Annotated in this window: 92 protein-coding genes, 3 tRNA genes and 1 pseudogene; 50 read left to right on the top strand and 46 right to left on the bottom strand. The window is 72.7% G+C overall.

Annotated features, from left to right (window positions below):
- Positions 1–454: 454 nt before the first annotated feature.
- From ACFVTF_RS00985 to ACFVTF_RS00995, 3 genes are all read left to right on the top strand, one after another.
- Positions 455–2,605 carry a protease pro-enzyme activation domain-containing protein gene (locus ACFVTF_RS00985; RefSeq protein WP_387807491.1) on the top strand — a complete coding sequence of 717 codons (2,151 nt, stop codon included), beginning with the start codon at positions 455–457 and terminating at the stop codon, positions 2,603–2,605.
- Positions 2,606–2,904: 299 nt separating this feature from the next.
- A complete protein-coding gene (locus tag ACFVTF_RS00990) occupies positions 2,905–3,918 on the top strand; it encodes an XRE family transcriptional regulator (RefSeq protein ID WP_371517839.1) in 1,014 nt (337 codons plus the stop codon).
- Between the two features lie 296 nt (positions 3,919–4,214).
- On the top strand, positions 4,215–5,564 hold the full coding sequence (locus tag ACFVTF_RS00995; protein ID WP_387807494.1) for a peptidoglycan-binding protein: 1,350 nt from the start codon (positions 4,215–4,217) through the stop codon (positions 5,562–5,564).
- Positions 5,565–5,606: 42 nt separating this feature from the next.
- Here ACFVTF_RS00995 and ACFVTF_RS01000 read toward each other — a convergent pair whose 3' ends face one another.
- Both ACFVTF_RS01000 and ACFVTF_RS01005 read right to left on the bottom strand, forming a co-directional pair.
- Positions 5,607–6,362, bottom strand: coding sequence for a TrmH family RNA methyltransferase (locus ACFVTF_RS01000; RefSeq protein ID WP_387808318.1), 756 nt, complete (start codon positions 6,360–6,362; stop codon positions 5,607–5,609).
- 23 nt (positions 6,363–6,385) lie between these two features.
- Positions 6,386–7,108 carry a TetR/AcrR family transcriptional regulator gene (locus ACFVTF_RS01005; RefSeq protein ID WP_387807497.1) on the bottom strand — a complete coding sequence of 241 codons (723 nt, stop codon included), beginning with the start codon at positions 7,106–7,108 and terminating at the stop codon, positions 6,386–6,388.
- 99 nt (positions 7,109–7,207) lie between these two features.
- Between ACFVTF_RS01005 and ACFVTF_RS01010 the strand changes: the two genes are divergently transcribed.
- Positions 7,208–7,876 carry a hypothetical protein gene (locus ACFVTF_RS01010; RefSeq protein ID WP_371517842.1) on the top strand — a complete coding sequence of 223 codons (669 nt, stop codon included), beginning with the start codon at positions 7,208–7,210 and terminating at the stop codon, positions 7,874–7,876.
- A gap of 84 nt (positions 7,877–7,960) precedes the next feature.
- On the opposite strand, the gene ACFVTF_RS01015 is transcribed toward ACFVTF_RS01010, so the two are convergent.
- The 4 genes from ACFVTF_RS01015 to ACFVTF_RS01030 form a co-directional block, all read right to left on the bottom strand.
- Positions 7,961–10,081, bottom strand: a complete 2,121-nt coding sequence (locus tag ACFVTF_RS01015) for an FUSC family protein (protein ID WP_371517843.1) — start codon at positions 10,079–10,081, stop codon at positions 7,961–7,963.
- Between the two features lie 10 nt (positions 10,082–10,091).
- Complete coding sequence (locus ACFVTF_RS01020) at positions 10,092–11,411, bottom strand: HTTM domain-containing protein (protein WP_387807500.1); 1,320 nt, start codon at positions 11,409–11,411, stop codon at positions 10,092–10,094.
- A complete protein-coding gene (locus ACFVTF_RS01025) occupies positions 11,408–12,067 on the bottom strand; it encodes a DUF5819 family protein (protein WP_387807503.1) in 660 nt (219 codons plus the stop codon). The genes ACFVTF_RS01020 and ACFVTF_RS01025 overlap by 4 nt, the downstream gene beginning before the upstream one ends.
- A 124-nt stretch (positions 12,068–12,191) precedes the next feature.
- Complete coding sequence (locus ACFVTF_RS01030) at positions 12,192–13,382, bottom strand: rhodanese-like domain-containing protein (RefSeq protein ID WP_371517846.1); 1,191 nt, start codon at positions 13,380–13,382, stop codon at positions 12,192–12,194.
- A gap of 386 nt (positions 13,383–13,768) precedes the next feature.
- On the opposite strand from ACFVTF_RS01030, the gene ACFVTF_RS01035 reads away from it, so the two are divergent.
- Complete coding sequence (locus ACFVTF_RS01035; protein ID WP_387807507.1) at positions 13,769–16,576, top strand: SpoIIE family protein phosphatase; 2,808 nt, start codon at positions 13,769–13,771, stop codon at positions 16,574–16,576.
- A gap of 37 nt (positions 16,577–16,613) precedes the next feature.
- Here ACFVTF_RS01035 and ACFVTF_RS01040 read toward each other — a convergent pair whose 3' ends face one another.
- Positions 16,614–17,411 carry a hypothetical protein gene (locus ACFVTF_RS01040; RefSeq protein ID WP_387807510.1) on the bottom strand — a complete coding sequence of 266 codons (798 nt, stop codon included), beginning with the start codon at positions 17,409–17,411 and terminating at the stop codon, positions 16,614–16,616.
- A 172-nt stretch (positions 17,412–17,583) separates the two neighbouring features.
- Positions 17,584–19,413 (bottom strand): phosphatidylglycerol lysyltransferase domain-containing protein, encoded by a 1,830-nt coding sequence (locus ACFVTF_RS01045; RefSeq protein WP_387807513.1) that lies wholly within the window; start codon positions 19,411–19,413, stop codon positions 17,584–17,586.
- Positions 19,414–19,734: 321 nt separating this feature from the next.
- On the opposite strand from ACFVTF_RS01045, the gene ACFVTF_RS01050 reads away from it, so the two are divergent.
- Positions 19,735–20,406, top strand: a complete 672-nt coding sequence (locus tag ACFVTF_RS01050) for a response regulator transcription factor (protein ID WP_063351251.1) — start codon at positions 19,735–19,737, stop codon at positions 20,404–20,406.
- Positions 20,403–21,551, top strand: a complete 1,149-nt coding sequence (locus tag ACFVTF_RS01055) for a sensor histidine kinase (protein ID WP_371517852.1) — start codon at positions 20,403–20,405, stop codon at positions 21,549–21,551. The genes ACFVTF_RS01050 and ACFVTF_RS01055 overlap by 4 nt, the downstream gene beginning before the upstream one ends.
- A 51-nt stretch (positions 21,552–21,602) precedes the next feature.
- Here ACFVTF_RS01055 and ACFVTF_RS01060 read toward each other — a convergent pair.
- Positions 21,603–21,686: transfer RNA gene (locus tag ACFVTF_RS01060), tRNA-Leu, on the bottom strand.
- 418 nt (positions 21,687–22,104) lie between these two features.
- Between ACFVTF_RS01060 and ACFVTF_RS01065 the strand changes: the two genes are divergently transcribed.
- The 6 genes from ACFVTF_RS01065 to pknB all read left to right on the top strand — a co-directional run bounded on the left by ACFVTF_RS01065 (position 22,105) and on the right by pknB (position 30,623).
- Positions 22,105–22,965: an FhaA domain-containing protein gene (locus ACFVTF_RS01065; protein ID WP_371517853.1), complete on the top strand. Its 861-nt coding sequence runs from the start codon at positions 22,105–22,107 to the stop codon at positions 22,963–22,965.
- A 46-nt stretch (positions 22,966–23,011) separates the two neighbouring features.
- Positions 23,012–23,554, top strand: a complete 543-nt coding sequence (locus ACFVTF_RS01070) for an FHA domain-containing protein (protein ID WP_387807517.1) — start codon at positions 23,012–23,014, stop codon at positions 23,552–23,554.
- Between the two features lie 53 nt (positions 23,555–23,607).
- Positions 23,608–25,233 carry a PP2C family protein-serine/threonine phosphatase gene (locus ACFVTF_RS01075; RefSeq protein WP_387807520.1) on the top strand — a complete coding sequence of 542 codons (1,626 nt, stop codon included), beginning with the start codon at positions 23,608–23,610 and terminating at the stop codon, positions 25,231–25,233.
- A 160-nt stretch (positions 25,234–25,393) separates the two neighbouring features.
- Complete coding sequence (locus tag ACFVTF_RS01080) at positions 25,394–26,770, top strand: FtsW/RodA/SpoVE family cell cycle protein (protein ID WP_371522735.1); 1,377 nt, start codon at positions 25,394–25,396, stop codon at positions 26,768–26,770.
- Positions 26,767–28,224, top strand: coding sequence for a peptidoglycan D,D-transpeptidase FtsI family protein (locus ACFVTF_RS01085; protein ID WP_387807523.1), 1,458 nt, complete (start codon positions 26,767–26,769; stop codon positions 28,222–28,224). The genes ACFVTF_RS01080 and ACFVTF_RS01085 overlap by 4 nt, the downstream gene beginning before the upstream one ends.
- Before the next feature lie 260 nt (positions 28,225–28,484).
- The gene (gene pknB, locus ACFVTF_RS01090) at positions 28,485–30,623 is read left to right on the top strand and encodes a Stk1 family PASTA domain-containing Ser/Thr kinase (RefSeq protein WP_387807525.1); all 2,139 of its coding nucleotides are present in this window, start codon (positions 28,485–28,487) and stop codon (positions 30,621–30,623) included.
- A gap of 160 nt (positions 30,624–30,783) precedes the next feature.
- Here the strand turns inward: pknB and ACFVTF_RS01095 are convergent, their stop codons facing one another.
- From ACFVTF_RS01095 to ACFVTF_RS01115, 5 genes are all read right to left on the bottom strand, one after another.
- Entirely contained in the window at positions 30,784–31,587 is an 804-nt protein-coding gene (locus ACFVTF_RS01095; protein WP_387807528.1) for a class E sortase, read from the bottom strand.
- Between the two features lie 37 nt (positions 31,588–31,624).
- On the bottom strand, positions 31,625–32,776 hold the full coding sequence (locus ACFVTF_RS01100; protein ID WP_387807530.1) for a class E sortase: 1,152 nt from the start codon (positions 32,774–32,776) through the stop codon (positions 31,625–31,627).
- A gap of 5 nt (positions 32,777–32,781) precedes the next feature.
- Positions 32,782–33,453 carry an aminodeoxychorismate/anthranilate synthase component II gene (locus ACFVTF_RS01105; RefSeq protein ID WP_371517859.1) on the bottom strand — a complete coding sequence of 224 codons (672 nt, stop codon included), beginning with the start codon at positions 33,451–33,453 and terminating at the stop codon, positions 32,782–32,784.
- Positions 33,454–33,516: 63 nt separating this feature from the next.
- Positions 33,517–33,696, bottom strand: coding sequence for a hypothetical protein (locus ACFVTF_RS01110; RefSeq protein ID WP_350876763.1), 180 nt, complete (start codon positions 33,694–33,696; stop codon positions 33,517–33,519).
- A gap of 69 nt (positions 33,697–33,765) precedes the next feature.
- Positions 33,766–34,524 carry a DUF881 domain-containing protein gene (locus ACFVTF_RS01115; RefSeq protein ID WP_063351254.1) on the bottom strand — a complete coding sequence of 253 codons (759 nt, stop codon included), beginning with the start codon at positions 34,522–34,524 and terminating at the stop codon, positions 33,766–33,768.
- A gap of 175 nt (positions 34,525–34,699) precedes the next feature.
- Here ACFVTF_RS01115 and crgA point away from each other — a divergent pair, with 175 nt between their 5' ends.
- Entirely contained in the window at positions 34,700–34,948 is a 249-nt protein-coding gene (crgA, locus tag ACFVTF_RS01120; protein ID WP_350876761.1) for a cell division protein CrgA, read from the top strand.
- A gap of 334 nt (positions 34,949–35,282) precedes the next feature.
- On the opposite strand, the gene ACFVTF_RS01125 is transcribed toward crgA, so the two are convergent.
- Positions 35,283–36,128, bottom strand: a complete 846-nt coding sequence (locus ACFVTF_RS01125; protein ID WP_387807535.1) for a rhomboid family intramembrane serine protease — start codon at positions 36,126–36,128, stop codon at positions 35,283–35,285.
- A 193-nt stretch (positions 36,129–36,321) separates the two neighbouring features.
- On the opposite strand from ACFVTF_RS01125, the gene ACFVTF_RS01130 reads away from it, so the two are divergent.
- Complete coding sequence (locus ACFVTF_RS01130; protein ID WP_387807537.1) at positions 36,322–37,134, top strand: DUF5324 family protein; 813 nt, start codon at positions 36,322–36,324, stop codon at positions 37,132–37,134.
- 116 nt (positions 37,135–37,250) lie between these two features.
- On the opposite strand, the gene ACFVTF_RS01135 is transcribed toward ACFVTF_RS01130, so the two are convergent.
- From ACFVTF_RS01135 to dnaA, 13 genes are all read right to left on the bottom strand, one after another.
- A tRNA-Ala gene (locus ACFVTF_RS01135) sits at positions 37,251–37,323 on the bottom strand.
- A 210-nt stretch (positions 37,324–37,533) separates the two neighbouring features.
- Positions 37,534–37,662: a DLW-39 family protein gene (locus ACFVTF_RS01140; RefSeq protein WP_014137031.1), complete on the bottom strand. Its 129-nt coding sequence runs from the start codon at positions 37,660–37,662 to the stop codon at positions 37,534–37,536.
- A gap of 246 nt (positions 37,663–37,908) precedes the next feature.
- The gene (locus ACFVTF_RS01145) at positions 37,909–38,286 is read right to left on the bottom strand and encodes a DUF6191 domain-containing protein (RefSeq protein WP_387807540.1); all 378 of its coding nucleotides are present in this window, start codon (positions 38,284–38,286) and stop codon (positions 37,909–37,911) included.
- 131 nt (positions 38,287–38,417) lie between these two features.
- Positions 38,418–38,494 (bottom strand) — tRNA-Ile (locus ACFVTF_RS01150).
- A 16-nt stretch (positions 38,495–38,510) separates the two neighbouring features.
- Entirely contained in the window at positions 38,511–39,905 is a 1,395-nt protein-coding gene (locus ACFVTF_RS01155; RefSeq protein WP_387807543.1) for a class I SAM-dependent methyltransferase, read from the bottom strand.
- A gap of 260 nt (positions 39,906–40,165) precedes the next feature.
- Positions 40,166–40,906 (bottom strand): DUF3566 domain-containing protein, encoded by a 741-nt coding sequence (locus ACFVTF_RS01160; RefSeq protein WP_387807545.1) that lies wholly within the window; start codon positions 40,904–40,906, stop codon positions 40,166–40,168.
- A gap of 151 nt (positions 40,907–41,057) precedes the next feature.
- Positions 41,058–43,670, bottom strand: a complete 2,613-nt coding sequence (gene gyrA, locus ACFVTF_RS01165; protein ID WP_387807548.1) for a DNA gyrase subunit A — start codon at positions 43,668–43,670, stop codon at positions 41,058–41,060.
- 58 nt (positions 43,671–43,728) lie between these two features.
- Positions 43,729–45,744: a DNA topoisomerase (ATP-hydrolyzing) subunit B gene (gene gyrB, locus ACFVTF_RS01170; protein WP_387807550.1), complete on the bottom strand. Its 2,016-nt coding sequence runs from the start codon at positions 45,742–45,744 to the stop codon at positions 43,729–43,731.
- A 268-nt stretch (positions 45,745–46,012) separates the two neighbouring features.
- The gene (locus tag ACFVTF_RS01175; RefSeq protein WP_063348459.1) at positions 46,013–46,552 is read right to left on the bottom strand and encodes a DUF721 domain-containing protein; all 540 of its coding nucleotides are present in this window, start codon (positions 46,550–46,552) and stop codon (positions 46,013–46,015) included.
- 106 nt (positions 46,553–46,658) lie between these two features.
- Positions 46,659–47,792 carry a DNA replication/repair protein RecF gene (gene recF / locus ACFVTF_RS01180; protein WP_387807553.1) on the bottom strand — a complete coding sequence of 378 codons (1,134 nt, stop codon included), beginning with the start codon at positions 47,790–47,792 and terminating at the stop codon, positions 46,659–46,661.
- Between the two features lie 37 nt (positions 47,793–47,829).
- The gene (gene gnd, locus ACFVTF_RS01185; protein ID WP_363368219.1) at positions 47,830–48,705 is read right to left on the bottom strand and encodes a phosphogluconate dehydrogenase (NAD(+)-dependent, decarboxylating); all 876 of its coding nucleotides are present in this window, start codon (positions 48,703–48,705) and stop codon (positions 47,830–47,832) included.
- A gap of 183 nt (positions 48,706–48,888) precedes the next feature.
- The gene (gene dnaN / locus ACFVTF_RS01190) at positions 48,889–50,019 is read right to left on the bottom strand and encodes a DNA polymerase III subunit beta (RefSeq protein ID WP_363579877.1); all 1,131 of its coding nucleotides are present in this window, start codon (positions 50,017–50,019) and stop codon (positions 48,889–48,891) included.
- 962 nt (positions 50,020–50,981) lie between these two features.
- Positions 50,982–52,874, bottom strand: a complete 1,893-nt coding sequence (dnaA, locus tag ACFVTF_RS01195) for a chromosomal replication initiator protein DnaA (RefSeq protein ID WP_387807558.1) — start codon at positions 52,872–52,874, stop codon at positions 50,982–50,984.
- 471 nt (positions 52,875–53,345) lie between these two features.
- On the opposite strand from dnaA, the gene rpmH reads away from it, so the two are divergent.
- The 9 genes from rpmH (at position 53,346) to ACFVTF_RS01240 (ending at position 60,126) form a co-directional block, all read left to right on the top strand.
- Positions 53,346–53,483, top strand: a complete 138-nt coding sequence (gene rpmH, locus ACFVTF_RS01200; protein ID WP_030392420.1) for a 50S ribosomal protein L34 — start codon at positions 53,346–53,348, stop codon at positions 53,481–53,483.
- An 18-nt stretch (positions 53,484–53,501) separates the two neighbouring features.
- Entirely contained in the window at positions 53,502–53,930 is a 429-nt protein-coding gene (gene rnpA / locus ACFVTF_RS01205) for a ribonuclease P protein component (RefSeq protein ID WP_350876735.1), read from the top strand.
- Entirely contained in the window at positions 53,927–54,298 is a 372-nt protein-coding gene (gene yidD / locus ACFVTF_RS01210) for a membrane protein insertion efficiency factor YidD (protein WP_063348465.1), read from the top strand. Before rnpA ends, yidD begins: the two co-directional genes overlap by 4 nt.
- Entirely contained in the window at positions 54,295–55,458 is a 1,164-nt protein-coding gene (yidC, locus tag ACFVTF_RS01215) for a membrane protein insertase YidC (RefSeq protein WP_363579875.1), read from the top strand. Before yidD ends, yidC begins: the two co-directional genes overlap by 4 nt.
- Positions 55,459–55,540: 82 nt before the next feature.
- Positions 55,541–56,071: a protein jag gene (locus ACFVTF_RS01220; RefSeq protein ID WP_371517868.1), complete on the top strand. Its 531-nt coding sequence runs from the start codon at positions 55,541–55,543 to the stop codon at positions 56,069–56,071.
- A gap of 178 nt (positions 56,072–56,249) precedes the next feature.
- Positions 56,250–57,089 carry a 16S rRNA (guanine(527)-N(7))-methyltransferase RsmG gene (rsmG, locus tag ACFVTF_RS01225; RefSeq protein WP_387807563.1) on the top strand — a complete coding sequence of 280 codons (840 nt, stop codon included), beginning with the start codon at positions 56,250–56,252 and terminating at the stop codon, positions 57,087–57,089.
- Between the two features lie 283 nt (positions 57,090–57,372).
- Positions 57,373–58,323: a ParA family protein gene (locus ACFVTF_RS01230; RefSeq protein ID WP_387808323.1), complete on the top strand. Its 951-nt coding sequence runs from the start codon at positions 57,373–57,375 to the stop codon at positions 58,321–58,323.
- Positions 58,324–58,337: 14 nt separating this feature from the next.
- Entirely contained in the window at positions 58,338–59,384 is a 1,047-nt protein-coding gene (locus ACFVTF_RS01235) for a ParB/RepB/Spo0J family partition protein (protein WP_371517870.1), read from the top strand.
- Positions 59,385–59,508: 124 nt separating this feature from the next.
- Entirely contained in the window at positions 59,509–60,126 is a 618-nt protein-coding gene (locus ACFVTF_RS01240) for a GNAT family N-acetyltransferase (protein WP_387807567.1), read from the top strand.
- Positions 60,127–60,201: 75 nt separating this feature from the next.
- Here the strand turns inward: ACFVTF_RS01240 and trxA are convergent, their stop codons facing one another.
- The 7 genes from trxA to ACFVTF_RS01275 all read right to left on the bottom strand — a co-directional run bounded on the left by trxA (position 60,202) and on the right by ACFVTF_RS01275 (position 71,012).
- Complete coding sequence (gene trxA, locus ACFVTF_RS01245; RefSeq protein ID WP_371517871.1) at positions 60,202–60,528, bottom strand: thioredoxin; 327 nt, start codon at positions 60,526–60,528, stop codon at positions 60,202–60,204.
- A gap of 143 nt (positions 60,529–60,671) precedes the next feature.
- Entirely contained in the window at positions 60,672–61,640 is a 969-nt protein-coding gene (gene trxB, locus ACFVTF_RS01250) for a thioredoxin-disulfide reductase (protein ID WP_371517872.1), read from the bottom strand.
- A gap of 204 nt (positions 61,641–61,844) precedes the next feature.
- The gene (locus tag ACFVTF_RS01255) at positions 61,845–62,831 is read right to left on the bottom strand and encodes a hypothetical protein (protein WP_387807572.1); all 987 of its coding nucleotides are present in this window, start codon (positions 62,829–62,831) and stop codon (positions 61,845–61,847) included.
- Positions 62,828–63,571, bottom strand: a complete 744-nt coding sequence (gene sigM / locus ACFVTF_RS01260; RefSeq protein WP_387807574.1) for an RNA polymerase sigma factor SigM — start codon at positions 63,569–63,571, stop codon at positions 62,828–62,830. The genes ACFVTF_RS01255 and sigM overlap by 4 nt, the downstream gene beginning before the upstream one ends.
- Positions 63,572–63,613: 42 nt before the next feature.
- On the bottom strand, positions 63,614–65,602 hold the full coding sequence (locus ACFVTF_RS01265; protein ID WP_387807577.1) for a serine/threonine protein kinase: 1,989 nt from the start codon (positions 65,600–65,602) through the stop codon (positions 63,614–63,616).
- 307 nt (positions 65,603–65,909) lie between these two features.
- Complete coding sequence (gene murJ, locus ACFVTF_RS01270; protein WP_387807580.1) at positions 65,910–68,399, bottom strand: murein biosynthesis integral membrane protein MurJ; 2,490 nt, start codon at positions 68,397–68,399, stop codon at positions 65,910–65,912.
- A 57-nt stretch (positions 68,400–68,456) separates the two neighbouring features.
- Positions 68,457–71,012 carry a DUF6049 family protein gene (locus ACFVTF_RS01275; protein ID WP_387807582.1) on the bottom strand — a complete coding sequence of 852 codons (2,556 nt, stop codon included), beginning with the start codon at positions 71,010–71,012 and terminating at the stop codon, positions 68,457–68,459.
- 355 nt (positions 71,013–71,367) lie between these two features.
- On the opposite strand from ACFVTF_RS01275, the gene ACFVTF_RS01280 reads away from it, so the two are divergent.
- Positions 71,368–72,768 carry a CCA tRNA nucleotidyltransferase gene (locus ACFVTF_RS01280; protein ID WP_371522743.1) on the top strand — a complete coding sequence of 467 codons (1,401 nt, stop codon included), beginning with the start codon at positions 71,368–71,370 and terminating at the stop codon, positions 72,766–72,768.
- Between the two features lie 208 nt (positions 72,769–72,976).
- On the opposite strand, the gene ACFVTF_RS01285 is transcribed toward ACFVTF_RS01280, so the two are convergent.
- The 4 genes from ACFVTF_RS01285 to ACFVTF_RS01300 form a co-directional block, all read right to left on the bottom strand.
- A complete protein-coding gene (locus ACFVTF_RS01285) occupies positions 72,977–73,576 on the bottom strand; it encodes a hypothetical protein (RefSeq protein ID WP_387807585.1) in 600 nt (199 codons plus the stop codon).
- A 106-nt stretch (positions 73,577–73,682) separates the two neighbouring features.
- Complete coding sequence (locus ACFVTF_RS01290; RefSeq protein WP_371517880.1) at positions 73,683–75,020, bottom strand: MFS transporter; 1,338 nt, start codon at positions 75,018–75,020, stop codon at positions 73,683–73,685.
- Between the two features lie 140 nt (positions 75,021–75,160).
- Positions 75,161–76,243 (bottom strand): inositol-3-phosphate synthase, encoded by a 1,083-nt coding sequence (locus ACFVTF_RS01295; protein ID WP_363579861.1) that lies wholly within the window; start codon positions 76,241–76,243, stop codon positions 75,161–75,163.
- A gap of 126 nt (positions 76,244–76,369) precedes the next feature.
- The gene (locus ACFVTF_RS01300) at positions 76,370–77,071 is read right to left on the bottom strand and encodes a PadR family transcriptional regulator (protein WP_063348480.1); all 702 of its coding nucleotides are present in this window, start codon (positions 77,069–77,071) and stop codon (positions 76,370–76,372) included.
- A gap of 352 nt (positions 77,072–77,423) precedes the next feature.
- Here ACFVTF_RS01300 and ACFVTF_RS01305 point away from each other — a divergent pair, with 352 nt between their 5' ends.
- Both ACFVTF_RS01305 and ACFVTF_RS01310 read left to right on the top strand, forming a co-directional pair.
- Positions 77,424–80,087, top strand: a complete 2,664-nt coding sequence (locus ACFVTF_RS01305; protein ID WP_387807589.1) for a transglycosylase domain-containing protein — start codon at positions 77,424–77,426, stop codon at positions 80,085–80,087.
- Between the two features lie 162 nt (positions 80,088–80,249).
- Entirely contained in the window at positions 80,250–81,827 is a 1,578-nt protein-coding gene (locus tag ACFVTF_RS01310) for a glycosyltransferase family 87 protein (RefSeq protein WP_387807592.1), read from the top strand.
- A gap of 24 nt (positions 81,828–81,851) precedes the next feature.
- On the opposite strand, the gene ACFVTF_RS01315 is transcribed toward ACFVTF_RS01310, so the two are convergent.
- From ACFVTF_RS01315 to ACFVTF_RS01325, 3 genes are all read right to left on the bottom strand, one after another.
- A complete protein-coding gene (locus ACFVTF_RS01315; protein WP_371517883.1) occupies positions 81,852–82,886 on the bottom strand; it encodes an alanine racemase in 1,035 nt (344 codons plus the stop codon).
- 13 nt (positions 82,887–82,899) lie between these two features.
- Entirely contained in the window at positions 82,900–84,018 is a 1,119-nt protein-coding gene (locus tag ACFVTF_RS01320) for a peptidoglycan bridge formation glycyltransferase FemA/FemB family protein (protein ID WP_063348484.1), read from the bottom strand.
- A gap of 177 nt (positions 84,019–84,195) precedes the next feature.
- Positions 84,196–84,495, bottom strand: a complete 300-nt coding sequence (locus tag ACFVTF_RS01325) for a hypothetical protein (RefSeq protein ID WP_063348485.1) — start codon at positions 84,493–84,495, stop codon at positions 84,196–84,198.
- A gap of 315 nt (positions 84,496–84,810) precedes the next feature.
- On the opposite strand from ACFVTF_RS01325, the gene rpsF reads away from it, so the two are divergent.
- The 4 genes from rpsF to rplI all read left to right on the top strand — a co-directional run bounded on the left by rpsF (position 84,811) and on the right by rplI (position 86,596).
- A complete protein-coding gene (rpsF, locus tag ACFVTF_RS01330) occupies positions 84,811–85,101 on the top strand; it encodes a 30S ribosomal protein S6 (RefSeq protein WP_063348486.1) in 291 nt (96 codons plus the stop codon).
- Between the two features lie 96 nt (positions 85,102–85,197).
- The gene (locus ACFVTF_RS01335) at positions 85,198–85,815 is read left to right on the top strand and encodes a single-stranded DNA-binding protein (RefSeq protein WP_350876693.1); all 618 of its coding nucleotides are present in this window, start codon (positions 85,198–85,200) and stop codon (positions 85,813–85,815) included.
- Positions 85,816–85,895: 80 nt separating this feature from the next.
- Complete coding sequence (rpsR, locus tag ACFVTF_RS01340; RefSeq protein WP_030304537.1) at positions 85,896–86,132, top strand: 30S ribosomal protein S18; 237 nt, start codon at positions 85,896–85,898, stop codon at positions 86,130–86,132.
- 17 nt (positions 86,133–86,149) lie between these two features.
- Positions 86,150–86,596, top strand: a complete 447-nt coding sequence (gene rplI, locus ACFVTF_RS01345; protein ID WP_063348488.1) for a 50S ribosomal protein L9 — start codon at positions 86,150–86,152, stop codon at positions 86,594–86,596.
- Positions 86,597–86,694: 98 nt separating this feature from the next.
- Here rplI and ACFVTF_RS01350 read toward each other — a convergent pair whose 3' ends face one another.
- Positions 86,695–88,035: an MATE family efflux transporter gene (locus ACFVTF_RS01350; RefSeq protein WP_387807597.1), complete on the bottom strand. Its 1,341-nt coding sequence runs from the start codon at positions 88,033–88,035 to the stop codon at positions 86,695–86,697.
- Positions 88,036–88,487: 452 nt separating this feature from the next.
- On the opposite strand from ACFVTF_RS01350, the gene dnaB reads away from it, so the two are divergent.
- On the top strand, positions 88,488–90,125 hold the full coding sequence (gene dnaB, locus ACFVTF_RS01355; protein ID WP_371517886.1) for a replicative DNA helicase: 1,638 nt from the start codon (positions 88,488–88,490) through the stop codon (positions 90,123–90,125).
- Positions 90,126–90,208: 83 nt separating this feature from the next.
- On the top strand, positions 90,209–91,687 hold the full coding sequence (locus ACFVTF_RS01360) for an acyltransferase family protein (RefSeq protein ID WP_387807601.1): 1,479 nt from the start codon (positions 90,209–90,211) through the stop codon (positions 91,685–91,687).
- A 74-nt stretch (positions 91,688–91,761) separates the two neighbouring features.
- Here the strand turns inward: ACFVTF_RS01360 and manA are convergent, their stop codons facing one another.
- Positions 91,762–92,952, bottom strand: a complete 1,191-nt coding sequence (manA, locus tag ACFVTF_RS01365) for a mannose-6-phosphate isomerase, class I (RefSeq protein ID WP_387807604.1) — start codon at positions 92,950–92,952, stop codon at positions 91,762–91,764.
- A gap of 330 nt (positions 92,953–93,282) precedes the next feature.
- Here manA and ACFVTF_RS01370 point away from each other — a divergent pair, with 330 nt between their 5' ends.
- From ACFVTF_RS01370 to ACFVTF_RS01420, 11 genes and pseudogenes are all read left to right on the top strand, one after another.
- Positions 93,283–94,047, top strand: coding sequence for a polyprenol monophosphomannose synthase (locus ACFVTF_RS01370; protein ID WP_387807607.1), 765 nt, complete (start codon positions 93,283–93,285; stop codon positions 94,045–94,047).
- Between the two features lie 232 nt (positions 94,048–94,279).
- Complete coding sequence (locus tag ACFVTF_RS01375) at positions 94,280–95,335, top strand: MBL fold metallo-hydrolase (RefSeq protein WP_371517891.1); 1,056 nt, start codon at positions 94,280–94,282, stop codon at positions 95,333–95,335.
- 16 nt (positions 95,336–95,351) lie between these two features.
- Positions 95,352–95,933 (top strand): molybdenum cofactor guanylyltransferase, encoded by a 582-nt coding sequence (locus tag ACFVTF_RS01380; protein ID WP_387807610.1) that lies wholly within the window; start codon positions 95,352–95,354, stop codon positions 95,931–95,933.
- A gap of 106 nt (positions 95,934–96,039) precedes the next feature.
- Positions 96,040–96,321, top strand: a pseudogene (locus ACFVTF_RS01385) (DUF6457 domain-containing protein); the annotation flags it as partial.
- Positions 96,318–97,571, top strand: a complete 1,254-nt coding sequence (locus ACFVTF_RS01390) for a molybdopterin molybdotransferase MoeA (protein ID WP_387807612.1) — start codon at positions 96,318–96,320, stop codon at positions 97,569–97,571. The pseudogene ACFVTF_RS01385 and the gene ACFVTF_RS01390, both read left to right, overlap by 4 nt.
- Before the next feature lie 49 nt (positions 97,572–97,620).
- Positions 97,621–98,667, top strand: coding sequence for a potassium channel family protein (locus ACFVTF_RS01395; protein WP_387807615.1), 1,047 nt, complete (start codon positions 97,621–97,623; stop codon positions 98,665–98,667).
- A gap of 47 nt (positions 98,668–98,714) precedes the next feature.
- Positions 98,715–99,692 (top strand): NAD(P)H-quinone oxidoreductase, encoded by a 978-nt coding sequence (locus tag ACFVTF_RS01400; protein ID WP_387807618.1) that lies wholly within the window; start codon positions 98,715–98,717, stop codon positions 99,690–99,692.
- A 164-nt stretch (positions 99,693–99,856) separates the two neighbouring features.
- On the top strand, positions 99,857–100,525 hold the full coding sequence (locus tag ACFVTF_RS01405) for a hypothetical protein (protein ID WP_387807621.1): 669 nt from the start codon (positions 99,857–99,859) through the stop codon (positions 100,523–100,525).
- A 199-nt stretch (positions 100,526–100,724) separates the two neighbouring features.
- A complete protein-coding gene (locus ACFVTF_RS01410) occupies positions 100,725–101,336 on the top strand; it encodes a bacterial proteasome activator family protein (protein WP_371517897.1) in 612 nt (203 codons plus the stop codon).
- Between the two features lie 258 nt (positions 101,337–101,594).
- Positions 101,595–103,070, top strand: a complete 1,476-nt coding sequence (locus ACFVTF_RS01415; protein WP_387807625.1) for a protein kinase — start codon at positions 101,595–101,597, stop codon at positions 103,068–103,070.
- A gap of 183 nt (positions 103,071–103,253) precedes the next feature.
- Positions 103,254–104,966, top strand: coding sequence for a protein kinase (locus ACFVTF_RS01420; RefSeq protein WP_387807628.1), 1,713 nt, complete (start codon positions 103,254–103,256; stop codon positions 104,964–104,966).
- Positions 104,967–104,986: 20 nt separating this feature from the next.
- On the opposite strand, the gene ACFVTF_RS01425 is transcribed toward ACFVTF_RS01420, so the two are convergent.
- Both ACFVTF_RS01425 and ACFVTF_RS01430 read right to left on the bottom strand, forming a co-directional pair.
- The gene (locus ACFVTF_RS01425) at positions 104,987–106,087 is read right to left on the bottom strand and encodes a phosphotransferase (RefSeq protein WP_387807631.1); all 1,101 of its coding nucleotides are present in this window, start codon (positions 106,085–106,087) and stop codon (positions 104,987–104,989) included.
- A gap of 67 nt (positions 106,088–106,154) precedes the next feature.
- Positions 106,155–106,814 (bottom strand): response regulator transcription factor, encoded by a 660-nt coding sequence (locus tag ACFVTF_RS01430; RefSeq protein ID WP_350876661.1) that lies wholly within the window; start codon positions 106,812–106,814, stop codon positions 106,155–106,157.
- A gap of 426 nt (positions 106,815–107,240) precedes the next feature.
- On the opposite strand from ACFVTF_RS01430, the gene pdhA reads away from it, so the two are divergent.
- The 6 genes from pdhA to ACFVTF_RS01460 all read left to right on the top strand — a co-directional run bounded on the left by pdhA (position 107,241) and on the right by ACFVTF_RS01460 (position 115,343).
- Positions 107,241–108,395 carry a pyruvate dehydrogenase (acetyl-transferring) E1 component subunit alpha gene (gene pdhA / locus ACFVTF_RS01435; protein WP_371517900.1) on the top strand — a complete coding sequence of 385 codons (1,155 nt, stop codon included), beginning with the start codon at positions 107,241–107,243 and terminating at the stop codon, positions 108,393–108,395.
- Positions 108,395–109,369 (top strand): alpha-ketoacid dehydrogenase subunit beta, encoded by a 975-nt coding sequence (locus ACFVTF_RS01440; RefSeq protein ID WP_063348502.1) that lies wholly within the window; start codon positions 108,395–108,397, stop codon positions 109,367–109,369. Before pdhA ends, ACFVTF_RS01440 begins: the two co-directional genes overlap by 1 nt.
- 15 nt (positions 109,370–109,384) lie before the next feature.
- Positions 109,385–110,845: a dihydrolipoamide acetyltransferase family protein gene (locus tag ACFVTF_RS01445; protein ID WP_387807636.1), complete on the top strand. Its 1,461-nt coding sequence runs from the start codon at positions 109,385–109,387 to the stop codon at positions 110,843–110,845.
- A 398-nt stretch (positions 110,846–111,243) separates the two neighbouring features.
- The gene (locus tag ACFVTF_RS01450; RefSeq protein WP_371517902.1) at positions 111,244–112,467 is read left to right on the top strand and encodes a benzoate/H(+) symporter BenE family transporter; all 1,224 of its coding nucleotides are present in this window, start codon (positions 111,244–111,246) and stop codon (positions 112,465–112,467) included.
- Between the two features lie 230 nt (positions 112,468–112,697).
- Positions 112,698–113,876 (top strand): M64 family metallopeptidase, encoded by a 1,179-nt coding sequence (locus ACFVTF_RS01455; RefSeq protein WP_387807639.1) that lies wholly within the window; start codon positions 112,698–112,700, stop codon positions 113,874–113,876.
- Between the two features lie 105 nt (positions 113,877–113,981).
- The gene (locus ACFVTF_RS01460; protein ID WP_387807642.1) at positions 113,982–115,343 is read left to right on the top strand and encodes a nitrate/nitrite transporter; all 1,362 of its coding nucleotides are present in this window, start codon (positions 113,982–113,984) and stop codon (positions 115,341–115,343) included.

A 115,343-nucleotide genomic window follows, 5' to 3' on the forward strand; every position in this document is an offset into this window, starting at 1 on the left:
GGGCGAGCACCCCACCCCCCTGACCGCCGGGCGGGCCACCCCCTGACCCCCGCGGGGGGGGTGCGCGGCCTCCCCGCGCACCCGCCAGGCGCGCCGCCGGACCGGCTGTCAGACCGGTTTTCGGGCCCGGCCTTTCACATAGTTCCGCGCCGCCTGCGCCCCGTTCCCGCGCGTCGCCGTTCGGCCCACGCCGGTCGTGCTTCCCGCGCGGCCCCACCCGGTTCCACGTCCGTCCCTTCCGCCCCCCACCGGTAGGGACCGGTTCCGGAATCCGGGCCATTCACTGTATGGAATCCCCGCATTCCGGGTGTCCACAGTTGACTGTTTTTTAGCAACGAATTGCTTGACCATGAGCCACTTTGCGCACTGGTTCTGTCATGTTCTAGCCAGCGTTCTCGACTCCGGAACGCTCTGGCCCCTTGCCGGCCCCCACAGCCGGCCAGAGGAGGATCCGTTGCGCCCCCGCTCCCTTGCCCTCGCCGCGGCGATAGCCGTGCTGCCGCTGACCGCCGTCTCGCTCGGTGTCTCCACCGCGCAGGCCGCCCCCGCTCCCCGTGTCGCGCTCCCGAACACCGTCAACCCGGCGGTGGCCCACTCGGAGAAGAAGGGCGACGTCCCGGCCGAGCAGCAGATCTCGGTGGCCGTCAGCCTGAAGCTGCGTGACACCGCCGCCCTCGACCGCTTCCTCGCCGCGGTCGCCACCCCCGGCACCCCCGAGTTCGGCAAGTACCTGACGCCGGAGCAGTTCACCGCCCGGTTCGGGCCGACCCAGGCCGCCGTCGACCAGGTCAAGACCTACCTGGCCGCCCAGGGCCTGACCGTCACCGAGGTCAGCGCCAACCGCCAGGTGGTCAGCGCCCACGGCACCAACGCGCAGATCTCCCAGGCCTTCGGCACCCACGAGAGCTCCTACGTCGACCCGCAGCTGCAGCGCGCCTTCTTCGCCAACGACGCCGCCGCCTCCGTCCCGGCCGACCTGGCCGACGTGGTCCAGGGCGTGAGCGGCCTGGACAACCACGCGGTCCGCAAGAACCGCCTGGCCAAGCCGAACTCGGTCACCCCGCACACGGCCTCCTCGACCCCGAGCGGCTTCGGTCCGTCGCAGTACGACGGCGCCTACAACCTGAACAAGACCGGCGCCGACGGCACCGGCACGACGGTCGCCCTCTGGGAGTTCGACGGCTACTCGTCCTCCAACCTGACCACCTACGACTCGCAGTACGGCCTGTCCGGCCCGGCCGTCTCCACGGTCTCGGTGGACGGCGCCAACTACGACTCCGCCCCCGGCGGGGGCCAGGGCGAGGTCGAGCTGGACAGTGAGATCGTCCGCGGCGCGGCGCCGAAGGCGACCCAGCTGGTCTACGAGGCGCCCAACAGCGACCAGGGCGAGATCGACATGGCCAACAAGATCGTGGCCGACAACCAGGTCTCGGTCATCTCGATCTCGTGGGGCTCCTGCGAGCCGGACACCACCGCCGCCTCGATGACGGCCGTGGACAACGCCTTCAAGCAGGCCGCCGCCCAGGGCATCTCGATCTTCTCCGCCTCCGGTGACGACGGCTCCCGCGACTGCACCCGCTCCACCAGCGGCTCGTCGGTCAAGGCGGTCGACTTCCCGGCGTCCAGCCCGCACCAGACCGGCGTCGGCGGCACCAACCTCCAGGTGTCCGGCACCTCGTACTCCTCGGAGAGCGCCTGGAGCAGCGCCGGCGGCGGCGTCTCCACCGTGTTCGGCAAGCCGACCTGGCAGACCGGCACCGGTACCGGCAGCGGCACCATGCGCACCGTCCCGGACGTCTCCTCCAACGCCGACCCGGCGAGCGGCTTCGCGATCTACACGGCCGGCTCCTGGCAGGTCTACGGCGGCACCAGCGCGGCGGCGCCGCTGTGGGCCGGCTACGCGGCCCAGTTCAACCAGAAGGCCAAGGCGGCCGGCCAGCCGGTCCTGGGCGAGGCGAACCCGAAGCTGTACGCGGTCGCGAACAGCAGCAACTACTCCGGCGCCTTCCACGACGTGACCAGCGGCTCCAACCAGGACTTCCCGGCCGGGACGGGCTACGACCAGGTCACCGGCTGGGGCACCCCGATCGCCGACGGCCTGACCACCGCCCTGCTCGGCGGCGGCTCCACCACCCCGCCCACCGGCGGCTGCACCGCGGCCCAGCTGATCGGCAACGGCGGCTTCGAGACCGGCACCGCCGCCCCCTGGACCACCTCCAGCGGCGTGATCGACAACAGCTCCTCGCAGGCGGCCCACTCGGGCAGCTGGAAGGCCTGGCTGGACGGCTACGGCAGCGCCCACACCGACACCCTGTCGCAGACCGTCTCGGTGCCGGCCGGCTGCAAGTCCGCCAGCCTCACCTTCTGGCTGCACATCGACACCGCGGAGACCGGCACCACCGCGTACGACAAGCTGACCGTCCAGGCCAACGGCACCACGCTGGCGACGTACTCCAACGTCAACGCCGCCGCCGGCTACGTGAAGCGCACCCTGGACCTCTCCTCCTTCGCCGGCAAGAGCGTGACCATCAAGTTCACCGGCACCGAGGACGGCTCCAACCAGACCAGCTTCGTGATCGACGACGTCGCGCTGAACGTCAACTGACCACCAGCGGGTAGCACCACCTGACCCCCGCCGGGGCGGCGCCGACAGGGCCCGCCCCGGCGGTGTGCGTCCGCCCGGCGCGGCGGACGACGGGGGCGGGCGGCGAGGGAGTGTGTTTCCGAACTGTTTCAAGATCACTAACCCTTCGGTTCACCTGCCGTGACCCCTGTCATACGCACGACTGATGACGTAGCCTCTCGACCGTGCATAGGGTTCCCCACAGCTCGGTGAAGCCGTCGGCGGCGAGCCTCGGCGCCGGCCAGGCCCCTCCGAACTCACCTGGCGGGGAGGGTCACCGCATGGCCGCACAGCAGCCTCAGGACTCCGCGCGACTCCGGCTGGTCGGACTGCGCCCGGAGCGCCCCGGCCCGTCCGTACCCGCACCGCCTCCGACACCCGCGCACGCCGGGCGGGCCACCGCCCCCGGCGGCTTCGCGGACACCCTGCACCTGGCCATCGAGGCCAGTGGCCTCAGCCTGGACCGGATCAGAGCCGCCCTCACCCAACGCGGCGTCAGGGTCAGCGTCACGACGCTGAGTTACTGGCGGCGCGGACGCAGCCAGCCCGAACGGGCCAGCTCGCTGAGGGCCGTCCACCTGCTGGAGGAACTGCTCGGACTGCCGCACAGCGCGCTCACCTCGCTGCTCGGCCCGCCCCGCCCGCGCGGCCGCTGGGCCGCCGTCGCGAACACCTGCCACCTCGGCCTGGAGGACGTCTGGCCGGGCGAACGGCAGATCGCGGACATCTTCGCCGAGCTGGACGCCCCGCCGCAGGGCGAACTGGAGCGGCTGAGCATCCACGACTCGTACTACGTGGACGCCGAGCGGCGCGGCAACCTGCTGCGGATGCGCCAGGTGGTGCGCGCCACCGTGAGCGGCGTGGGCCGCTGCCTGGTCGTGCACAAGGCCGACGAGGAGGCGACTGGCTGCCCGGAGATCACCTCGGTGCGGCACGGCCGGCTGGGCCGGGTCCGGCGCCGTCCGGAGACCGGACTGACCGTCGGCGAGCTGATGCTGGACCGCCCGCTGGCGCTCGGCGACAGCACGGTCTTCGAGTACGAGGTGGAGATCCCGCCGGGCGGCCCGACGCTGGAGTACAGCCGCCGCTTCGCCACCCCGGTGCGCGAGTACGTGCTCCAGGTGCACTTCGACCCGGCGGCCGTCCCGGCGCACTGCGAGCGCTACGACCGCGAGCCGGGCGCGGACGTCGACCACCGCCGCGAGCAGCTCTGGATCGGCGCCTCCGCGAGTGCCCACGTGCTCGCCCCGGACCAGCAGCCCGGGCACATCGGCATCCGCTGGGAGTGGCAGTAGCCGCCCCCGGCGTCCAGCCGCCCCGACATCCACCACCACCGCGCTCCTCGAACCGGCCCGCGCACCCCCGCCGAGCCTGACCGTCCGCCAGTCCCCGCACCGGCACTAGCGCCTCCCCCTCACCCCCGCCACGCCCGGGCCGCCGAACGGTTGTCACCCGTCCGGCGCAATCCGCCGTGCCACCTTCCGCCCGCTTTGGGACTTTGGTCCCGATAACACGCGGGGCCGGCCCGGGAAGGCCAGTCCTGTCACGCCGTCAGGCGTCGACCAGGAAGACCGCAGGAAAGAGGCGGAGCATGACCCGTACCGACCACCTGTCCCCGCTACTGGAATTCGACGAGGTCGAACCGGACGAGGACTGCATATGCGGGGGCTGCAGCGCCCGCCGCCGCGCCCGGCGGCAGGCCGCACCCGTGCACGAGGGCGGGCACGCCGCGGCCCGCAGCATCCGCCGCCGGGCCGCCGTGCTGATGGCCGCCGTCGGCACCGCGGTGGGCGGCGGGACGGCCGCCGCCGGACACGCCACCGCCGCCCCCGCCCCGGGCCCGGGCCCCACCCCGGGCGGCAGCAGCACCGCCCAGCCCCCGCAGACCCCGCAGGGCGAGGTCAGCGGCCTCTACGGCCAAGCACCCGGCGCCCGCGCCTTCGCCGCCCCGCGCGCCGCCGCCCAGCCGCCCACCCGGGCGCAGATCATCCAGCGCGCCCAGGGCTGGGTCGACCAGCAGGTGCCGTACGGCATGGGCAGCTACTGGTCGGACGGCTACCGCCAGGACTGCTCCGGCTTCGTCTCGATGGCCTGGGGCCTCGGCAGCAGCCAGACCACCTGGACCCTGCCGAACTTCGCCGAGCGGATCGGCAAGGCCGACCTCCAGCCCGGCGACGTGCTGATCTACAACAACCCGGCCAGCCCGCAGTCCGGCTCGCACGTGACGATCTTCGGCGGCTGGACGGACTCCTCCCTCACCCGCTACCTCGCCTACGAGCAGACCTCCCCCGGCACCAAGAAGCGCGACACCCCGTACGCCTACTGGAACAACTCCGGCGCCTACGTCCCGTACCGCTACACCGGCCTGTCCGGCGGCAGCAGCGACGGCGCCCCGGCCACCGCCTTCCCGGGCGCGGACAAGTTCGGCCCCGGCGCGAACAACGCGTACGTCACCGAGCTCGGCCGGCTGCTGGTGCAGCGCGGCGGCGCCCGGTTCTACTCCGAGGGCCCCGACCCGCACTGGGGCGAGGCCGACCGGCGGGCCACCCAGGCCTTCCAGGAGGCCCAGGGCTGGCGCGGCGCCGAGGCCGACGGCATCCCCGGCAAGGACACCTGGGACTACCTGGTCAACGGCAAGGGCCGCGCCATCGACGCCGGCACCACCCCGCTACCGCCGCCGCCGGTCCAGCCCGGCACCGGGGCGCCCGCCTTCCCCGGCCGGCAGTACTTCGGCCCGGGCCAGAACAACGACCAGGTCCGCCTGCTGGGCGAGCAGCTGGTGCGCAAGGGCTTCGGCGGCTCGTACAGCGTCGGCCCCGGCCCTCGCTGGAGCGAGAGCGACCGGCGGGCCGTCCAGGCCTTCCAGCAGGCCCAGGGCTGGCGCGGCGCCGAGGCCGACGGCTACCCCGGCCCGGACACCTGGCGCCGGCTCTTCGCCTAGGGGCTCTGAACGGCGTGGTGCCCGCCGGGCGGGCACCACGCCTCACCCCTGGGGCTTCGACGACATCCAGTGGAAGAGGCCCATCGCCACGCTGGTGGCCAGGTTGAAGCTGGACACCCCCGGCTGCATCGGCACCGAGACCAGGTGGTCCGCCCGCGCCTTGAGCTCCGCCGAGACGCCGTGCCGCTCGGTGCCGAAGGCGAGCAGCGCGTCGTCCGGGAACGGCAGCGTCCGGATGTCCGCGCCCTCCGGGTCCAGCACGTACAGCGGCCCGGCGGGCAGCTCCGGCAGGGCCAGCCGCTCCACCGCGGTGGCGAAGTGCAGGCCCGCGCTGCCGCGCAGCACGGTCGGGTGCCAGGGGTCCAGATCGCCGGTGGTCACCACGCCGGTGGCGCCGAAGCCGGCCGCCAGCCGGATCACCGCCCCGACGTTGCCCAGGTTGCGCGGGTTCTCCAGCAGCACCACCGGGGCCGGGCGCGGGCGCCGGGCCAGGGCCGCCAGGTTCGCGTCGACGGACGGCCGCGTGGCCAGGGCGACCACCCCGGTCGGGTGCAGCCGGGGTGCCAGCGTCCGCAGCCGGTCCTCGGGCAGCTCCACCGCCAGCGCGTCCAGCGCCGGCGCGACGTCCGGCGCCAGTTCCCCGGCCAGGGCCAGCAGCGCCGCCCGGTCGGCGGTCAGCACCCGCCGGACGTCCCCGCCGAAGCGCAGCGCGTGCTTCAGCGGGTGGAACCCGTCCAGCAGGACGGCCCCCGGCTCCCGCTCCGCCGCCCGCCACGCCCGCAGCACCTCGTCGTCCATGGCGTTCACGGCGTTCATGGCGTTCACTCTGCCACCTCGTCCGAAGCCGTCTGACCCAGGGCCGTCTGACCCGGAGCCACCTGATCCAGGACCGCCTGATCCGGGGCCATCCCGCCCGGGCCGGGCTCGCCGGGGCGGCCTGCGGCGGCGATCACCTCGTCGAAGCCGAGCGGCCGGCCGGTCGGGCCGTCCGGATCGGCGGCGAGCCCCGCGAGCGCGAGGTCGAGGTGCCGGTGGACCAGCGTGCCGTCCGCGTCGAGCGCGGCCAGCGCGCCCGGCAGCGGGCGGGACACCCGGACGCAGAGCAGCACCAGGTCGCCCATCCCCACGTCGGCCCGCAGCCGCCCGGCGTCCTGGGCGGCGCGCAGCAGCGCCTCGACGGCGGTGACGGCGTCGCGGCGGACGGCGACCAGGTCCTCGTCCACCACCAGCCGCTCCAGCAGCACCACGATCGCCGCGCCCATCCGCAGGTCGGCGGCGGCGTGCACGAAGCGGCGCAGCGCCCGGTACGGGTCGGTCTCGTCGCGGCGGGCCCGTTCGGCGGCCTCGGCGAGCCGGGCCAGCAGGTCGGTCACCAGGGCGCGGACCAGGGCCTCCCGGTCGGGGAAGCGCCGGTAGAGGGTGGCCGGGCCGACCCCGGCCCGCCGGACCACGGCGTCCAGCGGGGCGTCCGGGCCCCGTTCCAGGAACACCTCGCAGGCGGCGTCCAGGATCCTGCGCCGGCTGCGTTCCGCGTCGGCCCTCATCGGCAACTCCCTAACCGGAGAAATTCTCTCCCCCTATGCTAGCGTCCAGTGAAGCGGAGAAAATCTCTCCGCATCGTTGAGGAGCCGAGGAGTGACGCCGTGACCACCACCGCGCTCACCGTCCACACCGACATCGACGGCACCAGCCACCCGCGCGAGGCCGTCCTCGCCTGGGAGCTCGACCGCGCCCGCACCGCCCTGCGCCTGCTCAAGCAGCGCCTCGGCGACGACCGGACGCGCGAACTGCTCACCCCCGACACCACCGCCGCCGACACCGCCCTGGCCGCCTGGGCCCACGCCTCCGGCGGCCGGTGGAGCACCGCCGTCACCGAGCTCACCGCCGCCGGCATCGACGCCGACCGCTTCCTCACCTGGTGGCAGGGCCGCCTGCACGCCCCCGACCGGGACGCCCTGCTCGCCGCCAACCCCGAGCACTACCTGGCCGACTCCACCGGCGAACGGGTCGAGATCATCGAGACCCTCGGCACCGGCCCGGCCCGCTTCTTCCTGCGCTTCCACGACGACGTCCCGATCGCCGGGCCCGGCCACCAGGCCTTCCCGGTCCGCATCGGCGGCACCGGCACCCTCGCCGACGGCACCGAGGTGCTGCGGGTGATGCACGAGTTCGCCGACACCCCGGACGGCCTGCGGATCCGCCTCACCGTCCAGTTCCCCGAGGCCGCCCCCGCCCTCCTCGGCACCGGCCACCAGTGGCACTTCGCCTGCGAGTTCGCCAACTGGCTGGAGGCCGCGGCCCGCGCCGCCTGACGCCCCGGCGCCGTTCGCCCCCGACGTCCGCCCTCCACTGTTCGCCCCCCCGACGTTCGCCCTTCCAGGAGGGGCGAACGTCGCCTACTGCGGCCCCCGCACGTCCTCCCGCCCCCGCAGCGCCCGCTCCAGGTCCTTCAGCGCCTGCCCCAGCAGCCGCGTCCCCGCCCGCACCACGTCCCGCTGCACCCCCGCCGGCGCCTGCGCCAGCCGCTCCTCCAGCCGCGCCTGCGCCTCCCGCACGGCGCCGAACTCCACCGGCTGCCCGGTGAGCAGCGCCGCCCCCGCGAGCGCGGTGGCCAGCCGCAGCTCCTCCGCGTACTCCGCCGTCCCCGGCACCGGGTCGGCGTCGGCGGCCGGCAGGTGCGCCTCCAGCAGGACGGCGACCCGTCCGAGGTGCCCGACGGCCGCCCGGGCCCGGTCGACCTGGCGCCGGGACACCCCGGGCAGTCCGGAGGCGTGCCGGCCCGGTTCGGCGTCGGCGCGCTGCATGGCCTGGAGCAGTTCCGAGCGGGCCTCCCGGGAGTCCAGCAGCGCGGTCCGCACCGCCCGCCCGCGCGGCGCGGCCGGGTCCTCGTAGCAGGCGACCACCGCGGCCGCGTACCGCCCGGCGGCGGCGAGCCACTCGGCCAGCCGCTCCCCGAGCCGGGCGGTCTGCCAGGTCGGGAAGAGCGCGTACGTCACCAGCGCCACCGACCCGCCGAGCAGGGTGAGCCCGACCCGTTCGAAGGCCGTCGTGAGCGGGTTCCCGGCCTGGAGCCCGAGCAGGAACACCACGTACGTCGAGATCCCGACCGTCGTCAGCGCGTACCCGGTCCGGAACGCCAGGTACGACCCGCCGATGCACAGCACGGCCAGCGCGGCCAGCACCCACTCCCCGGGGTGGGTGAGCTGCACCACCAGCGTCGAGACGGCGACCCCGACGACCGTCCCGGCCAGCCGGGCGACACCCCGGCTGTAGGTCTGGGCGAAGTCCGGCCGCATCACCATCGCGGCGGTCATCGGCGCCCAGTAGCCGTGGTGGAACCCGATCAGCCGCGCCAGCAGGTAGGCGACGGTGACCACCCCGGCGAGCCGGACGGCGTGCTGGAAGATCGCCGAGCGCGGCCGCAGCTGCCGGCGCACCGTCCGCAGCGCGACCGGCAGTATCCGGAGGATCGACGGCCTGTGCAGCGCCCCGCCCGCGCCGATCACGGGCGTGGTGATGGTGTCCGCGTCGCCCCGCTCCAGCGTGTCCGCGGCCTTGCGCAGCAGCCCGCCCAGCCGGCGGGCCGACCGCCGGGCCGCCCCCTGCAAGCGCGGCCCCTCGTCCGGCGGGACCAGGGTGAGCGTGGGCGCCGAGCGGGGCAGCCGGACGGGGTCGCCGGTGCGGACGGCCCGGGCCAGGGCGTCCATGACCTCCGCGGCGGCCGCCAGCACCTCACGGGCCCGGTCGCGTTCGGGCCCCTCCTCCGGGGCGCCCACCTTGGGATCGGCGAGCGCGGCCAGGGTGGGCCGGATGCGCTCGGCGAGGCCGCGCAGGCCGCGCAGTTCGGCCGGCCGGTGACGGTCCTGCCAGGGCGTCAGGGCGGCGGCGTGCCGGGCCGTCATGAACGGCTCCGGGTCGACGTGCGCGGTCGGATCCTGTCTCAACCTGCGCGCGTAGTCGGCGAGTTCCGCATAGGTGTCGGCGAGTGCGTCCCGCTGGGCACTCCAGCTCCCGATCGGCCACAGGGTGATGACGACGGCTTGGACGACCCCGCCGAGGGCGGCGACCAGCCCGTGTCCGAGCGCGGCGGTCGCGCTGACCGGGAGCTGGACGACGATCAGCATCACCGAGACGGTGTTGGTCGCGACCACCCCGGCGGTCGGCCCGATCGCCCAGGCGAGCCCGGCGCCGAAGGCCCACACCGCGAGCAGCACCGGGAACAACCCGGGGACCCCGGCCGCCAGGTAGCCGAGGAAGGTGCTGATCCCGAGCCCGGCCCCGGCCGCGACGGCGAGGCTGGCCCGGGGCCGGAAGCTGCGCTGGAAGGTGGCCGTGCCGGCGATGAAGGCGCCCATCGCGGCCGAGGTGGCGAGCGCGACCCCGCCGAGCGCGAGGGTGGGGAAGAGCACCAGCGCCACCGCGACGGCCCCGCGCAGGGCCCGCTTGGGGTCGGTGAGCGCCCGGTCGAGGGTGAGTCCGGTCCGCGCGGTGTCGCGAAGGGCGGCGAACCAGGACATACGGGTCAGCCTAGGGCACGCCCTCGGTGACCGGCGCTCGTGACCGCCGGATCCGCCGCAGCCGCGCCGCCGCCCAGAGCAGCGCGCCGGTCGGCAGGAACACCGCGTCCGCCGCGATCATCGCGAGCGAGAACACCGGCAGCCCGAGCAGCAGCGCGATCCCCAGGTGCTCGGCCAGCAGCACCGCCAGCAGCACGTTCTTGACCCGCCGGTTGAGCAGCGTGAACGGGAACGCGACCTGCACGATCACCGTGCCGTACGAGATCAGGAAGACCGGCAGCAGCGCCGAGCCGACCAGGCCGGACAGCCACGGCCAGGGCGTGAAGTAGTCCAGGTGCAGCGGGTAGTACAGCGCGGTGCCGTCCTGCCAGCGCGAGCCCTGCACCTTGTACCAGCCGGCCGTCGCGTAGATCAGCACCACCTCGACGGCGATCACCAGCATCGCGCAGTTGTGCACCATGTTCGCCAGCGCGTCGAGCACCGCGCGCGGTTCGCCGTCCGGCCGCAGCCGCCCGAGCGTCCACCAGAGCCCGGCCACCGCCCAGAGCCCCCAGAACAACGGCGCCCAGCCGACGTACGGGAAGGTCCGGACCGTCCAGGTGAGGCTCTCGCCGGAGAAGCCGCCGAGCTGGCAGGCCGCCAGGACGGCACCGAGCAGCACCCAGAGCACCACCCCGGCCCACCCCGGCCGGGCCCGCCGGGCGTCCAGCGACCACACCTCGGCGCAGCGGGTGAAGACCAGGTAGACCGCCATCAGGTGGACGACGTTGTCGCCGCCGTCGCCGAGGAAGACGTTGCGGTTCTGCAGCGACAGCACGGTGACCAGGAACAGCACCGTGCTCGCCCTGGTCCGCCAGCCCAGCACCACCGCGACGGCGGCCAGCACCGCCAGGTGGTAGACCAGCTCGAACCAGGGCCGCCCGCCGAACCACGGCAGCACGGTGAACGCCCCGTTGTCGGTCAGCAGCCGCTCGGCCAGGTCCATCGACCAGGGCGACCGGTCCCCGTACAGCTCCCGCCGGTTGGGCCACTCGCGCAGCAGGTAGGCGAGCCAGACCAGCCCGAAGCCGATCCGCACCACGGCGGCCTGGTGGCGGCCCAGCGCGCGCCCGGTGAAGGCGGCCATCGCCCGGGCGGCCAGGTCGGCCGGGCCGGGCCCGCGCGGCGCCGGGTCGGGCCGGGGCCCGGGGGCCGAGCCGGCGGCGGGCGGTTGCCCGGCCTGGCGCGGGATGCCCTCCGACCACCGCTGCCCGGGCGGCACCTCCGGCGAGAGCTCGGACGCCACGTCAGGCGAGAGCTCGGACGACACCTCCGGCGACACCTCGCTCACCCGAGCTCCCGGTAGTCCTCGTCGTCCACCGGCCACCAGGGCAGCTCCCGCACCTTCGGCGCCGGTGGCGCGGCCTCGCCGCTCCAGGACGGCGGCGGGACGGTCACCGCGGTGGCCCGGAACTCGACCTCCAGGATCCGCTCGCCGTCCACCTCCCGGCCGATCCGCTGCAGGGCGATCCGCTTGAGGTACTGCTCGGCCAGCCTGCCGCGGGTGTTGGTCAGCGCCTCGTCCTGCGGGTTGTGCGAGCCGTCGTAGAAGTCCCAGGCCCGGCGCAGCACGTTCTGGTCGACGTGGCTGGGGGCGGGGTTGTGCCGGATCGCGGCGACGTCCTGCGCGGTCAGCCCGGTCCAGTCGCGGGTGCGGGTGGTGCCGTCGGCGGCGGCGGTGCGCACCCGGGCGTCCAGGCTGACGTTCTGCTGCAGCGGATTCGGCGCGAACAGCCGCCAGTTCTGCTCGAACTCCGGGTACACCAGGCCGTCGACCTCGTTCCGGTACTGCCGGGACAGCGAGTTGGCCGGCGCGACGTGCAGGAACACCGCCGCGAGGAAGAGCCCGGTGCCGACCACCAGCACCGCCGCGGCCAGGCCGAGCACGAGCTGCGCGGGCGTCGACCAGACCCGTCCGGCGGCCGGGCGGTCCGTCGTCTCCGTCATGGCCTCCCCGGCCCGGTCGGCGCGCCGCCCGGGTCCCGTCCCGGCGCGGTCGCGCGCCCATACTGCCCTACCGGGTGAACACGACGGTGCCGGACGGGGCCACCGGGTTACGAAGCCAACAGGCCTACAGGACGAAGGCGTCCTGGCCGGTGCTGCTCACCATCGGACGGCCCGCGCCCTCCCAGGCGTACATGCCGCCGTCCACGTTCACCGCGTCCCGGCCCTGCTGCACCAGGTACTGGACGACCTGCGCGGAGCGGCCGCCGACCCGGCAGAGCACGTACAGCTTCCCGTCCGGCAGCTCGCCGATCCGGGCGATCACCTCGCCGAGCGGGATGTGCAGCGCGCCGTCCACGTGGCCGGCGTCCCACTCGTCCTGCTCGCGCACGTCCAGCAGGGCTGCGTCGGCGGGCACTGCGGCGGCGGTGGTGGAGGGGATCTGCGCGAACATCGTGTGGCTCTCCTGGGGCTGGGTCGGGTCGGTGCCATTGTCGCCCACCGGCTGCCGGTGGCCGTCGCCCGCCGCGGCCGGGGCGCCGAGCAGCCGCTCCAGCTCGGCCTGCTGGGCGGCGGCCTTGGCGAGCAGTTCCTCGGCGAGCTGCTCCAGCAGCCGGTCCGGGTCCTGCGGGGCCAGCGCGAGCAGCTGACCCATCGGGGTCTGTTCCAGCCGGACCTGCTCGGTGGCGGTCTCGGTGATCTTGCCGGTCAGCCACTCCAGCCGGCGGCGCAGCCACTCCAGCCGGTCGGGGGAGTCGGTGCCGGGCGCGGCCTCGGGCGCGGTGGACCACTCGGCGGACAGGCCCTCCAGCGCGGCGGCGTCGCCGACCGCGTAGGCCTCGTTCACCCGGGCCAGGAACGCGGCCCGGCGCTGCTGCTCGGCCGGGTCGGTGCTGAGGTCGGGGTGGGCCCGGCGGACCAGCTCGCGGTAGATCCGCTGGGCGTCCCGGCCGGGGCGCACCCGGGCGGGCGCGGCGGGCGGCGGCGGGGCCGCCTCCTGCTCCCGGACGGAGTCGAACAGCGCGTCGAGGTCGGGCAGTTCGTCGACCTGCCGGCGGGCCTCGGCGGCCCGGCGGAGGTCCTCGGGGTGCCCGGTCCTGGCCGCGACCGCCTCGGCGACCAGCGCCTCCAGCTCGTCCAGCCGGGCGTAGAGCGGGCCCAGCAGCTGATGGTGGATCAGCGCGAAGTTGTCGATCTCGACCCGCAGCGTCTGCACGTCGACGTCCATGCTGAGCCAGGCGAGTTCGGCGGCGGCGACCCGCTCCTCCAGCTCCTGCTGCTGCGGGTCCGTCCAGCGGACGGGGCTCTGCGCGGTCACTTCTCGCCTCTGTCTCGTCCGGCCGGCTGCGTCCATGCGGAGCCGCCTCGCGGGGTGGCCCGGCCTGCCACCCTACCCTCGCGCGCGAAGGCCCCGTCCGGGTGAACGGGGAGTGCGAACCGGCGCGCGCCGCACGGCACGCAACCGATCCTGAGGAATCTCCCCGTTTCGCTATCACGCCCGGGCCGGTCCGTGCTTCGCTAGGGCGTGTCTGATGATTCGCGTCGGATCAGCACGCGGCGTCGGGCACCCGGCGGACTCGTTCAGACACGCCCTCAAGCCCGGCACGATCCACAAGACACGCCCCGGGTTTCCGCACAGCGTGCCTTCCTCCGGAGAGACGGCCGCCTCCAGGCGTGGCGGCCAGGCGGGAGCAGACCGAATCCATGGTGGCCGAGTCCAACTCCACACCGCGCCCGGCGGGCGCCGAGGCCGTACCGGGTGACCACCCGACCGGCGTGGCCGCCTTGGTCCGGCTCGCCCTCGTCCTGGTCGACCGGGCCGGCCGGATCGCCCAGTGGAGCCGGGCCGCCGAGGAACTGTTCGGGCACCGCGCCGAGGTCGCCCACGACCGGCCGGCCAGCGGACTGCTGCCCGCCCTGGAGCCGCTCGCCGCCCCCGACCCGGCCGCCGGGTCCGCCGTGCGCCGCCGCTGCGACGCCCTGGACACCCTGGCCGCGCTGACCGCCGACGGGCGGCCCTGGGCCGGCCAGCTGGCCGTCATCGACCGCGAGGAGCACCTGCGCGACGTGTTCTGGTGGGCCTGGCCGCTGCCCGACCCGTTCGGCGGCCTGCTCGCCCTCGCCGCCGACGCCCGGCCGCTGCGCACCGCCGGCCCCCGGCTCGCACTCGGCGAGCGGCTGCTGCCGTTCGCCGCCGCCCCGCCCGCCCGGGGCGGCTTCCACCGGCTGGGCGCGGCCCTGACCCCGCCCGGCCGGCTGCGCGCCGGCCTGCTGTCGGCCGACCGGCTGGCCGGGCTGCTGCCGGCCGGTTCGGCCGACCGCCGGGCGCTGCTGCTCGACGTGCTGGACCGGGCCGGTCTGCCCGCCCTGCGGCTGGACCCGGCCACCGTGCTGCCGGTGCTGCCCGCCGACCCGCAGGCCGCCGCCGCGCACGCCGCCGCCGGACTCGGCCGCCGCTACCCGACCGCCCAGCAGCGCGCCGCCCGGGTCGGCCCGCCACCGCAGCCCGAGCAGTCCGCGCCTCCGGCCCGGACGGTCCGGGGTCGGCCGTCCGGCCCGCTGCCGGCCCAGCGCGAGACCGCCGAGCGGTCCGTGGCCGCCCAGCCGTCCGGCGCCGCCGGCGCCCCGGTGGGCGCCCCGCCGACCACCCCGGCCCCGACCGCCCCGGCCCCGGCGGTCCCGTCCGCGACCGCCCCGCCCCCGACCGGAGGAGGAGCCGCCATCGAGCCGGCCGCCGCCGAACCGCCCGCCCGCCGCCGTCCGCCCCGCCGTACCGACCGGACCCCTGCCGCCCCCACCGGCGCCGAGGGCGCCCAGTCCGGGCGGCTGAGCCCGTTCCTGACCAACGGGCAGGCCGGCGAGCAGCTGGCGCTGCTGAACGAGGTCGGCGGCAAGGTCGGCACCACCCTGGACCTCGGCTTCACCGCGCACGAGCTCTGCCAGGTGCTGGTCCCCCGGGTCGCCGACTTCGCCTGCGTGGACCTGGTGGACGGGCTGATCTCCGAATCCGAGCTGCCGGCCGCCCGCCCGGACGACGACACCATGCTCCGCCGGGTCGCCTTGGTCTACAACGAGACCGGCGGCGCCTGGGACCACGTGCTGTCCGAGGGCTCGCTGGTCAGCATGCCGCGCCGCACCCCGCCGGGGATGGCCCTGCAGCTGAACCAGCCGGTCCTGGTCCCGGTGATCAGCGCGGACGTCGCGGTCGACTACGCGATCGCGCTCGGCGGGGCCCAGCTGGCCCCGGTGGTCTCCGGCCGCTCGATGCTGGTGGTGCCGCTGTCCGCCCGGGGCACCGTGCTGGGCATCCTCAAGCTGCTCCGGCTGCCGGACCGCGCCCCCTTCGACGAGAGCGACGCCGCCACCCTCAAGGAGCTGGCCGTCCGCGCCGCGCTCTCCCTGGACAACGCCCGGCTGCACCGCGCCGAGGCCAGGGTGGCCACCACCCTCCAGCGCTCGATGATCCCGACCCGCCCGCCGCAGATCCCCGGTGTCCAGATCGCCCACCGCTACCTGCCGGGCGATCCGAAGGCCGAGGTCGGCGGCGACTGGTTCGACGCGATCCAGCTGCCCGGCAGCCGGGTCGCCCTGGTGGTCGGCGACGTGATGGGCCACGGCCTGCACTCGGCGGCCGCGATGGGCCGCTTCCGGACGGCCATGCAGACCCTCGCCGCGCTCGACCTGCCGCCCGGCCAGCTACTGCGGCACCTGGACAACCTGGCCCACAAGCTCGGCGACGACCACCTCGCCACCTGCCTGTACGCGGTCTACGACCCGATCAACCGGACCTGCGAGCTGGCCAGCGCCGGCCACGTCCCGCCGGTGCTGGTGCACCCGGACGGCTCCGGCGAGCTGCTGGAGATCCCGGCCGGCGCGCCGATCGGCGTCGGCGGGGTGCCGTTCGTCGCCAAGACCATCGACGTCTCGGACGGCTCGATGCTGGTGCTGTGCACCGACGGCCTGGTCGAGGTCCGGGGCGGCGACATAGGAGCGGGCCTGGCCGCGCTCTGCGGCAATCTGATCGACCCGCTGCAGAGCCCCGAGCAGGCCTGCGACGTGGTGCTCAAACGGCTGCACTCGGACGACCGGAAGGACGACGTCGCCCTGCTGGTGGCCCGCTTCGACGGGGTCGCCCCGTCCGAGGTGGCGACCTGGGACCTCAGGGTGGACCACCGCGAGGTGCGCCGGGCCCGCTCGCTGGTCCGCGAGCAGCTGGCCGGCTGGCACCTGGAGGCGCTCAGCGACATCACCGAGCTGCTGGTCAGCGAGCTGGTCACGAACGCCGTCCGGGTGGCCCGGGACCGCGTCCAGCTCCAGCTGATCCGGGTGGACAAGCTGCTGGTGGAGGTCAGCGACGACAACCACAACCTGCCGTCGCTGGAACCGGCCGAGCAGTTGGGCGAGACCGGCCGCGGCCTCACCCTGGTGACCAAGCTCGCCGAACGCTGGGGCACCGCCCGCAAGGCGGTCGGCAAGGTGGTCTGGTTCGAACTCCCCCTGCCGCACGGCTGACGGCCGGCTGCCCGACGGCCGTCAGACGGCGTGTGGATCAGGGGACGAGCGCGCCCGCCGGGCGCCGCCGGGCCTCCACCGCGACCTCGCGCGACGCGGCCGCGGCCACCGAGGTGGCGGCCCCGACCCCGGCCAGCACCCGCGGCCAGAAGTCCCCGAACACCTCGACCGAGACGGCGAGCAGCAGCGCGGTGATCACCGCGACCACGTGCTCCAGCCCGGCCAGGTTCGGCAGCACGACCGCCTCGCCGACCATCATGACCACCACCAGGCCGGCGGTGAGCCAGGCCCGGCAGCGGAACGCGATGCAGATCGCCAGCGCCACCACCGCGGCCGACGGCCCGGTGTCCCGCACGTAGGCGACCCACTTCGGGAAGCCGAACAGGTGGCCCGGGCCGAGCGCCACGCCGATCCGGGCGAACAGCGTGCCCGCCAGGGTGCAGGTGTAGGCCACCACCAGGGTCATCCGTCGGCCGAGCACGATCTCGGCGACGCCGAAGACCACGAACACCTGGGCCAGCGCGCCCCAGACCGGCAGGTCCAGCGCCGGCACGTACAGCGAGAGCGGGGTCCGCAGCAGCGAGACGTCCAGCGGCAGCGCCGCCTTCACCACCCCGATGCGGTTGACGAAGTGCTCACCGCCCGGCAGGTGCTGGGTGATGCTGAACAGGAGGATCAGAAACGTCGCCGCCGTGGCCATCGGAACGGCGGCGAACTTCTTGCGCACCACCGCGTCCCGCACCGTCGCGTACAACGTCCCCCACTCGGCGACAGCGGCCGATCTGACCAGTGCCAGCGACCCCTCCCGCACGCCCCCCGCGTGGGTCCTGTCCATCACAACCGTTACTCCCGAATCCCCGAACTTTCTGAGCTACTCCCACATTAGAAGCCTCTTAACAAATGCACATCGGCATGGATGCGGATCAGGGTCATCCTCTGGGGGGAGGGATATCCCCCACCTCACCCCCTATCCGACCGCCCGGTCCCCTCCGCCCCCCGGCGGAGGGCTACCCCTTCCCGTCCCGCGCCGCGACCGGGAGGCGGGGCGCCACCACGGCGGCCCCGGAGTGCCGGCGGCGGAACAGGGCGGGCAGGCTCGGCGCGACGATGAAGCCCTCGGCCCGCGCGCTGGCGATGCCGATCCGCGGGATCTCGCTGCTCTTCTCGAACAGCAGGTAGCGGGGCTCCCAGATCGGCCGGTACTTGGCGTTCGCGCGGTACAGCGACTCGATCTGCCACCAGCGCGAGAAGAAGCCCAGGACGGAACGCCACAGCCGCAGCACCGGGCCGGCCCCGAGCCGCGAACCGCGCTCGAAGACCGAGCGGAACATCGCGAAGTTCAGCGACACCCGCTTCAGCCCGACCTCCTCGGCACGCTGCAGCAGCTCGATGACCATGAACTCCATCAGGCCGTTCTCGGTGTCCCGGGCCCGGCGCATCAGGTCCAGCGAGAGCCCGTCCGGGCCCCACGGGACGAAGCTCAGCAGCGCCTTGAGCTCGCCGTCGCCGTCGTGGCACTCCAGCATCACGCAGCGGCCGTCGCCCGGGTCGCCGAGCCGGCCGAGCGCCATCGAGAAGCCGCGCTCGGTCGCCCCGTCGCGCCACTGGTCGGCCTTGGCCACCAGTTCGGCCATCTCGCTCTCGGGGATGTCCTCGTGCCGGCGGATCCGCGTCGTGTACCCGGCCCGCTTGACCCGGTTGTACGCCTGGCGGACCACCCGCATCGCCCGGCCGTCCAGCGAGAACTCGTCCAGCTCGACGATCGCCTCGTCGCCCAGCTCCAGCGCGTCCAGCCCGTGCCGGGCGTAGATCACGCCGGCCTCCTCGGAGGCGCCCATCACGGCCGGCGCCCAGGCGTGCTCGCGGGCCTCGGCCAGCCAGGAGTCGATCGCGCCCGGCCAGGCCTCCGGGTCGCCGATCGGGTCGCCCGAGGCCAGCGAGACCCCGCCGATCACCCGGTAGGTCACCGCCGCCTTGCCGCTGGGGGAGAAGATCACCGCCTTGTCCCGGCGCAGCGCGAAGTAGCCGAGCGAGTCCCGCTCGCCCTGCTTGTCCAGCAGCGAGCGCAGCTTCGCCTCGTCCTCGGGGTTCAGCAGCTCCTTGCCGCGCGGGCTGCGGAAGGCCACGTAGAGCACCAGCAGGAAGAGCACCGCGCCCATCGCGTTGATCGCCGCGTTGACCCAGGTCGGCGAGGAGATCACCGAGCGCAGGTGCTCCGAGGGGTTGATCGTGATCATCCGGCCGACGGAGTAGCGGAAGAGGTCCCAGAAGCCCGCGCCGCCGAGCCCGTTGGTCGCCCAGACCAACAGCGCGCCGACGACCCCGCCGAACAGCAGCCCGCCGACGAAGGTGGCCGCCGCCGTCTTCGGGTTGGAGCGGTCGCCCTTGGACGTGAAGTCCTTCCGCCCGATGACCAGCGCCAGGACGAACAGGCAGGTCAGCACGGTGGAGATGTAGTTGAGCGGGTGGTCCTTGAACCGCTCGCCGGGCATCACCATGGCCAGCAGGTACAGCAGCGCGAACATGCTGGACAGGGCCGCGTTGAAGATCCAGGCGGCCCGCTTGCGCCGGCGCATCGCGATGGCCAGGAAGACCGCCAGCACCGCGCTGGCCAGACCCGAGGTCATCAGGTACGGGGTGAAGTACTCACCCTCGTTGTGCTCGTTGACCTGGTTCCCCCACGGCACCAGCAGCACCGTCGCCACGTTCAGCAGCGCCAGCAGCCGGAGGTACCACACGGAGACGGCGGCGGCCCGCGGGCGCCAGCGGTCGAGCACGCCGACGGGCCGGGGCCCGGTGGACGTGGCGGAAGGCTCCGACTTCACAGTGGACGACACAGCTCAATTCCAAACGATCAGATAGTGGGGCGCATCCGCACACGGCCCGGCGACGGGTGCCCGCAGGGGGCCCGACGGACTGACCGGCGGCCCTCACCTCGACCGGGCGCCCACTGAATGGAGCAGGCCGACAAAGGGCAGCCAACTCCATGGTTCCCCACCCGGCCTGAGAATTGCGTGAACCGGGTAGCGGATTCCGACCCCCGCCATGTGGCGGGGGTGAGCACCGCCATCCGTTCGGCGCCCCGCCCCGGCTACCCCTACCCTCGAAACGACCCGCGCGGACCGCCCGACCCCGGCCGCCAGAACCGAGGAGGCACCATCACCGACACCCGCGTGCTGATCGTGGACGACGAGATCCTGGTCCGCTCCGGCCTGGGCCTCATCGTCGGCTCCGCCCCCGACCTGGAGGTCGTCGGCGACTGCTCCGGCGGCCAGGCCGAGGAGCACGTCCAGCGCCTGCGCCCGCACGTGGTGCTCCTCGACATCCGGATGCCGGACCTCGACGGCATCTCGGTGCTGCGCCGGCTGCGCGCCCTGCCGGACCCGCCCGCCGTGGCGATGCTCACCACCTTCGACAGCGACGAGTACATCGGCACCGCGCTGCGGGCCGGCGCCTCCGGCTTCCTGCTCAAGGACACCGCCCCCGAGCAGCTGGTCCACGCCGTCCGGGTGCTCGCGGCCGGCGGCAACATCCTGTCCCCGACCGTGACCCGCACCGTGATCGGCGGCTACGTCGACGGCGGCGGCCCGGACGCCGAGGCCACCTCGCTCGCCCGCACCCTCACCGGCCGGGAGCTCGACGTGCTGGCCCTGCTCGGCGAGGGACTGTCCAACGCCGAGATCGCCGACCGGCTCTTCCTCGGCACCGGCACCGTCAAGGACCACATCAGCGCGATCCTCGGCAAGCTCGGCGCGGCCAACCGGGTCCAGGCGGCGGTGCTCGCCCACCGGGCCGGGCTGGTCCGGCCGAAACCCGGCGACGGGGCATGACGGCCACCGAACAGCTGCCGTCCAGACGGCTCCCGGCCTGGTGCACCGCCCCCTGGCTGATGCTGCTGCTGCCCGCCCTCTACTCCCTCCTGGACGCCGCCCTGGTGGCCCGGAACTCCCCGTGGTGGCAGATCGCGCTCTCCACGCTGGCCGCCGTCGCCCTGCTCTGGCGCCGCCGCTTCCCGGTGGCGGCGCTGCTGCTCACCATGCCCGGCAGCTACGTCGACGACATCTGGCTGGCCCCGATCACCGCCGTCTACACGGTGGCCGCCGAGCGCCCCCGCCCGCGGATCGTCATCCCCTGCGCGGCCCTGTTCACGCTGGTCGAGTTCTTCCACTGGCCGCTGTCCGAACAGACCCTCGAACTCAGCCGGGACACCGCGCTCTACGCCATCCAGTCGGTGATGCTGGCCGCCGGCCCGGCCGCCACCGGGCTGCTCGCCCGCACCCGGCGGGAGCTGGCCGCCCGGCTCGACGAGCTGACCCGCGGCCAGGAGCGGGAGAGCCGGCTGCTCGCCGAACGGGTGCTGATCAGCGAGCGCGGCCGGCTCGCCCGGGAGATGCACGACGTGGTCTCGCACCAGGTCAGCCTGATCAGCATCCAGGCCGGCGCGCTCCAGGTGAGCACCGCCGACCCGGCCGCCGCGACCACCGCCCGCACCATCCGCGAACTGGCCGTCCGCACCCTCGACGAGCTGCGCCAGATGGTCGGGGTGCTGCGCAGCACCGCCGGCCCGCGCCCGGACGCCCCGCTCGCCCCGCAGCCCCGGCTGGCCGACCTGCCCCGGCTGATCGCGGAGAGCGGGCTGGCCGCCGACACCGAACTGAACCCCGGTGACCGCCCGTGGCCGGAGGCGGTCGAGCGGGCCGCCTACCGCACCGTCCAGGAGGCGCTCACCAACATCACCAAGTACGCCCCGGAGGCGGCGGTGCACGTGAAGGTCCGGGCGAAGGGGCGCCGGCTGCGGGTCGAGGTGCGCAACGACGCGCCCCCGGTCCACCCGGACGAGATCCTGCCGGGCGGCGGCCACGGCCTGGTCGGCCTGCGCGAGCGCGCGCAACTGCTGGGCGGTTCGCTCAGCGCCGGCCCCACCCAGGACGGCGGCTTCGAGGTCCGCGCCGAGCTGCCCGCCACCCGTTCCTGACCGGGACAACGAGAAAGCCCCGCAGATCCGTAGATCTGCGGGGCTTCGCTGTGCGCGAGGGGGGAGTTGAACCCCCACGCCCTTTCGGGCACTGGAACCTGAATCCAGCGCGTCTGCCTATTCCGCCACCCGCGCATGGGTGTCGTCTTCGTTGCCGACCGATCTTCCGAACCGCTCGGTACCATGTGGTCTTCGCGCTTCCTTGGACCGGCCTCCCTGGTGGGCGGCCCTTCCGACGTGGAAAACAGTAGCACGACCCGGGGGGCCGCTCCGAATCCGTTCTCCGGCGGGACGAAGCGCGTCCGAACGGATGCACGACGAACGGGCGAGCGAGTGACGGGAGCCCGTCCGGGCGGGCACACCTGGCGTGCCGCACCCGGTATGCGTCACCCTGTGTGTCCGAGCCCACCCCCGGGCACCACGCTGTCCGGGAACCGTACGGAAGGGCCCGGCGTGGATACGATCAGTACGGAAGTACCGCAAGTAGGCACGACCGACTCCCGGCGGGATCCGGTCGGCAGGCAGGCGAACGAACCCTGGAAGGGGGTGTCCCATGGGAGTGCTGAAGAAGTTCGAACAGCGGCTTGAGGGTCTCGTCAACGGCACCTTCGCCAAGGTGTTCAAGTCCGAGGTCCAGCCCGTGGAGATCGCCGGTGCGCTGCAGCGCGAGTGCGACAACAACGCGAGCATCTGGAACCGCGACCGCACCGTCGTGCCGAACGACTTCATCGTCGAGCTGAGCCCGCACGACCACGAGCGGCTCAGCCCCTACTCCGGGCAGCTGGGCGCCGAGCTGGCCGGCATGGTCCGCGAGTACGCGGAGGCCCAGCGGTACAGCTTCATGGGCCCGCTCCAGGTGAACCTGGAGAAGGCCGACGATCTGGACACCGGCCTGTACCGGGTGCGCAGCCGCACCCTGGCGGCCGAGGAGCCCCAGCAGTACGCCCCGCAGCAGCAGCCCGGCTACGACCGCCAGCCGGCCGCGCCGGCCCCCGGCGCACCGTGGCAGCAGACCGGCGCCGGCCAGTACGGCGCGCCCCCGCCGCCGGCCGCGCCCCCGGCGATGCCCCCGGGCCCGCCCGCGACGTCCGGCGGCAACGTCCGCGCCTTCCCCGGCGCCGGCCACGGCGCCTCGGTCCGCCGCTGGATCGAGGTGAACGGCGCGCGCCACCAGATCACCGGCGCGGCCTGCGTGCTCGGCCGCTCGACCGAGGCGGACGTGCGGATCGACGACCCCGGGGTCTCCCGCAAGCACGCCGAGATCCGCCCCGGCACCCCTTCGATGGTTCTCGACCTCGGATCCACCAACGGCATCGTGGTGGACGGGCAGCACACCCAGCGCGCTACGCTCCGCGACGGCTCCCGCATCGTCGTGGGCTCCACCACCATCGTCTACCGACAGGTCGAAGGGTAGTGTCCGAGTTGTTCGCGCGCCTCGCTCACCGACAGGCGGGCCGGCCATGTCAGAACTGACCCTCACGGTCATGCGGCTGGGCTTCCTGGCCGTGCTGTGGCTGTTCGTCATCGTCGCGATCCAGGTGATCCGCAGCGACCTGTTCGGGACCAAGGTGAACCCCCGCTCCTCCCGTCGCGGCGCCAACGCCGCTCAGGGTGGCACCGCCGCCGCTCCGGCCGCCGGGCGCGCCGCGCAGGCCCCGGCCGCCGGCCCCGCGGCGGGCCAGACCCAGGGCGGCGGCCGCCGTCGCGGCGCCCCGACCCAGCTCGTGGTGGTGCAGGGCTCGCTGGCGGGCACCACCGTCGCGCTCCAGGGCCAGACCATCACCCTGGGCCGCGCGCACGACTCCACCATCGTGCTGGACGACGACTACGCGTCCTCCCGGCATGCCAGGATCTATCCGGATCAGACTGGGCAGTGGACGGTCGAGGATCTAGGCTCCACCAACGGCACCTATCTGGACCGGCAGCGCCTGACCGCGCCCACTCCGCTCCAGCCGGGCACGCCGATCCGTATCGGCAGGACCGTCATCGAACTGCGGAAGTAGTAGCGCATGAGGGACAGCATCCCGTCCATGACCCAGAGGGGGGCACAGGTCGCATGACCCTGGTGCTGCGCTTCGCCGCCGGCTCCCACAAGGGACTGATCCGGGAGGGGAACGAGGACTCCGGCTACGCCGGGCCGCGGCTGCTGGCCGTGGCCGACGGCATGGGCGGCGCCGCGGCCGGCGAGGTCGCGTCCTCCGAGGTGCTCGGCTCGATCGTCCGACTGGACGAGGACGTGCCGGGCGCCGACCTGCTGACCCTGCTGGGCGACGCCGTCCAGGGTGCCAACGACCGGCTCCGGCAGATGGTCGAGGAGGACCCGCAGCTGGAGGGCATGGGCTGCACGCTGACCGCCATGCTCTGGACCGGCCAGCGGATGGGCATGGTGCACGTCGGCGACTCCCGCGCCTACCTGCTGCGCGACGGCTCGCTGGTGCAGATCACCCAGGACCACACCTGGGTGCAGCGCCTGGTCGACGAGGGCCGGATCACGCCGGAGGAGGCCGAGACCCACCCGCAGCGCTCGCTGCTGATGCGGGCGCTCGACGGCCGCGGACAGGTCGAGCCCGACCTGTCGATCCGCGAGGTCCGCGCCGGCGACCGCTACCTGATCTGCTCCGACGGCCTCTCCGGCCCGGTCAGCCACCAGACCCTCCAGGACACCCTCGGCAGCTACTACTCGCCCGAGCAGACCGTGCAGGAGCTGATCCAGCTCGCGCTGCGCGGCGGCGGTCCGGACAACATCACCTGCATCGTGGCGGACGTCATCGACGTCGGCGCCACGGACACCACGAGCGGCCAGTACAACGACGTCCCGGTGGTGGTCGGCGCGGTCGCCGACACCCCGCCGTCCTCGGCCGCCGCGGACCGCTCGATCGCCGACACCCCGGCCGGCCGCGCCGCCGGCCTCGGCCGCGCCCCGCAGGGCGCCTTCGGCCCGGCCGAGGGCTACGACGCCGGCTACGGCGCCGCCCAGGGCGGCTTCGGCCCCGCCGAGGGCTACGAGGGCGAGTACGGCTACGGCTCCGGCGAGCCCTCGGTGTACGGCGCCGAGGAGTTCGACGAGGAGCCGCCCGCGAAGCGCAAGCGCAAGGGCCTCACCGTCTCGGTGGCCGTCCTGGTCACCCTCGGCCTGCTCGGCGGTGCCGGGTTCTTCGGCTACCAGTGGACCCAGGACCAGTACTACGTCGGCAAGCAGGGCGACCACGTCGCGGTCTACCAGGGCATCAACCAGAACCTGGCCGGCCTGAGCCTGTCCTCGGTGCACACCGCGTACAAGGACGTCGAGCTCAAGTACCTGCCGCAGGACCAGGCCGAGCACCTCAACAAGACCATCACGGCCAACAGCCTGGGCGCCGCCACCGCGACCGTCCAGGAGCTCGACGGCTGGGTCAAGCTCTGCAGGAAGGTCGCCGACGCCCGGACCGTCCCGGCCGCCCAGGGCACCCAGGCGGCGCAGGCCACCCACGCCGCGTTCCTGGCCGTCACGCCCACCCCGGGGGAGAAGACCCGCCCCCCGGTGGCCCCCACCAGCCCGACCCCGGCCACCCCGACCCCGACCGCCCCCAGCACGTCCGCCCCGGCTCCGAACGCCGCCGCGCCGAACACCGGCCCGTCGGGCGACCTGTCCGGGCTGACCGAGGAGGAGCGCAGCCGGGCCGACTCCTGCCCGAAGCAGTGACCTCCGTGATCCGACATAGGCCCGCCCCGAGCGGGGCAGCCGGCCGTCAGGGAGCGGTCACCACGTGAGCACCTACGACCTGAGCGACGACACCGGCCGGGCCGGCAGGCGCCGGACGGCCACCGACCGCGCCGCCACCCGGCGCCGGGCCAACACCACCATCTCCCTCCAGGGCGCGCCGAACCGGCGCAACACCGAGCTGGCCCTGCTGGCCTTCGCCGTCGTGCTGCCGATCCTCGCGTACGCCAACGTGGGCCTCGCGATGGACTCCTCGCTGCCGAGCGGCATGGTCGGCTACGGACTCGGCATGGGCGCGCTGGCGCTGGTCGCGCACCTGCTGGTGCGCCGCTTCGCGCCGTACGCGGACCCGCTGATGCTGCCGATCGCCACCCTGCTGAACGGGCTCGGCGTGGTGATGATCTGGCGGCTCGACAAGGCCGGCAAGCTGCTGAGCGCCAACTTCCCGGCGGCCCGGAACCAGCTGATGTGGTCGGCCCTCGGGATCGGGCTGTTCATCGCCGTGATGGTGTTCCTGAAGGACCACCGGGTGCTCCAGCGCTACACCTACATCTCGATGGTGGCGGCGCTGGTCCTGCTCGCCGCGCCGGCCTTCTTCCCGGCCCGGGCGGAGGACTTCGGCGCCAAGATCTGGATCCGGATGGGCGGCTTCTCCATCCAGCCCGGCGAGTTCGCCAAGATCATCCTGACGGTGTTCTTCGCCGGCTACCTGATGGTCAAGCGCGACGCCCTCGCCCTGGCCAGCCGCCGCTTCATGGGCCTGTACCTGCCGCGCGGGCGCGACCTCGGCCCGATCATCGTGATCTGGCTGCTCAGCCTGCTGATCCTGGTCTTCGAGAACGACCTCGGCACGTCCTTCCTGTTCTTCGGCCTGTTCGTGGTGATGCTCTACGTCGCCACCGAGCGGACCAGCTGGATCCTGTTCGGCCTGCTGATGTCGATCGGCGGCGCGGTCGCGGTCGCCATGACCACCAGCCACGTCAAGGTCCGCATCGACGCCTGGCTCGACCCGATGGCCGCCTTCGGAGCACACCCGCCGAAGGGCGCCACCGAGCAGATCGGCCAGTCGCTGATGGCGCTCGGCTCCGGCGGGGTGACCGGCTCGGGCCTCGGCCAGGGCCGCTCCTGGCTGATCAACTTCGCCGCGAAGAGCGACTTCATCCTGGGCTCGTTCGGCGAGGAGCTCGGGCTGACCGGCCTGATGGCGATCTTCCTGCTGTACGCCCTGCTGGTGCAGCGCGGCCTGCGCACCGCCCTCGCCGCCCGCGACCCGTTCGGCAAGCTGTTCGCCGTCGGGCTCTCGTCGGCGATGGCGCTGCAGGTCTTCGTCGTGGCCGGCGGGGTCACCGGGCTGATCCCGCTCACTGGTATGACCATGCCGTTCCTCGCCCAGGGCGGGTCGTCCGTGGTCGCCAACTGGGCGCTGGTCGCGATCCTGCTGAAGATCAGCGACAGCGCCCGCCGACCCGGGGTCGAAGCGACCCCGGCCACCGAGGGCCAGGGAGGACCCGCCCGATGAACAAGCCGATCCGCCGGGTCTCGATCTTCTGTCTCGTCCTGATCCTGGCCCTGATGGTGCGCACCAACTGGGTGCAGGGCGTCCAGGCCGACGCCTGGGCCACCAACAAGAACAACAAGCGCCAGCAGTACGACCGGTACGCGCACCCGCGCGGCAACATCATCGTCGGCGGCCAGCCGGTCACGAAGTCCGACTTCGTCAACGGCCTGCGCTACAAGTACAAGCGCTCCTGGGTCGACGGCCCGATGTACGCCCCGGTCACCGGCTACTCCTCCCAGGTCTTCGGCTCCAGCCAGCTGGAGTACCTGGAGGACGGCATCCTCTCCGGCACCGACGACCGGCTGTTCTTCCGCAACACCCTGGACATGCTGACCGGCGAGCAGCAGCGCGGCGGCGACGTCGTCACCACGATCAACGCCAAGGCCCAGAAGGCCGCCTGGGACGGCCTCGGGGACAAGAAGGGCGCCGCCGTCGCGATCGACCCGAAGACCGGCGCGATCCTGGCGCTGGTCTCCACCCCGTCCTACGACCCGGGCGCCATCGCCGGCAGCGAGAGCGGCGACTCCAAGGCCTGGACGGACCTCAACGCCGACCCCAACAAGCCGATGCTCAACCGGGCGCTGAAGGAGACCTATCCGCCCGGCTCCACGTTCAAGCTGGTCACCGCGACCGCCGCGTTCGAGAACGGCCTGTACCAGAACATCGACGACCAGACCGCGACGCCGGACCCGTACACCCTGCCGGGCACCCAGACGGTGCTCAACAACGAGTCGCCGCTCGAGAGGTGCGGGAACGCCACGGTCAAGTCGGGGATGGACCAGTCCTGCAACACGGTCTACGCCAAGATGGGCGCGGACCTCGGCAAGGACAAGATGCGGGCGCAGGCCGAGAAGTTCGGCTTCAACAGCACCATCGACACCCCGGTCCGTTCCGAGAAGAGCATCTTCCCGAGCAGCGCGAGCCCCGACGGCACCGCGCAGGACTCGATCGGCCAGCACGACACCCGCGCCACCCCGCTGCAGATGGCCATGGTGTCCGCCGCGATCGCCAACAACGGCAGCCTGATGCAGCCGTACCTGGTCGACCAGGAGCGCTCGGCCTCGCTGACCACCATCTCCAAGCACACCGAGAAGCAGTTCTCCCAGGCGATGAGCCCGGCCACCGCGCAGAAGATGCAGGACCTGATGGTCTCGGTGGTGGAGAACGGCACCGGCAAGAACGCCAAGATCCCCGGCCTCCAGGTCGGCGGCAAGACCGGTACCGCGCAGCACGGCGAGGACAACGCCGGGCTGCCGTTCGCCTGGTTCACCTCGTGGGCCAAGACCACCGACGGCCAGTCCGTCGCGGTCGCGGTCGTGGTCGAGGACGGCTCCAACAACCGCGACGGCATCAGCGGCGGCCGGCTGGCCGCCCCGATCGCCAAGGCGGTGATGCAGGCCGTCCTCGGCAAGTGAGGAGGAGGCCCGACCGTGAGTGGAAAGTCACGATCGACACCCCCGTCCGGATACCGGTCTGATATCGGCCGACGGCCGACTCCGGTCCGATGCGGTGCGACCGGTAGCGTATCCGCCAGCAGCGGGTGTGCCCGTTGCCGCCCGCGAGACGGCGCACGGCCCGGCCGGAGAACCGGTCGAGACCCGCTCGGCGTCACCCAGAGCGTGCGGGGACACCTACGTCACAACCTCGCCGGCAGGTGAGGGAGAGGGTCGGAACTATGGAAGAGCCTCGTCGCCTAGGCGGCAGGTACGAGCTCGGCGGCGTCCTCGGACGCGGCGGCATGGCCGAGGTGTACCTCGCCCATGACACCCGGCTCGGCCGTTCCGTCGCCGTGAAGACGCTCCGGGCCGACATGGCCCGGGATCCGTCGTTCCAGGCCCGCTTCCGCCGCGAGGCGCAGTCCGCGGCGTCCCTGAACCACCCCGCGATCGTCGCCGTGTACGACACCGGCGAGGACTACATCGACAACATCTCCATCCCGTACATCGTGATGGAGTACGTCGAGGGGTCCACCCTGCGCGAGCTGCTGCACTCCGGCCGACGGCTGCTGCCCGAGCGCGCGCTGGAGATGACCATCGGCATCCTGCAGGCGCTGGAGTACTCGCACCGCGCCGGCATCGTGCACCGCGACATCAAGCCGGCCAACGTGATGCTGACCCGGCAGGGCAACGTCAAGGTCATGGACTTCGGCATCGCCCGCGCGATGGGCGACGCCGGGATGACCATGACCCAGACCTCGGCCGTCATCGGCACCGCCCAGTACCTCTCCCCCGAGCAGGCCAAGGGCGAGCAGGTCGACGCCCGCTCCGACCTCTACTCCACCGGCTGCCTGCTCTACGAACTGCTGACCGTCCGCCCGCCGTTCGTCGGCGACTCCCCGGTCGCGGTGGCCTACCAGCACGTCCGGGAGGAGGCGCAGCCGCCGTCCGTCTTCGATCCCGAGGTCCGCCCCGAGATCGACGCGATCGTGCTGAAGGCGCTCGCCAAGGAGCGCGACTACCGCTACCAGAGCGCCGACGAGATGCGCGACGACATCGAGCGCTTCCTCGACGGCCTGCCGGTGGCCGCCGCCCAGCAGGCCGCCGCGTACGGCATGGGCGCCGGGTACGGCTACGACCAGACCGGCTACCCGCAGCAGCACGACCCGTACGGCCAGACCAACGTGCTGCCGCAGCAGCCCGGCGGCGGGCCGACCACCATGCTGCCGCAGGCCGGCGCGCAGCCCGGCTACGGCCCGCAGGGCGGCTACCAGGACGACGGCTACGGCCAGGCCTACGCCGACGGCCCGGCGGGCGGCGGCCACGACGACGGCTACGGCCGGGACGGCGGCCGGCGCGGCGAGCAGCCGCCGAAGAAGAGCAACACCTCCTGGATCGTGCTGGCGGTCGCCGCCGTGCTGGTCCTGGTCGGCACCTTCTTCGTGGCCCAGGCCATGTTCAACGGCAACGGCGGCGGCACCACCGAGACCCCGAAGGTCTCCGTGCCGAACCTGGTCGGCAAGAGCCTGGCGGACGCCAAGACGGCCGCGGCCGCGGCCGGTCCCAAGCTCGTGGTGGCCGAGGGCGACAAGCTCGCCTGCCCGGACGCCAACATCAAGAAGGACCAGGTCTGCACCCAGAACCCGGCCGTCGGCGGCCAGGTCGCGGAGAACAGCACCATCACCGTGCAGGTGTCCTCCGGCCCGGCCAAGGCCCCCCTGCCGAACGTGGTCGGCAAGACCAAGGACCAGGCGACCAAGGCGCTCGGCGACGCCGGCTTCACCAACGTCACCACCGAGTACAAGGACGACGACACCGCTCCGCAGGAGAACGTCACCGCCCAGGACCCGGTGGCGGGCACCCCCGGCGACCCGACCGCCCCGGTCAAGCTGACCGTCTCGCAGGGCAAGACGAAGGTGACCGTGCCGAACGTGGCCGGCGCGCAGAAGGAGGTGGCGCAGGCCCAGCTGGAGGGCCTGGGCTTCCAGGTCGACACCTCGAAGACGGTGCAGACCACCGACCAGAGCAAGGCCAACACCGTCGCCGCGCAGTCGATCCAGGCCAACACCAAGGCCCCGGCCAACACGAAGATCTCGCTGACGATCTTCAAGATGCAGGACAAGCCCCAGGTCCCGCCGCTGCAGAACGTCAAGCTGTCGGAAGCCATCTCCCAGCTGGGCAAGGTCGGGCTGCTCTACACGGTGGTGTCCGGTCCGTCGGACCCGAACGCCATCGTCGTGAGCACCAACCCGCCCGCCGGCACCCAGCTGGACCCGAACTCCCAGGTGATGCTCATCACGAAGCCGGCCGATCCGCCCAAAGGGGGTGACCCCCTCTCCCCCTCACCCTCCAACACCAAAGGGGGGAACAACAACTAAGCCCTGGTTCCCCTGGATCTGAGGCTTGGTGGGAGTTGTCCGGCCGTACGCCCGAGGGCCCGTCGCAGCGGTTGCGACGGGCCCTCGGGCGTTCTCGGTTCCGGGCTGCGGCAGCCGGGCGGCGGGTTCCGGACCGCGGCAGCACCGGCGGCCGGCGGGCTCAGGGCCGGCGCAGCTCCGGCGGCGGGGTGCGCTTGGCGTCCACGTCGTCCACCCGCACCAGGCTCCCCCAGACCGCCATCCGGTAGCGCGAGGTGTACACCGGCGTGCAGGTGGTCAGCGTGATGTACCGGCCGGGGCCGGTGTAGCCGGAGCCGACCGGGACGGGCGCGACGATGCCGGTGTCGTACTTGGACGTCTCCGGCAGGGTGCTGTCGATCCGGTAGACGTACCACTTGTCCTTGGTCTCGACGACGACCGCGGCGCCCTTGTGCACCGCGTCCAGGTCGTGGAACTTGGCGCCGTGGCCGTCCCGGTGGGCGGCCAGCGCGAAGTTGCCGGCCTGGTCCCAGGGCATCGCGGCACGGTAGGGCTGCTCGTACACCCCCGCCACGCCCTCGGCCAGGGTGTCGCTGTCGGTGCCCATCCGGATCAGCACCTGGTAGTCCCGGCCCATCGCCGGGACGTGCAGGAAGCCGACCGCGTCCCCGGCCGCGAACGGCGCGGCGGGCGCGGACGTCCCGCCGGGGGCGGCCGAGGGGGTGCCGGACGGGCTCGCGGCCCAGGTGTCGCGCAGCCGGTCGGAGGCCGCGGCCGCCGAGCGGTCCGCCTCGACGTTGGTCCACCACAGCGAGTAGGCCACGAACAGGCCGAGCACCAGTCCCAGGGTGATCAGCAGCTCGCCGAAGACGCCGAGCGCGGCCAGCGCCCGACTGCGGCCGCGCCGGGCGGGCGCGGGGCCGGCCTCGGGCGGCGGGAAGGCCTCCTCCCGCGGCTCGGCCGACTGCGCGGTCTCGTCCGTCATCTCCGGTGCTCCCCCTTCGTGCCGGGTGCCCGGGCGGTCACCCGCCCGTGATCGCGGCCGGCTTGCCTTGGCTGCGCGGCCGTTCCTCGGTCATCTTGCCAAAGACGATGAGGCGGAACTTGGAGGTGAACTCCGGGGTGCAGGTGGTCAGCGTGATGTACCGGCCGGCGCCCGCGTAACCGGCGCCGTTGGGGACGGGCTTGATCACGCTCACGTTGTTGGGGGAGGTCTCCGGGATGCTGCTGGTGACCTCGTAGGTGTAGTACGAGGTGGCGGTCTCCACCACGATCTTGTCGCCCTTGCCGAGCTGGTTGATGTACCGGAACGGCTCGCCGTGGGTGTTGCGGTGCGCGGCCAGCGCGAAGTTGCCCGCCTTGTCGGCCGGCATCCCGGTGCCGGTGTAGTGGCCGACCAGGCCCTTGTCGAGCACCGCCGGCTTGGAGGTGCCCTCGGCGATCGGGAACTTCAGCCCCAGCTTGGGCAGGTAGATGATGGCGAAGCCCTTGCCGGGCTCGAACGACTCCGGCTTGGCCGGGTCCGGAGCCGGCTGCCCGGGCGTCGGCGGCGCCAGGGCCGCGTCGAACTGCTGCTCCAGCCGGTTGCGGGCGCCGTCGGCGGCCGCGTCGGCCTGCACGTTGGTCCACCAGAGCTGGTACGAGACGAAGAGCAGCATGACCACGCCGAGCGTGATGCACAGCTCCCCGACGAGCCGCGCGGCCACCACGACCGCGGACTCCTTGGGCCGCGCCTTCGCCCCGGCGCCCCGGCCGCTCGCCCGGCGCCGACCGACGCCCGCGCGCACGGAGGTCCGGCCCTGGGCGGCCCTGCGGCGCTCGGCCCGGCCGCCGGTGGGCGGGGCCGGCTCCGCGGCCGGCCCGCCGATGTCGAGGGGCAGGCGCAGCTGGAGCGTCTGGTCGGGCAGCCAGGGGTACTCGGGGCCGGACACGGCGGGCTGCTCGGCCTGCTCGTACACGCCCCAGGCGTCCTCGGCGGCGCCCTGTCCGGGCTGCGCCGGGTACGGCTGCGGGTACGCCGCCGCGTCACCGTGGTGCTGCCCGTCGCCGTACCGGCCGTCACCGTACCGGCCGTCCCCGTACGGGCCGCCGCCGTACTGCGCGCCGCCGTACGGCTGTCCGTCGCCCGGGCCCGCCTCCGGCTGGTAACGCCCCTCCGGACGCAGCGCGGTCACGCCGCTCAGCCCCGGCCGATCACCGGGGCGAGCCCGGCCGACCGGTCCACGGCCTCTGGGTAGCCGCACTCCGCCAGCCAGTTGGCGAGCATCCGGTGCCCGCCCTCGGTGAGCACCGACTCGGGGTGGAACTGCACGCCCTCGACGGGCAGTTCGCGGTGCCGCAGGCCCATGATCACGCCGCTGTCGGTACGCGCGGTGACCACCAGCTCGTCCGGCACGGTGGCCGGCTCGACCGCCAGCGAGTGGTACCGGGTGGCGGTCAGCGGCGAGGGCAGTCCCTCGAACACCCCGCCGTCCTCGTGCTCGACCGGCGAGGTCTTGCCGTGCAGCAGTTCCGGTGCCCGGTCGACCACCGCGCCGTACGCGACCGCGATCGACTGCAGGCCCAGGCAGACGCCGAACACCGGCAGCCCGATCCCCGCGCAGTGGTGCACCATCCCGATGCAGACCCCGGCCTCCTCCGGCGCCCCGGGCCCGGGGGAGAGCAGCACCCCGTCGAAGCCCTGGTCGTCCTCGCCGCCGGAGCGGCGGACGGCGTGCTCGACGGTCACCTCGTCGTTGCGCACCACCTCGCAGGTGGCACCGAGCTGGTACAGGTACTGGACCAGGTTGAAGACGAAGCTGTCGTAGTTGTCCACGACCAGGATGCGGGGCGCGGTCGGCTGGGTGGTCATTCTCGCGTGGTCTCCGTGGGATGCGGGGCGGGGTCGGCAGGGTGGAGGAGCAGGGCCGCCGGTTCAGCCGGCCGCGGCGCCTTCGCCGCCGTCCACTGTGACGTCACCGAAGGGGAGCAACGGTTCCGCCCACGGGAAGACGTAGGTGAAGAGGAGATAGACGATCCCCACGACGAGGAGCAGCGAGATGACGGCGCGGACCAGGGTGTTTCCCGGGAGGTGACGCCAGATCCAGCCGTACATGGTGCTCCCTCGACGTAGCGGACTGGGGTCAAGAGTAGACCCGGGATCAACGACCGCGGGGCCGGTCCGCTACTGCTGCCCGCCCGCCGACCGCAGCTCGGTGGTGCCGGAGTATCCCGGGAGGGTCAGGTCACCGCTCTCCTGGACCTTCCAGCCGAGCCCGTACGCCTGGACGTACTGGAGGTAGTTGCGGATCGTCGGGTCCCCGTCCACGGCGGCCTTCAGCGCATCGGTGCGGCCGACCGCCCGGACCACGTACGGCGGCGAGTAGACCCGGCCCTGGAGGAGCAGGGTGTTGCCGACGCAGCGGACGGCGCTGGTGGAGATCAGCCGCTGGTCCATCACCTGCACGCCCTCGGCGCCGCCCCGCCACAGCGCGTTGACCACGGCCTGGATGTCCTGCTGGTGGATGACCAGGTCGTTGACGCCGGGCTCGGGGACGCCCGGGATGCGGGCGGTGGCGTTCGGCGGGGCGTCGTTGAGGGTGACGGTCAGGCCGCCGCCCTGCAGCGGCTCCAGGGCCGCGCCGAGCCGCAGGTCGTCCAGCCGGGCGGCGTCGGCGGGGTTGCCGCCCTGCTGCCCGGTGAGCTCCTGCGCGCGGGCCTGGAGGTCGGCCAGCTGGGCCTGGGCCTGCTGGTTCTGCGAGCTGCGCTGGCGTATCACGTCGCCGAGGCTCAGCAGCGAGTTGTCCGTCCGCAGGTCGGTGCCGCGGGCGGTCTGCGCGCTGATGTAGAACAGCAGTCCGGCGAGCGCGAAGACCGCACAGGTCAGGGCACGCCCGACAATTCGGGTGCCGGAGCGGCGGGTAGTGGTCGGCCGAGGGGGAATCGACAAATTAGGCACCGTACCCTTATCTCCTTAAGACCCACCGAGCCACTACGCTAACGGACGCCGGTGGCGCGTGCGGGAACGGTCCCGTGCGTTCCGCACCGCCCGTCACCGGCCGACCGACCCCCGCTGCACCTCTGCGCGGTCTCACAGCGCATCGACAGGAGAGCTCCTCGTGCCGAAGTCTCGACTCCGCAAGAAGTCCGACTACACCCCGCCGACCACGGCCGCGGTGAAGATCAGTTCGGGCCGCAGTTGGGTCGCACCGCTGATGCTGGCACTGTTCCTGATCGGCCTGGTCTGGATCGTCACCTATTACGTGACCAGCGGCAGCTACCCGGTCGAGAGCTGGCGGAACTGGAACATCCTGGTCGGTTTCGGGTTCATCGCCGCGGGGTTCGGCGTCTCCACCCAGTGGAAGTGACCTTCCGCTCCTCCTGAGGCTCCGGTCGAGCCACCACCGCCGCTTCGGACCACTGGTGCCGGGCGGCGGTCAGGCGTGCCCGGACACGGGCGGGAAACCGGTCGGTTATCCCCATCATCAGACTGTCCTGCTTATCCACATGGTTATCCACACTGGGGAAAAGTCTCCCCAGCCTGTGGATAACCTTTCGACCGCGGGCTTTCCACAGCTGTGCACAACTTCCCGGGAATGGGAAAACCGCACAGCAGGACACGCGTAGAACAGCAGTCCACACCCCGGGCGGCGAACAGCCTGTGCACAACCCCGCACCCGCTGTGGACAAACACCCGCGGCGTCACGCGCCGTAGCGGGCCATCCCGATCATCAGCATCGCCGCCACCACGGCCAACGACCCCGTCAGCGCCAGCCCCTGGACCAGGCCCCGGCGCTCGCGCGGGGCGTACATCAGACCGGCCGCCGTCAGCGCGCCCACCACCAGGCCGCCGATGTGCGCCCGCCAGTCGATGTCCGTCCGCGAGAAGGTGACGACCAGGTTGAAGACCAGGAACGCCATCACCGGGCCGAGCGGGCCCCGGTTCCGCAGCTGCATCACCACCGTGGCGCCGATCAGCCCGAAGATCGCGCCCGAGGCCCCGACCGACCGCAGCGAGTTGCCGTCGATCAGGAAGGCCAGGGTGCTGCCCCCCAGACCGGAGAGCAGGTAGAGGGCCAGGAAGCGCAGCCGGCCGAGCGCCGTCTCCAGCGTGGGGCCCAGCCAGTACAGGACCACCATGTTCATCCCGACGTGCCACCACTGCAGGTGCAGGAACACCGAGGTCAGCAGCCGGTACCACTGGGCGGGCCCGTCGGCGACGCCGTCCGGACCGCCCAGAACGGCCCGCCCGGCGCTGTACAGCTCCCAGACCTGGCCCAGCCGCGGCGTGAGCACGTAGGCGGCCAGCACGAAGACCACCACGTTGATGCCGATCAGCACCCTGGTGACCAGCCCGCCGTCCTGGGCGATCGCCCCGCCGAACCGGGTGGTCGCCCGCCGCGTCCCGGCGTGCCCGCCGCCGACGCACTCCGGGCACTGGAAGCCCACCGAGGCGGCCACCATGCACTGCGGGCAGATCGCCCGCTCGCAGCGGGTGCAGGAGACGCCGGTGGCCGTCTGCGGGTGCCGGTAGCAGCCGGTCAGCATGAGGTTCTTCCCCTCCCGTACGGGACCCCGAAATCGCCAGCCTACTGCGGCGGATCCGATATCGGGCCCGCTCCCCGGCTCCTTCCGCACCCCGCGTACGGCCCACTCCGACATGCCGGTGGACAAATCAGCATGCATGATCAGCATTCAGGTGGATATGTGCATAAAGGACGCCACCCAGGAGGAGAGACTCGTGACCTTTTCGGACTCGGCTCGTGAGACGGCCACCAAGACCCGGGACACCGCCGCGCACCTCGCGGAGGGCGCCAAGCAGCGCCTCGGCCCGGCGCTGGACACCTTCGGGCCGAAAGCCGCCCAGGCCGCCCAGAGCCTCCGCGTCCAGTACGAGCGGCACATCGCCCCCCAGTTCGGTCACGCCTTCGCCAGTCTGCCGCCCGAAGCCCAGCAGAACGCCCTGAAGGCCTTCCACCGCGCCCAGGAGGCCGCTCTGGCGGCCCGGCTCTCCGCAGCCCGCGCTGCCGACCAGGCCCGCTCCACGGTCGGCCCCAGGGTCGTCCAGGCCGTCGAGGAGGCCCGCGCCGCCGTCACCCCGGTCGCCCAGGAGGCCCAGACCCGGGGCGCCGCCGCGCTGACCGCGCTGCACGGCAACGTCACCTCGGCCGAGATCAGCCACCTCGCCGCCCGCAACGCCCGGCGGAAGCGGTGCAACGGCCTGGCCACCGGCCTCGCCGTGGCCGGTGCGCTGGCGATCGGCGGCGGGATCGTGGCCTGGCAGTGGTGGCGCCGGCACAGCAACCCGGAGTGGCTGGTCGAGCCCCCGACCGACCGGGCCGACCAACCCGCCGGTGCGCACGCCGCCGGCGCGACGGCCCCCGGGCCGGTCAACGCCGCCGGGGCCCCGCAGAGCGGCCCGGCCGCTCCCGCCGGACCCCGGGCCGGGGACACGGCCGCCGAGCCCGCTCCGCCGCCCGTCCGGCCCGACAACGACGGCAACGACGGCAACGGCGACCACCCCAAGCCGCACGACCCGCGCGGACCGCACTGACCCGTCGCCCGGCCCTCAGGGCGTGTCGGACACGCCCTGAGGACGCGGAAACGCCGATCGGCCACTGACCGGGATTCAGGTCAGCGGCCGATCGGCGTCACGACTGCGATGAGCTGTGGAGCATAGGAGACTCGAACTCCTGACATCTGCCTTGCAAAGGCAGCGCTCTACCAACTGAGCTAATGCCCCTCGACGGCACCGCAGGTGCCGACGGGCACTAGCGTACCGGGTTCCGGCGCCGTTCCCGGCGCCCTCCCCCCGGGCCGACCGGACCTGCCGCCGAGGCGGCGTCCGGGCGGTGCCTGGGATCCGGCCGATCCGGTCGGATGACCGGGCCGGCCGGCCCTGGAGGCGCGGTGAAGCGCCTCCGAAGATCGTTGATCGTCGGATCGTCCGGGCTCAGCGACCGGCCGGAACCGGGTCGGTGGCCTCGGTCCACAGGTCCTGCTCGGCGCGGTCCGCCTGGACCTGACGGTAGACAAAGAAGCCGCCGAGGGCGACCAGGGCGACCAGGAGAAGCTTCTTCACCGCGGGACCTCGTCCTTCTTGCGTTGGCGGACTCAAGAGCCGGTGCTCCGGCCGGACTGACCGGGCCGACGAGTCCAGATGTGTTTCGATCGCGAGCGGGCTGCCGGGTGCCAGACTGCCCTTGCGGCCGATGATACACACCAGTGTCCCAATCGTGACCAGCCACCGCTGCGGCCAACCCGGCGGTCCGGGCGGAGGATTGACGCCGCACCTCCTGCCGTACGTCCGGCCCTCCCAGGCCGGGCCCTACGGCGTGCCCGGCGGGGCGCTGGACGGGTGCCCCGACGAGCGGTCGGACGGGCGGTTCGACGAGCGGTTCGACGGCGTCACCACCACGGCCTTCCCGCCCGCCAGGTCGACCTTCGTCCGGGGCGGCGCCCCTTCGCCCTCCTCGTCGCGCAGCATCAGGGTCGTGCCGCGTTCGTCCAGCTCGTGCTGCTTGCCTGCGGCGAACTGCGCGTGCAGCTGCTCGAAGCCGGTGGCCGAGATCTGCCCCTCCCGGCCGGTCCCCCGCCACGGCACCCAGCGTGACCGGCGCGCCCGTAACGCGAGCTGGTCGACCGCCGCGAGCACCACCAGGGCGCAGACCAGTCCGGGGATGCTCATCGCCCAGAAGACCGCCATGTCGTCACCATCCCTCCACACGTTCCCTCCCCGTTCCCTCCCCGGAGAACAGCCCGGCGGGACGCGCGGTTCCCGCAACGGAGGGGGAAACGTCGAAGGGCCCGGAGTGAATCACTCCGGGCCCTTCGCGGTGGTGGGCCTAACAGGACTTGAACCTGTGGCCTCTTCCTTATCAGGGAAGCGCTCTAACCGTCTGAGCTATAGGCCCTTGCCGCACTGAAAGATTAGCGGACCGATGGCCGATCTCCCAAATCCGGGCCGGCGGGGTTCCCGGCGGGCACCCCGCCGACCAGCGGCGGCGCTCCGGCGGCCGGGCGCAGCAGCCATTCCTCGCGGGTCGCCGGGAGGCCGGCCGCGCCCTCCTCGGTGCTGCGGACGGCGAGGATCTGGTTGATCCCGATCCGGTTCTCCTCGAAGGCGAGCGCGCTGGCGGCCATGTACAGCCGCCAGACCCGGGCCCGGCCGCGGCCGACCAGCCGGACCGCCTCGCTCCAGTGCGCCTCCAGGTTGGCCACCCATTCGCGCAGGGTCAGCCCGTAGTGCTCGCGCAGCGACTCGACGTCCCGGACCTCGAAGCCGGCCTCCTCCAGCCGGGCCACGGTGGAACCGACGGGGGAGAGCTCGCCGTCGGGGAAGACGTAGCGGTCGATGAAGGGGCTGGTGCGGTGCGGCTCACCGGGGCGGTCGGGGCGGCGGGCGATCTGGTGGTTGAGCAGCCGGCCGCCGGGCACCAGCAGCCGGTGCAGGCCCTCGGCGTAGACCCGGTACTGCTCGGAGCCGACGTGCTCGGCCATCCCGACGCTGGAGATCGCGTCGAACGGGCCGTCGGCGATCTCCCGGTAGTCCTGGAGCCGGACCTCCACCCGCCCGGCCAGGCCGGCCTCCTCGACCCGCCGGCGGGCCAGCGCGACCTGTTCCCGCGAGATGGAGACGCCGACCGCGGTGACGCCGTAGTGCTCGGCCGCGTGCAGCAGCAGCGAGCCCCAGCCGCAGCCGACGTCCAGCAGCCGCATCCCGGGCCGGAGGCCGAGCTTGCGGCAGATCAGGTCGAGCTTGGCCTCCTGGGCGGCCTCCAGGCTCTTGGCCTCCGGGGCCCAGTAGGCACACGAGTAGACCATCGAGGAGCCCAGGACGAGCCCGTAGAAGTCGTTTCCGACGTCGTAGTGGTGACTGATGGCCGCGCGGTCCCGGCTGCGGCTGTGCAGCCGCCCGCGGGCCTTGCGGACCTCCTCCCGGGGCGGCGTGGGCTCGGGGCCGAGCGCCCCGGCCCGCAGCGCGGCCGCGAGGACGCGGCGCCCGCCGGCGCCGAGCACGTCCCGCGGGCCGAGGTCGAGGCGGCGGATCTCCGGCCGCTCGACGAACCGGGCGACGGCCGAGAGCACCTCGTAGAGATCGGTGCCGGGGGCGAGCTCCAAGTCCCCCGCGACGTAGGCCCGGGCCAGGCCCAGCTCGCCCGGCTGCCACAGCAGCCGGCGCAGGGCCCGGCGGTTGCGCAGGACGACCGTGGGGGCTCCCGGCGGCCCGGCGACGCTGCCGTCCCAGGCCTGGACCCGCAGCGGTACCGGAACCCCCAACAGCCCGTCCAGGGCCTCGACCAGTTGACCTGCGAGCTTCGCCACCGCGCGCCTCCGTCCAGCCGTCCTGCGGAACGTCTCCTGACCCGGTCGGGCGGACCGGGGGCGGCCTGCGGCACTCCCAGGCGTGGACCGGGCGCCACCCAGCTAATCCCACCGCGGCCGGCCCGCTCCCGGGCGGCACGCCGCGGGCGGCCGGCTGTCACCCGAAATGCCGACGGGCCCCGCAGGCTGCAACAGCCTGCGGGGCCCGTCCATTCCGTCCGCGGACGGCGAACTGACCAGGGGTCAGGATCCGACCGGGGTCAGTCCTCCTCGGCCAGGGTCAGCTCGACGCCGCCGGTGAAGCCGGCCGCCGCGTTGTAGATGAACGCCGAGAGCGTGGACAGCGCCGTCAGCAGGACGACGTCGACCACGGCGATCAGCGAGGTGAAGGTCATCACCTTGCCGAAGCCCACGTAGTCCATCAGGTTGAGGCCGCCGGCACTGTCCGAGCCGGTGACGTCCTTGAGGGTCTTGGTCAGCGAGTCGAAGACGCCGAGCGAGTCCAGCGTCATCCACAGCACCGCCGCGGCCACGATGATGATGATCCCGACGGCCAGCGACAGCAGGAAGCTGACCTTCATCACCGACCACGGGTCGACCTTGGTCACCCGCAGCCGGGCCTTGCGGGTCCGGCCGAGGCCGACACCGGCGGCCGCCGCGGGGGCGGCCGGGGCCGGCCGGCGCGCCGCGCCCGGGACGGGCGTGCCGCCGGGCGGGGTGTTGCCGCTGGTCCGGGTCCCCCGGGCCGGGGTCGGCTGCCCCTTGGCATAGGTGGTCGGCTGCGAGAACCCGCTCGCGCCCGGCGCCGGGGCCCCCGGCGGCGGGGGCGTCTGTCCGCCGTAGGTCGCGCCGCCCTGTCCCGCTCCGCCGACCGGTGGCATCAGCGAGGTGGACGCGGCCGAGTGCTCGGGCGGCGGCTGCGGCGCGCCGTACCCACCCCCGCCCTGCGCGCCCGGACGGCCGCCGGAGGGTCCTCCCGCAGCACCCGTGGCTCCACTCACCTGGTCCTCCCGCACTTCCCACCAGGACGGCGGCACCGCCCTGCTTCGTCACTCGTCATCCAGCGCCCGGCGGGATTGCCCGGAACTGGTGGGCGGCCGGTGCCGCCACGCCCCTCTATCAGGACGCGACGGCACCGGCCCGTGGTTCGGTTCAGACCTCGGCGTCGCCGCCGGCCGTCGTCCCCGCACCCTCAGCCGTTTCGGTGGAAGCGGTGTCCGCGACCTCGTCCTCCACCGTCTCCTCGTCCTCGGCTTCCGCGTTGCGGGCCATGCCCACGACCGCGTCGCGCTTACCGAGGTTGATCAGTTGGACGCCCATGGTGTCACGTCCGGTTTCACGAACTTCGGAAACCCTTGTGCGGATCACCCCACCCGACAGGGTGATCGCCATGATCTCGTCGGTGTCGTCGACCACGAGCGCGCCGACCAGAGAGCCCCGGCCCTCGACGATCTTCGCCGCCTTGGTGCCGTAGCCGCCACGCCCCTGGACACGGTACTCGTCCACGGCCGTGCGCTTGGCGTACCCGCCGTCGGTGGCGGTGAACACGTACGTTCCCGGGCGGACGACGTTCATCGAGAGCATTTCGTCGTCCTCGCGGAAGGCCATGCCCTTGACGCCGGAGGTGGCGCGGCCGGTGGGCCGCAGCGCGTCGTCGGTCGCGGTGAAGCGGATCGACTGGGCCTTCTTGGAGACCAGCAGCAGGTCGTCCTCGGCGGAGACCAGCTCGGCGCCGATCAGCTCGTCGTCCTGGCCCTCCTCGTCCTGGCGCAGGTTGATCGCGATCAGGCCGCCGGAGCGCGGGGAGTCGTAGTCCTTCAGCGCGGACTTCTTCACCAGGCCGGCCCGGGTGGCGAGGACCAGGTAGGGCTTGTCCTCGTAGGTGCGCACGGCCATCACCTGGGCGATGTGCTCCTCCGGCTGGAAGGCCAGCAGGTTGGCCACGTGCTGGCCGCGGGCGTCGCGCCCGGCGTCCGGGAGCTCGTAGCCCTTGGCGCGGTAGACCCGGCCCTTGTTGGTGAAGAACAGGATCCAGTTGTGCGTCGTCGTCACGAAGAAGTGGTCGACGATGTCGTCCTGCTTGAGCTGCGCTCCGCGCACGCCCTTGCCGCCGCGCTTCTGCGAGCGGTAGAGGTCGGAGCGGGTCCGCTTGACGTAGCCGCCACGGGTGATCGTGACGACGATGTCCTCCTCGGCGATGAGGTCCTCGATCGAGAGGTCGCCGTCGGACGGGATGAGGGTGGAGCGCCGCTCGTCGCCGTACTTCTCGACGATCGCGGTGAGCTCCTCGGAGATGATCTCCCGCTGGCGGGTCGGCGAGGCCAGGATCGCGTTGTACTCGTCGATCTTGCGCTGCAGCTCGTCGTGCTCGTCCATGATCCGCTGGCGCTCCAGGGCGGCCAGGCGGCGCAGCTGCATCTCCAGGATGGCGTTGGCCTGGAGCTCGTCGATGGAGAGCAGCCCCATCAGGCCGGTGCGGGCCGCGTCGGCGCTCGCCGAGGCCCGGATCAGCGCGATGACCTCGTCGATCACGTCCAGGGCGCGCAGCAGGGCGCGCAGGATGTGGGCGCGCTCCTCGGCCTTGCGCAGCCGGAAGGTGGTGCGCCGGACGATGACCTCGACCTGGTGGTTGACCCAGTGCCGGATGAAGGCGTCCAGCGACAGCGTGCGCGGCACGCCGTCGACCAGGGCCAGCATGTTGGCGCCGAAGTTGGTCTGCAGCTCGGTGTGCTTGTAGAGGTTGTTCAGCACGACCTTGGCGACGGCGTCGCGCTTGAGCACGACCACCAGGCGGGTACCGGTGCGGGACGAGGACTCGTCGCGGACGTCGGCGATGCCGGCGACCTTGCCGTCCTTGACCAGGTCGGCGATCTTCAGCGCGAGGTTGTCCGGGTTGACCTGGTACGGCAGCTCGGTGATCACCAGGCACTGGCGGCCCTGGATCTCCTCGACCTCGACCACGGCGCGCATGGTGATCGAGCCGCGGCCGGTGCGGTAGGCGTCGTCGATCCCGCGGTGGCCGACGATCAGCGCGCCGGTGGGGAAGTCGGGGCCCTTGATCCGCTCGATCAGGGCCTCGAGCAGCTCCTCGTTGGAGGCGTCCGGGTGCTCCAGCGCCCAGAGCGCGCCGGAGGCGACCTCGCGCAGGTTGTGCGGCGGGATGTTGGTGGCCATGCCGACCGCGATGCCGGTGGCACCGTTGACCAGCAGGTTGGGGATGCGCGCCGGCAGGACGGTCGGCTCCTGCGAGCGGCCGTCGTAGTTGGACGCGAAGTCGACGGTGCCCTCGTCGATGTCGCGCATCATCTCCATGGCGAGCGGCATCATCTTGCACTCGGTGTAGCGCATGGCCGCGGCCGGGTCGTTGCCCGGGGAGCCGAAGTTGCCGTTGCCGTCCACCAGCGGCATCCGCAGCGACCACGGCTGGGCCAGGCGCACGACGGTGTCGTAGATGGAGGTGTCACCGTGCGGGTGGTAGTTGCCCATGACGTCGCCGACGACGCGGGCGCACTTGTAGTAGCCCTTCTCGGGGCGGTACCCGCCGTCGTACATCGCGTAGAGCACGCGACGGTGCACCGGCTTGAGGCCGTCGCGGACCTCGGGGAGCGCCCGGCTGACGATCACGCTCATCGCGTAGTCGAGGTACGAGCGCTGCATCTCGGTCTCGAGCTCGACCGGCTCGATCCGCATGGTCACCTGGGTGGTGGCCTCGGCGGCTGTGGGGGTCTCGGGCTGTTCGCCTTCGGGACGGTTGTCGTCGACCACTGGTGGTCAGTTTCCTTTCACGCGGACTGGTACGTGCTTCGCTGCCGGTCGGGCGGCGTCACACGTCCAGGAAGCGGACGTCCTTGGCGTTGCGCTGGATGAAGGAGCGGCGTGCCTCGACGTCCTCGCCCATCAGCACGGAGAACAGCTCGTCGGCGCGGGCGGCGTCCTCCAGGGTGACCTGGAGCAGCAGCCGGTGCTCGGCGTCCATGGTGGTGACCCGGAGCTCCTCGGCGTTCATCTCGCCGAGACCCTTGAAGCGCTGGATCGCGTCGTCCTTGGGGAGCCGGCGCCCGGCCTCGACCCCGGCCGCGATGAGCGCGTCGCGCTCGCGGTCCGAGTAGGCGTACTCGAAGTCGTCCTTGCCCCACTTGATCTTGTACAGCGGCGGCATGGCGAGGTAGACGTACCCGGACTCGACCAGCGGCCGCATGAAGCGGAACAGCAGGGTGAGCAGCAGGGTGCGGATGTGCTGCCCGTCGACGTCGGCGTCCGCCATCAGGACGATCTTGTGATAGCGGAGCTTGGAGTCGTCGTAGTCCTCCTGGATGCCGCAGCCGAAGGCCGAGATCAGCGCCTGGACCTCGGTGTTCTGCAGCACCTTGTCGATCCGGGCCTTCTCGACGTTCAGGATCTTGCCGCGGATCGGCAGGATGGCCTGGGTGCGCGGGTCGCGGCCCTGCTTGGCGGAGCCGCCGGCGGAGTCACCCTCGACGATGAAGATCTCGCACTCGGCCGGGTCCTTGGACTGGCAGTCGGAGAGCTTGCCCGGCAGCGAGGCGGACTCCAGCAGGCCCTTGCGGCGGGTGAGGTCGCGGGCCTTGCGGGCGGCGACGCGCGCGGTGGCGGCCTGGATGGACTTGCGGATGATGTCCGAGGCCTCGTTGGGGTTGCGGTCCAACCAGTCGTTGAGGTGCTCGTGGACGACCTTCTGGACGAAGGTCTTCGCCTCGGTGTTGCCGAGCTTGTCCTTGGTCTGGCCCTCGAACTGCGGCTCGCCGAGCTTGACCGAGATGATCGCGGTCAGGCCCTCGCGGATGTCCTCGCCGGAGAGGTTGTCGTCCTTCTCCCGGAGCAGCTTCTTGTCCCGCGCGTAGCGGTTGACCAGGCCGGTCAGCGCCGCGCGGAAGCCCTCCTCGTGGGTACCGCCGCCGTGCGTGTGGATGGTGTTTGCGAAGCTGTAGACCCCCTCGGTGTAGGAGGAGTTCCACTGCATCGCGATCTCCACCGAGATCGCCTTGTCCTTGTCCTCCGCCTCGAAGTCGATCACCGAGGGGTGGATCACCTCGCCCTTGCGGGAGTTGAGGTGGGCGACGAAGTCGGCGATGCCGCCGTCGTACTTGTACGTGACGGAGAGCGGCTTGCCCTCCTCGTCGACGTGCTCGGGGCGCTCGTCGGTGAGCGAGATGGAGAGGCCCTTGTTGAGGAAGGCCATCTCCTGGAAGCGCCGGGACAGCGTCTCGAAGGAGTAGACGGTGGTCTCGAAGATCTCCGGGTCGGCCCAGAAGGTGACGGTCGTGCCGGTCTGCTCGGAGCCCTCGTGCGTGGCCAGCGGAGCGGTCGGCGCACCGGCCTTGTAGTCCTGGGTGAAGCGCGAGCCGTCGCGGTGGATCTCCACCGAAAGGCGGGTGGACAGCGCGTTCACGACCGAGACGCCGACACCGTGCAGACCGCCGGAGACGGCGTAGCCGCCGCCGCCGAACTTGCCGCCGGCGTGCAGGACGGTGAGCACGACCTCGACGGCCGGCTTCTCCTGGCCGGGGACGATGTCGACCGGGATGCCACGGCCGTTGTCCACCACCCGGACCCCGCCGTCGGCGAGGAGCGTGACGTCGATGGTGTCGGCGTACCCGGCCATCGCCTCGTCGACGGAGTTGTCCACCACTTCCTGCACCAGGTGGTGCAGGCCGCGCTCGCCGGTGGAGCCGATGTACATGCCGGGGCGCTTGCGGACGGCGTCGAGGCCTTCCAGCACCTGGATGTTGCTACCGGTGTAGGAAGCCTGGTCGGTCTGGTCTGGGGTCTGGCTGGGGTTGCCGGAATCGGCCACGAAGCGCCCTCTCTGGCACAGCACGGGCCGCATTCCCGCCCCGTGTGGGCGGGCGTGCGACCACGGCGTTTAGACTCGGTTGCCACTAGCAACAGTGTTTGGCTCTCAGTCTACCGGTACGACTGACAGAGATGGGCGTTTGGCAGCCCTTGAAGGCAGATATGCCGCCCTGAATCCCCTCTGGACATGTCCCGATACTCGCCCGGGGGGCCCAGAGCGCCTGGAAGGGCTGTCAGGGGTTCCGGAAGATCGTGGTCCGCTCCACGCCCTCGGCGGCGGCACGGCGACCCGGTCAGCCCCAGGTGTCGCCCGGCCCCTTGCTCCCCGGGGCGCGCAGCCGGCCGTAGCCGCGGGCGGGCGCCGCCGGGCCCAGCACCTTGATGGTGCGGACCGTGCCGTGGCCCAGCTCGTGGTTCAGACGGGCCACCAACTGCCTTGCCAGCCAGCGCAGTTGGGTGGCCCATGCGGTGGAGTCGCACTGCACGGTGAGCACCGCGGCGGCGTCGTCGTAGGAGGAGGGGTGGCAGTGCGCGGCGATGTCCGGGCCGACGATCTGCGGCCAACGGCCCATCACCCCGCCGACCGCGGCCGAGGACTCCCAGCCCCGTTCGGTCAGCAGCCGGTTCAGCGCCGCCCCCAGCGGGACCGGGTCGCGGCCGTCCGACCGGGCTCCGCTGCGCAGGCCGTGCCGCTTCGCCTCGCGCTTCTCCCGGACCTGCTCGCCGCGCTGCCGCGCCTGGGCCCGGGCCGCCCGCAGCGCGGAGCGGGCGAGGTCGGCGCCGGTCGGCGCCGCGTCGCCCGGCTGGGGGGAGTGCTCCGCCGGCTCGCTCACGGCGATCTCCTTTCCCCAGGCTGTGGACAACGGTCGCGGACGCGCGCCGGTGAGCCGTCCAGCCTACGGGAGTGCCCGGACGACGATTGCGGAGGTGCGGGGGGAGTCAGGCGTCGATCCGGCGGACGGCGCCGTCGGCGACCGCGAACCGGGCACCGGCCAGCGCCTTCGGCACGTCCTCGGCGACCGCCGCGGTGACCAGCACCTGCTCGCCGCCGGCCACCAGTTCCGCCAGCCGGTCCCGGCGGGCCGCGTCCAGCTCGGCGAACACGTCGTCCAGGATCAGCACCGGCTCGCCGCCGTCGGCTCGCAGCAGCTCGTACGAGGCCAGCCGCAGCGCCAGCGCGAACGACCAGGACTCGCCGTGGCTCGCGTAGCCCTTGGCGGGCAGCGGGCCGAGGCTGAGCACCAGCTCGTCGCGGTGCGGGCCGACCAGGGTGATGCCCCGGTCCACCTCCTGCTTGCGGACCGCCTGCAGCGCGTTCAGCAGCTGCTCCTCGGCCTGCTCGCGGCTGGTCGGCAGCTCGCCCTCGAAGGAGCTGCGGTACTCCAGGACGGTGTCGCCGCCGCCCGGGGCCAGCTGCCCGTACGCGGCCGCCACCAACGGCTGGAGGGAAGCCACCAGCTGGATCCGGAAGGCCGTCAACTCGGCTCCGGCACGGGCCAGATGGCCGTCCCAGACCTCCAGGGTGGAGAGGTCGGCGCCCTTGCCGCCACCGGCCCGGCGGGCCATCGCGGCGGTCTTCAGCAGGGCGTTGCGCTGCTTGAGGACCCGCTCGTAGTCCTGCCGGACCCCGGCCAGCCGGGGGGCCCGGGCGGTCAGCAGCTCGTCCAGGAAACGGCGCCGCTCACCAGGGTCGCCCTTGACCAGGCTGAGGTCCTCGGGGGCGAACAGGACGGTCCGCAGCAGGCCCAGCACGTCGCGCGGGCGGACGTTGTCGGAGCGGTTGATCCGGGCCCGGTTGGCCTTGCCCGGGGTCAGCTCCAGCTCGACCAGGGTGGTGCGGCCGCGGTCCACCACCGAGGTGCGGACCACCGCCCGCTCGGCGCCCAGCCGGATCAGCGGGGCGTCGGTGGCGACCCGGTGGCTGCCCAGCGTGGCGACGTAGCCGACCGCCTCGACCAGGTTGGTCTTGCCCTGGCCGTTGGGCCCGACGAAGGCCGTCACGCCCGGGTCGAGGGGAACCTCGACCCGGGCGTACGACCGGAAGTCGGCGAGCGACAGGTGCGCGACGTGCATGGCTGTGGACTGCGCTCGCCTTCTGGGGAGGTGCGGGTTACTTGGACTCGACCGCGTGGCCGCCGAACTGGTTGCGCAGCGCGGCGATCATCTTCATCTGCGGCGAGTCGTCCTGGCGGGAGGCGAAGCGGGCGAACAGCGAGGCGGTGATCGCCGGCAGCGGCACCGCGTGGTCGATCGCGGCCTCGACGGTCCAGCGGCCCTCGCCGGAGTCGGCGGCCCAGCCGCGCAGCTTCGCCAGGTGCTCGTCGTCGTCCAGCGCGCGGACGGCCAGGTCCAGCAGCCAGGAGCGGATGACGGTGCCCTCCTGCCAGCTGCGGAAGACCTCGCGCACGTCGGTGACCTCGGGGGCTGCCTCCAGCAGCTCCCAGCCCTCGGCGAAGGCCTGCATCATCGCGTACTCGATGCCGTTGTGGACCATCTTGGCGAAGTGGCCGGCGCCCACGGCACCCGCGTGCACCGAGCCGAAGTCGCCCTCGGGCTTGAGCGAGTCGAACACCGGCTGGACGCGGGCCACGTGCTCGGCGTCGCCGCCGTACATCAGGGCGTAGCCGTTCTCCAGGCCCCAGACGCCGCCGGAGACGCCGCAGTCGACGAAGCCGATGCCCTTGGCGGCCAGCGCCTCGGCGTGCTTGATGTCGTCGGTCCAGCGGGAGTTGCCGCCGTCGACCACCACGTCGCCGGGGGAGAGCAGCTCGGCGAGCTCGTCGACGGTCGCCTGGGTGGCGGCGCCGGCCGGGACCATCACCCAGATCACCCGCGGGCCCTGCAGCTTGGAGACGAGCTCCTGGAGGCTCTCGACGTCGGAGATGTCCGGGTTGCGGTCGTAGCCGATGACGGTGTGGCCGGCGCGGCGGATCCGCTCGCGCATGTTGCCGCCCATCTTGCCGAGACCGATGAGGCCGAGCTCCATGACCAAGTCCTTACCTGTGGTGACGTGCCTGCCGGCGGCGCCGTTGCCGCACGCCCCCGAGCCTACGCGCTGCGGCGGTGGCGGCTCCCTGTGGTCGGGCCGACCGGGGGAGGACGCCCACAGGCTGTGCACAGCCGGTGTGCACAGCCTGTGGGTGACGGCCTTGGGGCAGCGGCCGCGAGGTCAGCCGGAGAGGCGGACCGGCATGATCAGGTACTGGTACGCCTTGTCCTCCTCGGCGTCCACCGAGGCCTTGCCGCTGAGCAGCGCGGGCTTGGTCGGCGTGGTGAAGCTCAGCTGGGCGTAGGCGGAGTCGATGGCCTTGAGGCCCTCCTCCAGGTAGCCCGGGTTGAAGGCGATCGAGATGTCGTCGCCCTCCAGGTCGGCGTCGATCCGCTCGGTGGCCTGGGCGTCGTCGCCCGAGCCCGCCTCCAGGGTCAGCACGCCCTGCTCGAAGCTGAGCCGGACCGGGGTGTTGCGCTCGGCGACCAGCGAGACGCGCTTGAGCGCCTCCAGGAAGGGCTGGGTCTGGATCGCGGCGACGGCGCTGAACTCCGTCGGGAACAGGCTGCGGAACTTGGGGAACTCGCCCTCCAGGAGCCGCGTGGTCGTCCGGCGGCCGGCGCCCTCGAAGCCGATCAGGCCCTCGCCCGCGCCGCCCGAGGAGAGCGCGATCGAGACGTTGTCGCCGCTGCCCAGGGACTTGGCGATGTCCTGCAGCGTCTTGGCGGGCACCAGGGCGACGGCCGAGATGTCCGACTGCTCGGGCTTCCACAGCAGGTCGCGGACCGCGAAGCGGTAGCGGTCGGTGGCGGCCAGGGTGATCCGGTCGCCCTCGATCTCGACCCGGACACCGGTGAGCACCGGGAGGGTGTCGTCGCGGCCGGCGGCCACCGCGGCCTGGCTGACCGCGGAGGCGAACACGTCGCCCGAGACGGTGCCCGTGGCGGTCGGCATCTGGGGCAGCGCCGGGTACTCGTCCACCGGGAGGGTGGGGAGGGTGAAGCGGGAACTGCCGCAGACCACGCTGACCCGCTGGCCGTCGGTGGAGATCTCCACCGGCCGGTTCGGCAGGTTGCGCGAGATGTCGTTCAGCAGCCGACCGGAGACCAGGACGGTGCCCGCCTCCTCGATGTCGGCCTCCAGCTCGACCCGGGCCGAGACCTCGTAGTCGAAGCCGGACAGCGCCAGGCTGCCGTCCTGTGCCGTCAGCAGCAGGCCGGCCAGCACCGGCACCGGCGGCCGTGCCGGGAGGCTGCGGGCAGCCCAGGCCACCGCCTCCGCGAGGACGTCACGCTCCACCCGGAACTTCACCGGTAACCGCCTCCTGGATCGAGCGCTCCCGCTCGCACTCTGGTTCGTCTGATCTTGATCGTCGGTCTGGCTGTCCACCGAGCTGTGCCACTCCGCTTCCAGTCGCCGAGGACAGTCTGACGTACTCCGCCGACAGACGGGGCAGACGGGCGGAAGCAAGCCGAACAGATGTCGGGGCGCGGTTGTCCACAGATTCGGGGCCCACCCACTTTCAAGCGAGTCGATGGGTCTAAATGTGTAGTGGTAGTAGTAGGGCCTGTGGAAACCGTGGATAACCCCGTTTCCCCAGGTCAGACCCACTTTTTTGTCCACAGCGGGTGTGGACGGCGGCTGTGGACGAACACGCGGTGCTGTGGACAGCGGAGCGTTACCCACAGGGCACGCTGGGTATCCACAGGTTATCCCCAGGGCTGTCCCCAGATCCGGGCCCGGTTATCCACGGGCGCCGGTCAACTTTACGTGACGCCTTTCACACCAGGGCATGAACACCGCCCCACGCTTGTCGAACTGTGGATCATGCTGTGGACAACCTGGGGATAACCGCCCCTCCCCTGGGGACAACCGGTGGACAACCCGGATGGCCCATTGGCGGCCCGTCAATTGTCCACACCCTGTGGATAACGGTTGTGCACAAGTCCACAGGCACCTGACCTGCGCGGAAGAGCGTAGCGGCGACACGCCTGTGGACGAATTCTGGATAACTTCGGGCGCCCCGGCCTGTGGACTACGGGGAAGGTACCCGTCCTGTGGACAACTGCCCTGCGCGGCCCCGGTTTTCGAATCACCGGTCAGATGTTCGGCGCGGGCTGTGGACTGGCGCAACGTCCGTCGACGGCATCTCTGCCCAGCCGGCGCCCGAGGCACACCTGCGGACACGAGAAAAGGGCGCCAGGATCGCTCCTGACGCCCTTTCCGGCCACCTCGGCACCGGACCCGGCACGGGCCCGACACCGGCCCTGCGGCTAGCTCTTGATGCGGTTGGTCAGCTCGGTGACCTGGTTGTAGATCGACCGGCGCTCGGCCATCAGCGAGCGGATCTTGCGGTCCGCGTGCATCACCGTGGTGTGGTCGCGGCCGCCGAACTGCGCGCCGATCTTCGGCAGCGAGAGGTCGGTCAGCTCCCGGCAGAGGTACATGGCGATCTGACGGGCCGTCACCAGGACGCGGCTGCGCGAGGATCCGCAGAGGTCGTCCACACCCAGCCCGAAGTACGCGGCGGTCTGCTGCATGATGACCTGCGCGGTGATCTCCGGCCCGGCGTCCTCGTCCCCGCCCGGGATCAGGTCCTTGAGGACGATCCCGGCCAACTCCAGGTCCACCGGCGCCCGGTTGAGGTTGGCGAAGGCGGTGACCCGGATCAGGGCGCCCTCCAACTCCCGGATGTTGCGGGTGATCCGGGACGCGATGAACTCCAACACGTCGGCCGGGGCGTTGAGTTGCTCCTGGATCGCCTTCTTGCGAAGGATCGCGATCCGGGTCTCCAGCTCCGGCGGGGTGACGTCGGTGATCAGGCCCCACTCGAAGCGGTTGCGCAGCCGGTCCTCCAGCGTGGTCAGCAGCTTGGGCGGCCGGTCCGAGGAGAGGACGATCTGCTTGTTCGCGTTGTGCAGGGTGTTGAAGGTGTGGAAGAACTCCTCCTGCGTGGACTCCTTGCTCGCGAGGAACTGGATGTCGTCCACGAGCAGGATGTCCATGTCCCGGTAGCGCCGGCGGAAGGTGTCCGCCTTGCCGTCCCGGATCGAGTTGATGAACTCGTTGGTGAACTCCTCCGAGGACACGTAGCGCACCCGGGTTCCCGGGAAGAGACTGCGCGAGTAGTGCCCGATGGCGTGCAGCAGGTGGGTCTTGCCCAGCCCGGACTCGCCGTAGATGAAGAGCGGGTTGTACGCCTTGGCCGGGGCCTCGGCGACCGCCACCGCCGCCGCGTGCGCGAAGCGGTTGCTGGCGCCGATGACGAAGGTGTCGAAGAGGTACTTGGGGTTCAGCCGGGCGGCCGGCTCGTCCTTGCGGGAGCCGCCGGCCGGCGGGGCACCGGGCGGGGCGGGCACGCCGGGGACGGCCGGGCGTTCGGTGGCGCGTTCCGGCGCGTTCTTGTCCGCGGGACGGCCGCCGGCCGGGCGTGCGCCGAGGGCGCGGCGGCCGGCGCCGGCGCGGGGCTGCTCGTTCGGGCCGGGGCCGTAGGCGCCGCCGAACAGGTCGCCCTGGGTGGTCGAGGGCGGGCCGGGCATCGGGCGCGGCGCCGGCCGGGACGGCTCGTCGGCCTCGCGGTAGCCGGGGGGCTGCTCCTGGTAGCCGCCACCCTGCTCGGGGTAGCCGCCCTGCTCCTGGTACCCGTTCTGGTCGGGGTAGCCGCCTTGTTCCTGGTACCCGCCCTGCTCGGGGTAGCCGGGCCAGGTCGGGCCGGCCGCCGGGCCGCCGTACGGCGCGGGGCGCTGCTCGTAGCCGCCGGTGTCGTAGCGGGGCCGGTCGTAGTCCTGCTCGTACGGCTGCTGGTAGTCCTGGCCGCCGTAGCCGCCGGCATCCTCCCCGGTCGGGCCGGGGTACGGCTCGGCCGGGGCCTGGGCGGCGGGCGCGGGGGTGGTCGGGACGGCGTTGGCGTCGACCATCACGGCGATCCGTACCGGACGGCTGAGCTCGCGGCTGAGGGCCTCGGTGAGCTGCGGCAGCAGCCGGCCCTCCAGCACCTGCTTGGCCCGCTCGTTGGGGGTCGCCAGCAGGGCGGTGTCGTGCATCATCCACATCGGCTGGGTGCGCTGCACCCACTGCTTGTCCATCTCCCCGACGTCCGGGTCGCTGACCAGCCGCTCGACGACTCTCGCCCAGACCGGGACGAGGTCGCTGTTGACATCAGCCACTGGTGCACGCTTTCTCGGTTCCCCGCGGCTCCAGCAGGGGGTGGTGGATCAGGAGACTGTGGATCGGCGGGTCCGTCTCCGGCGGACCGACCCCACGAGGAAGAACACGAAGAACAAACCAGACAAGTCCTGCAACGGTAGTCAGCGAACAGAGCCGGATCAAGTCGTTGTCCACAGGCTGTGGGCGAAGGGGGCTCCGGGCGCCTTCCGGGGGTCCGCTCGAAAAAGCTGGTTTGACCCTCGTGCCCCGTCCCGCGTACCGTAACCAGGTCGAGTTGTCGATGGCCGCTGCCGCATGTCCGCGGGTCCACCCGCTCCATAAGGCGCGCAGCACGGGCGCCGTGGATTGCCCTGAACCCCAGCCGAACTGGGGCGATGGGCCGGATTTCCGAATCAGGGGAGATCACGCGGACGCACGGTGACGGCCAAGCGATCCCCCGTCATCCTACGATTCACCTCAGGAGCCCCCGAGTGAGCAAGCGCACCTTCCAGCCGAACAACCGTCGTCGCGCGAAGACCCACGGCTTCCGGCTGCGTATGCGTACCCGCGCCGGCCGCGCCATCCTGGCTGCCCGCCGTGGCAAGGGCCGCACCAGCCTGTCCGCCTGATCCACGACAGAGTCTGTTGTGCTGCCCTCCGAGAATCGGCTGCGGCGGCGCCAGGACTTCGCGACCGCGGTGAAACGCGGTCGCCGGGCCGGCCGGCCCCTTCTGGTCGTCCATCTCAGCAGAGAAGGCGACCCCAAGGGGCAGACCGACCGGACCAGCGACTCCCGCCCGCACGTCGCCGAGGGGACTCCTTCGGCGCGTGCGGGTTTCGTCGTGAGCAAGGCCGTCGGCCCGGCGGTCGTTCGCAACCTGGTCAAGCGCAGGTTGCGGCACCTCGTTCGTGATCGTCTTTCCAGGCTGCCCGCCGGTAGCCTGATAGTGGTGCGTGCGCTGCCCCAGGCCGCGACCGCCTCGTACCAGGACCTCGAACGTGACCTGGACGCGGCGCTGAAACGGTTGCTGAAGGTGGAGTCCGCCACGACGGCGCCGACGGGAGCAGGACGATGAAGTTCCTGCTGATGGGTCTGATCAGGGTCTACCAGTGGACCATCAGCCCACTGCTCGGTCCGGTCTGCCGTTACTACCCCTCCTGTTCGCACTACGGCTACGAGGCCGTGAAGGTGCACGGGGCGGTCAAGGGCGGCGGACTGACCGTGTGGCGCATCCTGCGCTGCAATCCGTGGACGCCCGGCGGGGTCGATCACGTTCCGCCGCGTAAGCATCCGGTGTGGCACCGGCGGCTGCGAGACTGGCTGAGCAGCCGGTCCGCCACCGGACAGCCGGTGACCACGACCCCCGCCGGTCCGGACCCCGAGGGCCCGGCGACCATTGGCCCCGAGGGGCCAATCCACATGTCCAAGGAGCCTGACCGGTGACCTTCTCCTTCCTGAATCCCCTGTACACAGCGGTGTCCTGGATCATCGTCCAGTTCCACTCGCTGTACAGCAACATCTTCGATCCGGACGGTGGCTGGGCCTGGGGTCTGGCCATCGCCTCGATGGTGGTCGTCATCCGGATCTGCCTGATCCCGCTCTTCGTGAAGCAGATCAAGGCGACCCGGGCCATGCAGGCGATCCAGCCGAAGATGAAGGCCATCCAGGAGCGCTACAAGAACGACAAGCAGCGCCAGTCCGAAGAGATGATGAAGCTGTACAAGGAGGCGGGTACCAACCCGTTCTCCAGCTGCCTTCCCATCATCGTGCAGGCGCCGTTCTTCACCGCCCTCTACGGCGTGCTCGCCAAGGTCGCCAAGAGCGAGCCGATCGGCGTCATCCACGGCGACCTGCTGCTGAGCGCCGGCAAGGCGCACATCTTCGGTGCCCCGCTCTCCGCGACCTTCGTCAGCAGCCACGAGACCAGCGTCAAGATCGTCACCGCGGTGATGATCATCATGATGTCGCTGTCGCAGTTCATCACCCAGCGCCAGCTGATGACCAAGAACGTCGACCTCACGGTCAAGACGCCGTTCATGCAGCAGCAGAAGATGCTGATGTACGTCTTCCCGGTGATGTTCGCCGTGATGGGCATCAACTTCCCCGTCGGTGTCCTGGTCTACTGGCTGACCACCAACGTCTGGTCGATGGGCCAGCAGCTGATCGTCATCCACAACAACCCGACCCCGGGCAGCAAGGCGTGGGACGAGCGGCAGGTCCGTCTGAAGAAGGCCGGCCGGCTGAACCCGGACGGTTCGGAGATCAAGGGCGCGCTCTGGGGCCTGCTGCCCCCGTCCAAGTCGACCCTCGACGCCGCCTCGGCGGCGGCCGCCGTGGTCGAGGAGTCGGCGCAGGCGCGCCGCCAGCAGCCCCGCAAGCAGACCAAGGCGCAGCGCCAGCAGAGCGGTGCCGGTCAGCAGACCGCCGACCTGACCAAGGACACCGAGGCTCCGGCCGAGGAGCCCGCCGACACCGTCCCGGCCGACTCCGGTGCCAAGCCGGCGGCCGCCCAGCAGGGCCCGGCCAAGCCCGGCGCGGCCAAGCCGGGCACCGCTCGGCAGCAGCCCAAGCGTGGCGGCCAGCGGCCGAAGAAGAAGTCCTGACCGGCCCTGGACCCGTTGTGACAGCGCGCAGAGCTTCGTTCCCGGCCCACCAATCTGGGCCCATCTCCGAAGGAGTCCATCAGTGACGGAAGGCACCACCTCCGCCGTCGAGGCCGAGGCCGCCGCCAGCACCGACGAGAACGTCATCGCCCGACTGGAGCAGGAGGGCGACATCGCGGCGGACTACCTGGAGGGTCTGCTCGACATCGCCGACCTCGACGGTGACATCGACATGGACGTCGAGGGCGACCGCGCCCTGGTCTCCATCGTCGGTGAGGGCAACGACCGCGCGCTGCAGCGCCTGGTCGGCCAGGACGGCGAGGTGCTGGAGGCGCTGCAGGAGCTGACCCGGTTGGCTGTCCACCGGGAGACCGGGGAGCGCAGCCGCCTCATGCTGGACATTGCCGGCTTCCGGGCCCGCAAGCGCTCCGAGCTGGCCGCGCTCGGTGCCGAGGCCGCCGAGCAGGCGAAGAGCAGCGGCGAGCAGGTCAAGCTGCGGCCGATGACGCCCTTCGAGCGCAAGGTCGTCCACGACGCGGTCGCGGCCGCCGGTCTGCGCAGCGAGTCGGAGGGCGAGGAGCCCGAGCGGTGCGTGGTCGTGCTGCCGGCCTGAGGTCGGCGGCACGACGACCGGTCGCCTCGGCGGCCGGTGGGCTTCACCGGACGCGACCCCGTCCGCCTCGTGCGGGCGGGGTCGTCGTCCCTTCGCGGGGCGTGGGCCCGGCGCGAGATGTTTCACGTGAAACTGTGCGGAGAGCGGGTCGGTGGATCCGGGGATCGGAGAGGTCGAGATGGACACGGAGAACGCGGCCGCTGGCCGGCCGGGGGCGGACGACGTGAATCCGGCCGCTGCGGGGCCGGCCGTCGAGGCGGTCGAGGCGACCGAGGTGCCCGAGCTGGCCGAGGCCCCGGCCGTCGCCCGGGAGGTCTTCGGTGATCGTTTCGACGCCGCGGTCCGCTACACCGAGCTGCTGGCCACCGCGGGCGTGCGGCGCGGGCTGATCGGGCCGCGCGAGGTGCCCCGGCTCTGGGACCGGCACGTCCTCAACTGCGCGGTGCTCGCCGAGCTGCTGCCGGCCGGGTCCACCCTGTGCGACGTCGGCTCCGGCGCCGGCCTGCCGGGCATCCCGGTGGCGCTGGCCCGTCCGGACGTCTCGGTGACGCTGCTGGAGCCGCTGCTGCGGCGGACCACCTTCCTGGAGGAGGTCGTCCGGGAGTTGGGGCTGGAGAACGTCACGGTGCTGCGCGGCCGCGCCGAGGAGATGGTCGGCAAGCTCGCGGTGGACGTGGTGACCGCCCGGGCGGTGGCGCCGCTGGACCGGCTGGCCGGCTGGGGGATGCCGCTGCTCCGTCCGCACGGGCAGATGCTGGCGCTCAAGGGCGACAGCGCCGAGCAGGAGCTGGCCGACTCGCGGGCCGGGCTGACCAAGCTGGGCGCGGTCGAGTGGAGCGTGATCTCGGTCGGCGAGGGCACCCTGGAGACCTCGACCCGGGTGGTCCAGGTCAAGGCGGGGGAGAGCCCCGGCGGGGTGAAGGCCGCGACCCGGCGGGCGAAGGCGGCCCGGGCCGGACGGAACGCGGGCGTCCGGACCGGCGAGCGCAGCCGGGGCGGGCGGCGCCGCACCCGCTGAGGCGGGTGACGCCGGACACGCTCGACGACGGGCGGGTGGTTCCTCCTGAGGGGGGAGCCGCCCGCCCGTCGTCGTTCCGGTGGCCGTCGGGGTGACGGCCGGTCGACGGGAGGACACCGGAGTGTCGCAACGTCAGATTTCCGACATAGCGGGCATGGTGTTTCACGTGAAACGTCGCTCCTTGCTCTCGGGAATCCTCGGCCGCAGCCGGGCGGCGACTGTTGCCGCTCCGGTTTCACGTGAAACACTGACCCTCATGCAGGACTCGGAGACCATCGACCAGATCGATGACACGCCCATCGCGAGGGCTGCCCAGGCTGCGGTTCAGGCGATCGGCCGAGCGGGTGAGGGTCTTCCCCGCCCCGGCGCCACCCGGGTGATCGTGGTCGCCAACCAGAAGGGCGGGGTCGGCAAGACCACCACCACCGTCAACCTGGCCGCCTCGCTCGCCATGCACGGACTGCGCGTCCTGGTCGTCGACCTCGACCCGCAGGGCAACGCCTCCACCGCCCTCGGCATCGACCACCACGCCGAGGTGCCCTCCGTCTACGACGTCCTGGTCGAGGGCAAGCCGCTCGCCGACGTGGTGCAGCCGGTGGTGGACGTCGAGGGGCTGTTCTGCGTCCCCGCGACCATCGACCTGGCCGGCGCCGAGATCGAGCTGGTGTCGCTGGTGGCCCGGGAGAGCCGGCTCCAGCGCGCCATCGCCGCCTACGAGCAGCCGCTGGACTACGTCCTGATCGACTGTCCGCCCTCGCTGGGCCTGCTGACGGTCAACGCCCTGGTGGCCGGGCGGGAGGTGCTGATCCCGATCCAGTGCGAGTACTACGCGCTGGAGGGCCTGGGCCAGCTGCTGCGCAACGTCGAGCTGGTGCGCGCGCACCTCAACCCCGCGCTGCACGTCTCGACCATCCTGCTCACCATGTACGACGCCCGGACGAGGCTGGCCGCCCAGGTCGCCGAGGAGGTCCGGACGCACTTCCCGCAGGAGGTGCTGAGCACCGCGATCCCGCGCTCGGTGCGCATCTCGGAGGCGCCCAGCTACGGTCAGACGGTCCTCACCTACGACCCGGGCTCGACCGGGGCGCTCTCCTACCTGGAGGCCGCCCGCGAGCTCGGGCTGCGCGCGGTGGGGACGGGCGGCGGCCCGCTCCTGGGGCAGCAGCGGCACGGCAGCGGTACGGGGCACGGAGCCCCGGTGGCACAGCACGGTACGACGGAGGGTCATCGGTGAGTGGTCGCAGGGGTTTGGGACGAGGGCTGGAGGCGCTGATCCGCCCCGCCGTGCCGGTGGACGGCGGGGCCTCGCCCGCGCCCGCACCGGCCCCGGTGGGGGCGGCCGACGCGACGTCGCCGACCTCGGTACCGACGCTGCCGACCGGCCGCGGCACGGTGGCGGCCCGGGTGGCCGCGGAGAAGCGGGCCGAGCAGGCGCAGCCGGCGCCGGTGGCCGGCGCCTTCTTCGCGGAGCTGCCGCTGGACGCGATCACGTCCAACCCGCGTCAGCCGCGTGAGGTCTTCGACGACGACAAGCTGGCCGAGCTGGTCGTCTCGATCAAGGAGGTCGGTCTGCTCCAGCCGATCGTGGTGCGCCAGGTCGCGCCCGAGCGCTTCGAGCTGATCATGGGCGAGCGCCGCTGGCGCGCCTCCAAGGAGGCCGGGCTGCAGCAGATCCCGGCGATCGTCCGCGCCACCGAGGACGACAAGCTGCTGCTGGACGCCCTGCTGGAGAACCTGCACCGGGCCGAGCTGAACCCGCTGGAGGAGGCGGCCGCCTACGACCAGCTGCTGCGGGACTTCTCCTGCACCCACGACGAGCTGGCCGACCGGATCGGCCGCTCGCGTTCCCACGTCTCCAACACGCTGCGGCTGCTGAAGCTCTCGCCCACCGTGCAGAGCCGGGTCGCCGCCGGCGTGCTGACCGCCGGCCACGCCCGGGCGCTGCTCGGGGTGCCGGACGACGAGCGGCGGGAGCTGCTGGCCAAGCGGATCGTCGCGGAGGGCCTCTCGGTGCGGACCACCGAGGAGATCGTCGCGCTGATGGCCGAGGAGGAGGACCGGAAGCCGAAGCGCCAGGCGCCGAAGGCGGGCAAGCTGATCTCCCCGGCCTTCAACGATCTGGCGAGCCGGCTGTCGGACCGCTTCGACACCCGGGTCAAGGTCGAGGTGTCGCAGCGCGGCGGCAAGCTGGGCAAGGGCAAGGTGGTGCTGGAGTTCGGTTCGGTGGAGGACCTGAACCGGATCCTGGACAGCCTGGCCCCGGGCGAGGACGGTCTGCGACTGTCGCAGGGCTGAGCCGGGCCGGGGACGACACCCGATGGGTGCATGTTCCGCGTGAGCACTGTTTCACGTGAAACATGCACCCATCGGCGTTTGTGGGGGCATGCTCGACCGTGAAGTGGAGGAGGAGGTGCGGGGCATGGGACGCCGGATCGCTCCGCTGACCCTGGACAACCTCGCCGATCTGCCGACGACCTGCCGCTCCTGCGTGTTCTGGGAGCTGGACCCGGTCAGCGGGAAGGCGGCGGTGGAGTCCGGGAAGCCGGAGCTGGAGAAGGAGGGGTGGATCTCCGCGGTGCTGCTGGAGTGGGGGTCCTGCGGCCGGATCGTCTACGTGGACGACCAGCCGGCCGGCTTCGTGCTGTACGCGCCGCCCGCCTACGTCCCCCGGTCGCAGTCCTTCCCGACCAGTCCGGTCTCGCCGGACGCCGTCCAGCTGATGGTCAGCCGGGTGGTTCCGGGCTACCAGCGCCAGGGGCTCGGCCGGGTGCTGGTGCAGGCCGTGGCCAAGGACCTGCTCGGGCGCGGGGTGCGGGCGATCGAGGCCTTCGGCTCGGCCGGTCCTGAGCCGGTCAGCTGCGTGCTGCCGGCCGACCACCTGCTCGCGGTCGGCTTCAAGACCGTCCGCTCGCACCACCGCTACCCGCGACTGCGGCTGGAGGCGCGCACCACGCTGTCCTGGCGGGGCGATGTGGAGGTGGCGCTGGAGCGGCTGCTCGGCGGGGCGCGCAAGGAGCCGGCGCTGCGGCCGTTCTGAGGCGGCTGGGAACGACGAAGGCGGGGCTCCCCGGTGTGGGGAGCCCCGCCGCCGTACGGTCGACGACCGGTCGACCTAGATGAAGCCGTCCAGCTCGCGCAGCAGCGCGGCCTTCGGACGGGCACCGGTGATGGACTTCACCGGCTCGCCGCCCTTGTAGAGGATCAGGGTCGGGATCGAGATCACGTTGTACTCGGCCGCGGTCGCCTGGTTGGCGTCCACGTCCAGCTTGGCGATGGTCAGCTTGTCGCCGTGCTCGGCCGCGATCTCCTCCAGGATCGGGGCGACCTGGCGGCACGGGCCGCACCAGGTGGCCCAGAAGTCGACCAGCACGGGCTTGTCGCTGTCCAGGACGTCGGCCTTGAACGTCGCGTCGGTGACGGTGGTGGTGGCGCCGGCCACGGGAACTCCTCGGGTTCGGACGGAGGGGGCTGCTGCCAGGGTGAACAACGGGTGGGCCCGTTCTGTTTCGCCCTGGCCGGGGCGGGGGTGTTTCACGTGAAACCGGTGTCACGCCCCCGCCGGGGGTCGGTCGGTGGAGGAGGTCAGACCGCCACGGCGGCGGTGGCCTTGGCCTCCAGGTCGTCCAGGGCGGCGAGGTGGCGCTCGGCGTCCAGCGCGGCGGAGCAGCCGGTGCCGGAGGCGGTGATGGCCTGGCGGTAGGTGTGGTCCACGACGTCGCCGGCGCCGAACACGCCCGGGATGTTGGTCCGGGTCGAAGGCGCCTCGACCTTGAGGTAGCCCTCCGCGTCGAGGTCCAGCTGGCCCTTGAACAGGTCGGTGCGCGGGTCGTGGCCGATCGCGATGAACAGGCCGGTGACGGCCAGCTCGCGGGTCTCGCCGGTGGTGGTGTCGCGCAGGGTGACGCCGGTCAGCTTCGGGTCGCCGTGGATGGCCTCGACCGCGCTGTCCCACTCGAAGCGGATCTTCTCGTCGGCGAAGGCGCGCTCCTGCATCGCCTTGGAGGCGCGCAGGCTGTCCCGGCGGTGGATGATCGTGACGCTCTTGGCGAAGCGGGAGAGGAAGGTCGCCTCCTCCAGCGCGGTGTCGCCGCCGCCGACCACGGCGATGTCCTGGTCGCGGAAGAAGAAGCCGTCGCAGGTGGCGCACCAGGAGACACCGCGACCGGAGAGCTTGTCCTCGTTCGGCAGGCCCAGCTTGCGGTGCTGGGAGCCGGTGGTGACGATCACGGCGCGCGCCTTGTGCACGTTGCCCTCGGAGTCGGTGACGGTCTTGATGTCACCCGTGAGGTCGACCGAGACGATGTCGTCCGGGATCAGCTCGGCGCCGAAGCGCTCGGCCTGCGCCCGCATGTTGTCCATCAGCTCGGGGCCCATGATGCCGTCCCGGAAGCCCGGGAAGTTCTCGACCTCGGTGGTGTTCATCAGGGCGCCGCCGGCGGTGACGGCCCCCTCGAACACCAGCGGCTTGAGGGAGGCCCGTGCCGTGTAGAGCGCGGCCGTGTAGCCGGCCGGGCCGGAACCGATGATGATCACGTTACGGACGTCGCTCACTGCATCTCCTGGTTCGCATCGCGACCCGCGCTAGGTGCGGGGAGGGCGGTTCTGCTCCGCCGCCCGGGACAACGACTGACCAGTGTCTCGCATTCCCAGGCGGATCAGTACCAGGCGGCCGCACTGTGGGAGCGGCGCGGCGCCCTGCTCGTCGATCGCATGGGAACGGAGCCCCGATCCCAGGGACCTCCGGTCTCGGGGACGTCAACGGGTGGGGACGGTGCGCTGCAGCACGACCGGGCCGCAGCCGGGGGAGCGCAGGTAGACGTCCGCGAACCCGGGCCGGCCGGGCGCCGGGTAGACCAGGACCTCGACCGGGGCGCCCGCGTAGCTGCCGTGGTCGGTGGCCAGCGGCACGCCCTCGGCGGGGGCCGGGCAGGACGGCTGGGATGACGGCGGGGACGACGGCGGGGAGGCCTGGGTGGTGAGCTCCTGGCGGCCGTCGGCGGGCATCGCGGCGGAGGGCTTGGCGGGCCCGGTCGGGCGTAGCCCGGGGGCGGTGCCCGACCGGGCCAGCAGCTGCTGGACCTGGGCGGCGAGCTGGTCGTCCTGGTAGGTCGGGCCGGCGCCCGCGGCGTGGTCGGCGCGGGAGCTCTGCCCTGTGCCGGGGCTCGCGCCGGTGCCGAGGGAGGCGGAGGCGGGGGCGCCGGCGGACAGGGCCGGGTGCTGGTCGCCCTGGCCGGTCGGGTGCAGCAGCAGGGTCGCGCCGAGGGCGATCGCGGCCAGGGCGGCGGTCGCGCCGAGCAGCAGGCCGGCGCGCCGCCGCCGGGGGCGGGGACGGCCCGGGCCGGTGGGCGCGGCGGGCCGGGAAGGGGGTGCGGCGGGCGCCGCGGCGGCCCGGGCGGCCGGGGCAGGGGAGGCGGCCCGGGAGGCCGCGAGGGGGGCGTTCTCGGCCTCCTCCGTCGCTGCGGAGGCGGAGGCGGCGGTGGAAGAGGCGGCGGCCGCGGCGAGGGCGGCGTCCAGCCGGGCGGCGACGTCGGCGGGCATCGGCGGTGCCTCGACGGCGCCGAGCAGTGCCTGGACCTCGCCGAGCGCGTCGGCGGTCTCGCGGCACTCGGCGCAGCCGTCCAGGTGCCGGCGCAGCGTCCGGGCGGCGTCGGCGGACTCGACCAGCCCCTCGGCGAGGTCGGCGAGCTCGTCGACGGAGGGGTGGTCCTCGGCGGGGCCGGGGGAGGAGAGGTGGGCCGTCATCGCGTGCTCGCGTCTCCTTCCAGAACCGTCCGACCGGTGTTCGGGCCTGTCCCTGTGACGGTGCCGGTGCCCGTCGGGTTCCCCGGCGCGTTCCGCCGAGGTGGCGGGGCCGCCCCGGGGGCGGTCGGTGTTTTCGGCGTTTCCGGTGTTTCACGTGAAACATCCGGCCCGCCGCCGCTCTCGCGCAGGTGGCGGACCAACGGGAGCAGCCGGGCCCGGCCCCGGGCGCAGCGGCTCTTCACCGTGCCCACCGGGACGCCCAGCAGCTCGGCGGCCTCGGCGACGGGGTAGCCCTGCATGTCGACCAGGACCAGCGCGGCCCGCTGCTCGGCGGGCAGCTCGGCGAGCGCGGCGGCCAGTTCGCGCTGCACCTCGGCCCGGACCACCGGGGAGTCGGCCGGCTCCGCGGCGCCGACCAGGGTGTCCAGGCGCCGCGGGTCCTCGTCGAGCGGGGTGGTGCGGCGGGTGGCGCTGCGCCGGGCGCGGTCCAGACAGGCGTTGACCACGATCCGGTGCAGCCAGGTGGTGACCGCCGAGCGGCCCTGGAAGCCGGGGGCGGCGCGGAAGGCGGAGACCAGGGCGTCCTGGAGGGCGTCGGCGGCCTCCTCGCGGTCCCCCAGGGTGCGCAGCGCGACCGCCCAGAGCCGGTCGCGGTGGCGGTTCACCAGGAGGCCGAAGGCGTCCGGGTCGCCGGCGACGTGCCGGGCGAGCAGCGCCGCGTCGTCCTCCGCCACCGTCACCCTCGCCCCCCCTCGCCGTCGTCCCGCGGGCCGTATCTCCGGTCAGCCGGTGACCTTCACCTCGGCGACCTGCCCGCGGAACTTGCCATCCGTATCCTTCGGCAGGCTGGTCAGCCAGATCAAGAGGTAGCGGGTGTTCGTCGGGGTGCCGAGAGCGAAGTCGACGGTGTTGCCGCTCTTCTTCCCCGCGACCGTGAAGGAGGTCAGCGGCGCCTTCTGCGGGTTGTCCGCCGCCTGGGCGTTCGGGATCCGCAGCTCGGCCGTGGTGGTGCCGACGAACTGGACGCTCACCGAGCTGACGGCGTGCGGCGAGCCGAGGTCGATCAGCAGACCGGTGCCCTCCTTGTAGCCGCCCGGGACGAACTGGTCGTCGTAGCCGTAGGTCGGCCAGCTGGTGCTGGGGTCGCCGTCGATGGCCTTGGGGAGGGCCCAGGCGGATTCCGCCGAGTCGCCCTTCGGGTTGTACGAGAGGGCGGCCTTGGGCGCGATCGGCGTCGGGTTGTGGGTGCTGGCCTGCGGGGTCGGTGCGTCGCTGGTGGCGGTGGCCCGCGGGGTGGTGACCGGTCCGGTGTTGCGCAGGTTGTCCACGAACTGCCAGGAGGCGACGCCGATGGCGCCCAGGGCGACCGTCCAGGCCGTCGCCTTGACGACTCGGCGCAGCCGCCGCCGGGTGCGCCGGTTCGAGGTCGGCCGGGACGAGGCGGGCAGCGGGGCGACGGCCGGGTCGGCCACCCGGGTCGGGTTGGGCGCGGTCGGCAGCGCGTGGGTGTTGTGCCGGGGCGGGGCCGGGAAGGCGGGCAGCTCCGGTTCGGGCTGGCGGATCCGGGGCATCTGCGCGATCGCCCGGGTCAGCTCCTCCGGGGTGGTGATCGGCTCGGCGTGGTGCGGCGGGTGGTCGAACAGGGCCCGCGCGGCCAGCTCGGACAGGCCCTTGTGGACGCCCGCGCGGACCTGGTCCGGCGCGGCGTTCTGGAGGCCCTTGGGTAGGCCCTGGAGGTCGTAGCGGTCCTCCGGGTAGGGCCAGCGGTGGGTGAGCGCGGCGAACAGCAGGGCGCCGATCGCGCGGGTGTCGGTGCGCTCGGAGCCGTCGGTGCTGTTCTCGTCGGGCAGCCCGCGCAGGGCGGCGTCCACCGCGATGCCGTTGATCCGGTACTGGCCGCTGTCGGTGCGCAGCACGCAGCGCGGGGTGAGCCGCAGGTGGGCCTGGCCGCGCCGGTGGGCGGCGGCGACCGCATCGGTCACCTGGCGGACCATCTGGTACGCCTCGTGCGGCTCCATCGGACCGTCGGCGAGCAGCTTGGCGAGGTCGGAGGCGTGCGGCAGCCACTCCCGCACGACGTAGACCAGCTCGCCCTCCTGGACGGCGTCCAGGACCTGGACGAAGCGCGGGTCGCCGAGCAGGGCGGCGGACTTCGCGGCGGCGAGCACCTTGCGGGCGCGCTGGTGGCCGGAGGCCATCAGGTGGACGCCGACGGCCCGGCGCAGCTTCTCGTCGACCGCGCGCCAGCTGCTGAAGGTCTCCGTCTGGGAGATGCACTCCTCGAGCCGGTACCGGTGGCCGATCATGTCGCCGCTGTGCCGCATCGGGGCGGGGAGGGTGCGGGGCAGGGTGGCGGTGTCGCGCGGGTCGACGGTGGGCTGCGGGTCGGTGGGGCGGCGCTTGGCGGCCGCGGGCTCCGGGGCGGCGGGCTTGCGCCGTGCGGCGCCGCCGGCGGCCAGCTCGGCGGCGATCTCGTGGACCGAGAGCGGAGCGGTGATCTCCGAGGTCTCCTCGCCGCGGGGGGTGTCCTGGCCGGCGTCGGAGGCGTCGGTGTCCGCGTCGACGGCCACCGGGGTGTCCGGGGCGGCGGCCCGGTCCTCGGGCGCGTCCTCGGACGGGTTCTCGGACGGGTTCTTGGAGGAGGTGTCGGCGGCGCCCGCCGGGGCGGCCTTCCCCGCCGTGAGCTCGTCGATCGCCGCGGCCAGTGCGGCCTCGTCCGCCGCCGCGTCAGCTGCTGACGTGTCGACGACCGCCTTGGTGCCATCAGCCACCGTGGTCCTGCCTCCCCTTGTGTCGCCCCGGCTTGAGAGAGTCGCTGGAGCCCGCGGGTTGGCGGCCACGTGCTCCAGGACAATTGTGCCCACTCTTCTCCACCGAGTACGACCGCTGAGGGGCGCGCTCGGTTGCGTGCTGGTGGAGAGATATGGTGCAGATCCGACACCGGGCCGCCATCTCGCGGCCCGGGCGGAGCCGGGCGCGGGCGGCGGCCCGGCACCCGGCCGGACGGGCGGAGGAGCCGGTGGCTCCCGTTGACACCCGGTCAGGGCGCCCGCTCGTCCGGTCGGTCGGTGTGGTGGATCAGCGGCCCAGCCGGCCGCGCACCATGCCGAGCATGGCGTTGAGCTCCTCGATCCGCAGGCGCTTCGCGATCAGCACGAACACGGCCAGCTGGAGGCCGCCGCCCACGACGAGGGACAGTACGCTGCCCATCCAACCGTCGAGCACCTGCTGGACCGCCAGGCTGACACCGAGGCCGACCAGCGCGGACGGCACGCCGGCGGTGGCCAGCCGGCTGTACGTCTTGCCGATCCGCTTGCTGTCCAGCCCGCCGATCTTCTTCTTCAGCTTCGGCAGTGCGACCGTCACCCCGACGGCGTAGGCCAGACCATAGCCGAAGGCCATCCCGATCACGGTCCACTGGGCGGGCAGCGCGAACCAGCAGAGCACCGAGAACCCGGCCTGGCAGACCGCGACCCAGACGGTGTTGGAGAACGGCGTCCGGGTGTCCTCGTAGGCGTAGAAGCCGCGCAGCATCACGTACTGGGCCGAGTACGGGATCAGCCCGAGCGCGAAGGCCGAGAGCATCAGGCCGACGTTGGTGGCGTTGTCCAGGGCCCGGTCACCGCCGCCGATCCCGTAGATCGAGCGGGCGATCGCCGGGCCGAGCGCCAGGAACAGGAAGGCGCCCGGGACGACCGCCACCGCGGTGGTGCGCAGCCCGTACGACAGGTCGTCGCGGACGGCGCCGGCGTCCTCGTCGGCCGCCGCCCGGGAGAGCCGGGGGAGCACCGCGCTCATGATCGAGACGGTGATCACGGCCTGCGGGAGCTGCCAGATCAGCAGGGCGTTGGAGAACGCCGCGAGGCCGACGCCCTCGTGGCCGCCCTTCTCGGCGGCGCTTCCGGCGGCGGTGGCCAGCTGGGTGATGACCAGGAAGCCGGCCTGGTTGGCGAGCACGAAGAGGAAGGTCCACTTGGCCAGCCGGGCGGCCTTGCCCAGGCCGTGGCCGCGCCAGTCGAAGCGCGGCCGGTAGCGGAAGCCGGCCGACCGCAGGTACGGGATCATCGCCAGCGACTGGACGACCAGGCCGAGCAGGGTGCCGAGGCCGAGCAGCCGGACGCCCTCGGGCGAGATGCCCTCGGGGGTCACCTGGGTGCCGCTGTAGCCGCCGTACACCCAGATGTAGGCGCCGAAGGTGAAGATCACCACGATGTTGTTGAGGACCGGGGTCCACATCATCGCGCCGAACCGGCCGCGGGCGTTGAGGATCTGCCCCATCACCACGTGGACGCCCATGAAGAAGATGGTCGGCAGGCAGTACCGGGCCAGCGCGACCGTGGTATCGGCGCGGTCCGCGTTCTCCATCATCGAGTGCGAGATCAGCTGCACCAGCAGCGGTGCCCCGAGCACCGCGAGGAACACCACGCCGCCGAGCCCGACCATCACCAGGGTGAGCAGCCGGCTGGCGTACGCGGTGCCGCCGTCCTCGTCGTTCTTCATGCTGCGCACCAGCTGCGGCACGAAGACGGCGTTCAGCGCGCCGCCGCCGATCAGGATGTACAGCAGGGTCGGCAGGGTGTACGCGGCGTTGTACGAGTCGCCCATGACGGCGACGCCGATGGCCGCGGTGATCACCATGGTCCGGACGAAGCCGGTGCCGCGGGAGACCAGCGTGCCGGCCGCCATGATCGCGCTGGAGTTCAGCAGGCTCGCGACCTTGCCGCCGCCGCCGGCCGCCGGGGCGGGCTCGGCCGCGGGCGCGGGCGCGTACTGCGCGGCGCGCTCCTCGGCGACGAGGTCCGCCAGCGGCTCCACCGCCGGCGGCACCGCGACGGCGGCCACCTGCATGGTGGCCTCGTCCTCGGAGAGCGGCGGGTCGAACTCGATCGGGGGGACGAAGGGGCGGTGCCCGTCCGGGCCGGCGTACTGCTGCTGCCCCGGGTAGCCGCCCACCGGCGGGTACGGCGCGGGGGCGACCGGCGGCACGGCGGCGGGGGGCGGGGGAGCGACCGGCGGTGCCGTCGGGTGCGCCTGGGCGGGCGGGGGCACCGGCGGCTGGGCCGCGGCCTGCGCCTGCTGGCCGCCGAACAGCGCGTCCACCCCGACGTACTCGGTGGTCTCGCTGTCCCAGGTCGAGTGCGCCGGGCCCGGCTCCCACTGCGGCCGGGGCTGCTCGGGGCCGCCCCACTGGCCGCCGCCGGCCGGAGCCGGGGCATCCTGCCAGGCGGCCTGCACCGGGGTGTCCCAGCCGGGCTGCACGGGCGGCACCGGGGCCGCGAACGGCGTCGGCGCCGAGTACTGCGCCGGCGGCACCGGCGTCGGGTAGCCGCCGCCCTGCGGCGGCAGCTGCGGCGGCACGTCGTACGCGGTGGCCGGCGGCTGAGGTGCCGCGGGCCGGTCGGCCCGCAGACCGTACGGGTCCTGGCCGGCCTGCGGGTTCCCGTACGCGTCGGCCGCGTACGGGTCCTGGGCGTAGGTGTCGGCCACGTACCAGTCGCCGGACGGCGACTCGGCGCCCGGCCGGTTCTCACCGCGGCCCGGCGGCCGCTCCTCGCTGCGCCCGGTCATGTCACCTCTTCGCTGTCGTGGGGGAGGCCGGCCCGGCGTTGCGGGGTCTCGGCGGTATCAAGGACCAACCTTCTCATCACTGGCGGTCCGATCCCGGCCATCCGCGTTGCTGCCGCGCGGTGTCTGCGCGGGGCCGGCCCCGGCGGATCCGCCGTCGGAGCCGGCCTCGGGGCCGCCACCGGGGCCCTTCCCGGCAGGTCCGCCGGCACCGCCCCCGGCCTCGCCGTCGGGCTTCTCGCCGTTCGCGTCCCCGTTCGCGTCCCCGTCCGGGTCCTGAGCCCCGCCCGCCGCCGGGCCGTCGACCGGCTGGTCGCCGTCGGCGTGCGGCTGCCCGGCCCGCCGCTTGCGCTGGCGCACGAAGCGCAGCGCGGCCAGCAGCAGCAGGGCGGCGGCGGCCGCGAAGACGTACAGCACGCCGTTGGTCACCGAGGTGACGTCCACCCTGAACTGCTGCGGTTCGCCGTACTTCTGCGGGTTGGGGCCGGTGGTCCAGAGCTGGGCGGTCATGTTGACCGGGCCGTTGTTGTGCGCCTCGGCGTTGAACCGGAGGGTGACGCTCTGGGAGGCGGGGATGACCAGTTCCTCCTCCTTGCCCACCCGCAGCCGGTTCGGCTGGGTCGAGGTGAGCACCAGCTTGAGGTTGGTGACGGTCTGGGTGAGGTCGTTGCGGACGCTGACCTGGAGCAGACCGGTGTTGCCGGCGAAGGTGACGACGTTCTTCTTCGGCACCCGGACGGCCCCGGTCAGTTCGTCCAGGTACTTGGCGACGTCCGCGCGGTAGGTGCTGCCGGCCGCCGCGTTGGTGCGCCACTCGGTGGACAGCGAGCGGACCATCGCGGCGCTGAACGGGCCGCGCACCCGCTGGGGCAGGGTGAGCACCCGCATCAGCGTGTCCAGGTTCTGCTGGATCTCGTCGGTGCTGCTCAGCTCGGCCGCGGACAGCTCCGAGGCGCGGACCTGGGCCGGGTAGTCGACGGCCGCCGGGACGGCGGTGTTGGCCTTCGGGTCGGGCGAGGCCTGGGCCAGGGTGTCCAGCTTGACCGGGGTGAGCCACTTGTTGTCGGAGGCCGTCTGCAGGGCGTCCGCCAGCACCTTGGCGGTGCTCGCGGTCAGGTCGCGCGGCGGCATCACCAGCAGGCCGCGCTGGTTCTGCGGCTGCTCGTGGGTGATCGTGTAGGTCTCGGCGAGGAAGCGCTGGTTGGCCCTGGTCTGCGCCTGCGGGGAGGCAAGGTCGGTCTGGAACAGCGAGGAGACGGTCTCGTCGGCGACCACCGCGTTCTGCCCGCTGCCGATCGGGCGCACCGCGGTCGGGGTGTAGTTCATCGCGTCCGGCTCCGGCATGCTCGCGCCGTTGACCAGGACCAGGCTGTCGCCGGACTGCTGGGCGATGCCCGCGATCTGCTGGTCCAGGTAGCCCTGGTACGGCCAGGCCACGTCCGAGCGGGTGTCGACGGACAGCCGGCCCTCGACGGTGAGCCGGCCGGCGGTGGCCGCCTTGCCCAGGGCGGTGGCCATCCCGGTCAGGTCGGCGCCGTTGTGCGCGATCGAGGCGAGGTCCGGGTCGGCGTAGGGCAGCGACACCACCTGGCCGCCCGGCTTGGCGACGGCGGCCCGCAGCTTGTCCAGCCAGGCCGTGGCGGCCGCCTGGCCGGTGCCGGGGACGGTGTTGTCGTCCTTGGCCGGCTTGCCGACGTCCTGGCCCGGCTTCTGCACCCGGTACGGCCTGGTCATCGCGAACGCGGTGTCCAGCAGGTCCGGGTCGACCACCCAGGTCAGCCCGGTCATCTTGGACCCGGTGTCCACCAGCTCGTACAGCCGGCCGCCCGGGGAGAAGTCGGCGGTCAGGCTGTCGTCGCGCAGGACGGGGACGGGCTGGTCGTTGTCGGAGTAGGTCTGCGCGGCCAGCACCGGCGCGTGCACCAGCGGCCAGAGCGTGGTGACCTTGCTGGGCTGCGCCTCGGCGCCGCCCGGGTTGTACGGCAGGAAGGTCCGGGCGATGCCCAGCGGCCGGTCGCGCTGGTTGTCGGCGGTCGAGCCCCAGGCGTCCACCGCGAGCTCGTAGACGCCGCTGTCGGACAGCCCGAGGTCGCTCACCGAGACGCTCAGGGTGTAGGGCTGGTTCTGGCCCGGGCCCAGCTCCGGCAGGGCGTACTGCGGGCTGTCCAGCTCCACGCCGTCGGAGTTGCTCGGGCCGCTGCGGGTGGCCACCAGGGACAGGTCGCTGCGCCGCTGCAGCGGCTTGCTGGACAGCGGCTTGCGGACGGCCGCGTGGGCGTTCTTGACCGCGGCCTTGCCGGTGTTGGTGACGTGCCCGGTGATCTTCACGATGCCGTTCGGGCTGGCCACCTGCGGTGCCACCGTCTCGATGGTCATCTCCACCGGGTACTCGGCCGAGACGCCGTTGTCGGCGGTCGGCCGGATGCCGCCCCCGGCGGGTAGCGCCGCGGCCGGGGCGACCGCCGAGAACAGGGCCAGGGCGGCCCCGCAGACGGCGGCGAGGCGGCGGGCCGCCCGCCCCGCGCGCCGCCCCGTACCGTGCCCTTCGACGGGGCGTTCGGTCCTTCCGGGCCGTCGTTCCGCCCCCAGGCCCGAGTGCCGTGCCGGCTCACTCACTCGTTCCGCCCTCGCCGTTCTCGATCGCTCGCTGCTGATGCTGTTCGCTTGACGTTCTTCGCTTGACGCTGTTCGCCGCGCTGGTGCCGCGGGAGCTCCGCCGTTCACGGCGGCACGCGACACCGCATCCCCTGTCCGGTGCCCGAGACTCGTCCACCGGCATGGTAACGATGCAGCCCGTGGTGCAGTGTTGCGGGCCTTGGGGTGAGACGCCCAAAACGCGCGGGCGGTTGACCTGTCGGGCCACGTACTCTTGTGAGCCGTGTCCACTGCCAATGAGTCCACCGCGCACCTCGACCGTTCCAGCACCGCCGTCCAGGCCGTCCCAGGCCTGAGCGAGGCCCAGACCCTGGGGCTGCAAGAGCTGCTGCGGGTGTCGCCGGTGGCCGACGAGATCGCCCGTCGGTTCGAGGCGGCCGGCCACCGGCTGGCCCTGGTCGGCGGCTCGGTGCGGGACGCCCTGCTCGGCAGGCTCGGCAACGACCTGGACTTCACCACCGACGCCCGCCCGCAGCAGGTGCTCAGGCTGGTCAAGGGCTGGGCGGACGCGGTCTGGGACGTCGGCATCGCCTTCGGCACGGTCGGCGCCCGCAAGGACACCCCCGAGGGCTCCTTCCTGATCGAGATCACCACCTACCGCTCCGAGGCGTACGACCGGACCTCCCGCAAGCCCGAGGTCACCTACGGCGACACCATCGAGCAGGACCTGGTCCGCCGGGACTTCACCGTCAACGCGATGGCCGTCGACCTGCCCGGCCGCGGCTTCGTCGACCCGCACCACGGCCTGGAGGACCTGGAGGCCCGGGTGCTGCGCACCCCCGCGACCCCCGAGGAGTCCTTCTCCGACGACCCGCTGCGGATGATGCGCGCCGCCCGCTTCGCCGCCCAGCTCGACTTCGAGCCGGCCCCCGAGGTCGTCGCCGCGATGACCGCGATGGCCGAGCGGATCACCATCGTGTCCGCCGAGCGCGTCCAGGCCGAGCTGAACAAGCTGCTGCTGGCCAAGCACCCGGTGAAGGGCCTGCGGCTGCTGGTCGACACCGGCCTGGCCGACCACGTGCTGCCCGAGCTGCCCGCACTGCGGCTGGAGCGGGACGAGCACCACCGGCACAAGGACGTCTACGAGCACTCGCTGACCGTCCTGGAGCAGGCCATCGACCTGGAGCAGGACGGCCCGGACCTCACCCTGCGGCTGGCCGCGCTGCTGCACGACATCGGCAAGCCGCGCACCCGCCGCTTCGAGTCGGACGGCCGGGTCTCCTTCCACCACCACGAGGTGGTCGGCGCCAAGATGACCCGCAAGCGGATGCGCGAGCTCAAGTACTCCAAGGAGCTCACCGAGGACGTCTCGCACCTGGTCGAGCTGCACCTGCGCTTCCACGGCTACGGCGGCGGCGAGTGGACGGACTCCGCGGTGCGCCGCTACGTCACCGACGCCGGACCGCTGCTGGAGCGTCTGCACAAGCTCACCCGCTCCGACTGCACCACCCGCAACCGCAAGAAGGCGGCGGCGCTGTCGCGCACCTACGACGGCCTGGAGCAGCGGATCACCGAGCTGAAGGCCCAGGAGGAGCTGGACGCCGTCCGCCCGGCGCTGGACGGCAACCAGATCATGGAGCTGCTCGGGCTCAAGCCCGGCCCGCAGGTCGGCAAGGCGTACAAGCACATGCTCGAACTCCGGCTGGAGCACGGCCCGCTGGAGCACGACGAGGCGGTGGCCGCGCTGCGGGCCTGGTGGGCCGAGCAGCAGGGCTGAGCGACGCCGCGAGGGGTGGGGGCCGCCGCGGGCGGGGCCCCCCCCCCGGGGGGGCGGGGGGGCGCGGGGGGGGGGGGGGGGCCGCTCGGGGGGCGGCGCCGCCGGGCGGGGGGGGGGGCCCGCCCCGGGCCCGCCCCCACCCCTCGGGCGTGCCGGGTCAGCCGTGGAGGCTCTGCAGGCAGAGCACGTAGTTGAGGGCCGACAGAGGTCAGGCCTTCCCCGGCAGCGGGGCGCCGGCCGGGGTCATCGGGCCGAGGCAGAGCACGTACCGCTTCTTGTTCCAGCGGCGTCCGCTCTTGCCCGAGACGGCGCTGGTGGTCTGCGGGGTCTGCCGGCAGCGGTTCACGTCGGTGGTGTCGCCGAACGTCGAAAGGACCCGGTAATTCGCTTTGGTGTCAGTGCACTTGACGATCTCGACATCGCGCGTGCCGCTCACCCGGACGCAGTCGCCGGGCTTGGCGCTGCTGACGCTCGGGCCGCTGACGAAGTAGCCGACGGCCAGCGCGAGGCAGCCGCCGACCACGCCGACGATCCGCAGCTTCGCCTTGACGCCGCGCTTCGCGGGGGGCGCTTCGGCGGCCGGGGCGGAGGGCGGGTAGCCGTACGGGCCGACGGGCTGCTGCTGGGCGTAGGGCGGTTGGGCGCCGTAGCCGGGCGGCTGCTGGCCGTAGGCCGGGGGCGGGCCGAAGCCGGGTGGTGCGGGTTGGGGCTGCGACGGGATGTACGGGACCTGCCCGTACGGCGGGGCCGGCTGCGGGGGCGGCCCGTACGGCGGAGGTGGCCCGTACGGGCCGGGCGGTGTGCTCATCAGTTCGTCCCCCGAGGCCGAGTGCTGTCGCTCCGACAGGTCTGACGTACCTTAGCGACTCGGTCGGACGCTCCCGTTCCGAGGGGCGGAGGGCCTTCAGGAGCCTTCAGGAGGCCTGGTCGCCGGGGAGCGGCCCGTACCGCCGGGCGGAGCGCAGGTAGAACAGTGCCGAGAGCCCGTACACCGCGGCGACGCCGACGACCACCACGACCGAGCGGCCGGAGAGCGGCAGCACCAGCGCCGTGACCAGGGCGGCGGTCACGAAGGCGACGTTGAACAGCACGTCGTAGATCGCGAAGACCCGGCCGCGGTACTCGTCCTCGACCGACTCCTGGACGACGGTGTCGGCGCAGATCTTGGTGCCCTGGGTGACCACCCCGAGCAGCAGCGCCGCGATCAGGCAGGGCAGCAGGGTGAAGCTCAGGCCGAGCGCCGGGACGAAGAGCACCGGGGCCGCCAGGCAGACCGTCATCCAGCCGGCCAGACCGAGCCGCCGGGTGCACCAGGGGCTGATCACCGCGGCGACGAAGAACCCGGCGGCGGACAGGCCGACCGCCTGGCCGAGCGTGACCAGTCCGGCCGCGCTGTCGGAGGGGTCGTTGAAGGTGTACCGGGCGAGCATCACCACGACCACGATCAGCACGCCGTAGCAGAACCGGGCCGCGGTGACGGCGGCCAGCGCGTGCACGGCGGGCCGGCAGTCCCGCACCAAGTGGCGTACGGCGGCGCCGAGTTCGACGGCGGCCCGGACCAGCGCCTGGCCGAGTGCCGGGCGGTCGCCGTGCTTCTCCGGGCCGAGCAGGTCGCGGTCCATCCGGCGGGCGGCCAGTGCGGCCGACAGGTAGAGCAGCGCGGCCACCGTGACCAGCGCGGCGTCGGCCTTCGGCCCGGGGGTCATCACCTGGTGCAGCAGGAAGCCGACCCCTCCGCCGGAGGCGGCGGCGACCGTGCCCAGCGTGGGCGAGAGCGCGTTGGCGGTGACCAGCTGGTCCTGCTCGACCACCCGGGGCAGGGCGGCGGACAGGCCGGCCAGGATGAACCGGTTGAGCGCGGTGACCAGCAGCGCCGAGGCGAAGAACAGCCAGGTCGGCGCCTCCGCCAGGAGCAGGGCGCCGGTGACCAGGCCGAGCCCGAAGCGGGCCAGGTTGCCGTAGTAGAGCACCTGGCGGCGGCGCCAGCGGTCCAGCAGCACCCCGGCGAACGGGCCGATCACCGAGAACGGCAGCAGCATCACGGCCAGCACCGAGGCGATGTCGGCGGGGGAGGACTGCTTCTCCGGGGAGAACACGACGTAGGCGGCGAGCGATACCTGGAAGACGCCGTCCGAGAGCTGGGAGAGCACCCGGGCGGTCAGCAGCCGCCGGAAGTCCCGGCCGCGGAGCAGACCGAGAAGCGTGGCACGGTGTGCGGACTGGTGGGTGCTGCCGTTCTCGGTGATCGCCACCCGCCCAGAGTGCCATGGAACCGGCCGCCGTTTCACGTGAAACATTCGCCGAGAAATGGTGAAGGGCCCACGATCCGATGATCGTGGGCCCTCCGGCGCGGCCGGCGGCGGTCACCCGCCGCCGGCTCCGGCGCTCGACCTCAGCGCTCGACCTCGCCGCGGATGAACTTCTCGACGTTCTCCTTGGCCTCGTCGTCGAAGTACTGCACCGGCGGCGACTTCATGAAGTACGAGGAGGCCGACAGGATCGGGCCGCCGATGCCGCGGTCCTTGGCGATCTTCGCGGCGCGCACGGCGTCGATGATGACACCGGCGGAGTTCGGGGAGTCCCAGACCTCGAGCTTGTACTCCAGGTTCAGCGGGACGTTGCCGAACGCGCGACCCTCGAGGCGGACGTACGCCCACTTGCGGTCGTCCAGCCAGGCCACGTAGTCCGACGGGCCGATGTGGACGTTGTTGGCGCCCAGCTCGCGGTCGCGGATCTGCGAGGTGACGGCCTGGGTCTTGGAGATCTTCTTGGACTCCAGGCGCTCGCGCTCGAGCATGTTCTTGAAGTCCATGTTGCCGCCGACGTTCAGCTGCATGGTGCGCTCGAGGATGACACCGCGGTCCTCGAACAGCTTGGCCATCACGCGGTGCGTGATGGTGGCGCCGACCTGGGACTTGATGTCGTCACCGACGATCGGCACGCCGGCCTCGGTGAACTTGTCCGCCCACTCCTTGGTGCCCGCGATGAACACCGGCAGGGCGTTCACGAAGGCGACCTTGGCGTCGATGGCGCACTGGGCGTAGAACTTGGCGGCGGCCTCGGAACCGACGGGCAGGTAGCAGACCAGGACGTCGACCTGCTGGTCCTTGAGGACCTGGACGACGTCGACCGGGGTCTCGTCGGACTCCTCGATGGTCTCCCGGTAGTACTTGCCCAGGCCGTCGAGGGTGTGGCCGCGCTGGACGGTGACGCCGGTCGGCGGCACGTCGCAGATCTTGATGGTGTTGTTCTCGCTGCTGCCGATGGCGTCGGCCAGGTCGAAGCCGACCTTCTTGGCGTCGACGTCGAACGCGGCGACGAACTCCACGTCGCGGACGTGGTACTCACCGAACTGGACGTGCATCAGCCCGGGGACCTTGCCGGCCGGGTCGGCGTCCTTGTAGTACTCGACACCCTGCACCAGCGACGCGGCGCAGTTGCCCACGCCCACGATGGCTACGCGAACCGAACCCATTCCGGTTGCTCCCTGTGATCTCATGAGGGCCGCCGGGGTCGACGGCACTCGTCCTGCTTCTTCGATGACTGCTTGTACGGGCGCGAGGCGCCCACTCCTGCCGCGCGGCACAGGGCTGACGCGGTGTCAGCGCTCCTGGGCGGAGCGCCCCGGGCGGTCGTACGGTGGCCCGGGCGGGTCCTGGGACCCTTCCTCCTGGCCACGGCCGTCCGAAGTCTTGTGGGGTACGGCGGTGGTGTTGCCGCCGGTTGCGGGCCCGGTCCGGCCGGTGCGGTTGGCCCGCTCGGTCTCGATCAGCTCGTTGAGCCACCGGACCTCGCGCTCCACCGACTCCAGTCCGTGCCGCTGCAGCTCGACGGTGTAGTCGTCGAACCGCTCGCGGGCCCGGGCCAGCGAGTTGCGCATCTTCTCCAGTCGCTCCTCCAGCCGGCTGCGGCGCCCTTCCAGGACGCGCATCCGCACGGCCCGGTCGGTCTGGCCGAAGAACGCGAAGTGGACGCCGAAGTGCTCGTCCTCCCAGGCGTCGGGCCCGGAGTCGGCGAGCAGCTCCTCGAAGCGCTGCTTGCCTTCGGGGGAGAGCCGGTAGACGGTCTTGGACCGCTTGCCGTTGAGCGCGGTGGCCGGGACGTACTCGACGTCCGGGTTGTCCTCGACCAGGAAGCCCTGGGCGACCAGGCTCTTCAGGCACGGGTAGAGCGTTCCGTACGAGAACGCCCGCAACGTTCCGAGCAGGACGTTGAGCCGCTTGCGCAGCTCGTAGCCGTGCATCGGGGCGTCGTGGAGCAGACCGAGAACGGCGAACTCCAGCACTCCTGAGCGCCTGCCCATTGCCGTCGTCCTCCTTCCTCTCGGCCGTCGTCCGGCCGTTGCATCGGGCGGTATGTCGCGTCGATGTATCGGCTCGATATATCGAGAACAGTAAACCGGGCCCTCGGAACGGGCAAGGGGGGCACGCGTGAAGGTGATCACAAGCCGACGCGCAGGAGTGATTGGCAACGGGCGTGTAATGATCTGCTGCCGTTTTGCGGGCATTGGGGACTGATGCCCGATTAGTTGGGATTCCCGGCTGCGTACGCTGTCGCGTGTGCACGAGGACCACCTCCGGGGTTAGGGCGGTTGGCGGGCATCGACGTGAACCCTGCCTTCAGGCTGGAACCGCCTGGCGAGGAGTGGCTGCAACATGAGTGAACGACGGCGAAGGACGCCCAGCCCGGGCGGTGACGGGCAGCAGCCCCCGGGTGGTGGTGGCCGTCAGGGCGGACCCGGCCGGGACGAGGTGAGCTCGGACGGCGTCGGCCGCCGGCGCCCCCCCGGCGAACGGGAGACCGCTCAGCAACCCCGGATGACCCGCGCCGAGTTGCGCAAGGCCGCCCAGAAGGGCGGCAAGGGCGGTCGGCGCGGTGCTGCCGCCGCCTCCGCGTCCGCGGCCGCCGCCGCGGGCCCCGGCAAGAAGCGGTTCATCGACTACCCGCGCTTCGGCAAGACCGGCGTCCGGCGCTGGCTGCCGTCCTGGCGGCAGTGGCTGAGCGGCTTCCTGATCGTCTTCGCCACCTGCGTGGGCGCGGTGTTCTACCTCTACCAGACCACTGAGATCCCGAAGCTCAAGGATCTGATGAAGGACCAGAACACCATCTACTACTGGGCCGACGGCTCGGAGATGACCCGCAAGGGCGAGACCAACCGTCAGATCGTCGAGCTCTCCGACATCAGCCCCAACCTGCAGAACGCCGTGATCGCGGCGGAGAACCAGACCTTCCGCGAGGACAGCGGCATCGACCCCAAGGGCATGCTCCGCGCCGTCTACAACATGGCCAAGGGCGGCGAGACCCAGGGCGCCTCGACGATCACCCAGCAGTACGTGAAGAACGCGTACCTCAGCCAGGAGCAGACCCTCAGCCGCAAGCTGAAGGAGTTCTTCATCACGCTGAAGATCAATCAGAAGATGCAGAAGCCGGACATCCTCAAGGGGTACCTGAACACCAGCTGGTTCGGCCGCGGCTCGAACGGCGCCCAGGCCGCCGCACAGGCCTACTACGGGGTCGATGCCAAGGACCTCGACCTGTGCCAGAGCGCCATGCTGGCCGGCCTGTTGAAGGGCGCGTCGTACTACGACCCGACGAAGCCGGAGAACAAGGAGCGGGCCCAGGGGCGGTGGTCCTGGATCCTCGACAACATGGTGAAGATCAAGGCCGTCACCCCGGAGGAGCGCGCCAAGTGCAGCACGTTCCCCGACCCGATCCCGGTGAAGCCCAACTCCAGCATGAACGGTGAGGTCAGCTACCTGGTCGACACCGCCAACAAGTACCTGGTGGCCACCGACAAGTCGATCACCCAGCAGGTGATCGACAAGGGCGGCCTGAAGGTCTACACCACCTTCGAGAAGGACAAGGTCGACGCCCTGAAGAAGGCCGTCGACGACGTCAAGGGCGAGAACCTCAACGCCCAGAAGCGCCCCAACAACGACACCTTCATCCAGTTCGGCTCCGCCAGCATCCGCCCCGGCGACGGCGCGATCGTCGCCCTCTACGGCGGCGACGGCGTGGAGAACGGCCACTTCGACAACAACGCCGACGCCATCGGCGTCCAGGTCGGCTCGACCTTCAAGCCCTTCGTGCTGGCGACCGCCATGCAGATCGGCGTCCAGACGGCCACCGACGACAAGGGCAAGCCGAAGCGGATCAACGCCGACAGCCGCTACCTGTCCGACGACATGTCCGAGATCCGCAAGCCGGACGGCTCGCTGGTGATCGGCGACGACGGCAAGCCCTACCGGCAGAAGAACGAGGACTCCGGCAAGCGCGGCTACGTCTCGCTGCGGGCGGCCATGCAGAACTCGTTCAACGTGCCCTTCGTCCAGCTCAACCAGGACGTCGGCGGTCAGAACGTGGCCAACATCGCCGAGCAGATGGGCGTCCGGAAGGAGAGCTTCGCGGATCCGAAGACCCCGACCTTCGCCCTCGGCACCTCCACCATCAGCCCGATCCGGATGGCCACCGCCTACGGCACCCTGGCGGCCAGCGGCAAGGAGGCCGAGCCCTACTCGGTCACCAAGGTCGAGGTGAACGGCACCGAGCGCCCGGGCTTCGGCAAGAAGGACGCCAAGGTCGCCCTGGAGCCGGCCGTCGCGGACAACGTCACCGACGTGCTGGTGAACGTGGTCAAGAACGGTACCGGTTTCAAGGCCAAGGAGCTGGGCCGGCCGGTGGCCGGCAAGACCGGTACCACCGACCAGAACAAGTCGGCCTGGTGGGTCGGCTACACCCCGCAGCTGGTGACCAGCGTCGCGATGTGGCGTGAGGACCCGAGCAAGCACGAGCGGCTGTCGCTCAACGGCACCGGCGGCAAGGAGTCCATCCACGGTGGTGACATCCCGACCGACGTCTTCACCCGGTACATGAAGGCCGCGCTGGCCAACGAGAAGAAGATGGACTTCCCGGCCCCGCAGCCGGTCGGCACCCAGGTGGACTCCTCCGGCGCCCCGGTCTCGCCGAGCATGACGCCCACGCCGACGACGAGCGAGACCCCGTCGGCCCCGCCCGCGACCCAGCCGGCCAACAACCAGCCGCCGCCGACCAACAACAACCAGCCGCAGCCGCCCGTGTCCACCCAGGGCCCGGGCTGTGTCCCGGGCGTGGACTGCCCGGGCACGCAGCCGAGCCAGACGCCGTCGCACACCAAGACCAACCCCGGTCCGACGAACAGCTGCGGCATCTTCGGCTGCACCACGCCCCCGCCCACGGCGCCGCCGACGGACCCCCCGGCGACGAGCACCAAGCCGAGCAACAGGCCTACGACCCCGGCCTCGACCGGCGGTGGTGGTGGGCAGAACGCGCTGCTGCCCTGACCACCACCCGCTGAGCGGATGAACCGAACGGCGGTGGCGGCCCTCCCCGGAGGGCCGCCACCGCCGTTTCGTCATGATTCGCCGTGCCGCCGGGCGACGGAGGCCGGGCCCGTTGCGGGGTCCTCCTCGTCCCGGTGGGGCCGGTGCGGCAGGATGTCCGGCATGACGTCGAGCGATCGTGACGAATCCGCAGGGCCGGCCGGGCCCGGCGACGCCGCAGGGCCGGTCGGGCCGGCCGTCGCCACGGCCGCGCCGCCGGTCAACACCGTGGTCGTCCCGGCCGACGAGGACCCGGTGGCGGCGGCCGGCAGCGAGGTGATCGGCGGCCCGCCGGGCCGCCGGGCGCTGCTGGGCGTCTCGTGGTGGATCCCGGCGCGCTTCCTGGCGCTGGCGGTGATCGTGATCTCGGTGCTCGGCATGGTGCAGAAGGCGCCCTGCTACAACCAGGCCTGGTTCCAGCCGGGTTCGCCGCAGTACATCCACGCCTGCTACAGCGACATCCCGCACCTGTTCTCCGGCCGCGGCTTCTCGGCCGGGCTGCACCCGTACGTGGACCGCATCCCGGGTACCTCAGGGGATCTGCAGTACCTCGAATACCCGGTGCTGACCGGCCTGTTCATGCAGGTCGCGGCCTGGCTGACACCCGGCGCCGGCACCGCGCAGGACCAGGAGCGGTGGTTCTGGGCGATCAACGCGGGGCTGCTGATGGCCTGCGCGGTGATCGCCGTGGTGGCGCTCTCGCGCACCCACCGCCGCCGCCCCTGGGACGCCCTGCTGTTCGCGCTCGCGCCCGTCCTGCTGCTGAACGGCACGGTCAACTGGGACCTCCTCGCGGTCGCGCTGGCCGCCGTGGCGATGGCCTGGTGGTCCGGCTCCCGGCCCGGCTGGGCGGGTGTCTTCATCGGCCTGGCCACCGCGGCCAAGCTCTACCCGGTGCTGCTGATCGGCCCGCTGCTGGTGCTCTGCTGGCGGGCCGGGAAGTGGCGCGAGTTCCGGGTGATGCTGGCCGGCGCGGCAGGCTCCTGGCTGCTGGTCAACCTGCCGATCATGGCGGCCAACTGGCAGGGCTGGTCGACCTTCTACGTGTTCAGCAAGCACCGCGCCGAGGACTACGGCTCGTTCTGGCTGATCCTGATGCAGAGCCGGGGCACGGGGCTGGCCGACCTCGACGTCTACATCGGCGTGCTGATGGTCCTCGGCTGCCTGGCCATAGCGTGGCTCGGCTTCTCGGCGCCCCGCCGCCCGCGCTTCGCGCAGCTGGCCTTCCTGGTGGTCGCCCTGTTCGTGCTGGTCAACAAGGTGTACTCGCCGCAGTACGCGCTCTGGCTGCTGCCGCTCGCGGTGCTGGCCCGGCCGCGCTGGCGGGACTTCCTGATCTGGCAGGCCTGCGAGGTGCTGTACACCCTGGGCATCTGGTCCCACCTGGGCTTCGTCACCGGGCCCAAGCAGCACGGGATCGGCGAGGCCTGGTACCACTTCGCGGTCGTGCTGCACCTGCTGGGCACGCTCTACCTGGTGGTCGTGGTGGTCCGCGACGCCCTGCAGGCGGACCGCGACCCGGTGCGCTGGGACGGCAGCGACGACCCGTCCGGCGGGGTGCTCGACCGGGCCCCGGACGTGTTCGTGCTCGGCACCGCCCGGACGCTGCGCGAGGAGGAGAGCTACGCCGGATACGCGCCGGCCGGCTCCGAGCAGTGGCTGGACGAGCCAGGACTGCCGGAGCCGGCCGAGAAGGCGTAGGCGCGCTCAGGCGCTTCGGTCGCCCTAGCGGTCCACCACGCGGTCGAAGTGCGTGGTGGTGTGCCGGACCTGGAGGCCGAGCTCCTCGCCGATCGCGGGGGGCTTGGTCTCGCCGTCCAGGAACAGCAGCGAGACCTGCATGTGCGGCGGCTCGGCGAACCAGAGCTGCTTGCCGGCCCAGTGGAACGGCGACTTGGTCTTGTTGACGGTCGCCAGGCCGGCCCGGGCGATGCCCTTGGCCCGGGAGGCCATGGTCTGCACGTACTTGGGCGCCTCCAGGCCGATGCCGTGCGCGGTGCCGCCGGCCACCACCACGATGTGGCCGTCGGCCGGCGCGGGGTGCTGGCGGTAGCCGTAGCGGTCGCCCTTCTTCACCGGGGTGACGTCCAGCACCGTGGCCCGGACCTCCAGCGCGCCGTGGTCGCCCAGCCAGAGCCGGGTGCCGATCCGGGCCCGGAAGACGATGTCCGGGTAGCGCTGGGCCAGCTGCTCCATGCCGGCCGCGCCGAGGTGGCTGACGTACACGGTGTGCACCGGCACCCCGGCCGCCCGGGCGGTGTCCACCCAGTGGACGACCTCCTCGGTCGGGCTGGAGCCGTCCGGCCGGTCCATCGGCAGGTGCAGCGCCAGGCCCTCGAAGGCGACGCCGTCCAGCTCGGCGGCGACGGCCGCGAGGTCGGCGGCGCTCACCCCGTGGCGGCGCATGGAGGTCATGCACTCCACCACCACCCGGGCGCCGTGCAGCGCCCGCAGCGCGTCCAGGTTCGCCACCGTCCGGATCACCCGGGCGTGCGGCAGCGGCAGGGCCTCCTCGCCGACCCGGTACGGGGTGAGCACCAGCAGCTCGCCGCCGTACCACTCGGCGGCGTCGGCCGCCTCGTACGCGGTGCCGACGGCCAGCACACCGGTGCCCAGCAGCGTCGCCTCCTCGGCCAGCCGGTGGTTGCCCAGGCCGTAGCCGTTCCCCTTGGCGACCGGCACCAGGCCGGGGAACTCGGCGAGGACGGAGCGCTGGTGGGTGCGCCAGCGTTCGGTGTCGAGGTAGAGCGACAGCGTCATCGGGTCAGCCTCCTCATCGGCGGGACATGTAGAGGTCGAGGGCCTTGTGCAGCAGCTTGTTGAGCGGGAAGTCCCACTCGCCGAGGTACTCGGCGGCCTGGCCGCCGGTGCCGACCTTGAACTGGATCAGGCCGAACAGGTGGTCGTTCTCGTCCAGGGTGTCGCTGATGCCGCGCAGGTCGTACACGCCGCCGCCGAGCGCGTAGGAGTCGCGCATCATCCGCCACTGGATCGCGTTGGACGGCTTGACCTCGCGCTTGTGGTTGGCCGAGGCGCCGTAGGAGTACCAGACGTGCTCGCCGACCACCAGCATCGTGGTCGCGGCCAGCGGCTCGCCGTCGTGGTAGGCGATGTAGAGCCGCATCCGGTTCTGGTCCTCGGCGGTGAGGGCCTTCCACATCCGCTGGAAGTAGGACAGCGGGCGCGGGGTGAACTTGTCGCGCTCGGCGGTCACCAGGTAGAGCTGGTGGAAGATCGGCAGCTCGTCGTAGCCGCCCTGGTACACCTCGACGCCGCTCTTCTCGGCCTTCTTGATGTTGCGGCGCCAGAGCTGGTTGAAGTTCTTGTGGATGTCGTCCAGCGAGCGGTTGGCCAGCGGCACCTGGAACACGTAGCGCGGCTGGACGTCGCCGAAGCCGGCGCCGCCGTCCTCGCCCTGCAGCCAGCCGGCCTTGCGCAGCCGGTCGGCCACCTCGAAGGCGCGCGCCTCGTACCAGTCGGCCTCGACGTCGCGCAGGCGCTTGGCCTGCTTGCCGGCGATGGCCTCCTTGATGGTGGGGGCGTTCCAGCGGCGGATGACGATCGGCGGGCCCATCTTGACCGAGAACGCGCCCTGCGACTTGAGGTGGGCGAGCATCGGGGAGAGCCAGCGGTCGAGGTCCCGGTCGAACCAGTCGATGACCGGGCCCTCGGGCAGGTAGGCGAGGTAGCGCTTGAGCTTGGGCAGCTGCCGGTAGAGCACCAGGCCGGCGCCGACGAGCTGGTTGGCCTCGTCGAACCAGCCGATCGACTCCGAGCGCCACTCGGCCTTCACGTCACCCCACGACGGCACCTGCATGTGGCTGGCCGAGGCGCGGCTCCTGATGAAGGCGAGGTGCTCCTCGCGGGTGATCGTCCTCAGGCGCAGGCTCATTGCTCGGTGCTCCTCGTCGGTCGGGCTGCGGTGGGCCCAGGTTCTCGGGCTGACCCTATCGTCCGGGGCCCGGGCGCCCGCCGCTGCGGGCGCGACGGCGCCCCCGTCGCGTACCTGTCTCCTTGCAGATACGCCACGGGGGCGCCGAGGGTTCCGGAACGGTGCGACCGGGGCGGCTCAGCCCCAGAGGCCGCCCCGGGCGATGCCGAGGTAGAAGCCGATGGCGGAGGCGCCGAGCGTGATCATCAGCACGAAGCGCTCGGCCGTGGTGACCGAGACGAACATGCCGAGCAGCCCCGTGATGATCCCGAACAGACCGGTCCACGAGGTCAGCAGGTGCAGGTTGTGGAAGAACGAGGTGGTGAAGGCGATCACGCCCAGCACGGCGGTGAGGCCCACCAGGGCGTTCTCGCGGGGGTGCGGGTGGCCGTCGGTGTTCAGTGTGAGCGCGGGCATGCGGTGGACGGACTGGGCCATGTGTCCCACCTCCTGGCGTGGAGACGAACGGGCAGGAATCCCGTTCCGTCCAGATTGCGGCGGTTGGGTCGGTCTCACAACCCCTATGCGTTTTGTTCGGCCGTCCGGGTGCGGGTAGGCTGTGCCGTCTGCACTGGTGTAGTTGTGCCCCCTTGCGCCCTCTTCCGGGCGACCACCCCGTCGGGTGAGCGGGGCCCGATTGTCGGACCCGGCCGCTACGGTGGCCGGTGTCGTCACTGCTCCGGTGCCGACGCTGCACAACCCTCCTGCCACGGAGAGACCGTGGCCGTTGAGTCCAAAGGAGGTGGGTTACCCATGCGTCACTACGAGGTGATGGTCATCCTCGACCCCTCGGTCGAGGAGCGCGCTGTCTCCCCCCTGATCGAGAACTTCCTCACCGTCGTCCGGAACGCCGGCGGCAAGGTGGAGAAGGTCGACACCTGGGGTCGTCGCCGTCTGGCTTACGAGATCAACAAGCAGTCCGAGGGCATCTACTCGGTCATCGACCTGAAGGCCACGCCTGAGGTCGTCAAGGAGCTCGACCGCCAGATGGGCCTGAGCGAGTCGGTTCTGCGGACCAAGGTCCTGCGCCCGGACACCCACTGAGCCACCTCTGAGGCCTTCGGGTCTCGGGTAGCTCGCGTCCGCTGTTTCACGTGAAACAGCGGTGAACGGACATCTTCCCGAGAGGTCATCACCACCATGGCAGGCGAGACCGTCATCACCCTCGTCGGCAATCTCGTCGACGACCCCGAGCTGCGCTTCACCCCGTCGGGTGCGGCGGTCGCGAAGTTCCGTATCGCGTCCACCCCCCGCACCTTCGACCGTCAGACGAACGAGTGGAAGGACGGCGAGAGCCTCTTCCTCACGTGCAACGTCTGGCGGCAGCCGGCGGAGAACGTGGCCGAGTCGCTGCAGCGCGGCATGCGCGTCATCGTGCAGGGCCGACTGCGCCAGCGGTCTTACGAGACCAAGGAAGGCGAGAAGCGGACGGTCTTCGAGGTCGAGGTCGACGAGGTCGGCCCGAGCCTGCGCTCGGCGACCGCGAAGGTCACCCGGGCCAACCGGTCCGGTGGCCCCGGCGGCTCTGGTGGCGGCTTCGGCGGCCAGCAGGGCGGCGGCGGTGGCCAGCAGGGCGGTTGGGGCGGCGGTGGCGGCCAGCAGGGCGGCGGCAGCTGGGGTGGAAACTCCGGCGGCGGCGGCCAGTCCGGCCCCTCCGACGACCCGTGGGCGTCCAGCACTCCGTCCGGCGGCCAGCAGGGCGGCGGCAGCTGGGGCGCCCCGTCCGGTGGCGGCTTCTCGGAAGAGCCCCCGTTCTAAGAGCTGACAGATTTCGTGCGGCCCGGCCGCCGGCGTCCTGAGGACGCAGGCCGGGCCGTGAACCCCAAATGGAGCACACAATGGCGAAGCCGCCTGCTCGCAAGCCGAAGAAGAAGGTTTGCGTCTTCTGCAAGGACAAGGTCAACTACGTTGACTACAAGGACACGAACCTGCTGCGGAAGTTCATCTCCGACCGTGGCAAGATCCGTGCCCGCCGGGTCACCGGCAACTGCACCCAGCACCAGCGTGACGTCGCCACGGCCGTGAAGAACAGCCGTGAGATGGCGCTGCTGCCCTACACCAGCACCGCGCGCTAAGAGAGGGTGACCAAGTAATGAAGATCATCCTCACGCACGAGGTGCCGGGTCTCGGCTCCGCCGGCGAGGTCGTCGAGGTCAAGGACGGCTACGCCCGCAACTACCTGGTTCCGCGTGGCTACGCCATCCGCTGGACCAAGGGCGGCCAGAAGGACGTCGACGCGATCCGTCGCGCCCGCAAGATCCACGAGATCCAGACCCTTGAGGCCGCCAACGAGGTCAAGGGCAAGCTCGAGGGCGTCCAGGTCAAGCTGGCCGTTCGCTCGGGCGACGCCGGCCGTCTGTTCGGTTCGGTGACCCAGGCCGACGTCGTGGAGGCCATCAAGGCCGCCGGCGGCCCGGCCGTGGACAAGCGCGCCGTCGCGATCGCCTCGCCGATCAAGACCGTGGGCACCCACAAGGTCTCGGTCAAGCTGCACGCCGACGTCCAGGCCAACCTCGACGTCGCCGTCGTCGCTGCCTGAGTTCCGTAGCAGTGGCCTGAGGGCCGGACTCCTCCGGGAGTCCGGCCCTCGGTCGTGTTCCGGCGCGTTCCGTGCTGGAACGTTCGGCCCCGGCGCCGTCAGCCCCGGACGGCCCCGGTGACCAGCCAGCGGCCGCCGCGCGCCCGCCCGACCAGGAAGGCCGCGCGGACCAGCATGAACAGGTTCATCGCCCACCACAGCCCGGCCAGCCCGGTGCCGGTGGCCGGCACCGCGATCGCCGCCGGGGTGAACACCGCCAGGGTCGCGATCGCCGCCCAGGCCAGGTAAGGGCCGTCCCCGGCGCCCATCAGCACCCCGTCCAGCACGAAGACCAGGCCGGCGACCGGCTGGCTGAGCGCGAGCAGCAGCAGGGCGGTGTCCAACTGCCCCTGCACCGCCGGATCGGGCGTGAACAGCGGGACGTACAGCGGGCGGGCGGCCACCACCAGCAGGCCCAGCAGCACGCCCGAGCCGATGCCCCACTCGACCATCCGGCGGGTGGCGGCCCTGGCGCCCGGGACGTCCTCGGCGCCCAGGTAGCGGCCGATGATCGCCTGGCCGGCGATCGCGATGGCGTCCAGGGCGAAGGCCAGGAAGCTGAACAGCGTCATGGCGATCTGGTGCGCGGCCACCTGGTCGTCGCCCAGCCTGGCGGCCACCGCGGTGGCGATCATCAGCACCGCGCGCAGGCTGACCGTCCGGACCAGCAGCGGACCGCCCGCTCTGGCACTGGCCCGGATGCCGGTCGCGTCCGGCCGCAGCGAGGCGTGCTCGCGCCGCGCCCCGCGCACCACCACGACCAGGTAGACGACGGCCATCCCGGTCTGCGCGAGCACGGTGCCCCAGGCCGAGCCGGCCACCCCGAGCCCGGCGCCGTACACCAGGCCGGCGTTCAGGCCGATGTTGGCGGTGAAGCCCGCGATCGCCACCAGCAGCGGCGTGCGGGTGTCCTGGAGGCCGCGCAGCACGCCGGTGGCGGCCATCACCATGAGCATCGCGGGGATGCCCAGGGCGCTGATCCGCAGGTACGTCACGGCGTAGGGGGCGGCGGTCTCCGAGGCCCCCAGGACGTCGGCCGCCCAGGGGGCCAGCAGCACGGTGAGCAGCACCACCGGGACGGCCAGGCCGAGGGCGAGCCAGATGCCGTCGACGCCCTGCTGGACGGCGCCGCGGCGGTCCCCGGCACCGATCCGGCGGGCCACCGCCGCGGTGGTGGCGTAGGCGAGGAAGACGAACACGCCGGTCGCGGTGGACAGCGCGGCGGCGGCGACGCCGACCCCGGCCAGCTGCGGGGTGCCGAGGTGGCCGACGATCGCCGAGTCGGCCATCAGGAACAGCGGTTCGGCGACCAGCGCGCCGAAGGCCGGGACGGCCAGTGCGAGGATCTCCCGGTCGTGCCGGCGTCTGGAGGGGGTCGGGGCTGCGGGAGGGGCGGTCATGGGCTCCAGGCTACTCATCCACAGGTAATGACTGCTAGTGGTAGTTGGCTATTACTCGAATTCTTGAGCGAGGCGCTCGGCCCGCTGCGCGCCCGCGGGCGTCCGGCTGCGTGTGAAGAATTTCTCATGCACAGGCCCGGTAAGAGGTAATACCTGGTCAGCAGGTTGACGGTGGACAGATGGTCTGGTTATCCACAGGGCCTTCCACAGGGGCGTCCACAGCTTTGCGGCACTTCTCCACAGCCCAGGGCCGCTCGTCCACACCCCCTGTGGATAACCGCCTTGGCTGAACGGCTCCCGGCGCCTTAGCGTGGGCCCTCCGCCCGACACTCCCGCCCGCCCCGGCGTCCGATTTGTCGGTGCCGTGGCGTACAAAGAGGAGCGGCTCCGCTCCACCCAGCCACCGGCAAGGCCCGCTCCAACTCGCACCACTCGCTGATCGGGGAACACGCGTGACCGGCCCCCAGTACGACGACCACGACGCCCCGCCGCCGGAGGAGGACTGGCAGCCCGCCGAGGACCCCTTCCCGGCCGGCGCCTTCGACGACGCGTCCTTCCCCGACGGGCCCGGCGACCGGCTCCCGGTCTCCCGCAGCCGCTCCGGCCAGGGCGGCGGCCGGGAGGGCAACCGGGACGGCGGCGGTCGTGAGGGCGGCTTCCAGAAGGGCGGCAAGGGCGGCCGGAGCGGCGCCCCGCGCGACGGTTCGCAGAGCGGTGGCGGCGGCTGGCAGCGCCGCGACGACGAGGGCCAGGGCGGCGTGGACGGCTTCGAGCGCGTCCCCCCGCAGGACCTCGCCGCCGAGCAGTCCGTCCTCGGCGGCATGCTGCTGTCCAAGGACGCCATCGCCGACGTGGTCGAGGTGCTCAAGCCGGCCGACTACTACCGGCCCGCGCACGAGATGGTCCACGGCGCGATCCTCGACCTGTACGCCCGCGGCGAGCCGGCCGACCCGATCACCGTGGCCGGCGAGCTCACCAAGCGCGGCGAACTGCAGCGCGTCGGCGGCGCCTCCTACCTGCACACCCTGGTCAACTCCGTCCCGACCGCCGCCAACGCCGAGTACTACGCGCAGATCGTCCACGAGCGCGCCGTCCTGCGCCGCCTGGTCGAGGCCGGCACCCGTATCGCCGGCATGGGCTACGCGGCCGAGGGCGACGTCGACGAGATCGTCAACGCCGCCCAGGCGGAGATCTACGCCGTCACCGAGCAGCGCACCAACGAGGACTACGCGCCGCTCGCCGACATCATGGAGGGCGCCCTCGACGAGATCGAGGCGATCGGCTCCCGCAACGGCCAGATGTCCGGCGTCCCGACCGGCTTCGCCGACTTCGACGCGCTCACCAACGGCCTCCACCCCGGCCAGATGATCGTCATCGCGGCCCGCCCCGCGATGGGAAAGTCGACCCTGGCGCTGGACTTCGCCCGCGCCTGCTCGATCCAGAACAAGCTGCCGAGCGTGATCTTCTCGCTCGAAATGGGCCGCAACGAGATCGCCATGCGACTGCTGTCCGCCGAGGCCCGGGTCGCGCTGCACCACATGCGCTCCGGGAACATGACGGACGACGACTGGACCCGCGTCGCCCGCCGGATGCCCGACGTCAGCGAGGCGCCGCTGTTCATCGACGACTCCCCGAACCTGTCGATGATGGAGATCCGGGCCAAGTGCCGCCGGCTCAAGCAGCGCAACGACATCAAGCTGGTCGTCATCGACTACCTCCAGCTGATGCAGTCCGGCGGCTCCCGCCGGGCGGAGAACCGCCAGCAGGAGGTCTCCGACATGTCGCGAAACCTGAAGCTGCTGGCCAAGGAGCTGGAAGTCCCGGTCATCGCGCTCTCCCAGCTGAACCGTGGTCCCGAGCAGCGCACCGACAAGCGGCCGATGGTCTCCGACCTGCGCGAGTCCGGCTCGATCGAGCAGGACGCCGACATGGTCATCCTGCTCCACCGCGAGGACGCCTACGAGAAGGAGTCCCCGCGCGCCGGCGAGGCCGACCTGATCGTCGCCAAGCACCGTAACGGCCCCACCGCCACCATCACGGTGGCCTTCCAGGGCCACTACTCGCGCTTCGTCGACATGACCCGGGACTAGGAACGGCCGCGGGGGCACTCGGGAGGCCTCGTCCGACCGTCACCGAGGCGAACGCATCAGTGTGATGAGCTACTGTCCGTGCGGTGAAAACGATACGACAGCTGTCCGCCCGCCGGGCCGGGGGAAGCAAGCAGGCTCGGGCGGGCGGATCGGCCAGTCGGCTGGGCTGGCTCGACGCGCTTCGCGGCGTGGCCGCCCTGGTGGTGGCGCTCCACCACTTCGACGTCCTGAAGATGCTGCCGGACGGGGTGGCGTCCTTCATCTGGTGGCACGCCGACCTGGGCCTCTACGGCGTCATGCTGTTCTTCCTGGTCAGCGGTTACATCATCCCGGCCTCGCTGGAGCGCCGCGGGGACGTGCGGGCGTTCTGGATCGGACGGATCTTCCGGCTCTGGCCGCCGGTGATCATCGGAATCACGGTGGCGCTGGCCATCATCCCGAAGGGCGACGGCTCGGTCGCGCTCTTCGCCACCGATCACGACCTGATCTACGTGGCCGCCAACTCGACCATGCTGCAGGACTTCATGGGCGTCTGGAACGGCCTGGGCGTCATGTGGACCCTCAGCTACGAGATGGTCTTCTACTACATGGTCACCGCGCTCTTCACGGTCGGCCAGCACCGCCGCAGCGGCCCGATCGCGGTCGGCTTCGCCGGCGTGGCGCTGCTCTTCGGCACCTCCATCGCCTCCCACACGCTGACCAGTGACATCACCTCGACCCGCAACCTGGTCTGGGGCTCCGTCCTGATCGTGCTGTTCGGCTTCGCCTGCGTGCTGAGCGGCCGGCCGAACCTGACCCGGGTCGGGGCGATCACGCTCGGCCTGCTGGGCTTCGTGCTGATGTACAACAACAGCCGGGCCCCGATGTTCGAGACCCTGATGATCTTCGCGACGATGTTCGCGGGCACCGCGATCTACCGGGCCGAGAACCGCCAGATCGACCGCCTCCAGGCGATCATGTGCTGCGGCTTCGTGCTCGTCGCGGGGGTGGCCGTCGCCTGGATGTACAACCGTGACGGCATGGAGCAGAACACCTGGACGTCCGGCTGGATGGCCTGGGCCGGCTCCTACCTCGGGGCCTGGATCACGTTCGGCATCGGCATGGCGCTGCGCAAGCGCCGCTTCCCGAAGCCGCTCACCTGGCTCGGCGGGATCAGCTTCTCGCTCTACCTGCTGCACGTCCCGCTGGTGCACACCATCCAGCCGCTGCTGCACGTGCCCAAGGTGCCGCCGACGACCGGCGGCAAGCTGATCTGGACGGCCGAGTACCTCGTCGTGATCATGCTGGCGAGCTGGGTGATGTACCGGCTGGTGGAGCTGCCCGTGCAGAAGCTGGGCCGCAAGGTGGCCAAGGCGGTCGAGCGCCGCTGGCCGGGCGGTGCCCCGCAGCCGGCGGCCGCCCCGTCGACCGGGGCGCCCGCGACCGGCGAGGCCGCCGGGGCCGTTCCGGCTCAGTCCGGGGAGAAGGCCCAGTCCGGGGAGAAGGGCCAGGGCGGGGGCCAGGACCAGGAACAGGTGCCGGTCGAAGTCGGCGCCGGCGGCCCGGGGCAACGGGTCGGCTGACCGCCGCACGGACGCGCCGAGGGCTCGCCTCCCACCCGGGAGGCGAGCCCTCGGCGCGTGGCCCCCGGGCGCCGTCAGACGGTGACGGTGGCGCGGAAGAGGGTCGTGGCGGTGCCGGACAGCCGGGTGGGGGCGCCGGTGGCGGGGAGGAAGGCCGACCGGCCGCGGGCGAGCTCCAGGGTGGTGCCGTCGGCGGCGGTGAGCCGGGCGGTGCCCTCGGTGCAGAGCAGGATTTGCGGGGCGCGGCCGTCGACCTCGCGGTCCCGGCCGTCCAGGACGAAGCGGGAGAGCCGGAACTCGTCGATCGGGACGGGGTAGAGCTCCTCGCCGGCGGTGCCGTCGACCGGGCGGGGGTGCAGCAGCTCGGGGGCGCCGGCCTCGAAGACCAGGACCTTCAGCAGCTCGGGCAGGTCGATGTGCTTGGGGGTGAGGCCGGCCCGCAGCACGTTGTCGGAGTTGGCCTGGAGCTCGACGCAGGCGCCCGACAGGTAGGCGTGCGGCACGCCGGCGTCCAGGTAGAGCGCCTCGCCGGCCCGGAGCCGGAAGTGGTTGAGCAGCAGGGCGGCGATCAGGCCGCGGTCCTCCGGGAAGTCCTCGGCGATCCGGGCGTACGGCCCGTAGCCGCCGGCCGGGTCGGTGCGGGCCAGGGCCCGGGCCGTCTCCCGGACGGTCTCCTCGGCGGCCTTCCCGTCCATGGCGAGGATGGCGGCCAGCGTGCCGCGCAGCGCCTCGGCCTCGTCCTCGACGGCCAGCAGGTCGATCAGCGGGGCGAGCCCGGGCACCGCGAGCCCGGCCATCAGCCCGGCCGCCTCGGCGGGCCGCCGGAAGCCGCAGAGCCCCTCGAAGGCGCCCAGCGCGCAGACCATCTCGGGCTTGTGGTTGGCGTCGCGATAGCTGCGCTCGGGGGCGTCCAGCGGGATGCCGAGGGCGTTCTCGGCGGCGAACCCGGCGCGGGCCTGGGCGATCGTGGGGTGGGCCTGGATGGACAGCGGGAGGCCCGCGGTCAGGATCTTGAACAGGAACGGCAGGGTCGGACCGAACCGGGCGACGGTCGCGGCGCCGAGCTCGCCCTCGGGGTCGGCCGCGATCAGCTCGTCCAGCCGGCGGGGCCCCTCGCCCCGGTCGGCCCGGGACGGGTCGCCGGGGTGGGCGCCCATCCACAGCTCGGCCTGCGGTTCGCCGGTCGGCTCCTGCCCGAGCAGTTCGGGCAGGGCGGTCAGCGACCCCCAGGCGTACGGGCGGACGGTGTTGATGAGCCTGTCCATGCGCGCGGTCCTACTCCTTCGCTGGGTGGCGGGTGTGCCGGATCGTCGGGGCAACGGGCCCGACGGTGCGGGGGGCCGGACACGGGCAAGGTCATCGACCCTAGCCGACCGGTGTCGCCCGCGAGGAAACGGCGGGTACCGGAGGGGAGTGCCCTGGCCGGACCGGTGGTTCCCGGGCGCGGTAGTAGGATGCCAGGACGCAGTAGTCTCCGCCCTGCACAGCAGTTTCCACCGTGGTTCACCCCGTCGGCGGGCTGCCGGCGGAGCCGCGTTCCAGAGTGCGGGCGATGGTGTTCTGACACTCCCCGCCATCGGCCGAGAGGTTTGTACGTGACCGTGAACCAGCAGAGTTTTGCTGATCTCGGCAGGGTCCTGGTGATCATTCCGACCTACAACGAGGCGGAGAACGTCGAGCGGATCGTCGGCCGGGTGCGGGCGGCGGTCCCCGAGGCCCACGTGCTGGTCGCCGACGACAACAGCCCCGACGGCACCGGCGAACTGGCCGACAAGCTGTCCGCCGAGGACCCGAACGTGCACGTCATGCACCGCAAGGGCAAGGAGGGCCTGGGCGCCGCCTACCTCGCGGGCTTCCGCTGGGGCATCGACAGCGGCTACGACGTCCTGGTCGAGATGGACGCGGACGGCTCGCACCAGCCCGAGGAACTGGACCGGCTGCTGAGCGCGCTGCGCGGCGCCGACCTGGTACTGGGCTCGCGCTGGGTGCCGGGCGGCCGGGTGGTGAACTGGCCGAAGTCGCGCCTGCTGCTCTCCCGCGGCGGCTCGACCTACTCGCGGCTGGCGCTGGGCGTGCCGATCCGGGACGTCACCGGCGGCTACCGGGCGTTCCGCAAGGAGACCCTGCTGGGCCTGGGCATGGACGAGGTCGCCTCGGCCGGGTACTGCTTCCAGGTCGACCTGGCCTGGCGCACGGTGAAGGCCGGGTTCAAGGTGGCCGAGGTGCCGATCACCTTCGTCGAGCGCGAGCTGGGCGCGTCCAAGATGAGCCGCAACATCGTGATCGAGGCGCTGTGGCGGGTGACCGCCTGGGGCGTCTCCGACCGGCTGGCCCGCCTGCGCGGCGCGGCCAAGCGCTGACCCCCACGAAGTGACCGCCCGGGGCTCGTCCGTCGTCACGACGGACGAGCCCCGGGCGTTCTCGTGCCCCGGGGCGGGCCGCCCACGACGCCGAGGCTCCGGCCGTTCGGGCCGCGATGTGACCTGAGCCGGAAGGCGTGCCCCGCCGGGCGCGCCTTCCGCGCAATCCGACACCGGTACTCCCATGCTGTAGGGCGCAGGAAGTCCGACCGCCGACCAGAGGGAGCAGCCAGTGACGTCGTCCCCGCCCGAGGAGGGCGCCGGCGCGGAGCGCACGGCGGCCGAGGCCGCCGCCCCGGACCACGAGCGGCCCGCCCGCCCGCTGGAGGTCGCCGTCTTCACCGGCCCCGAATCGGCCTTCTTCGCCACCTCCACCCTGATCCTCGGCGAGCGGACCGCGATCCTGGTCGACGCCCAGCTCACCCGCAGCGCCGGCCGCGAGCTCGCCGAATGGGTCGCCGGCAAGGGCCGCCGACTGCTCGCCATCGTCGTCACCCACCACCACCCCGACCACTACTTCGGCGCCGAGGAGGTGCTGAGGCTCTTCCCCGACGCCCGGCTGCTGGCCGCGCCCGCCGTGGTCGACGGCATCCGGCGCACCGCCGCCGCCAAGGTCGCCCAGTGGAAGCCGGTCTACGGCGACGACATCCCGGACCACCCGCTGATCCCTGCCCCGCTGCTGCCGCAGCCCCTCATGCTCGACCGCCAGGTCATCCCCGTGCTGCTGCTCGGCCAGGGCGACTGCGGCGACTCGACGGTCGTCCACGTGCCGAGCATCCGGACGGTGATCGCCGGGGACTTCGCCTACAACGGCACCCACGTCTGGACCGCCGACACCACCCCGGCCCAGCGCACCACCTGGGGCCACAACCTCGGCCGGATCGCCGACCTCGGCGTGGACCGGGTCATCGCCGGCCACCGCGCCCCCGACCAGGGCGATGACGCCGCCCGGGTGCTCGCCTTCACCGGCGAGTACCTCCAGGACTTCGACCGGCTGCTGGCCGAGCACCCGCACGACCCGGAGGCACTGGTCACCGCGATGAACGAGCGGTACGGGGAGCTGACGCTGCCGGCCATCCTGGAACTGGGCGCCGCCGCCAACACCGCCCGGGCGGCACGAGGGGGCGAGATCGTCGAGGCGGAGATCGTCGAGGACGACATCGTCGAGGCGGAGATCGTCGAGGACGAGCCCACCGAGGAGCCCGGGGAGTCCACGGAGCCCGAGCAGTCCACGGAGTCCGAGGAGCCCGGGCGGTCCCCGGAGCGCGGGACGGGCGGAGCCGAGTAGGGCGGATACTGGCCGCATGACGCCCTACGACGTGATCGTCCCGGCCGGCGGGGCCGCCCGTCGCCTGGGCGGGGCCGACAAACCCGGGCTGACCGTGGGCGAGACCACCCTGCTCGACCGGGTGCTCGCCGCCTGCACGGGCGCCCGCACCACCGTCGTGGTCGGCCCCGACCGGCCGACCGCGCGCAGCGGCGTCCGCCGGACCAGGGAGCAGCCGCCGGGCGGCGGGCCGGTCGCCGCCGTCGCCGCCGGACTCGACCTGGTCACCGCGCCGACCGTGCTGCTGCTCGCCGCGGACCTGCCGTTCCTGGACCGACGGACCGTCGACCGGCTGGTCACCGTCCTCGCCGAGGCGGGCCCGGCCGTCGAGGCCGCCGTCCTGGTCGACGCCGGCGGGCGCGACCAGCCGCTCGCCGCCGCCTACCGCACCGCCCCGCTGCGCATCGCGCTGGCCGCCCTCGGCGATCCGGCCGGCCTCCCGCTGCGCCGCCTCATCGGCGGTCTCGCCCGGCAGTTGGTGGCCGACACCGACAACGTCGCCTACGACTGCGACACCTGGGAGGACCTCGAACAGGCCCGGGAGCGCGACCGGTCGTAGGGCGTGTTTCACCGTTCCCGCCGGTCCGTGCGCACGGACCGCGCGGGTGTGCGTGCGGGAAACGACGCGCGCCGCACACGGGGCGAACACTCCGGGGAAACCGCCGATCAGGCAGCATGGGCGCATGGAGCGCACGCTGGAAGACTGGATCGCCGAGGTCAGGGCCGACCTGGGCATCGACCTGGACGTCGACGTCCGGGGACTGCTCGACCTCACCCGGGTGGTCGCGCACGGGGTGGCCCGCCCGGCCGCGCCGCTGACCGCCTTTCTGATCGGCTACGCGGCCGCCCAGCAGGGCGGCGGGCCGGAGGCCGTGGCCGTGGCCGCCCGGCGGACCGCCGCGCTCGCCGAGCGCTGGAGCGCCGCCGACGGGCCGGGCGAGCCGTGAGCGCCGTCGGCCGGACCACCGTGGCCGCCCGGTCGGCCGGTCCCGGCGTGCTGAGCTGGGCGCAGGCCCGCGAGGCCGCCCGCCGGGCCGGGCTGCGCCCGCTGCCGGCGGTCGGGCTGCCGCTCGCCGAGGCGCTCGGCCGCACCCTCGCCGAGCCGCTCACCGCGCTGACCGACCTGCCCGCCTTCGACACCTCCGCGATGGACGGCTGGGCGGTCGCCGGGCCGGGCCCCTGGCGGGTCGCCGGGCGGGTGCTGGCCGGTCGGGCCGCGTCCGCGCCGCTGGCCGACGGCGCCGCCGTCGAGATCGCCACCGGCGCCCAACTGCCGCCCGGCGCCACCGCCGTCCTGCGCCGTGAGCACGGCCGCACGGACGGCACGCTGCTGCACGACTGCGGCCACCAATCGCTGACCACCGGTCAGGACGTCCGCCCGCGCGGCCAGGAGTGCCGTCGCGGCGAGGCGTTGCTGCCCGGTGGCGCCCTGGTCGGTCCGGCCGTGCTCGGTCTGGCCGCCGCCTGCGGTCACGACCGGCTCGCCGTGCGCCGCCGCCCGGTGGTCGAACTGTTCGTCCTCGGCGATGAGTTGCTCGCCTCGGGCGTCCCCGGTCCGGGCCTGGTCCGGGACGCGCTCGGTCCGCTGCTGCCGCCCTGGCTGCGGGTGGCCGGTGCCGAGGTGGCCGAAGTGCGGTCCGTCCGGGACGACTTCGGGCTGCTCCGGGACGCGCTGCGGCACTCCACCGCCGACATCGTGGTCACCACCGGTGGAACGGCGGCCGGCCCGGTCGACTTCCTGCACCGGGCCCTCGCCGAGGCCGGGGCCCGGCTGCTGGTGGACGGCGTGGCCGTCCGCCCCGGACACCCGATGCTGCTGGCCGAACTCCCCTCGCCCGCATGCCCGTCGGCCGGCCCCGCCCGGAGCGGGGGGCCGGGTGGGCGTCACCTGGTGGGGCTGCCCGGCAATCCGCTGGCCGCCGTCGCCGGGACGGTCACCCTCGCCCTGCCGCTGCTGCACGCCCGCAGCGGGCGGTCCGCCGTCACCCCGGTCCTCGCACCCACCGCCGTCGGCCTGCCCGGGCACCCGGTGGACACCCGGCTGCTGCCCGTCCGGCACACCGCCGACGGCGTCGTCCCGCTCGCCTTCGACGGGCCCGCGATGCTGCGCGGCCTCGCCCGGGCCGAGGCGCTGGCCGTGGTCCCGCCCGGCGGCGCGGCGGCCGGCGAACCCGTCGAACTGCTGGAGGCGCCGTGAACGGGCCCACCGGGGCGTGCGCGCCCCACGACAGCGGGGAGGTGGCCGCATGAGCAGGCTGCGGGGTGCGCCCGCCCCGGGAACCGAGCCGTGGTCGGACTCCGGGATCGTGCTGCCCGCCCGGCGGAGCGCGCCGGCCCTCCGGCAGGTCGGCTCCCGGCTGCTGCTGGCGCTCGCCGTCCTGGTCGCCACGACCCTGATCGTCTACGTCGACCGGGACGGCTACAACGACAACGCGGGCGACGGGGTCAGCTTCCTGGACGCGGCGTACTACGCCACCGTGACGCTGTCCACCACCGGGTACGGCGACATCACCCCGTACAGCGACGGCGCCCGGCTCACCAACATCTTCGTGATCACCCCGCTGCGGGTGGTGTTCCTGATCATCCTGGTCGGGACCACGCTGGAGGTGCTCACCGAACGAACCCGCCAGCAGTGGCGGTTGAACCGCTGGAGGTCCACCGTGCGCGAGCACACCGTCGTCATCGGGTACGGCACCAAGGGCCGCAGCGCCGTCGACACCCTGCTCGGGCAGGGCGTGAAGAAGGACGAGATCGTCGTCGTCGACCCGCAGCGCAAGGTGATCGACCAGGCCGCCCGGCACGGGCTGGTCGGCGTGGTCGGCGACGCCACCCGCACCGACACGCTGCTGCGGGCCGAGGTGCCCACCGCCGCCCGGGTCGTGGTCGCGCCGGAACGGGACGACACCGCGGTCCTGGTCACGCTGACGGCGCGCCAGCTGAACAAGGGCGCCACCGTGGTCGCGGCCGTCCGGGAGGACGAGAACGCCCCGTTGCTGCGGCAGAGCGGCGCCGACGTCGTCGTCACCAGCTCCAGTTCGGCCGGGCGGCTGCTCGGCCTGTCGATGCTCAGCCCGCACGCCGGCGCGGTGATGGAGGACCTGCTCACCTACGGCAACGGCCTGGACGTGGTCGAGCGCCCCGTCACCCGGGCCGAGGCCGGGCACAGCCCGCGCGCGTGCGAGGACCTGGTGGTCGCGGTGGTCCGCGGCCGGCGGGTGCTCAACTACACCGAGCCCGAGGCCGCCGTGCTCCAGCTCACCGACCGGGTGATCGTGATCAAGTCGACCGGCTGACGCGGGCCTTGCCCGCTCCTCGCCGTGACGCGCAGTAGGTTCGGGTCATGCATGCGATGACGATTCCCGTACCCGGCGGTCCCGAGGCACTCGTGTGGGCGGAGGTGCCCGACCCGGTGCCCGGCGAGGGCGAGGTCCTGGTCGAGGTGGCGGCCACCGCCGTCAACCGGGCCGACCTGCTCCAGCGGCAGGGCAACTACAACCCGCCACCCGGCGCCTCGCCCTACCCCGGGCTGGAGTGCGCCGGGCGGATCGTCGCCCTCGGCCCGGGCGTGTCCGGCTGGGCGGTCGGCGACGAGGTGTGCGCGCTGCTGTCCGGCGGCGGGTACGCGCAGCTCGTCGCGGTGCCGACCGGGCAGCTGCTGCCGCTGCCCAAGGGCCTGGGCTTCGAGGAGGCCGCCGCGCTGCCCGAGGTCGCCTGCACGGTGTGGTCCAACGTGTTCCTCACCGCCCACCTGCGGCCCGGCGAGACGGTGCTGCTGCACGGCGGCGCGAGCGGCATCGGGACCATGGCGATCCAGCTGGCCAAGGCGGTGGGCGCGCGGGTCGCGGTGACCGCGGGCAGCGCCGGGAAGCTGGCCCGGTGCGTCGAACTCGGTGCCGACATCGCGATCGACTACCGCGAGCAGGACTTCGTCGAGGTGCTCAAGGAGGCGACCGGCGGGGCCGGGGTGGACGTGATCCTGGACATCATGGGCGCCAAGTACCTGCAGCGGAACGTGGACGCGCTGGCCGTCAACGGGCGGCTGGTGATCATCGGGCTGCAGGGCGGCGTGAAGGGCGAGCTCGACCTCAACGCGCTGCTGCGCAAGCGCGCCGCGGTGATCGCCACCAATCTGCGCGGGCGCCCGCTGGCGGAGAAGGCGGCGATCGTGGCGGCGGTGCGCGAGCACGTGTGGCCGCTGGTGGAGTCCGGGGTGGTGAAGCCGGTGATCGACCGGGTGCTGCCGCTGACCGACGCCGGCGACGGGCACCGGGCGCTGGAGGCGGGGGAGCAGGTCGGCAAGGTCGTGCTGCGGGCCTGAGTCTCGCCCGAGGGGCTGCCGTCCGAGGGTCTGCGGCCCGAGGGCTTGTGGCCCGGGGCGGAACATCCGAAATGCCCTGATCGTCGGATTGTGTGAGGCTGGTTCGGAGCTGTCCCGCCGCCGACCCCGCCGCGCGCGGTCGGCCGTCGGAAGGACCTCCGACCGTGGCCGCACCAACGCACCTCCTCGGGCCGCTGCCCTCCGCGCCGCACCACCGTCGTACCCGCCGTACCGGCCGTACCGGCCCGGGCCGGGCCCAGCGACTGATCGCGGCGGCCGTACTCGGGCTCACGCTCCCGCTGGCCGCCGCTTCGGCGGCCGCCGCCGTCGGGCCGGTGGCGTCGTCGCCGTCCCCGTTCACCGCTGAGCCCGCCGCCGTGGGCAGGCCGGAGCCCCAGGCCGTTCCGGCGGTCGGGCCGCCGCAGCACCCGCGCCCCGGCCGGGGCGACGCCCGGGTGTTCCGGCGCTGGGCGGTGTGGGCGCCCGAGCGCGCCGACACCGCCCCGGAGCGGGCGCCGGACCGGGCTCCCGAGCAGAACCCCGAGCAGGCTCCCGACCAGGTCCCTGACCGGAGCACCGGGCAGGACGGTGCGGGGGACCAGGCCGAGGCCGACCAGGGCACCCCGGACGCGGCGGCTCCCGGCGCCGACGCCGCACCGGACGCCGCCGACGCGGCCGCCGCGGCGACCGCCCAGGCCGTCGCCGCCGGCGTCCCCGCCGTCCTGCCCGCCCGCTGGCGGGACGCCTCGACCCTCCAGTTCCCGCTGGGCGCGGGGCTGGGGTTGATCGGCTGCGGCCTGGGGTTGATCGGGTTGCGGCTGCGCCGGGGGTGAGCCGCGGGGCGGGGGCGGCGGGGGGAGGTTCCGTGAGGGGTGTGTGCGCGCCCCAGGGGGGCCGGGGCGGGCCGGGAGCTGAGTATCCGTACGGATTCCGGGGCGGCGCCCGGGGGCGTACCGTCGTCAGCGGTGGCTCAGGACGGCGGTCGTACGGGGGCTTCCGCCCGACCAACCCCAGTGAGAGAGAATGTTGTTCATGACGAATCCGATGAACGAGCGCTCGTTTCAGCAGCCATTCCAGGCCGCGGGCGGGCAGTCGCAGGACGGCCAGAAGGTGCTGATCGTCGGACCGGACGGGCTGCCCGTGGGCCAGGGGTTCGCCGGCTCGGCGGGGGACGAGGACGAGGGCGACCTGCCGCGTGAGCTCCCGGTGACCGAGATGGTCGAGCAGCCCGCGAAGGTCATGCGTATCGGCAGCATGATCAAGCAACTGCTGGAGGAGGTCCGGGCGGCGCCCCTCGACGAGGCCAGCCGGGCCCGGCTGAAGGACATCCACGCCAGTTCGATCAAGGAGCTGGAGCTCGGTCTGGCCCCCGAGCTGGTCGCCGAGCTGGAGCGGCTGTCGCTGCCCTTCACCGAGGACAGCATTCCGACCGAGGCGGAGCTGCGGATCGCCCAGGCCCAGCTGGTCGGCTGGCTGGAGGGCCTGTTCCACGGGATCCAGACCGCGCTGTTCGCCCAGCAGATGGCGGCGCGGGCCCAGCTGGAGCAGATGCGGCGGGCGCTGCCGCCCGGTCTGCACGGCGCCGAGCCGGACGAGGACGAGCCGGGCCAGGGTCGCGGCATCCGTTCCGGCCCGTACCTGTAACGGGCCGCCGACACCGGACGTACCACGACGGTCCGCCCCGGGCCGGGGCGCCGCCGGAGGCGCCCCGGCGGTCCGGGGGCAGGACCGGCCCTGGACCGATCACCGTCGGCGTCAGCCGATACCCTGACCCCTGTCGCAGGCCGGTCGCACCGCCGCGGCAGGGGTCTGCCGGGCCCGCGGGCCCGGCCCACCACGCACGGACGAGACCGAACGTCACGGTCGCGGCGCCACGGCCGCGCCGAGGGGGAGCAGAGGACCATGAGCGAGCACGGCAACGCGGCGGTCGGGGGCTCCTCCCTGGGCAACGGCCGCTATGTGCTGCAGCGGCTGCTGGGCGAGGGCGGCATGGCCTCGGTGCACCTCGCGTACGACAGCGTGCTGGACCGGCAGGTCGCGCTGAAGAGCATGCACAACGAGCTGGGCCGGGACGCCTCGTTCAAGGAGCGGTTCCGCCGCGAGGCGCAGGCGGTGGCCCGGCTGGAGCACCCGAACATCGTCACGGTGTACGACAGCGGCGAGGACGTCGCGCCGGACGGCTCCAGCACCCCGTACATCGTCATGCAGCTGGTCGACGGCAAGGGCCTGCGCGAGGCGATCAACGAGGCGGTCGCCCAGTACGGCGCGATGCCGACCGAGGAGGCCCTGCGGGTCATCGTCGGCGTGCTGAGCGCGCTGGAGGCCTCGCACGACATGTCCCTGGTGCACCGCGACATCAAGCCCGGCAACGTCATGTTCGACCGCAAGGGCAACGTCAAGGTCATGGACTTCGGCATCGCCCGGGCGCTGGAACCGGGCGCCACGTCGATGACGCAGACCGGCATGGTGGTCGGCACCCCGCAGTACCTGTCGCCCGAGCAGGCGCTCGGCAAGCCGGTGGACGCCCGCTCCGACCTCTACTCGGTCGGCGTGATGCTCTTCGAGATGCTCACCGGGCAGCTGGTCTTCGACGGCGACTCGGCGTTCTCGATCGCCTACAAGCACGTCCAGGAGGAGCCGCCGGCGCCGTCCACCCTCAACCGGTCGGTCAGCCCGGCGGTGGACGCCTTCGTCGCCCAGGCGCTGCGCAAGGACCCGGCGCACCGGTTCCAGAGCGCGGCGGCGATGCGGGACGAGGCGGAGCGGCTGATCGCGGCCGCGAAGGGCGGCGGCAGCGGGCACCCGCTGCAGGCCAGCACGCCGCTGGTGATCAACGAGGGCCCGCGCTCGGTGCACGCGGCGCCGCAGGGGCCGCAGACGCCGCACCCCCAGTACCTCCAGCAGCCTCCGCCGCCGCAGCAGCCGCAGTACCGGACCCCGCCGCCGGCCTTCCAGCCGCCGCGTCCGCAGGGGCCGCAGACGCCGCACCCCCAGTACCTCCAGCAGCCTCCGCCGCCGCAGCAGCCGCAGTACCGGACCCCGCCGCCGGCCTTCCAGCCGCCGCGTCCGCAGGGGCCGCACACGCCGCACCCCCAGTACCTCCAGCAGGCCCCGCCGCAGCGGGCGCACACCCCGCCGCCGCAGCCGATGCCGCCGTACCAGCAGCCGAAGGCGCCCAGCGGCGGCGGCTGCTCGACGGCCGTGGTCGTCATCGGGATCATCGTCGGCGTGCTCGTGCTGGCCGGCATCGTCATCGCGATCGTGGTCAACAAGGCGCAGGACAACAAGACGAAGACCAAGAGCGGGCACACCACCGGTGAGCGGCCCGCAGCGGTGCTGGTGGTTGACCTTCCGGCCGACCGGAATGGCCTGCTCTGACGCTTTCCGGCCGGTTCGGGCGTGCCACGGGCCCGCGCCGGAGGCGGTAGCGTTCGGGGATACGAAGCGACAGGGCACCGCGATCCGAGCGAACGCCCGGGGCGAGGAGCGATGGCACAGACGCAGCAGCCGGATGACGGAACGGGTGCCGGAGCTGACGGCCGGACCGGCGGGACGCCGAGGATGCCCGGACCCGGCAGCGACGCCGCGACCAGCGCGTTTCCCCCGGGCGGCCCGCAGACCCCCGGCCGCGGCACGGCCGCGCCGCTGGGCACGGTCGGCGACGGCCGCTACCGGCTGACCTACCGGCTCGGCCGCGGCGGCATGGCCGAGGTGTTCGCGGCCGAGGACGTACGGCTGGGACGGACGGTCGCGGTCAAGCTGCTCCGCGGCGAGCTGGCCCAGGACGACATCGCCCGGCTGCGGTTCACCCGCGAGGCACACGCCGTCGCGGGGCTCAACCACCACTCGATCGTCGCGGTCTACGACACCGGCGAGGAGTACGCCGGGGACGAGTCCACGCCGTACATCGTGATGGAGCTGGTCGAGGGCCGGACCGTCCGCGAGCTGCTGGTGGACGAGGACGCGCCGCCGGTCGACCAGGCGCTGATCATCATCGCCGGGGTGCTGGAGGCGCTGGCCTACAGCCACCGCAACGGCATCGTCCACCGGGACATCAAGCCCGCCAACGTGATCATCACGACCGCGGGCGCCGTCAAGGTGATGGACTTCGGCATCGCCCGGGCGCTGACCGGCACGGCCAGCACCATGACCCAGACCGGCATGGTCATGGGCACCCCGCAGTACCTCTCGCCCGAGCAGGCCCTCGGCAAGCCCGTCGACCACCGCTCCGACCTGTACGCGGCCGGCTGCATGCTGTACGAACTGCTGGCGCTGCGCCCGCCGTTCACCGGCGACACCCCGCTCTCGGTGGTCTACCAGCACGTCCAGGACATGCCGGTGCCGCCCTCGCAGGCCAACGGCCGGGTGCCGGTCGGGCTGGACCAGCTGGTGCTGCGCTCGCTGGCCAAGAACCCGGACGACCGCTTCCAGGACGCCGACGAGTTCCGCGCGCACGTCCAGCACGCGCTGCGCGAGATGCACGGCGCGGGCGGCGCGGGCTGGGCCGGCACCACGGCCGGACTGGCCGCCGCGGGGCAGGGGAACACCGACGCCACCCAGGTGATCCGGCCCGACCAGACCGCGGCCACCGCGGCCTTCGGCGCGATCGGCCCCGGCGACCAGACCTCGGTGCTGCCCTACCAGGGGATGGGGGGCCCGGGCGGCCCGCACACCCCGTCGACGCCCTACCCGGGGGCCGGCGGCCCTTACGACGGCGACGACGACGGCGGCTCCGGCCGCCGGCGCGGGCCGTGGGCCTGGGTGGCCGGCACCGCGGCCGTGCTGCTCGCGGCCGGGGTCGGCATGGCGTTCGCGTTCAGCGGCAACGAACCCGGGAACTCGCACGTCGTGCCGCCGACGCCGCTCCCGGCGGTCAGCACGACCGAGCCCAGCACGCCGCCCCAGAGCGGTTCGCAGAGCCCGCCCGCGTCCAACACCGGCAGCCGGCGCCCGACGCAGCCGACCGAGAACGGCAGCAACGGCGGCAGCTACAACGGCGGCGGCGGCGGCAACAACAACAACGGCAACAACAACGGCAACAACAACATGTCGCCGTCGCCGGGTTCGGGCAAGCACTCGACGCCCGCGTCGCCCAGCCAGACCCCCAGCCACACGCAGCCGCCCACCACGGCGCCCGGCACGCCCAGCACGGTGCCGACCGCCCCGAGCACGGGCACCGGCGGCAGCACGGGGGCGGCCACGCAGCCGCCGGCGACCAAGTCGAACCCGCCGGCCACCCAGCCGCCGGCGACCCAGCCGCCGGCGACGCCCTGATCGGGCCGGGCTGACACCGGTCAGTTGGCGAAGGCGTCCAGGACCTGTTCGTACTCCTGGCACCACCACGTCAACTGGCCGGCCGAGGCGGGGTAGAGCGGGTCGGCCCGGTGGTCGGCCCGCTGGTAGCGCCACTGGAGCATCCAGAAGTCGTTCAGCCGCTCCCACCAGACCCGGTGGACGGCGGCGGCCAGGTGCTCGGCGGTGGCGGCTCCGGTGGCCCGGTAGGACTGCGAGTAGTGGCGGACCCGCACCAGGTCGAGGGTGCCGGTCGTCCGGTCGTTGAAGAGCAGCGTGGCGGCGCGGACGGCCTCCTCGGCGCGCGGCTGCGGGCCGAGCTTGTCCCAGTCCAGGACGGCCGCGACCGGGCCGCCGTCGGGGCCGTCGCCGTACAGCAGGTTGAGTCCGTGGAAGTCGCCGTGGGTCCATCCGGTGGGCGGGGCGGTCTGCGGGGCGGGGCGGCGGTGGGCGTGTTCGGCGAGCAGTTCCAGCCTTTCGGTGAGCCTCCGTTCGACCAGCGCGTCCAGGTCGCCGTACGGGCGGTGGTCGCGGGCGTGGCGCCGCAGGTCGCGGGCGAGGTCGGCGCTGTCGACGGGGTCGGCGGTGCGGTAGCCGGGGGGCTGTTCGAAGGGGGCGCACACGTCGTCGAGCGCGCCGTGCAGTCGGCCGAGCAGCGCGCCGAGCGCGTCGCACTGCGGCGGGGAGAGGTCGGTACCGTGCCGGTGTCGGCCATCCACCCAGGGGAACAGCGCGAACAGCCGGCCGCCGTAGCCGGCCACCGTACCGGCTCGTTCGGCGCAGGTCAGCGGGGGTGCGACGGGCAGTCCGAGGGCCTGGAGCCCGGCCATCGCCCGGTGGTGGGCGACGATCTTCGGGCGGCTGGCGGTGGCGGCGTCGACGTAGCACTTCAGGAAGTACGCGCCGGTCCCGGTGGTGACCCGGTACCCGCGGTTCAGCAGGCCTTCGGCGACCGGTTCGGCGGTCAGCAGCTCCCCCACCCGGTAGCGGTCCAGGACCTCGGCGAGTGCGGCGCGCGGGACGGGCGGACTGAGGGTCCCTATCGGCGGCGCGGAGAGGTCGGGGCGGGCCGGGGAACAGGAGAGGGTCTGGCTGAAAGTCACAGCCAGAGGTTAGGGCCCCCGTGCGGGGGCCCTTGACAAGTCGTCAGTTCTGTGATCGCTGTTCTGATCAGTGCTGCTGGTCCGCCTGGTGCCGTGCCACGAAGGCCGCCGCCTGGGTGCGTCGCTCCATTCCCATCTTGGCGAGCAGACTGGAGACGTAGTTCTTCACCGTCTTCTCGGCCAGGTGCAACTCGTTGCCGATCTGACGGTTGGTCATCCCCTCGCCGATCAGATCGAGGATCCGGCGCTCCTGCTTGGTGAGTTGCGCCAGCCGCTCGTCCTCCTTCTCGCCGCCGTCGCGCAGCCGGGCCAGCACCCGGCTGGTGGCGACCTGGTCGAGCAGCGACTTGCCGGCCGCGACGTCCCGGACGGCGGTGATCAGGTCGGTGCCGCGGATCGCCTTCAGGACGTAGCCGGACGCGCCCGCCATGATCGAGTCGAACAGCGCCTCGTCGTCCGAGAACGAGGTCAGCATCAGGCACTTGATCTCCGGCAGCCGGGACCGGATCTCCCGGCAGACCTCGACCCCGTTGCCGTCCGGCAGCCGGACGTCGAGCACCGCGACGTCGGGGTGGACCGCCGGGATCCGGGTGAGCGCCTCGGCGGCGGTGCCGGCCTCGCCGACCACCTCGATGTCGTCCTCGACCGAGAGCAGGTCGTGCACGCCCCGCCGGACAACCTCGTGATCGTCGAGCAGGAAAACCCTGATTTGTCCGTTATCAGTCACGTCCAAAGCCTCCCATATCACCGTACGGAAGACCTATCGTCCCTGGTGCCGCAGCCGGGCGGTCCGGCCGGGGCGGTCCGAAACCGATACCGAGAACCCCCTTACGTACGGGCTCGCGCCCGGATAACGTGCGCTGGTGTCCTGAAGGCGCCCGAATTGAGAGCTGCGTCACGCGGTCCGTCACCCCCACCCTTCCGACGGCGCGCTGCCCGCGGCACCCTCGGGGTTGTAAGCCCTGAACAAGTAGGACGTCCTAGCGCAAGCGCGCCAAGGGCGGACGCTGGGTAACGTTCTCGTGAGGGACGCCGTCGGAACAGGATCACCACCTGCCCCGCAGTAGGAGCGCACACCCACGCGCGCCCCGCGAGGCGGTGACCGGACCGGTCACCGGCGACCCCGGGCGGCCGGACAGACCGAGGAGTGAACGTGACCGTCAAAAGCACGGCGAGGGCCCGCAAGAAGGCGGCCCCCGGCGTCCCTGACACCCTCCGCGCCACGGGGAAGGACGCCCAGCCGGAGCTCGTACAGCTGCTCACCCCGGAAGGCGAGCGGGTCGAGCACCCGGACTACCCGCTCACCACCACCCCGGAGGAGCTGCGCGCCCTCTACCGCGACCTGGTGCTGGTCCGCCGGTTCGACGGCGAGGCCACCGCACTCCAGCGCCAGGGCGAGCTGGGCCTGTGGGCCTCGCTGCTCGGCCAGGAGGCCGCCCAGGTCGGCTCCGGCCGCGCCATGCGCACCGGCGACTACGCCTTCCCCACCTACCGCGAGCACGGTGTCGCCTGGTGCCGCGACGTCGACCCGCTCAACCTGCTCGGCATGTTCCGCGGCGTGAACCACGGCGGCTGGGACCCGAACGAGAAGAACTTCCACCTGTACACCATCGTGATCGGCGCGCAGGCCCTGCACGCCACCGGCTACGCGATGGGCATCAGCAAGGACGGCGCCGACGACGCGGTCATCGCCTACTTCGGCGACGGCGCCTCCAGCCAGGGCGACGTCAACGAGGCCTTCACCTTCGCCTCGGTCTACAACGCGCCCGTGGTGTTCTTCTGCCAGAACAACCAGTGGGCGATCTCCGAGCCCACCACCACCCAGACCAAGATCCCGCTGTACCGCCGCGCCTCCGGCTTCGGCTTCCCCGGCGTCCGGGTCGACGGCAACGACGTGCTGGCCTGCCTGGCCGTCACCCGCTGGGCGCTCGACCACGCCCGCAGCGGCAACGGCCCGGTGCTGATCGAGGCGTTCACCTACCGGATGGGCGCGCACACCACCTCCGACGACCCCACCCGCTACCGGCCCACCGAGGAGACCGAGGCCTGGAAGGCCAAGGACCCGATCGCCCGGCTCCGCGCCCTCCTGGAGAAGGAGGGCCTGGCCGACGAGGAGTTCTTCACCGCGATCGACGCCGAGAGCGAGCGGCTGGGGCTGCGGGTGCGCGAGGGCGTGCGCGGCATGCCCGACCCGGACCCGACCCTGATCTTCGACCACGTGTACAGCGAGCCGCACGCGCTGGTCGATGAGGAACGGGCCGAGTACGTCCAGTACGCGGCCTCCTTCGAGGCGGGGGAGAACCTCTGATGGCCGGTCAGCTCAGCATTGCCAAGGCGCTCAACGGCGCGCTGCGCAAGTCGCTGGAGAGCGACCCGAAGACCGTCCTGATGGGCGAGGACATCGGCAAGCTCGGCGGCGTCTTCCGGATCACCGACGGCCTGCAGAAGGACTTCGGCGAGGGCCGGGTCATCGACACCCCGCTCGCCGAGTCCGGCATCGTCGGCACCGCGATCGGCCTGGCGCTGCGCGGCTACCGCCCGGTGGTGGAGATCCAGTTCGACGGCTTCGTCTACCCGGCCTTCGACCAGATCGTCTCCCAGCTGGCCAAGATGCACGCCCGCGCGCTCGGGAACATCAAGCTCCCGGTCACCATCCGCATCCCCTTCGCGGGCGGCATCGGCGCGGTCGAGCACCACAGCGAGTCGCACGAGGCGTACTTCGCGCACACCGCGGGCCTGCGCGTGGTCAGCCCGTCCAACGCGCACGACGCGCACTGGATGCTGCGGCAGGCCATCGCCTCGGACGACCCGGTGGTCTTCCTGGAGCCCAAGCGCCGGTACTGGGACAAGGGCGAGGTCGGCGACGCCGCCGACCTCGGACTGCACGACGCCCGGATCGTGCGCTCCGGCACCGACGCCACGCTGCTCGCCTACGGCCCGATGGTCAAGGTCTGCCTGGAGGCCGCCGCGGCCGCCGAGGAGGACGGCCGCCGGCTGGAGGTCGTCGACCTGCGCTCGCTCTCCCCGGTGGACTTCACCACCCTGGAGGAGTCGGTCAAGCGCACCGGGCGGGCCGTCGTGGTGCACGAGGCGCCGGTCTTCCTGGGCATGGGCGCCGAACTGGCCGCCCGGCTCACCGAACGGTGCTTCTACCACCTGGAGGCGCCCGTGCTGCGGGTCGGCGGCTACCACGCGCCGTATCCGCCGTCCCGCGTCGAGGAGGCCTTCCTCCCCGACCTGGACCGCGTGCTCGACGCCGTCGACCGCGCACTCGCGTACTGATCCGGGGGAGCGAAGATGACCACCGAAGTTCGCTCGCTCCGCGAGTTCAAGATGCCCGATGTGGGCGAGGGCCTGACCGAGGCCGAAATCCTCAGCTGGTACGTCAAGCCCGGTGACACCGTCACCGACGGGCAGGTCGTGTGCGAGGTGGAGACCGCCAAGGCGGCGGTGGAGCTGCCGATCCCGTTCAACGGGGTCGTCGAGCAGCTCTTCTTCCCCGCGGGCGCGACGGTCGACGTCGGCACCGTGATCATCTCGGTCGCGGTCGCCGGGGAGGCCGGGGCCGCGGCTCCTGTCGCCGCTGCCGCTGCCGCTGTTGCGCCCGCCGCCGCGGCGCCGGCCGAACCGGCCGAGCCCGAGCGGCGCGAGGTGCTGGTCGGCTACGGCCCGCGCACCGGCACCGCCCAGCGCCGGGCCCGGCGCACGACCACGACGACCGTCACCGCGACGCCGGCTCCGGCCGCGCCCGTCGTGCCGGCGGCTCCGGTCGTGCCGGCCGCTCCGGCACCGGCCGTGCCGGTCGCGACCGCCTCGCCCGTCCTGGCCGAACAGCCCGCCGGGGAGCGGCCGTTGGCCAAGCCGCCGGTGCGCAAGCTGGCCAAGGACCTCGGCATCGACCTGCGCGCGGTCGTCCCGACCGGCCGGGACGGCGTGATCACCCGCGAGGACGTGCACGCCCACGCGTCGGCCCTGGCCGCCGCGCAGGCCGCCCCGGCGGCGCCGGTCGAGGCCGCTCCGGTCGCGGCGGCGGTGCCGGCGCCGGTCACCGTGGCGGGCGACGTCCGGGTGCCGATCAAGGGCGTCCGCAAGGCGACCGCGCAGGCGATGGTGGCCTCGGCCTTCACCGCCCCGCACGTCACCGAGTTCGTCCAGGTCGACGTGACCCGCACGATGAAGTTCGTCCGCCGGCTCAAGGAGAGCGGCGAGTTGGGCCGGGACGTCCGGATCAGCCCGCTGCTGCTGGTCGCCAAGGCGCTGCTCACCGCGGTCAAGCGGCACCCCGAGATCAACGCGCAGTGGGACGAGGCGGCCCAGGAGATCGTCATCAAGGGCCAGGTGAACCTCGGCATCGCCGCGGCCACCCCGCGCGGCCTGATCGTCCCCAACATCAAGGACGCCGGCGGCAAGACCCTCACGGGCCTCGCCGTCTCGCTGGGCGAGCTGATCGATACCGCCCGCCAGGGCAAGACCTCGCCGGGCGACATGCAGGGCGGGACCATCACCATCACCAACGTCGGCGTCTTCGGCGTCGACACCGGCACCCCGATCCTCAACCCCGGCGAGGCCGCGATCCTCGCCGTCGGCGCGATCCGGGACATGCCGTGGGTGCACAAGGGCAAGGTCGTCCCGCGTCAGGTGACCACGCTGGCGCTCTCCTTCGACCACCGCCTGGTGGACGGGGAGTTGGGCTCCAAGGTGCTGGCCGACGTGGCCGCGCTGCTGGAGCGCCCGAAGCGCCTGATCACCTGGGGCTGACGGCCCGGGACGTCCCGGACGGGAAGCCACGAAGGGGCCTTCCCCCACACCGCCGTGTGGGGGAGGGCCTCTCCGCTTCTGCCCGCCCGTCGGCCGTCGCTGGGGGCGAAGGCGGCGCGCGGCGATCAGGACCAGCCGATGGCGGACGCGCGCATGACCTGACTCCCCGGGGTCATGGGTCCGACGGCGTGGCTGGGTGAAGACGGCGTGGCTGGGTGAAGACGGCGTGGCCGGGTGAAGGCGACGGCCCCGCTCCGGGCGGAGCGGAAGCGCCCCGGCCCCGCCGGTCGCACTCTCCGTGCCTTCATCCGTACAGACGTGCATCCTCGCCGGGGGTTGCAGGTGGTTTCAAAGTCTTTTCCGGGAGCCCGGGTTGCGGCGTTGGGGATACTTCCGGAATGACTGAAGAGCTGACGGTCCGACCGGAGACGGTGCCGGACGGGGGCGGGGAGCGCCGCTCGCTGCGGCGGGACGTGTCGGGGCCTGCGCTGCTGGCGGGGTTGGTCTGCATCGCGGTGTCGTTCTCGGGGCCGCTGGTGGTGGTGCTCGCGGCGGCGGCCGCCGGGCGGCTGGACGCGGCGCACACGGCGTCCTGGATCTGGGCGATGGCCATCGGCAGCGGGCTGAGCGGCTTCGCGCTGAGCTGGTGGACCAGGACCCCGGTGATCACCGCCTGGTCCACCCCGGGCGCCGCGCTGCTGGTGACCAGCCTGGGCGCGTACCCGTACCGGGAGGCGGTGGGGGCGTTCCTGGTGAGCGCGGTGGTGGTGACGCTCTTCGGGGTCACCGGCTGGTTCGGCCGGCTGATCGCGGCGGTGCCGACCGGGATCGTCAACGCGATGCTGGCGGGCATCCTGTTCTCCTTCGGAGCCGGGATCTTCGGCGCCGTGCACGGCGCGCCGGTGCTGGTGGTGGGCAGCCTCGCGGCCTTCCTGCTGGCCAAGCGGCTGGCCCCGCGGTACGCCGTCCCGGTGGCGCTGCTGGTGGGCGGGGTGCTGGCGGCGCTGACCGTCGGACTCCCGCTGCACCTGGGCTCGGGCGGGCCGACCCGGCCGGTGTTCACCGTGCCGGCGTTCTCCTGGGCGGCCGCGGTGGGGCTGGCGCTGCCGCTCACGATCGTGGTGCTGGCCTCGCAGAACGCACCGGGCCTCGGGGTGATGCGGGCCTTCGGCTACCGGGCGGACGACCGGCTGCTGATCGGGTCGACCGGTGTGGTGTCGCTGCTGCTGGCGCCGTTCGGCTCGCCGGGGGTGAACCTGGCGGCGATCACGGCGGCGATCTGCTCCGGCCCGGAGAGCCACCCCGACCCGCGCCGCCGCTACATCGCGGGGATGTCCTCGGGCGTGCTGTACGTGCTGGTGGGCAGCTTCGGCGGGGTGCTGGTGAGCCTGTTCACCGGCCTGCCGAAGGAGCTGATCGCGGTGATCGCCGGGGTCGCCCTGCTGGCCTCGCTGCAGGGCAGCCTGGCGGCGGCGGTGGCGGACGAGCGGGGGCGGGACGCGGCGGTGGTGACCTTCCTGGCCTGCGCCTCGGGGATGAGCCTGTTCGGGATCGGCTCGGCCTTCTGGGGCCTGCTGTTCGGCCTCGGCACCCACCTGGTGCTGAACCTCCGCAGGCGCTGACGAGAGGCTTTTCATCGGCCAGATTCCAGTCATTGGGATGACTGGTGTGGTGAGGGTCATTCGGCCAGGTCGGTGACATTTTCGGCGCGCGGTAGGGGTGACACACCCGTCCGGGTACGTCTTCGCTCCACCACCCGGGCTACGCCGGGTGACCGGAACCCCGAGGACGCACCCGTATGCCACCTGGCAACCCTGGCCGTCTCGTTCGGAGTCTGGCCGCGCTCGTGCTGGTGTCCACCGCCGTACTCCCCGCCGCCCTGGAACTGGTCGGCCCCTCGCCGTTCGGCGTGATCGGGCCGGGTGCCCCCGCCGACCGGGCCGTCCCGCCGCACAGTGCACAGCGCGCCGACCGCCGGCCCGTCACGGCCGCCCCCACCGTCGACATACGCCGCACCGGGGACCCGGCCAACCGGATCACCCTGGTCCTGCTCGGCGACGGCTACACGGCCACCGAACAGGACCTGTTCCGACAGCAGGTCGACCGGGCCTGGCACGCGCTGATGGCCATCGAGCCGTTCCGCACCTACCAGGGGTTCTTCAACATACGGCGGGTCGAAGTGGTCTCCCCGGTCTCCGGGATAGCCGAGACCGAGAGCCGCGGCCGCAACCCCGCCACCCCGCTCGGCATGCACTTCTGGTGCGAGGGCACCGCCCGGCTGCTCTGCGCCGACGAGGCCGCCACCGCCCGGTACGCGGGCGACAGCTCCGGGCCGCAGTACCTGATAGCCCTGGCCAACTCCACCGAGTACGGCGGCGCCGGCGGCACCGGGGTGACCACCCTGGCCGGCGGCAGCCCGGACGCCGGGCGGATCATCCAGCACGAGATCGGGCACACCGTGGGGGACCTCGGCGACGAGTACGACAGCGCCCCGGACGACGCCGACTACCCGAACCTCGCCACCCTCGACGCCGACGACATGCGCACGAAGCAGACCAAGTGGTGGCGCTGGCTGGGCGCGGAGTCCCCGGACGGCGCCGGGACGGTCGGCGCCTACCGCAGCGCCAACGGCCTCTACCGGCCCACCCCCGACTCGGTGATGCGCACCCTGGGCAGCGCCTACAACCTGCCGTCGCGCGAGGCGATCATGGAGGAGCTGTACCGCAGGATCCGGCCCACCGACACCCCGTCGCCGCCGCCCGGCGAGGTGAGCGGGCGCCCCCGGCTGAACGTCCGGCCGGTGCCGCTGACCGGCCCGCGACAGCTGAAGGTCGAGTGGAAGGTGGACGGCGTCGCGGTGACGCCGCAGGCCGCCGACGGCTCCTGGCTGGACACCGACCAGCTGAACCTGGCCCCGGGCCGGACGGCCACCGTCACGGCGACCGTCCGGGACACCACCGACTGGGTGCGGGACGAGGCCTTCCGGGACCGCTACATGACCCGGGCGGTGTCCTGGACGGTGACCGGCTGACGCCCGGTCCGCGGGATCCGTGCTTCGTGGGATCCGTGGTCCGTGGACGATCGACCGTACCCCGCACTGGGCGTCCCATCATGGGATGACTAGTCTGGTCGCACTATGACCGTGGAGCCCGCCCGTTCAGCCGCACCCCTGTCCGACCCCGCTCCCCGAACCGCCGACCCGACGCCGCCGGCAGCCCCGACGCCGTCCGTCGCCCCCGCGCCGTCCCCGCCCGGCGGGCGCGCGGCCTGGCTGGCCTGGTCCATCGGCGTCAGCGTCTACATCCTCGCGGTGATCCACCGCACCAGCCTCGGCGTGGCCGGACTGGACGCCGCCGACCGCTTCGGCATCGGCGCCTCCGCGCTCTCCACCTTCTCCATCCTCCAGGTGCTGGTCTACGCGGCCATGCAGATACCGGTCGGCCTGCTCGTCGACCGGATCGGGCCGCGCCGGGTGCTGCTGCTCGGCGTCGTCCTGCTGAGCTTCGGCCAGCTGGCCTTCGCGTTCAGCTCCTCCTTCGCCCCCGCGCTGGCCTCCCGGGCGGTGCTCGGCTGCGGCGACGCGATGACCTTCATCAGCGTGCTGCGGCTCGCCGCCCGGTGGTTCCCCGCCGCCCGGAACCCGTTCGTCGCCCAGCTGACCGGCCTCGCCGGAATGGGCGGCAACCTGATCACCACCGTGGTGCTCGCACAGGCCCTGCACCGCGAGGGCTGGACACCCACCTTCACCGCGATCGCCCTGCTCGGCGTCGCGGTCTTCGCGCTGGTCGCGCTCTTCCTCAAGGAAGCCCCGGCGGCCGCCGTACGGCCGGTCGAACACCCGCCCGCGCCGCGGCCGAAGGTCGGCCGGCAGGTCCGCGCGTGCTGGCGCGAACCGGGCACCCGGCTCGGGCTCTGGGTGCACTTCACCACCCAGTTCCCCGGCAACGCCTTCGGCCTGCTCTGGGGCCTGCCCTACCTGGTCGAGGCGCAGGGCCTCTCCCGGGCCGAGGCCGGCGGAATGCTGACCCTGCTGGTGCTCAGCAACATGGCCTTCGGCTTCCTGTTCGGCCGGGTGCTCTCCGTCTCGGCGCGGGCCCGGATGCCGATCGTCCTCACCGTCATCACGGCCACCGCCCTCGGCTGGGCGCTCGTCCTGGCCTGGCCCGGCGGACACCCGCCGATCTGGCTGCTGTCCGCCATCATCGTGGTGATGGGCAGCAACGGCCCGGCCTCACTGGTCGGCCTCGACTACGCCCGCGCCCGCAACCCGGTGGAGCGCCTCGGCACCGCCTCCGGGATCGTCAACATGGGCGGGTTCATCGGCACGATGATCACCCTCTTCGGCATCGGCGTCATCCTGGACGGCCTCTCCCCGGCCGGCACCGACTCCTACTCGGCCGACGCCTTCCGCTGGGCGTTCTGCTGGCAGTACGTCCCGCTGGCGGTCGGCACCATGATGATCCTGCGCCTGCGCCGCAAGGTCGCGGCGGGGGCATAG

The sequence above is a fragment of the Kitasatospora sp. NPDC057940 genome (assembly GCF_042887425.1).
Classification (GTDB): Bacteria; Actinomycetota; Actinomycetes; order Streptomycetales; family Streptomycetaceae; genus Kitasatospora.

What these genes read in the sequence shown, in the direction of transcription:
- ACFVTF_RS00990 (WP_371517839.1), top strand. Translation starts at nt 2,905, where the DNA reads ATGGCCGCACAGCAGCCTCAGGACTCCGCGCGACTCCGGCTGGTCGGA.
- ACFVTF_RS00995 (WP_387807494.1), top strand. Translation starts at nt 4,215, where the DNA reads ATGACCCGTACCGACCACCTGTCCCCGCTACTGGAATTCGACGAGGTC.
- ACFVTF_RS01000 (WP_387808318.1), bottom strand. Translation starts at nt 6,362, where the DNA reads ATGGACGACGAGGTGCTGCGGGCGTGGCGGGCGGCGGAGCGGGAGCCG.
- ACFVTF_RS01005 (WP_387807497.1), bottom strand. Translation starts at nt 7,108, where the DNA reads ATGAGGGCCGACGCGGAACGCAGCCGGCGCAGGATCCTGGACGCCGCC.
- ACFVTF_RS01015 (WP_371517843.1), bottom strand. Translation starts at nt 10,081, where the DNA reads ATGTCCTGGTTCGCCGCCCTTCGCGACACCGCGCGGACCGGACTCACC.
- ACFVTF_RS01025 (WP_387807503.1), bottom strand. Translation starts at nt 12,067, where the DNA reads ATGACGGAGACGACGGACCGCCCGGCCGCCGGACGGGTCTGGTCGACG.
- ACFVTF_RS01035 (WP_387807507.1), top strand. Translation starts at nt 13,769, where the DNA reads ATGGTGGCCGAGTCCAACTCCACACCGCGCCCGGCGGGCGCCGAGGCC.
- ACFVTF_RS01040 (WP_387807510.1), bottom strand. Translation starts at nt 17,411, where the DNA reads ATGGACAGGACCCACGCGGGGGGCGTGCGGGAGGGGTCGCTGGCACTG.
- ACFVTF_RS01055 (WP_371517852.1), top strand. Translation starts at nt 20,403, where the DNA reads ATGACGGCCACCGAACAGCTGCCGTCCAGACGGCTCCCGGCCTGGTGC.
- ACFVTF_RS01065 (WP_371517853.1), top strand. Translation starts at nt 22,105, where the DNA reads ATGGGAGTGCTGAAGAAGTTCGAACAGCGGCTTGAGGGTCTCGTCAAC.
- ACFVTF_RS01070 (WP_387807517.1), top strand. Translation starts at nt 23,012, where the DNA reads ATGTCAGAACTGACCCTCACGGTCATGCGGCTGGGCTTCCTGGCCGTG.
- ACFVTF_RS01075 (WP_387807520.1), top strand. Translation starts at nt 23,608, where the DNA reads ATGACCCTGGTGCTGCGCTTCGCCGCCGGCTCCCACAAGGGACTGATC.
- ACFVTF_RS01085 (WP_387807523.1), top strand. Translation starts at nt 26,767, where the DNA reads ATGAACAAGCCGATCCGCCGGGTCTCGATCTTCTGTCTCGTCCTGATC.
- pknB (WP_387807525.1), top strand. Translation starts at nt 28,485, where the DNA reads ATGGAAGAGCCTCGTCGCCTAGGCGGCAGGTACGAGCTCGGCGGCGTC.
- ACFVTF_RS01095 (WP_387807528.1), bottom strand. Translation starts at nt 31,587, where the DNA reads ATGACGGACGAGACCGCGCAGTCGGCCGAGCCGCGGGAGGAGGCCTTC.
- ACFVTF_RS01105 (WP_371517859.1), bottom strand. Translation starts at nt 33,453, where the DNA reads ATGACCACCCAGCCGACCGCGCCCCGCATCCTGGTCGTGGACAACTAC.
- ACFVTF_RS01110 (WP_350876763.1), bottom strand. Translation starts at nt 33,696, where the DNA reads ATGTACGGCTGGATCTGGCGTCACCTCCCGGGAAACACCCTGGTCCGC.
- ACFVTF_RS01125 (WP_387807535.1), bottom strand. Translation starts at nt 36,128, where the DNA reads ATGCTGACCGGCTGCTACCGGCACCCGCAGACGGCCACCGGCGTCTCC.
- ACFVTF_RS01145 (WP_387807540.1), bottom strand. Translation starts at nt 38,286, where the DNA reads ATGGCGGTCTTCTGGGCGATGAGCATCCCCGGACTGGTCTGCGCCCTG.
- recF (WP_387807553.1), bottom strand. Translation starts at nt 47,792, where the DNA reads ATGCACGTCGCGCACCTGTCGCTCGCCGACTTCCGGTCGTACGCCCGG.
- gnd (WP_363368219.1), bottom strand. Translation starts at nt 48,705, where the DNA reads ATGGAGCTCGGCCTCATCGGTCTCGGCAAGATGGGCGGCAACATGCGC.
- yidD (WP_063348465.1), top strand. Translation starts at nt 53,927, where the DNA reads ATGAAGTTCCTGCTGATGGGTCTGATCAGGGTCTACCAGTGGACCATC.
- rsmG (WP_387807563.1), top strand. Translation starts at nt 56,250, where the DNA reads ATGGACACGGAGAACGCGGCCGCTGGCCGGCCGGGGGCGGACGACGTG.
- ACFVTF_RS01240 (WP_387807567.1), top strand. Translation starts at nt 59,509, where the DNA reads ATGGGACGCCGGATCGCTCCGCTGACCCTGGACAACCTCGCCGATCTG.
- ACFVTF_RS01255 (WP_387807572.1), bottom strand. Translation starts at nt 62,831, where the DNA reads ATGACGGCCCACCTCTCCTCCCCCGGCCCCGCCGAGGACCACCCCTCC.
- murJ (WP_387807580.1), bottom strand. Translation starts at nt 68,399, where the DNA reads ATGACCGGGCGCAGCGAGGAGCGGCCGCCGGGCCGCGGTGAGAACCGG.
- ACFVTF_RS01285 (WP_387807585.1), bottom strand. Translation starts at nt 73,576, where the DNA reads ATGAGCACACCGCCCGGCCCGTACGGGCCACCTCCGCCGTACGGGCCG.
- ACFVTF_RS01295 (WP_363579861.1), bottom strand. Translation starts at nt 76,243, where the DNA reads ATGGGTTCGGTTCGCGTAGCCATCGTGGGCGTGGGCAACTGCGCCGCG.
- ACFVTF_RS01300 (WP_063348480.1), bottom strand. Translation starts at nt 77,071, where the DNA reads ATGGGCAGGCGCTCAGGAGTGCTGGAGTTCGCCGTTCTCGGTCTGCTC.
- ACFVTF_RS01305 (WP_387807589.1), top strand. Translation starts at nt 77,424, where the DNA reads ATGAGTGAACGACGGCGAAGGACGCCCAGCCCGGGCGGTGACGGGCAG.
- ACFVTF_RS01310 (WP_387807592.1), top strand. Translation starts at nt 80,250, where the DNA reads ATGACGTCGAGCGATCGTGACGAATCCGCAGGGCCGGCCGGGCCCGGC.
- ACFVTF_RS01315 (WP_371517883.1), bottom strand. Translation starts at nt 82,886, where the DNA reads ATGACGCTGTCGCTCTACCTCGACACCGAACGCTGGCGCACCCACCAG.
- ACFVTF_RS01320 (WP_063348484.1), bottom strand. Translation starts at nt 84,018, where the DNA reads ATGAGCCTGCGCCTGAGGACGATCACCCGCGAGGAGCACCTCGCCTTC.
- ACFVTF_RS01325 (WP_063348485.1), bottom strand. Translation starts at nt 84,495, where the DNA reads ATGGCCCAGTCCGTCCACCGCATGCCCGCGCTCACACTGAACACCGAC.
- rpsF (WP_063348486.1), top strand. Translation starts at nt 84,811, where the DNA reads ATGCGTCACTACGAGGTGATGGTCATCCTCGACCCCTCGGTCGAGGAG.
- ACFVTF_RS01335 (WP_350876693.1), top strand. Translation starts at nt 85,198, where the DNA reads ATGGCAGGCGAGACCGTCATCACCCTCGTCGGCAATCTCGTCGACGAC.
- rpsR (WP_030304537.1), top strand. Translation starts at nt 85,896, where the DNA reads ATGGCGAAGCCGCCTGCTCGCAAGCCGAAGAAGAAGGTTTGCGTCTTC.
- rplI (WP_063348488.1), top strand. Translation starts at nt 86,150, where the DNA reads ATGAAGATCATCCTCACGCACGAGGTGCCGGGTCTCGGCTCCGCCGGC.
- ACFVTF_RS01350 (WP_387807597.1), bottom strand. Translation starts at nt 88,035, where the DNA reads ATGACCGCCCCTCCCGCAGCCCCGACCCCCTCCAGACGCCGGCACGAC.
- manA (WP_387807604.1), bottom strand. Translation starts at nt 92,952, where the DNA reads ATGGACAGGCTCATCAACACCGTCCGCCCGTACGCCTGGGGGTCGCTG.
- ACFVTF_RS01380 (WP_387807610.1), top strand. Translation starts at nt 95,352, where the DNA reads ATGACGCCCTACGACGTGATCGTCCCGGCCGGCGGGGCCGCCCGTCGC.
- ACFVTF_RS01395 (WP_387807615.1), top strand. Translation starts at nt 97,621, where the DNA reads ATGAGCAGGCTGCGGGGTGCGCCCGCCCCGGGAACCGAGCCGTGGTCG.
- ACFVTF_RS01400 (WP_387807618.1), top strand. Translation starts at nt 98,715, where the DNA reads ATGCATGCGATGACGATTCCCGTACCCGGCGGTCCCGAGGCACTCGTG.
- ACFVTF_RS01410 (WP_371517897.1), top strand. Translation starts at nt 100,725, where the DNA reads ATGACGAATCCGATGAACGAGCGCTCGTTTCAGCAGCCATTCCAGGCC.
- ACFVTF_RS01415 (WP_387807625.1), top strand. Translation starts at nt 101,595, where the DNA reads ATGAGCGAGCACGGCAACGCGGCGGTCGGGGGCTCCTCCCTGGGCAAC.
- ACFVTF_RS01420 (WP_387807628.1), top strand. Translation starts at nt 103,254, where the DNA reads ATGCCCGGACCCGGCAGCGACGCCGCGACCAGCGCGTTTCCCCCGGGC.
- ACFVTF_RS01440 (WP_063348502.1), top strand. Translation starts at nt 108,395, where the DNA reads ATGGCCGGTCAGCTCAGCATTGCCAAGGCGCTCAACGGCGCGCTGCGC.
- ACFVTF_RS01445 (WP_387807636.1), top strand. Translation starts at nt 109,385, where the DNA reads ATGACCACCGAAGTTCGCTCGCTCCGCGAGTTCAAGATGCCCGATGTG.
- ACFVTF_RS01450 (WP_371517902.1), top strand. Translation starts at nt 111,244, where the DNA reads ATGACTGAAGAGCTGACGGTCCGACCGGAGACGGTGCCGGACGGGGGC.
- ACFVTF_RS01460 (WP_387807642.1), top strand. Translation starts at nt 113,982, where the DNA reads ATGACCGTGGAGCCCGCCCGTTCAGCCGCACCCCTGTCCGACCCCGCT.